This is a genomic window from Vibrio paucivorans (assembly GCF_054053395.1).
The window spans coordinates 401,167-516,509 of sequence record NZ_CM133230.1; the positions used below are offsets into that span (position 1 = coordinate 401,167).

A 115,343-nucleotide genomic window follows, 5' to 3' on the forward strand; every position below is an offset into this window, starting at 1 on the left:
GGGTTTAATTATAAGTAGTGTGAATTTATTACTATTTTCGTGGCATATCACTCTATGGGTGCGAAGTAGCCGCCTATCAGTTACTATCTGTGACACGTAAATAGAGTAAAGGCGATGGGATCCATGCTAAAAGTCGCGATCAATGGATTTGGGCGTATCGGGCGTAATGTATTGCGAGCGGTATATGAAAGTGGCAAGCACCAACAGATTAAAGTGGTGGCTGTGAATGAACTGGCGCAGCCAGATGCCATGGCACACTTGCTCCAATACGACACCAGTCATGGCCGATTTGGTAAGAAGGTGACTAACGACCAAGAGCATATCTATATTCATCACGGCTTATGTGAGAAAGATAAGAGTGAGTTTGATTCGATTAGAATTTTGCACCTTAGCGATATTGAGCTATTGCCTTGGCGTGATCTTGAAGTGGATCTTGTGTTGGATTGTACTGGTGTTTTTGGTTCGCAAGCCGATGGGCAAGAGCACATCAAAGCCGGTGCGAAGAAAGTGTTGTTCTCTCACCCTGGTGCCAACGATCTTGATAACACCATCATATATGGTGTGAATCACGACACGCTGACTGCTGAGCATAAGATCGTATCGAACGGGTCTTGTACTACTAACTGTATTGTGCCGATCATCAAAGCGCTTGATGATGCGTTCGAAATCGAATCTGGCACCATCACTACCATTCACTCTTCTATGAACGATCAGCAGGTGATCGATGCCTACCATTCAGACCTGCGCAGGACTCGAGCTGCGAGTCAATCCATTATCCCAGTAGACACCAAGTTGCATAAAGGGATTGAAAGGATATTTCCGAAATTTTCCAACAAGTTTGAAGCAATTTCTGTAAGAGTACCGACGGTAAACGTCACTGCGATGGATTTAAGTGTCACAATTAATACAAATGTGAAAGTTAATGACGTAAATCAAACCATTGTTAACGCATCTCAGTGTACATTACAGGGCATTGTTGACTATACTGAAGCGCCGCTCGTTTCTATCGACTTTAATCATGATCCCCATAGCGCGATTGTCGATGGTACACAGACACGAGTAAGTAACGGGCATTTAGTGAAAATGCTGGTTTGGTGTGATAACGAATGGGGCTTTGCGAATCGTATGCTGGATACGGCACTCGCAATGCAGGCATCTGAATCCAAGTAAGGAAAGATGCGTGGAGAAAACTTTATTTCAGACCTTGAAATAAATAAGCGGTATCTCCATATAAGTAACCAGTTTGAAGAATTATTAGGCTCGGCAGGGGTGCCGGGTTTCCAAAAACTTTATTTATTAAATATTTGAGAGGACAAACCATGTCTGTAATCAAGATGACTGACCTGGAACTTGCAGGTAAACGCGTATTTATCCGTGCTGACCTTAACGTGCCAGTAAAAGACGGCAAAGTAACTTCAGATGCTCGTATTCTTGCATCACTTCCAACTATCAAGCACTGTCTTGAAGCTGGCGCGAAAGTAATGGTTACTTCTCACCTAGGTCGTCCTACTGAAGGTGAATACGCTGAAGAGTTCTCTCTAGCTCCTGTTGTTAACTACCTAAACGACGCTCTAGATTGCGACGTTAAACTAGCGAAAGATTACCTAGATGGCCTAGAGCTAAACGCTGGTGAGCTTGTTGTTCTTGAAAACGTTCGCTTCAACAAAGGCGAGAAGAAGAACGAAGAAGAGCTTTCTAAGAAGTACGCTGCACTGTGTGACATCTTCGTAATGGATGCATTCGGTACTGCTCACCGTGCACAAGCGTCAACTCACGGTGTTGGCATGAACGCGCCTATCGCGTGTGCTGGTCCTCTTCTAGCTGCAGAGCTAGAAGCGCTAGGTAAAGCAATGGACAACCCAGAGCGTCCACTGGTTGCTATCGTTGGTGGTTCTAAAGTATCGACTAAGCTAACGGTTCTAGAGTCTCTATCTAAAGTTGCTGATCAACTGGTTGTTGGTGGTGGTATCGCGAACACATTCATTGCAGCAGAAGGCCACAACGTAGGTAAGTCTCTATACGAAGCAGACTTAGTAGAAACGGCTCAAAAGCTAATGAAAGAGTGTTCTATCCCAGTAGCAACTGACGTTGCATGTGCAAAAGCATTCGATGAGAACGCAGAAGCTGAAATCAAGAACGTTGCTGACGTTGCAGATGACGACATGATTTTCGACCTTGGTCCAGATTCAACTGCAGCACTAGCTGAAATCATCGGCAATGCAAAAACTATCCTTTGGAACGGCCCAGTTGGCGTATTCGAATTCAAAAACTTCGAAGCGGGTACTGCAGGCATCTCTAAAGCAATTGCAGAATCAGCTGGTTTCTCAGTTGCAGGCGGTGGTGACACACTAGCAGCAATCGACAAGTTCGGTATCAAAGCTGACGTATCTTACATTTCAACAGGTGGCGGTGCTTTCCTTGAGTTTGTTGAAGGTAAAGTACTTCCAGCAGTAGCAATGCTAGAAGAGCGCGCTAAGTAAAACATTCAAAGCGGGGGAAGAGATTCTCCCGCTTTCTCGTTTGCTGCACTTCACATTTTTTTGCTAGAATAGCGCACGTTGTGAGCAAACGTTTGCCAAAATTTGAACTTAACAAGTTTTGTTATAAAAACGACACTTTTTCTAAATGACGGTTAAATAGGATTAAATCCATGTCTAAGATCTTCGATTTCGTAAAACCAGGTGTTATCTCTGGTGATGACGTACAGAAAGTATTTGAAGTAGCTAAGGAAAACAACTTCGCACTTCCTGCAGTAAACGTTGTAGGTACTGACTCTGTAAACGCAGTACTAGAAGCAGCAGCTAAAGTTAAATCTCCAGTTGTTGTTCAGTTCTCTAACGGCGGCGCAGCTTTCTTCGCTGGTAAAGGCGTTAAACTTGAAGGTCAAGGTGCTCAAATCCTTGGTGCTGTAGCTGGTGCTAAATACGTTCACGCTGTAGCTGAAGCTTACGGTGTTCCAGTTATCCTGCACACTGACCACGCTGCTAAGAAACTACTTCCTTGGATCGACGGTCTACTAGACGCTGGTGAAGAGTTCTTCGCTCAAACTGGTAAGCCTCTATTCTCTTCTCACATGCTAGACCTTTCTGAAGAGTCTCTAGAAGAGAACATCGAAACATGTGCTAAGTACCTAGAGCGCATGGCTAAAATGAACATGACAATCGAGATCGAACTTGGTTGTACTGGTGGTGAAGAAGACGGCGTAGATAACTCTCACATGGACGCATCTGAGCTTTACACTTCTCCAGAAGACGTTGCTTACGCATACGAGAAACTAAACGCTGTTAGCCCACGTTTCACTATCGCTGCATCATTCGGTAACGTACACGGTGTATACAAGCCAGGTAACGTTGTACTAACTCCAACTATCCTACGTGATTCTCAAGCATACTGTGCAGAGAAGTTCGGTATCGCACCTAACGCTCTAAACTTTGTATTCCACGGTGGTTCTGGTTCTACCGAAGCAGAAATCCAAGAGTCTATCGGCTACGGTGTTATCAAAATGAACATCGATACTGATACACAGTGGGCGACTTGGGATGGTATCCGTGCATACGAAGCGGAAAACCGCGATTACCTACAAGGTCAAATCGGTAACCCAACTGGTGAAGATGCACCAAACAAGAAGTACTACGATCCACGCGTATGGCTACGTGCTGGTCAAGCTTCTATGGTTGCTCGTCTTGAGAAAGCATTCGCTGACCTTAACGCAGTAGACGTACTATAATTCGTCTTTACTAAGTTAACGAAAAGCCCGCTCTTCGAGCGGGCTTTTTTGTGCGTGTTACCCAAGCTTTATCCCTATCTTGTCTTATCTTTGTGGATGAATGGAAAAATCTCGCATAATCTAAAAGGTGGCGATGTAAGAATAGTCTGATAACTGATTGTTTTAACAGCTTTTGCAAAAACCTGACTTTGAAAAAAGTAACGATTGATATATCGTGCCGAAAAACTGACACATGTTCAGGAAATTGATATGCTCGTTACTGTTCATAGGACTTTGACGGCAGCTAGATTCATAGCAGCATTTATTTTTAGAGGATACGCGTTATGGCAAACGAATCGACGACGATCGAAACACCATTGGTGGATGGGTTAGAACAAGCTGAACATTGGCTCAGCAATAATTCGGATCTATTGATTCAGTACGGTGTGAATATTTTATCTGCATTACTGATTCTATTTATCGGTAACATCATTGTAAAAGCAGTCGCTAACAGCGTTTCTAAAGTTCTTGAAAAGAAAAACATGGATAAAGCGGTTATCGAATTTATCCATGGTTTAGTGCGTTACCTGCTATTTGTTATTGTATTGATTGCCGCTCTAGGGCGTGTTGGTGTTCAGACTGCATCTGTGGTTGCGGTTATTGGTGCCGCTGGTTTAGCCGTTGGCTTGGCACTACAAGGTTCATTGTCTAACTTTGCTGCTGGTGTATTGATTGTGGCATTCCGCCCATTCAAATCAGGTGACTACGTAGAAATTGGCGGTGTTGCTGGTAGCGTAGAGTCTATTCAAATCTTCCAAACGGTCTTAACGACTCCTGATAACAAGATGGTCGTTGTACCGAATGGTAGTGTGATTGGTAGCCCAATTACTAACTACTCACGTCACGAGACGCGTCGTATTGATTTGATGATTGGCGTTTCTTACGGCGCTGATTTACAGAAAACAAAAGAACTGTTAACTAAGATCTGTGAATCTGACGAGCGTGTTCTACAAGAGCCAGGAGTACAAGTTGGTGTGCATACCTTGGCAGACTCTTCGGTAAACTTTGTGGTTCGCCCTTGGGTGAAAACAGCGGATTACTGGGATACCTACTTTGACTTGATGCAGGCAATTAAAGAAGGCCTAGACAATGAAGGCATTGAAATCCCATTCCCACAAATGGATGTTCATTTAAATAAAGTTGAAGCGTAATCGAAGTATTATGCTGTGATAGAAAAAGCGAGGCATTTAGCCTCGCTTTTTTAATGTCTGCCACTATTCAATCTATTCGCACATAGGGGAGCTGCTACATCTCGATAACCGGATTATCGATTTCAGCCAGTAGTGTAGGTAGTGCTTGTCCAGCAAAGCCAAAGGTAACTTCCGGATGCCCAGGTGTATAAAGGATTTCCTGGCAGGTGTATAACCTTGTATCTACAACGATAGGGATATCGCTTGATAGCGCAAAGGGGCTGACGGCTCCTGGTACGCAGCCTGTCTGCTCAATCATTTCGTCATCACTGCAAATTGATGGTCGCTTACCTAGCAACGTCTTCAGTGCTTTTGCATCAAAGCGAGTATCTTTGTCGGTTAAGTACAGCGCGTAACCAGTGCCTTTTAGTTTCAAGAATAGGCTTTTGCTGTGTGTTCCTGTCCAGCCAAGTCGCTCTGCCACCAACACATCAGTAGCGAAATCAAGGATTGGTTCATGTCGCCACTCTTGAAACGGCACTGATGTTTGCTCAAACAGGCAAATGTTTTTCTGATAAATATGCTCTAACTGGATCATGATTCCTTACCAATATTGAGTGACGAGTTGATTGGTGAGCACCGCAGCAATGGTAAACATCATCAGTGCGACACCAATATCTATCGCTTGTTTTACTTTCGGTTTAGATAACGTTGGCCCAAGTTTCGCGGCGCCCATCGATAAACTATAGAACCAGACGAAAGACGCTAAGATGGTACCAATCGCGAACGAAATACGCTCTTCACCTTCAAACTGGCCGCCAATCGAACCTAAGATGACCACTGTATCCAAGTACAAATGCGGGTTCAATACCGTCACGGCGAGTGCGCCGAGAATCACGGTTCTCTTACCGCGGGCAATGACCTCGCTGTTGGATTCACTTGCATCTGCCCCCTTAAATGCACTACGCAGAGATAATGCCCCGTAAACCGATAAAAATGCGATGCCTCCTAAGGTAACGCCAGTAAGCAAGACTTCATTCTGCGACAGAATCGCGCCGCCACCAAATATACCCAGAGAAATAAACAGTGTATCGAGCAAGCTACAAATAGTGGCTGTCGTAAGGTGATGATTACGTTTGATCCCCTGATTCAGAACATAGGCATTCTGCGCTCCGATTGGAATAATCATACTGGCACCCAAACCAAACCCTTGTAGCAAGACCCAAAAACTCACGATACACCTCAATGCTTTGTTCAAATAAGGGCTGAACGATATCGCTTAGTGGTAGATAAGTATAATTAATGATATTAATGCATCATAAGAGATTCTGATTTAAGGGCGGATGGATGAGAGGGTTAGACTACAAATGGTTGGAAGCGTTGGACTCAGTGTTGAGCCAAGGCAGCTTTGAGAAAGCGGCAGAAGAGCTGTTTATTTCGCAGTCTGCAGTGTCCCAGCGAATCAAACAACTGGAAAAGTTTCTTGCTCAGCCTGTCCTTATCCGAGAGCAACCACCACGCCCGACTCCAGTCGGTAAAAAGCTGCTGGGTCTAAATCGCCGTGTTCGTTTATTGGAGAGCGAACTGGTACCTGAGCTAATGAACCAAGATACTGAGCGGCCTCTACAGATTTCGATAGCGACCAATGCAGACAGCCTAGCGACTTGGTTGCTCCCCGCTTTACAAGATCTAATGAAAGTGCGAAAGGTTGAGCTGAGCTTAGCGGTGTATGGTGAGTCACGCACGATTGAAAAACTTAAAAGTGGTGAAGTTGCAGGGGCTATCAGCTTTGAGTCGCAAGCTCTGCCCGGGTGCACGGCCGAGTACTTAGGTCGTATGGACTACATTTGTGTCGCCAGCCCAGAATTTGTCACGCGCTATTTCTCACAGGGTGTGAATGCGGAGTCTTTACGCAAAGCGCCAGCGGTTTCATTTGATCAGCATGATCAACTGCATCATCAATTTCTACGCGAGCGATTTGGTTTACCACGCAATAGCGTGATCAACCATAATTTGGGTAGTTCAGAAGCCTTTGTCAAAGTCGCCGAAGCCGGTGTGGCGTATTGCCTGATCCCCAAATTACAGATCGTTGATGAATTAAACGCTGGGACATTAGTGGATGTACTTCCCAACTACATGATTTCTCATCAGATGTATTGGCATCACTGGCAGCTTGAAACGGGAGTTTTAAAAGAGATCACACAGTCAATTTTGAACTACGCCCACCAAGTGTTACCTCAGTAGTTCTTCAGTTGCAAAATAGCTATTCAGGTCAAAGTTATGTCAGATTGATGAGAAACTGCTAGTGAACGTAGCTTGGTTGCCTATTATGTACTGGAGTAGATGATTAAGGATGAATTTAATGAGAGCAGTAACCAAGTGGGCAATCGCATTATCGAGCGTTGCCTCATTCAGTGTATTCGCCAACCCATCATTCCCGCATATTGCCACGACAGGCTATGGTGAAGTAGTGGCAAAGCCAGATATGGCAGAGTTTTCAGTCAAGGTTGTAGAAACGACTCTGACCGCAGAGCAGGCAAAACAAACGGTCGATAAAGTGGTTGAAGACTTTCTAGCGAGCCTCAAGAGTAATGGGGTTGAAGCAGACAACTTTACCAGTTCCAACCTGTATCTAACGCCCCAGTATCACTACCCTAAAAAAGGTAAACCGGAACTGGTCGGTTACCGAGCGACGAGAAGTGTTACAGTCGTGGTTGAGGATCTTAGTCAACTGAATCAGTACTTAGATCTCGCGTTAGCTGATGGAATCAACCAAGTGAACAACATTCGCTTGAAAGTGAAAGATCAGGCGAGCTATCAGGAACAAGCTCGTATGGCGGCGATTAAAGATGCTAATCAGAAAGCGAAATCGTTAGCCGAAGGTTTTGAACAAGAGTTGGGGCCGGTGTGGCGAGTTAACTACAATATGCAGAATAACCAACCTGTTTTAATGCGCTCGATGGCCATGGATGCCAAGAGTGAAGCCAGCAGTTATCAGGACTCGACTATCGTAATTCGTGACCGAGTGGACGTAATTTATAAACTAGACAACTAGTTGTCTATCAATCGGTTTAATCCATAGGTAGTGCTGATGAATAAATCACCACTACCTATTTTATAACCGAATGAAGGTGGTATAATCGCCCCGATTTTTGTCTGGGCATATCAATGAAATTTTCTAAAATCCTCACATCGTTATTCATGATATGTCTGGTGTTTAGCTTGATTATTTTCGGCTACTACTATCAGCGCTACACGACTCTCAAACAAGAAAACATCCAACAAAGTGCTAAAGAAGCGTTATTTCAGCTCGCTTACAGTGAGCGAGAGTATCGCAGCTTACGCTCGCAAATGGTCTCTATTGCGAACCTGCTCTCCCACAGCCAAAGTATTTACGATTACTTAATCGCACCGACTAATGCTAACAAACGCACCCTAGAAGAAGTCTGGTCTTCTATTGCTGTAAACCAGAAGTGGTATACCTCGGTGCGCTTTATTGACACCAAAGGCATGGAAAAGATCAAAGTTAACTATTCTGTGGCTCGTAACATTGCGACACCGGAAGTGATGTTAGAAGACATCAGCCATCGTGATTACTTTAAACATGCCCTGACGCTAGCGGATCGCGAGATAGGATCGTGGGGAATCGATCTTGAGCAAGATCTTGGTGAGTTTGTGATCCCTTATACGCCAACGCTCAGAGTGATGATCCCAGTGACTATGATGGGCCGACGTGCGGGTTACTTGATCATCAACTTAGATGTTTGGTATTTGTCTTCGCGCTTGAACTATTCGCCCAACAATGACTTTAGACCTGAAGTGATCAATGAAGAGGGCTTCTATATCGCCAGTCACCACGGTGGCAAGTTATTTGGTGACTTGATTGAGAGACGACGTGATTTCAATATCGCCAAGCAGTTTCCAGATGCTTGGTTAACCATGAACAATAAGAAAGTTGGCTACGTGGTCGAAGATGACACGCTGGTGGCATTTACTAAGCTTAAATTGTCTGAAAGCCAGTCGCTGCGTTTGATCATTCAAGTTTCTCAGCAGCAATTGAAACAGCGAGCAGCACGAGATGTTAACGACTTATACCAAGAAGCCATTTTCGTGTTCTTGTTAATGCTGTTATTTGCCGTACCGACCACTTCAATGTTGCTGCACTACCATAAACGAAATATCGAGAGTAAATTGGCTCGGGCGGCGCTCAACGGGATGTCAGCGGTGATGATTTCCGATAAGTCCCACCGAGTGGTGATGGTTAATGAAGAATTCTGCAACATGACCGGCTACCGCCCGAACCAAGTAACCAACCGTAATTTGCTCAAGATCTTGTTGGGCGAGCGTAAGATAGAAAAGCTTATCGATGTGCTCGACATCGTTTCTCAGCGTCGTCGTTGGGAAGGTGAACTACGGATTAAAAACGCCTCGGGTGGTGAGTTTACGGTTATTACACGTATTCAGGCGGTGTTGTTTGCTAACAACAAAGTGGATTATTACATTACCTCGTTTGTTGATATTTCTGCGCGAAAAGAACTGGAAGAGCGCTTACGTACGCTCAGTGAAAAAGATGAACTGACGGAGCTGTGGAACCGCAGAAAGTTCGAAAGTGAATTGGTTAAGTCTGCTCAATTAGTAGAGCGTTATGGGGCAGAGCAAGCGATGTGTCTTGCTCTGGTAGATATCGATCACTTCAAGCGCGTGAATGACGAGAAAGGCCACGATGAAGGCGATAGAGTTATCCGTGTGGTAGGTCATACCCTAGCAGAGACGTTACGTAATACTGACTTTATCGCTCGAATTGGTGGGGAAGAGTTCGCGATCATAATGCCTCACACCTCAGTGCAAGAAGCGGCCTTAGTGCTCAATAGAATACGCCAAGCGGTGGAGAAGCATAGTGATTTAACGGTTACTGTGAGCGCAGGCTTTACCGACTTAACTTCAAATAGCAATCGCTCTTATAAATGGGCCGATATCGCGCTGTATGAATCAAAAGACCTAGGGCGAAACTTAGTCTCGCTTCGATTGAGCCAAGAAGAAATTGTATAAAAAAGCCGGGATATCCCGGCTTTTTTACGACTTATATTCATGCAGCAGTAAGGGCTGATTCAATATAACGATGTGCTTTGTTGAGGTGTTTATCCAACAACGCTGTGGCTTGCTCAGTATCTCGTGCTAACACGAGCTTCATGATCATTTCGTGGTCACTGACATCGAATAGGGCCTCGTCGCTATGTCTGTTGATTGCATAGTAACGATAGCGAGTGATTTGATTGATGATTTCGCTAAAGAAGCCGTACATATTATGTGCTTTTGCTCCTTCAAGCAGCGCGCAGTGAAATTGGTAGTGGCGCTGTTCCCATTCGCTCTTGTTAAGCTGTTCGGGCGTGTGAGCGACGCGCGCTAACTTATGGAATGAAGTGAGAACATCTAATTCCCAGTTTTCACATCCAGACTTCATCGCTTTGCGAAGTAAGACATCAGAGATTAATTTTAGACTATCAAACAGATCGTCTAGCTCTTCTTTACACATAGGTGCCACCCAGCAGCCTTTCTGTGGCGCTAATTTGACATACTTAGTCCAAGATAATTGAACCAAAGCTTCACGCACTGGAGAAGCGCCTACGCTGTATCGCTTACTTAACTCTGCGACAACCAGCTTTTGTCCGGGGATGAGGTGACCTTCAAGAATATCTTGGCGGATAAGTTTTGAGACTTTATCAGTTAAGGTTGGGCTAGACACAATTACTGCTCACTTACACTTATTAATAAACGGTATGATGTACTTTATTTTAAATAATACGCCATACTTATAATTTGAGCAATCAATATATAAAAAAAGAGGGCCGAAGCCCTCTTTTTATATTTAGCAAATGTATGTCTTATAGAACGTGTACAGACGCTGTGTTTGTAGTGCCTGAAGCAACAAGAGCACCAGAAACCATTACTACGATGTCGCCTTTGTTACCTAGGCCACACTCTAGTGCAAGCTCTTTACCTGCTACGTAGAATGCATCTGTGTTCTCGATAGAGTCAACAACCATTGGTGTAACACCTTTAGTAAGAACTAGCTGTGCAGCAGTCTTAGTGTTAGTTGTTAGCGCTAGGATGTTTGCAGTTGGGAAGTACTTACGTACTGAACGTGCAGACTTACCACCTTCAGTTGCAACAACGATAAGTGGAGCAGCTAGCTTTTCAGCTGTGTCTACAGCGCCTTTACATACCGCTTCAGTGATACGTAGACGTGGGCTGTCTAGACGAGAACCTAGTTCAGCTTTAAGCGCTGAATCAGTACGGTTCGCGATTTGAGCCATGATAGTTACTGCTTCAACTGGGTACTTACCTTTTGCAGTTTCACCAGAAAGCATTACTGCGTCAGTACCGTCCATTACAGCGTTAGCAACGTCGCCTGCTTCCGCACGAGTAGGACGTGGGTTGTTGATCATAGAATCAAGCATTTGAGTTGCAGTGATAACCATCTTACGTGCACGGTTACACTTCTCGATCATCATCTTCTGAGCGAAGATTACTTCTTCAGCTGGGATTTCAACACCTAGGTCACCACGAGCAACCATGATGCCGTCAGAAAGCTCTAGGATCTCGTCGAAGTTATCAACACCTTCTTGGTTTTCGATCTTAGAGATGATGTGGATGTTCTCGCCGCCGTTTGCTGTTAGCACTTCACGGATTTCTTGAACGTCAGAAGCTTTACGGATGAAAGAAGCTGCAACGAAGTCAACGCCTTGCTCACAGCCAAACTTAAGGTCGTTCTTATCTTTTTCAGATAGAGCAGGTAGGTTTACTGAAACGCCTGGTAGGTTAACACCTTTGTTTTCACCTAGTGCACCGTTGTTCAGAACTTTACATTTAACTTCAGTCTCAGAAGTTGCAAGAACTTCCATCTCGATTAGACCGTCGTCTACTAGGATAGTGTTGCCAACGTTAAGGTCAGCTGCAAAGCCTGCGTAAGTTACCGCTACTTTGTCTTTGTTACCTACAACTGAAATGTCAGTTGTGAAAGTGAATTCTTGACCTGCTACTAGATCAACGTCGTCGCCGTTTTCTAGTTTGATCGTACGGATCTCAGGACCTTTAGTATCTAGAAGGATAGCTAGTTGCTTGCCAGACTCTTCCATTACTTTGCGGAAGTTCGCGATACGAGTGCCGTGCTCTACGTAGTCACCGTGAGAGAAGTTCAGGCGCATTACGTTCATGCCTGCGTTTACTAGTTCAGTTAACTTCTCTACAGATTCAGTTTTAGGGCCAATCGTACATACGATTTTGGTCTTTTTCATGGAAGATACTCTCCGGTAAGTATTGTTACAATTTGAATTTAGTTTCGTTGCTGAAGCGATGTTTGTTGGCGGCATTTTGTGCCTGCCGTTTCACTCTTTAATGAGTCCAACTGCTTTCTTCAGACTTGTAAGTCTTTCATCAAGTTTAGTCATTTTATGACCAACTATTTGCCTGTGACTCTAGGCTTTTTGTGACTTTCACCACTTTAACCGCTGAAAGTTGCAAAAAAATAACGGTCAATTCTGTAATTTTTTTTCTTTTCGGGGCCGAATTCTACCACCGAATCATTTCAATATCACTGTTTAAGAATTGTCTTAGGACAAGGTTTTAGCGCTAAATATTAATTTTTTGGATCGAAATAAATGGACAAATAAGTTTCGTTGTAACTATACTTTCTTTCGAAACGAAACTTTAAAAAGAAACTTAAATGTCGAAACGAAACACTCAGCTACGAAGACATGCCATTTCCCACCTAGTAAACGATAAAGGGGAAGTCAGCGTTGAAGAATTATCCAATCAATTCGAGACTTCAGAAGTCACAATTAGAAAGGATCTGGCTTCTCTCGAAAAAAATGGTCTGCTACTTCGACGCTATGGAGGCGCGATTGCTTTACCGAAAGAAGTGGTGAGTGATGAATTGGACAAAAAAGTTTCGACTCGAAAGATGTCGCTGGCAAAGACGGCTGCCGGGCTGATTCGCGATCATAACCGTATTGTGATCGATAGTGGCAGCACAACGGCCGCTTTGATCGAGCAGTTAAATCACAAGCGAGGGCTGGTGGTGATGACTAACTCTCTCAATGTCGCGAATGCTCTAAATGAACTTGAGAGTGAACCAACCTTATTGATGACTGGCGGTACATGGGATACGCATTCGGAGTCGTTTCAAGGCCAAGTGGCCGAATCGGTTTTACGATCCTACGACTTTGATCAACTGTTTATTGGTGCCGATGGGATCGATCTTGCTCGAGGAACGACTACATTTAATGAGTTAGTTGGTCTTAGCAAGGTGATGGCGGAAGTATCGCGTGAAGTGGTAGTGATGGTCGAGTCAGAAAAAGTCGGCAGAAAGATCCCGAACCTCGAATTGAGCTGGGATTGCATCGATGTTCTCGTGACTGATGGCGATCTCGCACCAGAATATGTCGAAGAAATTGAATCCAATAACGTCAAAGTGATTCAAGCCTAACGTGCTGTACTAGGTCGAAAGACACAAATCGAGTTCCCTAGCTTTATGGCCTTTGCTTGCTGCCTCTTTAGGGACGCTAAAAATATAATAATTGGAGTGAAAACTATGTGTGGAATCGTAGGTGCAGTTGCACAGCGTGATGTCGCGGAAATTTTAGTTGAAGGGCTACGTCGCCTTGAATATCGCGGCTATGACTCAGCAGGGGTTGCTGTTGTCGATCCGAATTCAAATCTGACCCGAGTGCGCCGTTTAGGTAAAGTTCAAGAGTTGGCTGATGCCGTCGAAGAGCAACATGTTATCGGCGGTACGGGTATTGCCCATACACGTTGGGCGACGCACGGTGAGCCTTCAGAAGCCAATGCTCATCCACATATGTCCGGTGACATTGCGGTGGTGCATAATGGCATCATCGAAAACCACGAAGAACTGCGTGAAACGCTGCGTGAGCGTGGCTATGTGTTCCAGTCTCAAACGGATACTGAAGTCATAGCACACTTAGTTGAGTGGGAACTGCGCACGAGCGACTCGTTAGTTGAGGCACTGCAAAAATCGGCAAAGCAGCTTGAAGGTGCCTACGGTACGGTAGCGGTTGATCGCAAAGATCCTAGCCGAATCGTTGTTGCTCGTTCTGGTAGTCCGATCGTGATTGGTTTCGGTGTTGGGGAGAACTTCTTAGCATCGGATCAACTTGCACTGTTGAATGTAACGCGTCGCTTCATGTACCTAGAAGAAGGCGATGTAGCGGAAATCACTCGTCGTGAAGTGAATGTGTTTGACGCTTTGGGTGAGTCTGTTGAGCGTGAGATCATTGAATCAAACGCTGAGCATGACGCCGGTGACAAAGGTAAATACCGCCACTTCATGCAAAAAGAGATTTACGAGCAGCCAACCGCGCTTATCAACACTATGGAAGGGCGTATCAGTGATGATGCTGTGGTCACTGAGGCCATTGGTGTTAACGCTGCAGATATCTTAAGCAAAGTAGAACACGTGCAGATTGTGGCGTGTGGTACTTCTTACAATGCAGGTATGACGGCACGTTACTGGTTTGAAGACATTGCTGGCGTGAGCTGTGATGTTGAGATTGCCTCTGAATTCCGCTACCGCAAGTTTGTTACTCGTCCAAACAGCCTGTTAATTACGCTTTCTCAGTCGGGTGAAACGGCCGATACATTAGCGGCGCTTCGCTTGGCAAAAGAAAAAGGCTATATGGCTGCGATGACGATTTGTAATGTCGCTGGCTCTTCGCTGGTGCGTGAATCTGATTTTGCCTTCATGACACGTGCAGGTGTCGAAATTGGTGTGGCATCTACAAAAGCCTTCACTACTCAGCTATCGGCACTTTTAATGCTAGTGACTGCGTTGGGCAAACAGCAAAATCGCGTTTCAGCAGAGAAAGAAAAAGAGATTGTTCAAGCCCTGCATGCGTTGCCAGCACAGATCAACGCTGCACTATCGTTTGAAAAAGACATCGAAGCATTAGCAGAAGACTTTGCCGATAAACACCATACTCTGTTCCTTGGGCGTGGTGAGTTCTACCCAATCGCTATGGAAGCGTCGTTAAAACTCAAAGAGATCTCCTATATTCACGCCGAGGCATACGCTGCCGGTGAGCTTAAGCATGGCCCATTGGCGTTAATTGATGCGGATATGCCTGTGGTTGTGGTGGCACCAAGTAATGAGCTGCTTGAGAAGCTGAAGTCCAACATCGAAGAAGTGCGTGCTCGTGGTGGACTACTGTATGTATTCGCGGACGAAGAAGCTGGCTTTGAAGCTGATGAAACAATGAAGATCATCACCATGCCTCACGTCAGCGATATTACGGCACCTATTTACTACACCATTCCAATGCAGTTGCTGTCTTACTATGTGGCGCTGATCAAAGGAACCGACGTGGATCAACCTCGTAACCTAGCGAAAGCGGTGACGGTTGAGTAGTTTACGATACATGATAAAAAAGCGGCGCATTAGCGCCGCTTTTTAGTTTATAGGTGTTTCTTAATTTCATTGAGCTCTTCAACCGTTATTTCCCCACTGGCATAGCGCCTTTTAGCGATATTGATTGAAGACTCAGCTTTGTTTGAATCTTTACCGTAAGAAAAGATCAAATAGATGATAGCTCCCCAAAATAACATCATCGAGATTGGCATTAGCCAGCTCATACCATGAAATCCGTACATATTTTAGCCTTCTGATTGTTATTAAATGAATCCAAGTTTCTAATCGTTAGCTGCCGTGTGCGTTTAATTCGCATCCCATTTCTTCTGCCATTGCAGATTGTTGCATCGCCTTATTCATAGAACCGGACTGCTCCATCATGTGCTGCATTTGTGCTTTAGCCTGAGGATCATCCATTTTACTCATCATATTTTGCATACATTCTGAGTTATTCATTGTTGTCATCATGTGTTGCATGTCTCCGGCTCCCATCATTGCAGACATCATTCGAGTCCCTGAATGCTCATGCATCATATTCATTCCAGCCACAGCGAGCGTTGGTACAGCGATAAGAGCAACCGCCGCAAAAAGAGTTGTTCGTTTCATTGTGTTTCCCGATTTATTTGTTTCTTTGTAGTGAATGGAATGCATTCTGAAGCTTCCTCTAACAGGAAGGTCAACAACGTTCTCGAGAAATGTTTTGACCTGATCTTTCTATGAATCAATTTGCCATCATTGCGATATAGCTTGCTTGACCTTCCAGTGATAGGAAGGTTTAGGCTCTTCTCATGACGAAACGGAGCAGGCGTGACAATGAACCAACAAGCAACGTTAAATATTGCGATTCAAGGTATGAGTTGCGGTGGATGTGCGGCAAAACTGTCTGAAATGCTAAAAACAAAAGATGGGATCTCTTCTGTGGCCATTAACTTTGCCACATCGACAGGAAACTTGCAGATAGATAGAACAAAGGTCACTCAGCAAGATGTGAACGTTTGGGTGTCTGAGATGGGCTACTCTGTCGAGTTTATGCAAGAGGCTCAACGAGTGAGCCGTAACGATGAGGACTCAAGGCACGAGAAGGCTCAGCTTATCGCTGTGGTCGTAGGATCGCTGCTTAGCTTCCCTCTTCTCGTTGGGATGATTGGTATGTTCAGCGGAAATATGGCCTGGCATGTCCCTCCAGGGGGGGAGTGGATGTTGGCGACCCCAATTCAGTTTTGGCTTGGGTGGCGATTTTACAAAGGAGCTTGGAATCAGGCGAAGTTTGGTAGCACTAATATGGATACCTTGGTAGCGATAGGAACCAGTGCCGCGTATTTTTACAGTGTGTACTTAGTGCTAAGCCTAGGCGAACAGGCTAAAGGACACCTATATTTTGAGGCCAGTGCTCTAGTGATAACTTTGGTATCGTTAGGTAAATATTTAGAGCTGAGAGCAAAGAGAAGTGCAACGTCTGCAATTGAGGAACTGATGAACCTAAGGCCAAGTTCTGCCACAGTTTGGCGTGAAGAGCGATGGTTGAGAGTGCCAACTGAAGAAATATACATTGGCAATAAAGTATTGATCAAAGCGGGAGAAAAAATCCCGGCGGATGGGAGAGTTGTACGTGGTCAGACAGAAGTTGATGAAGCATTACTGACCGGAGAAAGTGCGCCAGTTATTAAGCAAGTGAACGATAGTGTCTCGGCAGGAAGTATCAATACGACAGGGGTTATTGAAGTTGAAGTGACGGTGTTGGCCACAGAGTCACAACTGGCAAAAATTATTGAGTTGGTCGAAAACGCACAAATGGGTAAAGCACCATTTTTGCAGCTCGTTGATCGGATTAGCTGCATATTTGTCCCTATCGTATTAGTCATTGCTACGATCACGTTTGGTGCTTGGCTGTGGTTAACTGGAGACTTTGAAGCTGCATTAGTCAGTGCAGTGACGGTATTAGTGATCGCGTGTCCGTGTGCGTTAGGACTGGCGACCCCTGCTGCTTTGGTCGCGGACAATATTCAAGTGTTTGCTGGAGAAGGGTTGGTAGGGCAGTACCAAGGGAAACAGGTTGCTCTTGGTAATGACCTCTTGTTGTCACGCTATCACTTAGATGTATCGTTTGTTCGGGGTCAAGCACAAGCGCATATCGAAGCTGGCCATAGTATCTCTTACCTAGTTATTGATGGTGTGATAGAAGCTGTATTGGCGTTTACTGACCCAATTAAGCCAAGCGCTAAAGCAACGATCGATGCATTAAATAAACAAGGAATTAGCTGTTCTATTTTGAGTGGTGATCAAAGCATGGCTGTGATGAAAGTGGCCAGTCGCTTGAATGTGAATATGGCTTACGGTGAATTGTCACCTAGGGATAAACTGGAAAAGCTGGCTATGCTGAAGAGGCAATATCCGCAAGGTGTGGCTATGGTTGGAGATGGTATTAATGATGCTCCAGCATTGGCAGCAGCTGATATCAGTATTGCTATGGGTTCGGGTACCGATGTCGCAATGGAGACAGCGAATATCACTTTGATGGCGAGTCAACCAGAGCGTATTACTGACGCGGTTTCGATATCGAAAAATACATGGGTCAAAATCAAGCAAAACCTGTGTTGGGCATTTGCTTTAACACCTTAGGGATTCCGCTAGCAGCTTTGGGTTATCTGAGCCCTGCGATTGCTGGCGCTGCTATGGCATTTTCAAGTATTGCCGTTCTACTTAATTCAATCAGTCTTAAATACTGGAGAGGTATTCATGTTTAATATTAGCCAAGTCGCTAAACAAACTGGGCTATCGAGCAAAACGATTCGCTATTACGAGAGCATTGAGCTTATCAGTTCCCCACCTCGCTCAGAAAATGGCTACCGATTTTTCAACCAAACAATATTGGACGAATTGAGTTTCATTGTGAAAGCAAAACAAGCGGGGTTCAATTTAGAGGAAATTAAACAACTGCTAGACTTGCAGCGCAATGAAAATAGAGCAAGCAGTGAAGTGAAGCAGCTTACTTTGCAAAAAATCAGTGAGATTGAATATAAAATGGATCAAATGGCATTGATGCTGGCGACACTGAAAAGTTTGGCTGGAAAGTGTCAGGGGGGAGATTCTCCAGATTGCCCGATAGTGAAGTCTTTTGCACAGAGTAAGTCAGAGTTATAAACCTCGATGTTTTGAACTGCTCTATAGAAAAACAAAAAGCCAGCGATAGCGCTGGCTTTATTGTGCATCAACAGTAGAGGAAATTGCTTTTTTAATTATCTGTTTGTTTTTGTTCATTATTTTGTGAGTGAGCAGGACTATTTTTACATCCCATCATTTTCATCATTGCAAACATCATCCCACCACAAAATAGCAATTGCACTGCGATGCTTGTGATAGCTGAACCTGAAAAGTTTCCAGTGAATAGAAACGCGACAAGTGACAAGCCTAAACACAACGCACAAATGATTTTACATAGCTTTTTGGTGTCCATTTTATATTTTAAACCTTGTTAGGAATCATTATGTATAGCGTAAGGATTCCTCTAACTGGAAGGTCAAGGGAGTCGTTCATTTAATTACTCGAGGTGTATAGAACAATGTAGAAGTTTTAGGCATGAAATAAATTAAGCACGAGAGTAAGCGCTTTCTCGGGTTTGATATACATGCCTGCTCGCCTGATTCCTCCTCAATGCTGATGTAAGTTACTGTAAGGCAACGTGTACAAATGCTTCTTTTTGTATATGTTACAAAACTTTGCCCACGGTTGTTTTCACCCTTTAATCATTGTTTTCTTGACCACTGTTTTTTAGAGGAGTGACGCAAACTTTGTTCTTTCTAATTTAGCTTTTTCACGTACTTTAGCGTCAAAAAGCTGAACATTAACGAGATAAAGCGTCAATATTCCGAATATATAAAATAAAAAAGATAAGGATATGTATGGGCCAGTGGTTAGGTCGTCTCAAACTCTCTCAGTTAATTATTGGGGCGTTAGTTTTTATAGGAGTGGTTCCAGCGGTAATGCTGGGTTTGAATGCAGTGCTGTTAAGCCAGACTGCGCTTACAGAGCGATCTTATGATCAGCTCGATACGGTTCGAAGTATTAAATCGGCGCAGATCAATGCGTTTTTTGATGAGCGACAAGGGGATATGGATGTTCTAGTCGATGTCGCTAATACCCTTCAGCTGGAAGGCTTCCGCAAACTGGAAGCGATTAACCAGTCGCAAGCGAATCAAGTGAACGAGTACATCAAGCAGCTAAAGCTTGGGCTGCGCTTATTTGCTGACTCTTACACCACTAAAATGGTGATTCAAGAGTTTGAACGAGCGTTTCAGGCGCAAGGTGGCAGTATAAGTGGACGTCAATGGAGCAGTGTTGCGGAGCGCTACGGTGAAGAAGTGGACCGTTTCCAGCAAAACTTCGGCTGGTACGACGCATTTTTGATTAATACTAATGGTGACATTATTTACACCACCACGCGTGAGCAGGACATCGGGAAAAATGTACGCTCGAGCAATATTGTCGGCACCGGCTTAGAAAAAGCCTTCAGCCGTGCAAAGCAATCTTCCCAAGTTGAAAGCGTCTATTTTGGTGACTTTAGCCTTTATCACTATTCGAACAACGTGCCTGCGGGCTTTTTTGTCACACCTATTACTAATCAGCAGCAACAAGTGATTGGTTACGCAGCACTTCAATTCCCAATAGATCGAGTCAATGCCATTACCGGCCAAACCCAAGGTATGGGCGAAACGGGCGAAACCTATCTGATTGGCAGTGACAAATTAATGAGCTCTGACTCTCGATTGGATCCGATTGGTCACTCGGTGGTGGCATCGTTTCAAAATACTACCCGCGTGGAGACAGAGGCAACGGATAAGGTCTTTAAACAGGCTGGGTCGGATATCATCACGGATTACAATGGCAACTTAGTGCTATCGGTATGGCAATCCATTGAGCTGGATGATCAGCACCAGTGGGGCATTATTTCTGAAAAGGACGTTACCGAAGCCTTTGTGCCTAAAGATGATCGAGGCGTTGAGTTCTACCAAAAATACATCGAAAGTTACGGTTACTACGATCTGTTTTTGATCGATCCAAGTGGCGAAGCGTTTTATACCGTGACTAAGGAAGCGGATTACCAAACCAATTTAGTCGATGGACGTTTTTCATCCAGTAACTTGGGTGAACTGGTGCGAGAAGTACTGAATACAAAGCAGTATGGAATCGTGGATTTTGCACCTTATGCACCGTCTAATGATGCACCAGCGGCGTTTATTGGCAAGCCGATCCTGAATCCTCAGGGTGAGGTGATTATGGTGGTGGCATTGCAATTGTCATTGGATGCCATTAACGCGGTAATGCAGCTACGTGAAGGGATGGGAGAAAGCGGTGAGTCTTACCTTGTCGGTTCTGACTATCGCATGCGCTCTGACTCGTACTTGAGCCCTGAAGCACATTCTGTGACGGCTTCGTTCGCTGGAGACATTGAAAACAACGGCGTTAGAACCCAAGCTACACGTGAAGCATTAGCGGGTAAAATGGGGGCAAACATCATCACGGATTACAACGGAAATCAGGTTCTGTCTTCGTACGCACCGTTAGACATAGGTGACTTCCGTTGGGCTTTAGTGGCCGAAATCGATCAGAGTGAAGCGTTCGCCTCTGTTACCAAGATCCGCAGCAGCATCATCTATTTGATGCTTGGTACGTTACTTGTCACGGTCGCTCTGGCACTTTATTTGGCCAAGGTGATCAAGAAACCACTCGGTGGTGAACCAAGAGAGATGATGCTATTGGCGCAGCAAGTGGCGAATGGCGATCTGACTTATCAGTTCGATAGTAAAGCGCCTGCTGATAGCTTGTATGGTGCATTGCGTGAAATGTCGGAAAACCTTAAACAGTTGATTGCGCATATTTTAGAGGCGAGCCAAAGCCTTGCATCAACGGCGGAAGAAACTTCTGTAGCCAGTGAACAAACGACGAATGCGGTGACGACTCAGCATAGAGAGACTGAGTCTGTAGCTTCGGCAATCGAGCAAATGACGGTATCGATTCAGGAAGTCGCTCGTAGTACTCACGATGTCGCACAAGCATCGATTGTCGCCCGAGATACCAGTACATCGGGTCAGCAGACTTTAGAGAAGGGCAGTGTGGCGCTCAGTAGCTTAGTGCAAGAAGTGTTTGCGGCTAACCAAGACATGAAGACGCTGCAGAAAAAGAGTGACCAGATTGGTCATGTACTGGTAGTGATACAAGAAATTGCTGAGCAGACTAACTTGCTGGCGCTTAATGCTGCGATTGAAGCGGCGCGTGCGGGCGAAGCTGGGCGAGGCTTTGCGGTGGTAGCTGATGAAGTCAGAACTCTGGCACAGCGCACGCAAACGTCAGCGTCGGAAATTCAACAAATGATTTCTTCAGTTCAACAAGCGGCGAACTCGGCGAGCAGCAATATGACCCGTTGTGAAGAGCAAGTGCAGATGACAGAACAACTGTCTGAACAAACTAAGGCTAACTTCGTCGGTATTCTGGACTCGATTAATCAAATTCACTCCATGATGGAGCAAGTCTCTACTGCCGCTGAAGAGCAGGCTAAGGTGACTGATACGGTGAGTAGCAGCATTACGACTATCAGTGAAATGTCAGTTCAAACTTCTGCCAGTGCAGAACAGCTTGCGGGCGCAAGCCATGAGGTGGCGCAATCAGCAGAAGAGCTGAATGCTCATACCTTACAGTTTAAGGTGTAAGCGCATTCAACTTCTCTACAAGACAAACAGGTTGCCCATAAGGCAGCCTGTTTTTATTTGTTGAGCTAGCCATCGAGTAAATCAATGACTTTGTCTAGTGAAGGCAATACTGTGATGCGTGGTGTGAGCTCTTCGAGTGGTGGAAGTAAATCGGGGATCATCACTGCTTGGCAGCCAGCGGCCAGTGCTGCCTTAATGCCATTGTTGGAGTCTTCCAGAACTAAGCAATGCTCTGCCTGTAAACCTAGCCTTTGATACGCCAGCTGGTAACAGTCGGGTTCGGGTTTTCCTCTATCAACATCTTCTGCGCTAATTACTAGGTCAAATTGGTCTAGGTAAGGGGGGGGAGCAAAATTATGCTCAACTTCAGGCTTATGCGAGGAAGTGACAATAGCCGTTGTAAGCTGACGTTGTTTGATTGCGATGAAAAGAGCATCAAAGCCAGACTTTAACGCAATACCTTGTTCACGCAGCTGGTGGAAGTGCTGATTGCGTACCGAGCAAAAGCGTTCCATATCAATTTTTTCGTCAAAGTGATTAGCAAGAATACGTTCACATTCAGGATCTTGCACACCAATAAATTGTTGATAGAACGAGTCTGAAATTGTTAGGCCTTGCTCTTTAGCGGCAAACTGCCAGCTGGTTTTGTAGATTGATTCGGTATCGAAAATTAGACCATCCATATCGAACAGAACGGCTTTAATCATAATGTGTAACTCCTAATTAAGTCAGGAGGCTAACAGACTTTCTTTAGAATGGGCTCTCTTTTGCAAGTTCGTTGCAGATATCTACAATCGCCAATGAGAGCCCTGATTTTATTATTTGTTGTTGCCTTTGGAGCTGAAGTTGATAGAACTCAAGATCGGCATCGTCTTCAGGTTCTGTTACCTCAAGTTGCACCATCCCCATCTTTTTGACCAAGTTGAGCTGCTTGATCGGTTGTAAGATGCTTGGATCGGTAAACTCGTAGTCCTCGGCATCGTTGGTGAGCTTATTTTTAAGTTTGATGATGCTTTCAATATCGTGATACACATCATCAGGTAAAACGCCTAAGCCATATAGCAGTTTTAATCGAACAGAAAGATCGCCTAATGGCCCTGAATCTTGTAGCAGTGGGCCGACAACAGATTGGACAGCAAAGTTATCCTTACGAAAGATTCTTTGGATAAGCGCGTCGATGGATTCGTTGAATACGTCAACTGCCGCAATAAAGAAACCTCGTACCGAAGGTGCGCTGTTTAATCGCTCGATGATCTCGGTTTCGTTGATGTGATTTGCCATAAACTGATTCGAATATTCTTATTATTAACGGGGAGCTTAAGCTCTCCGCAGGTTTTATAGTTGGTTATAGATAGCTTCAATCTGGCTGACTTCTTTACTTTGTTGGTCAAGGCCAGTGTATTGTGCCAGCGTCTGTTTGATACCAGTGTCTTTTAGCGTTTGTTGTAATTCAATCGCTTGAGGATCGGTGGCATTGGTATATTTGAGTGCTGCTGCAATCCCTTTCAAAAGTGTTTTGTTTTCAGTGCCATATTCGATTGTACCTAGTAATGGCTTCACTAATCTATCGTTAGCACCTAATTTTCGGATCGGCTGACGACCTACGCGATCAACCTCATCGACCAGATATGGATTAGCGAATCGACCTAGAATCTTATCGATGTACGCGTTGTGAAGGTCGCGATCGAAGCCATAGCGCTGAATCAATACTTCACCACTCTCCTGCATTGCCTGTTTTACTTCGGCGTAGATTTGCGGATCTTCGATAGCTTCACGAATGGTTCGATGGCCTTTCAGACAACCCAAATAAGCCGTAATACAATGGCCTGTGTTAAGCGTGAACAGCTTACGCTCTACAAACGCCATTAGATTATCGGTTTTCTCCATTCCTGAAATGTCAGGCACTTCACCTTTAAATTGTTGCTCGTCGACAATCCATTCGCTAAAGCTTTCCACTGTGACTTCCAGTGGGTCATCGTTGGCAGCTTCCGCTGGTGGAACAATTCTGTCGACAGCGGAGTCAACGAATCCAACTAGCTCATCGGCTTGGGCGTGCAAAGAGGCATCTAGGTGTTTGTAGACTTCACCTTTTAGGTGGGTAGTACCACGAACCATATTTTCACATGCGATGATATTCAGTGGTGCTTGGTTGTTTGCCGTGAAACGTTTGGTGATGCCCGTTGCGATGGTTTTCGCGATTAGATCTAATACATTCGGTCCCACAGCAGTGGTGACTAAATCGGTGTGAACAATGCGGTCGATGACGTCTTCACTGGCTGAATTAACAGCGGTGACGTGAGTAACTGTATCGATTTGGCAATCGGTGCCAACGACTTTAACTTTGTATTCTTGCTTATGACTTAATTGGTCAATGAGTGGTGCATCAACATCGGCGAAAGTGACGGCGACATCTGCGTCTGCCAGTAGCTTACCGATAAAACCGCGGCCAATATTGCCGGCACCAAAGTGAACTGCGTTTTTCATAACTTACCTACCAAAAATATTTACCATTCATCATGGTCACTAACGACTTTAGGGTGAGGTCAACTGAATAGGGGGCTCAGTCGACCTCGGCTTTGCTCAGGAGCAAATAATTACGCGGCTTGGTGACCAGACAGAATGTTCAGAATTTCATTCACATCTTTGGTGCTTGTTAGCCTATCAATTGCTTCTGGCTCATCAAGTGCGTTAGTGATGGTAGTGATAACTTGGATATGTTCATCGTTCTTCGCAGCGATACCGATAACCAGTTTGGCGATGTCATCTTGATCATCAGTGAACTGAATACCTGAAGGGTATTGGCAAATCACGATGCCGGTTTTCTTAACACGATCTTTTGCTTCAACAGTACCGTGTGGAACTGCAATAGATTCACCTAGGTAAGTTGGAACTAGCTTTTCACGTTCGAACATAGCGTCAACGTATTCAGGATCAGCGTAACCGAGTTCAACCAATTGGTTGCCTGCAAAGCGAATCGCTTCTTCTTTGTTTGCTGCTTGTAGACCTAAATGGATGTTTTCAGCTTGAATTTGGAATACCGCGGGTTGCTGCGCTTCAAAGCTATCATCATTGGCTGCTAGAACAGACACTTTGGTTATTTGGTCGTCATTTGCAGCAGTTTGGTTTTGCGCAGCTATAAGCTTAGCGACGAACTGATTGTACATTTCGCTATCTAGGAAGTTAGTCAGTGAAATGTGGTGTGCGTTTGGAGCGTGCTTACGTGCACGGTCGGTTAAGTCTTTATGAGTAATCACGATATCTGCACTCTCTGGTAAGCTATTAATGGCAAGGTTAGTGACGTGGATGTTCAGTCCTGCGTCTTGGACTTTCTTACGTAGCATGCTGGCGCCCATTGCACTTGAGCCCATGCCCGCATCACAAGCGACGATAATGCTCTGTACGCTTGCTAAGTCGACGTGACCATTGTTTTCACTGCTTGTCGCAGCATTACCTTTAGAGCCAGACTTCATGTCTGTCATCTGTGCTTTAGCTTTATCTAGCGCTGCTTTGTCACCATCTTCTTCTGTAGACGTTTGTGTTTTCATTAACAGAGCTGCCACGGTGAAAGACACCGCTGTTGCTGCTGCAATGGAAGCCAGTACGCCAACAATCGAGCCTTTCTGAGTCATAAGTAGAATCGCGAAGATTGAACCTGGAGACGCCGGAGACACAATACCTGCGTTGAACAGTACCAGTACGAATACACCAGCCATACCGCCTGCGATTGCCGCTAGGATCAAGCGTGGGTTCATCAGGATGTATGGGAAGTAAATCTCGTGGATACCACCGAAGAAGTGGATGATCGACGCGCCACCTGCTGTTTGGCGTGCAGTACCTTTGCCAAATACCATGTAAGCCAGAAGAATACCAAGACCAGGGCCAGGGTTAGCTTCAATCAGGAAGAAGATCGATTGACCCGTTTCTGATGCTTGTTGGATACCTAGCGGTGAGAAGATACCGTGGTTAATAGCATTGTTTAAGAACAGGATCTTCGCTGGTTCAACAAAAATTGAGGTGAGTGGCAATAGGTGAGCCGAAACAAGGAAGTTCACACCACCGGCGAGTACGCCTGAAACGACTTTCACGAACGGGCCGATAAACATGAATGCTAAAATAGCACACAGCATACCGATGATGCCTGCCGAGAAGTTGTTCACCAACATCTCAAAGCCGCTTTTCACTTTGCCATCGATGTAATTGTCGAATTTCTTGATTGCCCAACCACCAAGAGGGCCTACTATCATCGCGCCCATAAACATCGGGATGTCGGTTCCGACAATTACACCCATTGTCGTAATTGCACCCACAACTGCGCCGCGTTCACCACCGACCAACTTACCGCCGGTATAGCCGATCAATAGTGGCAGAAGGTAGGTGATCATTGGGCCAACCATTGCTGCCAGTGTTTCGTTTGGCAGCCATCCAGTTGGAATGAAAAGTGCGGTAATAAAGCCCCATGCGATAAAGGCACCAATATTTGGCATTACCATGTTCGATAGGAAGCGACCAAAATTTTGTATCTTGATCTTGGCATCTGGTGATATCATAAGGATTCCCCGTTCGATGTTCTGATGAATATTGTTGTTGTAAACGGTTCGCTAAAACCGCTGATTGCTTAGTACCCAATCAATTTACCACACAATCTTATATTAGAACTGACGACGGGTTTTTTGTGACCTGAGTAGACTTTTCTTCCGCTTCCAAATTATTTTAATGAGATCTTAATCACTATTTAGCGTTGTAATTTTATTACCAATACTATAATTTTTATTTGTCAATAAAAATTATAGTGATAAAAATCTCATTCCCGTTATTTTGATTTTGATATTTAATGTGATCTAGATCTCTATTTTGATCTAATTTAAAACCGACATGATTTTTAGTGTGATCGATATCTCTGATTTAAGGCTTAATTCTCGTCGCGAACTAATTTGGGCTTGATTTTCGCGTTGTTATGAAAATTAATAACAGTGATTTATCTAAATCTAAAGTGGTAATAGCAGGCTTGATGTATGTTGAGCTTCATCTCAGTTTGAGATGAAGCGACAGGAATGCTCAGCGGTGCTGTTGTAGGTAGTTCTCAGCTTGTTTCGCTCCCATATATCGACCTAATGTTTTACTTGGAACACTACGCAGATCGACAACGATTAGCCCATCTAATGCGTTATTAAACGATGGATCAACGTTAAAACAGACTAACTTTCCATTGAGCGCAAGGTATTGGCGTAGCAATACTGGAACGCTCTTACCGCTGTCGATACGCGCAATGACTCGCGAGAGCAACTGAATATCTGCCAGAGCTGTCAGTAAGTTGGTGTTCCACGCTGTATCCGGTTCAGGCCTTGGATGAGAAGCCTTGACCAGCTGGGCACCGGTTTGGTCATAGTGATGAAACTGCATCGTTTCTGCCAATAAATGCCGAGCTTCTGGGCTGTAATCATTGCTGATACTGACAGGGCCAAAGAGGTGAGTAAATTGTGGGTTGCGATGAACGTACGTTGCAATCCCTTTCCATAGCAGTAATAGAGCACTCATGCTTTTCTGGTATCGAGCAGCAACCACTGAGCGTCCCATTTCTATTGATTTGGGCATGGTGTTTAGAAATGGTTGGTCATACTCAAACAAGCTGCGTGAGTAGAGCCCGTTTAATCCATTCTGTTGACATATTTGCTCTACGATACCAAGTCGATAGGCACCGACTAAGCAGTGATTCTCCCTATCCCAAACAAAGAGATGCAAATAGTCTCGATCAAATTGATCGATGTCGATCGCAAACCCAGTCCCTTCGCCTGCGGCTCGGAAATTTTCTTCTCTACAACGTCCAATCTCATGCAAGATAGCAGGAATGTGTTCGGCAGTAGTGCAATATACATCAAACTCATTGCTTGAAAGCAGGTGCGCCTCACTAGGAAGGTTTTGTAGGTCGTGGGAAAAATCATTGATTGGCAGTGACTGCGCAATGGGAAGTAATGGTTCTTGTTGAGTGGAAGTGACTTCGTTAGCTTGTGGGGCTCTGTGCAATAGATAAGTATTGAGGCGTAAGTAATTCACCACCTGTTGGTCGGTAAGATTGGCTACCTCTTTATATTTTACCGGTTCTCCAATCGATATCTTGATTGGTAGAGAGTGTTTGTTGAGTAACTCTCGCCCAAGCATCATGGTGCGAAGCAGAGGGTGCACTTTTCCAGCCATATAAAAGCGTTTCGAGTTATGCCCATCAATGAAGACTGGCACTGAAACCGCCTTATGTTTACGCACGAAAGAGGCGATAGAGCGGCTCCATTCTTTGTCTTCTAGTTGCTGCTTCTGGGTAGGTTTATCGACCAAGTGCGAGACTTCACCTGCTGGAAATACCAGTAACAAACCGCCACTTTCTAGATGTTTGTTTGCCACTCTAAGGGCTTTCATATTGGCGCGAGCAGCTTTACTTCCTTCAAAGACATCTACACCGATAAACAGCTCATCAAGCTCGGGAACGGTTTTTAAATAGTGATTTGCCAGAATTTGTACATCACTACGTATCATCAGTAGCAGCTCAGCGAGAATGACACCTTCGGCACAACCGAGTGGATGATTTGCTACGACGAGAGTTGCCCCCTCTGCGGGAACGGAGTTGAGATAACCTCGCTCGATGGTGTAGTCAATACCAAGGACATCTAGGGTATAGCGTAGAAAAGTATTGGTATCACACTCTAGCGGTCGCTGTGCATACAGTTTCTCTAGCTTGGATAAACCTGTTGCCCACTCAGTGATGTTTTCACCTAAACCAAAGGGCGTTTTGCGTGGTAAGCGGAAAGGGCTAGTGACGTCCATGAAAACCTCAATCGTGAATATCAGACCACTAAGAGGTTAATCAATGAAGATGACTGTTTTGCTAAGGAAATGTGTGTGGTTGATTGCGATAAGGTGACGTTACGATGAATGCAAAAATGAGATATATATCATTGATGGTGATTTGTGTGTCACAAATTATTACAAATTCGTATTTAACTAGAGGTAAAGCTGCTAACGTTAAAAGTGCGGTTAACGCAATTATAAAAAATACGTCAATATACCTTTGTTTTGCTGATCTGGAAAAGACGGGAGCTAATGTGCTCCCGTCGTTGTATGTGTGGAAATTAGTATCAGCAGAATAGCAAAAGGCCTGAGAAGTGAAATCACTCTCAGGCCTTTTTAAATTCTATTATGCACTTCTCGAAGAGAAAGTGGTGGCCCCTCGCAGACTTGAACTGCGGACCAATCGATTATGAGTCGTGAAAATGCTTGTTTCATGAGTTCTCATAAAATCTCATTTCATGACAAACTATTTAAATTACAGTAAGTTAACTTTATTGATATATCGCATTTTGTCTCATAAACTCTTACTAAGCGACTTCCTAACTACACCCACAACTACACCCACTTTGGGGATGGGTGTAGTTGCGCAACTAAGGATTAAGCAATGGCAATTACTCAAAAAGAGATTATTGGACTTCAGCCAAAAGGCAGTGCCTATTATGTTTGGGATGATGATCGAACAAAGGGGGCAGGCCGACTTGGTATTAAAGTGTTGCGAGGTGGCAGTAAGACGTTCGTGTTTCGTTATTACGAACAAGGGCAAAGACGCTTTATTCAATTAGGCAAGTTTCCGACACTTAGCTTAGTTGATGCTAGGAGTAAAGCACATGAATACGGACTCATGTTAAAGCAAGGGCTAAACCCCAAAACAGAGCTTCAACTAGTAGAAAAGAAAAAAGAGCTAGAGATCAAAGAAGAACAACGGAAAGGGAGTTTAGAGCTTCTTTTCAATAGCTATACGAATCAAATGAAGAAAGATGGTAAACGTACCTATCGTGCTGTATTAACAGCTCTAGAGAAAGAGGTATACCCTTTCATCGACCCCAAGACGAAAGCTTCGAATGTTCAAACTTCAGATCTAGTCAATGTTCTTGCCCATATGATACGTCGTGATGCCGAGACTCAAAGTAACCGAGTGAGGAGCTATTTACATGCTGCCTTTAACTATGGCTTATCCCATGACAATGATCCGGCTAACTATCTAGAAGAGGCTAAGTTTGGACTCGTCTTTAATCCTGTTTCTGCGATACCCAAACAAAAAAGTGCAGAGCGAGTGGGAGAGCGCTATTTATCATTTGAGGAGCTACACCATTTTCTCGAAGATATCGAATATGACTCAGAAGGTGTAAGAGCTGGCTTTACTGTTCGAAATCTAATTTTATTGTGCTTCCATACGGGAGGACAAAGGCCTTATGAGCTAATCGCTTCCAAGTGGTCAGCCATCGATTGGAAGGAGAAAACACTTTTAGTAACCCCTGAAGTATCAAAGAACGGGCGAAGCCATCTAGTACCATTGACTGATACATCACTGAAGCTCTTACGTGGACTAAAAGAGAGTGCATCGGACAGTGCTTTTATTTTCCCTCACCTAACCAATGGCACTACACACCTAAGAACGGATTCTTTGAGCCAAGCTATTGCTCGATATCGAGAAGACCATCCAGACTTTATCCCTTTTGTGCCAAGAGATTTTCGTAGAACATGCAAAACACTTATGGGTGAAATTGGCATTAGTAAATCTGTTCGAGATAGGCTTCAAAACCACGCGCTTAATGACGTGAGCTCAAAGCATTATGATCGTTATGAATACCTCATTGAAAAGCGAGCTGCTCTTGAGGCATGGGAAAGAAAGCTTAGCGTCCTCAACGAGTCCTCATCAAACATTGTGAATCTTAGAGGTTAGTCCCGAAGCATAGTCATCTCTTTAGGCTGTGAGTTATTTTTGTAAAATCGGCCGCTCAAAAAAAATGTTCTCCAGATTCTCCTACATACTGGACTTGTCATCAGTTGGAAAAAGGAGAGAACTCATGGCAAGTAATCGCATAATGTCTTTGAAAGAGGTGTCAGAGGCAGTGGGTCGAAGTCCACGAACTATTTGGCGTTGGTGGGCCAAAGAGAAAACCTTTCCTGCACCTATGTTAGTTAATGGTCGATGCCTAGGTTGGCCTGTGTCTGAGTTTATGAAGTGGTTGAATGAAGCGAATCAGAGAGGTAAGTCATGACCAAGAATACTTCTCAGAAAGAGTTTGGCCCTGTAAATAAAGTGGGGGATGGGCCTAACTTTCCAGATCAGAATGTAGAACGAGGAGCTACTAAGGTCCTCAATACAGCTGACAATTTAAAAGCGTTGCTTAGCTACCTTGGGGCTACCCCCTGCCTTAACACGATGACTTTTGATGTTGAGGTCATCGTGAAAGATAAGATAGTTCCTTCTGATGAACTGAGTAGTCTTCTGATAAGTGAATCTTCAAAATATGGTTTTCCTCCACAAGGTATAGATAATCATCTACACGTAATTGCAAAGCAGAATAAATATCACCCTGTAGAGAGACTTCTTAATGGTCTTGAATGGGATGGCGTTAAACGTGTTGATGACGTTATTTGTTGTATTGATTCTAAGTATCCTGACATTACTCGTGTTGTGATGAAACGTTGGCTAGTAGGGTGTATCGCTTCATTATACGAATCTAACTTTAAAAGTAAGCTCGTTCCTATTATCCAAGGAGAGCAGTCTTTTACTAAGACAGCCTTCATCGCTCGTTTGGCAAGTCTTACGCCCTTCACATTTCTGGAAGGAGCGGAGTTAAACCCTAATAAGAAAGATAGCGTGTTATCTTGCATAAGTTCGTGGATTATCGAGTTGGGAGAGTTAGAGCGTTCGACTAAAAATTGCCAAGGTGCTTTAAAAGCCTTTATTTCTAAACAGATGGATACCGTTAGGCCTCCATATCACCCTAGGGATGTAAAAAAGCCTCGGCAAAGCCATTTTATAGCGACTGTAAATGGTACTGATTTTTTGAAAGATCGAACTGGTAACTCTCGTTATGCAGTCATCGAGCTAACAGGGCAAATCGATATAGATCGAGCAAATCAAATACTAGGTTGGACATATAAGCTTTCTGGTAGCCTTACTCTTGAACAACCTGAACGTCTTAAACAATTTTGGTTAGAAGTGAAAAGCCTATATGAAAGTGGGGCAGGGTGGATGTTGTCTCCCGAGGAGCAGAAAAAAGTTGATATCGTCTCAAATTGCTACCTAGATAAAGGGAATTGGTATCAAGTTTTGCTAGAGCACTTATATGTTTGCCCTAGTTCTTCCACACACACTAATGAATGGCTTGCTCCTAATCAGGTTTGTGAAGCCTTGAATATACCAATAAGTAATGCTGGGCATGTAGGTAGAGCTTTGAAGATGTTGGCTGATGAAGGACAGATAGAAACTCGCTATCAGAATGGCTACAGAATGTATGTGTTTCCAGTCGCTTGAAATTTACTCCACTACTTCACTTTAAGTGGAGTAGTGGAGTAGTTGTTTGGTTGGCTGAGGGACAAACTTGTAAGTCTAGGTTTTTTATTCGAGATAGCTAACTCATTTCTGCCCCATTATGAGTTAGAAGATAATTTTTCGGCGATGAAATCTACAAGTAACTTTGATATGTGTGAATGAAAATTTATTGCACGATGATGAATGAATATTGTCAGTGGAGATAAATCATAATCTACAGAAACTTGTTGTAATTCATTCTGTTTTATTTCATCTAAGCAGAAGCTACTGGGCAGAGCGACAAACCCAAGCCCACGTTGTGCAAGAGCTTTTGCCGTAAATCCACCATCTACTTTTATTCTCGATTTTGGCGATAGTGACCTATACCCATTTGACTCTGGAATAGCGAAAATCCAAGGATCACCCCCAAAAGATTTATAGCTTGATATACAAGGCATTGACTCCAGTTCAGTTAGGGTTTTTGGCAAGCCATAGCGGTTAATACACTCTTTAGAAGCCAAGATAATAGTGTCCCATTGGCAAAGTGGCTTCGATACCCAATCTCTGTCATCGAGCTCTCCTCGCTCAAAGCTAATAATAATATCGGGGTCGTTTGAGATAGCATTTTCAATCGCAGTACTGTGCTCACAGTACAGTGTAATGTCTGTATATGTGGCTAAAAAGTCCGCTAAAACCTCTCCAATAATAGGTATATCTGGAGAACTAAGTCGAATGCTTCCTTTAAGGGAGGTCTGTGCCTCACTTAGTCGCTGTAGTGACTGATTGAGGTTGTACAATGGTTCTCTAATTTCTTGGAAAAAACGCTCACCCATCAGTGTTGGGGTTACTTTACGAGTTGTTCTATAGAATAGCTTTTCACCCAATACCGACTCTAGTTGTTGGATGTGTCTGCTGACGTTGGAACTTGGAATTGCTAGGTGTTCGGAGGCTTTTACAAAACTATGGTTTTCATAAACGGAAAAAAATGATTGTAGCCAAACATTATCAATTCTATCTAACATGATTATCCCAAAATTTGAGCTATAGAATCCCATATTAGCTCATTTAATCGGTCTAAACCATGTTCTAGAATGGTTCCATAGCAACCAGAGTGAGTATATAAATGAACGATAGAAATCCTTTATTTGTCCATCGTGATAATTATCATTTACAAGTCGAGCAGCATGGAACAGGCCCACATTTGTTAATTATTGGTAGTGTGAACTACTACAAGAAAGTCATTCCCGAATCTCTGCACAATTACTTTACTTGTGTGTATGTGGATCATCGCGGATTCTCAAAATGTGATGCTGTAAATCCAGTTGAGTTTGTCAACTTAGATACTATCACTCGTGATATTCAAGCAATATGCGACAGCCTAAATCTAACTAAAACTAGTGTTTTAGGCCATTCAGGTCATGCGTATATGGCAATGCACTTTGCAAGTCATGCGAAAACAAAGATCGAAAAGTTGATTGTAGTTGGTGCTGCGCCAAGTCTGTCAGTTGATATGCAACAGAAACAGTTTACTCATTGGTCTGAAAACGCTTCTGAACAACGAAAAAAGTTGCTAGATACAAGTTTGGCTAGACTAGAAAGTGATATTGCCAAGCAGCCAGAACGTAAGTTTGCGCATATCTGTCGTAGATTAGGCCCAATGAGATGGAAAGATGCATCATTTGATGAGTTACCTTTGTGGGATGATGTTGAAATGAATACACCACTACTAGATACGCTTTGGGGAGAAATATTCAGAGATATCGAACTTACGCAGTTTTCTTCAAACTTGGATACCACCGTCATTAATGGGGAACTAGATTTTAGCATTGCTCCGATTGAGGTGTGGGAAAGCATTGAAGGCGCATTTAAATCATTACAGCTAATTAAGTTAGAAGATGTATCGCATACGCCAATGCTAGAAGAACCAGAAAAATTTATTGAAACGACCCTGAGTATATTTAACCATTAGATAGAATTCATAGTTATGTGTAGTTGATAGTTCAAATAATAAGGAGCGGAAGTTTGAGTAGTTCAGACTCTAACAAGCTTTTGTCCAGATGTTTGTTGGAGGGGCATGTAACACGAAAATGCCCCGAAATGTGTTTAGATAGCTGCAAACCTTCATAAGAATAATTTGTCCAACAGATTGTTGGACAAACTCTAGTATCCAATTTTGCAAAGGGGGCTCGCAAAAAAGTAGCAATAGCTGCCTGAGCGAGGAGAGTGTTCAAATTTGCCACGTTCATATACAGTTCGCAGCAAGCAATTGGCCAAAAAACAGTTAGAGTACGGATTCTAGAGTGCTAAATGTCCTTAAAAAGTATCTGCAACATATGTAAGCCGAACAGTCGTATCGCCTTACAAAATGAAATTAAATTTAGTCCTTCCGTACTGGGAAGTTGATGACAGCAGTATGTACTGTGTTCGAGTTCCAAGAAACAAGTAATTTGTCATTATGGCTTGTTAGTGTAGGGAAGCCTGTAGTTCGGCTTGGACTTAATTGAACAACAGTATTTCTGTCTACTAGCTCTCCCCTAAGAGTGTATCGGCTCAAGATTAGGCTCACCCTGTTGCTATTGTTATCTAGATGACTGACTATCAGGAAACCATTATGGAACGTTGTGTCAATTCTCCCAATAGTATTCTGAGATACGACTATTGAGGGGAGAAAATTATCACCGTAATCATTAGAAATCGAAAGCTTGACGGTCGCCTTATTATTCTGAACAGTATACCAACTGAGAGCAACCATTTTCCCTTTAGCGGACAGGGATGGTCCGTTCACTGGACAACCGTCTATTTGCCAATTATCTGTTGGTATGTAGTTAGCGGGTTGCCATTTACCATCAATTAATCGAAGAATTTTAGTGTCCCGAATCTCATGTCCAGTTCTACCTCGGTAAGCAACAATTACCCCCTTATCTGTAGTAACTGCAGCCGTAGCACAGCAGTCACATACTCGTTCGTCTAATAACCATTCATTATATAATTGGCCATTTTTAAACGTGGCGGCTCTCAGCATCATAGATTCAGTGTTGCTGTGATGGTGAGAGTGATTGAAGCTTTTTGTGTGCCTCCCATCTAACCAAACCGCAAATGTTTCTTTTCCTAGAGGGAGTAGAGAGACAAATCCATGCTCAGCATGTATTTTTGTTTGGTGGGGTGTTAATGGTGAAGACCAGTTTACTCCTTTGTCATTTGACTGACTGAGTTGAATTTTATAGTCGTATTTACCAACATCTGTTTTTTCTAGCCAGTGTGCTGTTAAAAGTGAACCATGCTTGATAACACTTGGGAAATCAGCCCAATTGTTAAACCAATTTGTACCGGATGCTACGGTTTTGGCATCACTCCATGCATTATTGTTGAACGTAGAAAACTTTAAAGTTGCATTTTCTCCATTTTCTTCGACCCATGAGAGTGTCGTTTGTGGTTCTCCTTGATTGTAGTTTGTAGAAAGCCTAGAGAGTGATGCATTAGGACCTATTCCGCTTATTGGACGCATGTCAACCTCAAAGGCTTGGACATAGATTGAACACAGCAACAGTGGTGTGATAAGTAGTCGATTCATTTTTATACCCATTAATAATTGCTTAAAAAGAATATCTAGCTAGTGCTTTTGTAAGACTCTCTAGAGATTGTTCCCCATATAAAGTATGAGCAATTTCACCTTTATCAATGATATAGGTGGTAGGTAAAACTGGCGGCAATGGATACATGACAAGATCTACACTCTCTAGTTTATATACTGGAAATTGTATTTCCAAATCTTCCACTATTTTTTTTGTGTGATGGTCTGGTGACAAATCGTAGTTTATTCCTACCACTGGATATTTATCTATAAGGGAGTTTAGTACTTTTGCCTCTTTTCGACATGGGACACACCATTCGGCAAAATAGGAGACTATAATTATGTTTTCAACTCTTTCGCCATGTATGAAGGGAGAGGGTGACGCCGAGTTAGACACTAAAATAACAAGGGTCATAAGTAATGACTTCATAAGGTTCTCACTTTCTAGCTGGTGAATTTTTTGAAACATAACTGTCGTATAGTGAATATCGGATCTTATCCCAATGTCCGGATTGGTCAGATCTGTTTTTAATAGAGTTTTTGAGTTCGCAAATCAATACAAAAGCAGCGCCAAATAGAGGAAGATGGCCTTCAATTTCATGAGCTCCGTGGATAAAAGATGTAGTAACAAAAGCAATTACTAACATTATCATCACCAATCGATTTGCTAAGCCCAGTGAGAGTAATACTCCGAGAATTAGCTCACACAGACCTATAAAGTAGACGAAATGTAAGTCAGATACCGTACTGAGCCCAATTGCTGGGAAAAAGTTATAAAATGGAAACATTTCAATAAACACCAGAGCTAGTCCCGGGTAAGCCAGTTTTTCAGTGTAGGCTAAAATTGCTAGTTGACATCCTATTCCTACTCTCAGAAATTTGATAGAAATACTCCACATAGCAGCTTTATTGATGTTAAGCTTTGTGAAGACCTGTCTATCCAAGTTAGAGAGATATGGCCCCGTCAAGAGCATAAATATACCGACTGAGAGAAACTCAAAGATGTAGTTTATAGATATTGCTAATGGTATATGGACCATCATGAAAAATGCAGAAACTAAAACAAAGAAACCTGACAGAGAGATGCTTATGCAAGCGGATAACACTACTAAACTCTGCAGGTATACACCAGTAAGGATTTGATTACTTGGTAAGTTCAAGTTTGGAGCGATAAACCCACCTTGTACAACAATTAGTAGAAAAAAAAGCACTGTCGATACTGAAAATAGTGAAGCTAGAATTACTTTACTAAATCCAATTCTAGTGTACATTATTTTGTCTATTATATTTATATTACTACCGTGTCGAGTGATGAATACACCAAATATAGAAGGAATTAGAACTAATAGTGTTAGATTGGTATAGATATTGTCCCAAGAAAAACTTGCATACTTCATTTCATCAGAAGCAACAAACCATTGAACATGAGATAGAGTGATTGGCGAGTATAGCAATAACGTTATAAAAAACAATGATGGTAATTTAAATTTTCTAGTTTTCATGTTTATCACCTAGTGCTGTCAAAAATTTAATAAGTTGCTGGCGTTGATGAGGAAGTAACCTCAACGGTTTTACATCTGTGTGAGTTAAAGGGAATCTATAAGGGTTAACATAAAATTCAATTACTTCTTCTAAATTTTTGTACCTGCCATCGTGCATGTAACTTGGGCTCTTATTTAGGGTTCTAAGAGAAGGCACCTTAAATGCACCTTTTATCTCATTGTTATAATTTACATATTGGTACTTCCTACATTCAACTTTCTTATTATATAGGTCGCACTTATAATCTGAGTTCTTGTATTCTAATAGACCTTTAGCACGGTCATTTTTATTATTCCCTCCTGTTCCAATGGAATAAAACCCACCGTTAGAAAATCGTTTTCCGCTATGGCAATTAATACAACCAGTTCTCTGAGAGTCAAAAAACAATTTCATACCTTCTAACTCATCGTCAGACAATATATCATTGTCATAATTAGACTTATAAATCACTTGATAAGAAAATTCGTCAAATCTAGACCAGTAATATGGTATAGAAGATACATAGTCGGAAATTAATTTCCCCACATTCACAAACTTATCCTGTAAGCTATTTGATGAGTTACAAAAATCTAGCACCAGTAGGTAATCGGATAAGTATTGACCACAAATATATTCAACAGCTTGCAATTTTGTTAAGTTATGATCTTTGATTATAGCTTCAAGGACTTGGGCCCATAGAGAATCTTTTCGGCCATTCCAAAAATACCAATCCTGTCCACCTGTACCACGTATACTTATAGCCCTAAAATTCGAGTTTGGATTTATTTTTCTGGAGATATTGTTTTTATCATGAAAATTGTCTTCCGGTACATGACAAGTAGCGCAACTGGTGTCGTTGTTATTACTAAAATTTGTGTCGTTAAAGATTTTCTTTCCCAACTTTTCTCTTGAAGAAAGAATAGATCGTGATTCATCAAAATTTCTTAATTCAAGGTCTAGCATACTTTCTTTAATTAGGCGTAATTCATTGCTATCTAACCTAATCTCTCGCTTGTTTAAAGTAGTCATAAAAATTATAAAAGATATTGATGCAGCCAAAACACTAATGTACGTTAAATTTAATTTCTTTAAGTATTTCATTGCCTGACCTTATATTTATCACCCATAACCCCATCATATTTAAATATATACCATTTATAATACAGTGATTATGATTGAGATTAGATACTTTTGGTTCTGTAGGTAAGCCGTGACTGTGTCCTTTCATATAGCCTGATACAGACAAGGCAGTACAAACATGATTATTAGAATTAAAAACTATCGAAACTTGTTCTTTTATATTTTGAACATTATTTTCAAATGATGATGGAATATATAAATATAATATTAACAATAAATAAATTGCAATTATTTTTATTAAGAATTTCATTTAAATTTACTAGTACGAGAAAAAGGGGAGAATCTCCCCCCTTTTATTGGTTATATTAATTAACTACTACAGTTTTTGTCACTACATTACTATTATTTTCGTTATCAATAACGGTTAGCTTAATTTCATGCTCACCTGATACATTAGGAATAAAGAATACTAGATCTAAGTTAGGAACCTCCGGGTAGATTACCTCTCCATTAGGGTCAGTCATTTCCCATAAATATTGTTCAATATTTCCGTCCGAGTCGTATGAATTACTGGCATCAACTGATAAAGGTAGACCAACCATGTGAGTTGCACCTTGTATCGTGAACGACGCTGTAGGGGATTCCCCGATGCTTTCTTCTGGAGAAGGGTCGATAACTTCTTCGCTGTTTTTGAGAACTTCAAACGAAAATGTTTCTACAGCATTGCTATTTATTGAATTTGCAGAAAAAGATAAGGTTTGATTTCTCTGGATAGCACTTGTGTCAATCACAATTAATGAACTGTCGTTATTCTCAATGGTGACATGATCCCCTTGCGTTTGTGTTATAGTGGAAGGTTCCTCGGGGGAATATACTACGACCTCTCCAGCATTGACGATATTGTCACTACTTGCTAATTCATACAATTCACTCTCTAATGGTTGAGTTTGTTCGTTATCGCTTTTAATTAGTGACAATTCTCCGGACGCATTTCCACTCTTGGAATTAAAATAGTTACGTGAGATATCGTCTTGGAAATACATGTAATGTTGCATTTCTGAATGCCAGTCACCGATAAATATCGCTCCATCCTTGTATTGCTCATGCCAGCCGTTGATTTCTGAAGCTAAAAGACGAGCCCAACTTCCCATGTTAGAAGAGTTAATATCAATATCAAAACTACGTGTAATATCGCCGTATTGATTAAAAATATCATATTGAACAATATCGCCAATTTCTGGACTTTCAAATTCTTCGGAGATGAAGGCTTCCCCTCTAACGAGATCAGGAGTTAATACGGGAGTTTGTTCACCATCGCCATTTATTGTGATATCAGAACAGTTGTAGAACCCTTCGCCTGCAGAGTCGTCACGTTGCCAACGTACAAATAATATCGCATCTCCTGAACGGTCACTTGGGATCGTAACGTTCATTCGGTATTTCCCTCCATTCGACAAAACATTGCCGTTCGAATGAATTAGTTCTAGATCACTCCAAGCTAATTTTTTGTTTAAGTCAGCATTAGGTTTCGTCAAATAAAACTCCCAATATGATGGGTTATGAGATGCAGTTGCGTTAAATACATACTGGAATGTCCCTGTATTGAGTTGAGTTCGAGTCCATTCTGTGTGAGCTACGCCCATCCCTTGCTTTTGTGGGTCGTTCGCGTAGCAAAGAGTGCCATCAGGAATTGCTGCTTTTACCGCTGCGATGTTTCTAAAATCTGCGATATTTTTGGAAAATTCGTTCTGCTGAACAAAAGGGTAAGTTCCTGATACCCTTTTAGCTGCTGCACATGCTTCATTTGGCGGGCTTCCAGACCACAAGCCGCCTTGCGAATAGCATATATGTTGACGAGCCGCAGGAAATTCAGACCAACCGTGAGCATGAGCGGTAGTTTGAAATCCTGAGAATACAGCGAGGCTTATCGCCACATTTAAAATAGATTTATTTGCTGTCACTTTATATCTCCTTTTTTAAAAAGTTACAGTTAATTATCCACTAGATATTTCTTCTCTAGGGACAAATGTAATAATAAATAAAATCCACATAAAAACATCTTTTTAATAAAATTGATTTTTTTATTGGGAAGCTATACTGCATAAAATAAAAATATCACTTTTTTTTATTGAAAAATGGAAGCGTAGGTCACATTTCATTCCTGTAGTGAGTTGACTTATTGTTTTTCATGTTTGATTTAATATTAAACCTGTATGCCTTATTGGTTTTTTTGTATATATTTTTCGTAGAACAGACTCCCAGAATTATTGCAATAGTGTTTTTAATGGAAATCTGTGAGAAGCGCTATATGAGTGAAATTGCAAGGTGTAGTTGTTTTAATAAGTCCGGACACTAAATTGGGTGGTAGAATATTGGGGCTAAGGTGTAACGGAACGAAGGTGGACGTGTTTTTATTAAACTATTGATTTATAATTTGCTTTTATTTTTACTTGTATTCGTTTCAGTATTTACCATCATTAACATCTAAAGATCTTAACCCTCCTGTCTCTTAGTCTTCTGGAAAGGTAAATGTGTAATGGCCTAATATATTGGTATTAGTGGAGAAAACCGTGATGATCCGCACCAGCAGTTTTGGACACCGAGTTAAGTGAGTACAATCACTAACGAGGTGAAAAATGACAACTAAGGAAACACGAATCAAACATGCTCCTGAATTTAAAGCCGAAGCACGTAAGTTAGCAGAGAAAGTCGGTATCGCGGCTGCCGCACAACAGTTATCGTTTTATGAATCTCAAATCTATGGATGGCGCAAAGCCGTCAAAAAAGACACGAAAATCAGCGATAGAGAAAGAGCACTCGCCACTGAAAATGCCAAGCTCAAACGATTATTGGCTGAGCAAGCTGAAGAGCTAGATATCGTAAAAAAGGCCGCCACCTACTTCGCTAAAATCTAAAGTAGATTGCTATGAGTTTATGCTCGAATACCTGATGCAATATAGGATTGCTAGTATGAAGCATGAGAGCTACCTCTTATTGTCTTTGATTAGTGATTAAGCACCTTTAATCAAAGTGGGTAACTCTCTTCTTTTCAAATTGAAGTGTCAGATCTAGTCGGAACTAATACAGCTGATGTGTTTGGGTCACTTGTCGATATCCGTGATACGTTTGTCGGGTTTCAGAAGTATTTGTATAATCAGGGACACTCGCTTACCCAATATTGAACTCTACTAGCGCTAGTTACTTTGCTGTAGCTTCAATTTCTCGTAAGGTTTTATTGAGAATAGTCATTCCATTAAGGTCACTCTGCCCAATCTGAGCTAATTTCTGGATGAAAGCTTGTAGGTAACCAATCTCATCTTTTGCTACTTTTAACTCTGTCTCTAACTGAATAACTTTTTCCGCTAAATCAATGTCCTGCTGCAAAAAGGAGAGAAGTTCAGCATCACTAGGTGAAATGGGTTGTCCTTTGAGAAAGCGCTTCCTTGTCTTGTATTCGTTTTTGATATTGAGGTATTTATCGAGTGCTTGCCTAGTTGTAGTAATCTCAAGATTAAACTCAATTCTTGTGACCAACAAATCTAATGATTTGAAAATATCATGGCCGCAGATGGAATATTCCGAGAGTTACCGTCTTTCTTCATAGAGTGCCTAACTTACAATTGCCCAAATTCCGTATTTTCGCATTCAACTTGGACAGAGCGGCTACGAGCCATGCTTTTTTACATTTGGGATAATCTGGAAGGTGACGAGCCTAGTGAGAATCGTTGGCTCGAAGTAAATGAATGTTTTTTCTGTTTCACTCAGGTCTGAGTGGACTCGAAAGGATGGCCGAGATTTTGCCAAGGCGGCCTGGAATTACTTGGGGTGTGAATAATGCCAACTAGACTACATATATCTTCATTTATTGGCCTTACTATTGGAGTCTGGTTGATAGCTCTTTGGTCATGGAAAATATTTAAAGGCTGGTACGTTAAACGTCCAGATTTACGAGGAACATGGAAAGTTGAGCTGAAAAGTAACTGGGTTAACCCAGAAACAGGAGAAAAAGCTGCCCCAATTTACGGATATGCAGTTGTTTGACTGACTTTAACAAACCTAAGCCTAAGATTGCTGACTAAAGAATCTTGTTTAGTCCTTGTTGCACATAGTATTGAGCAACAAGAAGACGATGATTTATTCAAACTCGTTGGAGTGTATAGAAACGAACCAAATATTGAACTACAGGGTGCTAGGAGTGAAATCCATCACGGTTCTCCAGTAGAAGAGCTTGATGGGCATTATTGGACAGATAGGGCAACGAAAGGTGGCATTAAGTTATTCAATAAAATTGTAAACACTACGCAATATTCGAACTGGCTGAGCGAGATTTAAGCAACTTAAAAGGGGCATCTGCGGTAAACGTTTTCTGCTAGGTGGGGTGCCAATAGCATTTGTGTAAATTAAGACAACAATGGATAAGTACACATTTATAGCTTAAATGATTAAAGCCCTAGCAAGGCAATCGACATCGATACTTGTTCTACCACTCTTGCGTAAGCCTCTAGTTTTCCATACCGTCCGTGCGTAGATTGAAGCTGAAATAGATGAAACTTTGGATATTATCTCCATTTATGTGGTGTGTTGAACGACGCAAAGGCTTGTATCCTGATAGCGTTGAGTCTAGTTAATCAAATTAAGGTAGATTAAATAGCTAATTCATAACGCCCATGGCAAACATTGGATCGCTATAGTTATGAGTTTGCCTTAGTTCAATTAATTCATAAAAACTAAAGTAGAGAAAAGACATAACTCGTTTATGTCCAGAACCTTCACAGTTGGCATTTCGTAACTCGAAAGTGCCCCAAAGTTTGTTAGATTAAATACTCTATTCTTTTCTGGGGCGTGCGTTTTCTCTATCAAATCTAATCCGATTAATGAGGTTGGAACCATGCTCACTTTGGTCGTGTGTAGGTTGATAATCGTATTGCTCAGAATCCGCCTGAGTTATACGGAAACTTTCTGCAATTTCTGAAGTTCACATCCTAGATGCTAGGTAATACGGGCATTAGATTGAGCGTGAGTATGATTAACGTTATGATTGGTCACGTACAATTACGGAGTAAATCCGTCTAATCAGCGTTAAATGGCAATCTAGGGTGGTGAATTATTAAATTAGAAACATATGATGTGTTTGGTGGTGAGTCGGCTTCTGGTAACCCTTGTGGTGTATTAGAGCTTGATAGTTGGCTTTCTGATGAAGAGTTACAGAAAATAACTTGTAAAGCAGGACTTCCAGTTACCTCTTTTGTTATCAAAATTAATGGGCAGTTTCACATTCGTTGGTTTGCGTTGGATGGGGAAATTAACCTGTGTGGGCATGGTAGCTTAGGGGCTGGTGCTGCAATTATCTCTAAGTACAAACTCGATAGCGTACTTTTCAGTAGCAAATACGGAGAAGTCTTAATTGCCAAAAAGAATGGTGTGTATACTCTTGAGATGCCTAGCTGGAAAGGTGAAACATGTGTCGTTCCACCCGAAATAGCGGATTTGGCTGTTGATGCTATTGATGTATTTTCAACTCGAGACTTAGTTATAGTCTTGCCCTCAATAGAATCAGTAAGAGATTTTAAGCCTGATGATATGCGCTTTAAACAGCTTGGTAATTACCATGCTTTAATCGTGACTGCAGCAAATGGCGAAAATGGGTACGTATTAAGATATTTTGCGCCCAAAATTGGTATATCTGAAGATCTAGCGACAGGATCTGCTCAATGTTCTTTAGCTCCATACTGGTTTGACAGGTTTGACTCAGATTCACTTCAGGTACACCAACTTTCGTCGTCAGGTGGCTATTTTGGCGTAAGGCGTATTTCAGGTGACTCAATCGTGTTGTCAGCAAATGCAAAGCTACGGAAAATAACAATTTAACAAACGACTATGGCACGATTCGCCTTACGCGAAGTAATCCGCCTATATCTAAATTAGTAGATTCACTGACACGGAAATGTCCAAACACGACTTTGAAGCCCTGTCACTCTCACAGAGTGACAGGGCTTGAAACACCTACCAATCCTAGCCTTAAAACCACTTTTCTTGAATGCTTACCGCGTGACGGCGGAAACAATGACGCTCTCAGCGTCACTTAAATTGCGATAGCCTCATCTATAAACGATACTCTTCTTGAATCACTTCAACACAGCAATTGCTGTATCGCACTCGCATCGAAAACCAAGACTTTTAGCGCATATTCCTTTTCGCCCACACGGGCTTCTAAAAGCATCAATTGACAATGGCTTACGGCTAATCAATTGTTCAGGGATTTCTCGCGTAGTAGCTTCGTCCCAATACCATCACCTTGATGGCACTTAATAAAGTGGGGGCAATAACACTAACCGAATTTTCACTATCTGCTACTGCATCTTAGAAATATGAGCAAATGAAATAGACGAATCCAAAAGCCGACCATGTGTCGGCTTTTCTTTTTCTGCCCACTTTAATTCGGAGTAACTTATGGCTAGTAATTTCATGTTCAAAGTGACAAAGGTACTAAAACGCAACCCAGATGGCTCTCATGCGACACGTGCAGAGAGGAAGAAGGTACTGAAATTGGTCGATAAGAATTTGGCTGAGCTCGGTTTTAGGCGCTTAGAGTTACACAACCTTTCATCAAAGCATCTTCAAGCAGTTGTAGGACATTGGATTTCTGAAGGACTGTCCGCAGGCACACTTAAGAATAGAGTGGCTCATTTGAGATGGCTCCTAGAGAAAATCAATAAAACAGGTCTGCTTCCCGCCAGCAATACATCGCTTGGCATTCCAAAACGAGCCTATGTAACAAACATAGATAAGTCTCGAACCCTTGAACTCGATAAGCTGGCCCTTATCAGTGATCCTTACTTGCAAACGTCTTTTCGAATGCAATCTGAGTTTGGCCTACGACGAGAAGAATGTATGAAGATTTGTCTTAAGGATGCAGACAAGGGCTCCTACTTAAAAATTGTTAAATCGAAAGGCGCTAGACCAAGAGAGATTCCAATTACAACAAGCAGCCAGAGGGAGTTATTGGACTCTGTGAAGCCATGGGTTGGCTCTGGCTCTTTAATCCCGTCAGGAACGCTGTATAAGACACAGTTGGGCCGATATCAACAAGCATGTATCAAAATGGGATTAGATAAGGCTCACGGGCTTAGACATGCGTACGCTCAAGATAGATACAAAGCTCTTACAGGATTAGATTGCCCTGCTAAAGGCGGCCCTAGAGCGGCTACATTGCCAATTGAACTGCGAGATAAGGTTAAACAAGTCAGACTTCAGATCAGCAATGAGCTGGGACATGGACGCGAAGAGGTGACCGCGGTATATCTTGGAAGGTGAAAAAAGTGGGGGAGTTGATGCTCGTGATGGGACAGAGTTAAGCATTTTCCTAACTACACCCACTTTCCACAAAATGCAAAAAAGGCGTAGTAGATACTAACCTGCTACGCCTTTTCAAATTTGGTGGCCCCTCGCAGACTTGAACTGCGGACCAATCGATTATGAGTCGACTGCTCTAACCACTGAGCTAAGGGGCCATGTAGGGCAATGATTATAGGGGATGAGGATCTAGCTGTCTAGCCAGTAACTAGGGTAAATGCGCTTAGATTTTATCCACTTAAATCATTTGACGATAAAAAAGGTGAGCTATTGCTCACCTTTTCATCAATTACTTCAAAACAATCGTTACGATTATTCGTCTAGGAAGCTGCGCAGAGTTTCTGAACGGCTTGGGTGACGTAGTTTACGTAGTGCTTTTGCTTCGATCTGACGGATACGCTCACGAGTTACGTCGAACTGCTTACCTACCTCTTCTAGAGTGTGGTCAGTGTTCATATCGATACCGAAACGCATACGCAGTACTTTTGCTTCACGAGGAGTTAGGCCTGCAAGTACGTCTTTCGTTGCAACTTTTAGGCTACCTGAAGTCGCTGAGTCTAGCGGCAATTCAAGTGTTGTATCCTCGATGAAATCACCTAGATGCGAATCTTCGTCGTCACCAATTGGTGTCTCCATTGAGATTGGCTCTTTAGCAATTTTCAGTACTTTACGGATCTTGTCTTCTGGCATTTGCATGCGCTCTGCCAATTCTTCCGGTAATGGCTCGCGACCCATTTCTTGTAGCATTTGACGAGAAATACGGTTTAGCTTGTTGATCGTTTCGATCATGTGTACCGGAATACGAATCGTACGTGCTTGGTCTGCTATTGAACGAGTGATTGCCTGACGAATCCACCATGTTGCGTAAGTCGAGAACTTGTAACCACGACGGTATTCGAACTTATCTACCGCTTTCATCAGACCGATGTTACCTTCCTGGATAAGCTCCAAGAACTGTAGGCCACGGTTGGTGTACTTCTTAGCGATAGAAATTACTAGACGTAAGTTCGCTTCAACCATCTCTTTCTTCGCACGGCGAGCTTTCGCTTCACCGATAGACATACGACGGCTGATTTCTTTGATGCTTTGCACTGTCAGTGACGTTTCTTTCTCGATCATATCCAGCTTTTGGATTGAACGACGAATGTCATCTTCGCTGCGCTTAATTTTCTCAGCGTATGGTTTATCTGAAGCCAGCGCTTCATCTAACCATGCTTCGCTAGATTCGTTACCAGTGAATAGGGCGATGAACGATTTCTTCGGCATCTTTCCGTATTCAACAGTTTGACGCATGATCAAACGCTCTTGAGTACGCACACGATCCATTGAAGTACGTAGTTCATTAACTAGGTAATCAAATTGTTTTGGCGTTAGACGGAATTCAGCAAAAACCTCTTGTAGCAACTGCGTTGCTTGAGAAGCTTTAGAGCTGTCAGCGCCATGCTCGTTAATCGCTAGTTGAAGATTCTGATAAGAGTTACGCAGGTCTGTGAACTTCTCAAGAGCAAGTTCTGGATCGATACCAGTATCTTCTTCCTCTTCCTCGTCATCTTCACTTTCGTCTGCGTCTTCTTTGTCTTCGTCTTCTAGATCAGATTCTGCAAGTTCCGAACCGATGTGAGTGGCAGTCGGTGCTGCTGTCTCTTCATCGTTAGGGTCTACAAAACCAGATATTAGGTCAGTAAGGCGTAGCTCTTCCGCTTGAACTTTATCAAATTGCTCAAGAATGTATGGGATAGTGCCAGGGTATTCCGCTACCGCGTTTTGAACTTGGTTGATGCCGTCTTCAATACGTTTAGCGATGTCGATTTCGCCTTCACGAGTTAGAAGCTCTACAGTACCCATTTCACGCATGTACATGCGAACTGGGTCTGTTGTACGGCCAATCTCGTTCTCTACACTTGAAAGTGCAGCTGCCGCAGCTTCTGCAGCATCTTCATCTGTGATGGTGTTGTCATCGTTCAGAGCTAGATCATCGGCATCAGGTGCAGTTTCTACTACCTTAATACCCATGTCGTTAATCATCTGAATAATATCTTCTACCTGTTCAGAATCTACGATTTCTGCAGGTAGGTGGTCATTTACTTCGGCGTAGGTCAGATAGCCTTGCTCTTTGCCTTTAATAACAAGTAGTTTCAGCTGTGACTGCGGATTTTGATCCATAGACGGTATCCAACTTCGTATCTGGTGACGGATTTAGTATGCGAATTGCAAACCACGAATATTAACAAATTTATTCATTGCTGACTAATCAAACAGGGTTACGCTTTTAAATCTAGCATTAGGGCTAGCAGCTCCCTTTTCTCTTCGGCTGATAAACCGATACTTCTTGCTTTGGCCTGCAGGTTTTCAATTTGTTTTTCTACGCACTGGGCCAAAATTTTGTCCAGTGAGTCTAAAAATATATCTTCTTGATTGTCTTCATCGAGAGGGATCTCCCAGCTCGCAAGACGAGACAGAAGTGCCTCATTTTGCCTATTTCGCCAGCTTTCTAGCAATTGGCCGGTGTTGATATGGGGACGCGCTCGACAATAATCAAGGACTTCGACCAATAAACCTAATCCCGGTAGTGATAACTCTCTCACACTGGTGAGATCCGGTACCATATCAGCATAGCTCGGATTCTGGATAAGCAAAGCAATTACTTCGCGCATCGGAGTACGCTTGATCTCTTTATGTGGTTGAGGTCGCGTTTCATTTACATGTTTGCGCGCCTTGCGCAATTGGTTATCAAACCCGGTACGCTCATCCAGCAGTTTTTCCAATAGTTCTTGAAAATAGCTATCCGGAATTTTGTTGATTAATGTACTGGCGTGGGCACGTAATGCCGATTTACCTTCATTAGTGCCCAGGTTTATTTGGTGCAACTCAATAAGGTTCTCAAACAAGTAGGTCGACAGTGGTGTTGCCTCTTTAACCAATTGTTCAAAAGCATCTTTACCGTGTTGGCGGATATAGCTGTCGGGGTCTTCACCATCTGGTAAGAACAAAAACTTAAGGGTATTGCCTGTCTTTAAGTACTCCAGTGAGTTCTCTAAGGCTCGCCATGCTGCTTCCTTACCTGCGCGGTCGCCATCGTAACAACACACTACAGTGTTCGTTTGGCGAAATAGCATTTGCACATGATCGCCGGTAGTAGAGGTGCCCAGTGATGCCACTGAGTAATCTACCCCATACTGTGCGAGTGCCACCACATCCATATAGCCTTCCACCACCAGAACTTGCGGTGGCTCTCGGTAGGCTTGCAGTACTTCATACAAGCCATATAGTTCTTTGCCTTTATGGAAAATCGGTGTTTCAGGTGAGTTAAGATATTTAGGTGTCCCGTCTCCTAACACTCGTCCACCAAAGCCAATCACTCGGCCACGACGGTCGCGAATTGGGAACATCACACGTCCGCGGAATCTGTCGTAGCGGTTGCCTTTGTCGTTCTCGATCAGCATGCCACCTGAGACAAGCATATCTTGCGCGTCTTTTTGCTGGCCAAAGTTCTTACGAACTAAATCCCACTCATCGGCAACATAACCAATGCCAAATTTTTGGACAATTTCGCCGGAAAGTCCGCGTTCTTTCAAATAGTCGATAGCGACTTTGCTATTGGATGATTTAAGCTGTTTCCGGTAGAACTGAGCAATGCTACCCATCAAATCGTATAGATTGCGTTTTTGCTCTGTGTTGGCTCGAGGCTGGCTGGAGAAATTCCCGTTTCGCTGCTCTCTAGGGACATCAAGTCCAAGGAAAGAAGCGAGTTCTTCAATAGCTTCAACGAACTCTAATCGCTCGTATTCCATCATAAAGTCGATGGCATTGCCGTGAGCACCACAACCAAAGCAGTGGTAGAACTGTTTTTCTTGGCTAACGCTGAAAGACGGGGTTTTCTCGTTGTGGAATGGGCAACAAGCGCCGTAGTTTTTGCCTTTTTTCTTAAGTTTTACGCGTGCGTCAACGATATCGACAATATCGAGCCGAGCAAGGAGGTCATCAATGAAACTTCGAGGAATGTGTCCTGCCATAAAACCTTAGAAAAATGCACTAACAGTAAGAAACGACATTAGGTTAGATACAAACAAGCCGTGCGTCCAGAGGATAGCACGGCTTGTTGCAAATGGGGTTTGGGTTAAGCCAGTTTAGCGCGAACTAGACCGCTTACTTTACCCATATCTGCGCGCCCTTGAATTTGAGGCTTAAGCACGCCCATCACTTTACCCATGTCTTGCATGCCCGCTGCGCCAGATTCTGTGATTGCACTTTCAATCAGTGCTGCTACTTCATCTTCGCTCAGTGGTTGAGGCATAAAGTCCTCAAGTACAGTGATTTCTGCTTGCTCTGCATCTGCTAGATCTTGACGACCTGCTGATTCAAATTGAGCGACAGAGTCGCGACGTTGTTTAACCATCTTAGTCAGCACAGCTAGAATGTCGTCGTCGCCCAGAGTAATCTGTTCGTCAACTTCACGTTGCTTAATGGCTGATAGAGCTAAACGGATAGTGCCAAGGCGCAATTTGTCCTTGGCTTTCATCGCTAATTTTTGCTCTTCTTTGAGTTGTTCAATAAGAGCCATAACTGGAATCCTTTTGGGACCTAGTTATTAGTACAGGCGAACGCGACGAGCGTTTTCGCGAGCTAGCTTCTTAGCGTGACGCTTTTGAGCTGCTGCTTTAGCGCGTTTGCGAACTGTAGTTGGTTTTTCATAGTGCTCACGACGACGCACTTCAGAAAGGATACCTGCTTTTTCGCAAGAGCGCTTGAAACGACGTAGTGCAACGTCGAACGGTTCGTTTTCACGTACTTTAACTACTGGCATATGCCTTTCACCTCAGGGGTTATTCGTTAATGCTGGTATCAGTGGACGGAACGTGTTGTGTTCGGTCTATAACCAGCTTGATCAAAAATGGTGCGGAATTCTAATCCGATCACACAGCCTTTGTAAAGCCTTTTATTGTTTAGCCACTGTACAAAATTTGTTTGATGGAGCAAGGCAAGGTAAGATTGCGCCAATTTCCCATTCTAGATAGAAGCATACCGAGAAAAATATGCGCATTATTGGTATTGAAACCTCTTGTGATGAAACGGGTATCGCCATTTACGATGATGAGAAAGGACTCCTTTCACATCAGTTATATAGTCAGGTTAAATTACACGCTGACTATGGTGGTGTTGTCCCAGAACTGGCCTCTCGCGACCACGTTAAGAAAACCATTCCTCTTATTAAGGAAGCATTGAAAGATGCTAACTTAACGCCAAAAGATATTGATGGCATTGCTTATACCGCAGGGCCTGGTTTGGTTGGGGCTTTATTAGTTGGGGCGACAATTGGTCGCAGTATTGCGTACGCTTGGGGTGTTCCTGCTGTTCCTGTCCATCATATGGAAGGGCACCTACTGGCGCCAATGCTGGAAGATAATCCACCACCTTTCCCATTTGTGGCGCTGCTGGTTTCTGGTGGTCACAGTATGATGGTAGAAGTAAAAGGGATTGGTGAGTATAAGATCCTAGGTGAATCGATTGACGATGCTGCAGGTGAAGCCTTTGATAAAACGGCTAAGTTAATGGGGCTTGACTACCCAGGTGGCCCGTTACTGTCTCGCTTAGCTGAAAATGGCACCCCTGGGAGGTTTAAGTTCCCGCGCCCGATGACTGACCGCCCTGGTTTAGATATGAGCTTTTCTGGTCTAAAGACGTTCACTGCAAATACCATTGCGGCGAACGATAACGATGATCAAACACGCGCGGATATTGCCTATGCATTCCAAGAAGCGGTCTGTGACACATTGGTCATTAAGTGTAAACGTGCATTGCAGCAAACGGGTATGAAACGTATCGTGATCGCAGGTGGCGTGAGCGCCAACAAGCTATTACGTAAATCGCTGGAAGAATTAGCGGAAAAGATTGGTGGTGAGGTGTATTACCCACGCACTGAATTTTGTACCGACAACGGTGCCATGATCGCTTATGCAGGTATGCAGCGTCTTAAAAATGGTGAGGTTGCTGATCTTTCAGTTCAAGCAACACCTCGTTGGCCGATCGACCAGCTTAAGCCAATCGCTTAATACCAGATGAATACATTAGAAAACGGTCGCCCTCGCGGCCGTTTTTGTCATATAGGGTACGTAAGTCCCTAGAACAACGGATAGAAAAAGAGAGTAGAAAATGGATGCAATCAAAAAGACATTTTCGATAGACGGTCAAACAATGCATTACCTTGATCAAGGTGATGGCCCGGTACTGCTATTTGGTCACAGTTACCTTTGGGATAGCGCAATGTGGGCACCTCAAGTTGAAGCGTTGAGCCAATCTTATCGCTGTATTGTGCCAGATTTATGGGCGCATGGGAGTTCAGAGGCTGCACCTGCTACGACTCGTTCGTTACGTGACTACGCTTCGCATATGGTGGCGTTGATGGACCATTTATCCATTGAAGAGTTTTCAATTGTTGGCCTTTCTGTTGGCGGTATGTGGGGAGGTGAGGTCGCCCTGCAAGTGCCGCAACGAGTCAAATCACTGGTTCTAATGGATACGTTTCTTGGCCTAGAGCCAGAAGTTACCCATCAGAAGTATTTTGGCATGTTAGATGCGGTTACTGCGGCGAAGCAATTCCCTCAACCTATTGTTGATGCGGTTGTACCTCTGTTCTTTGCACAACATGCTGCGCAAGATACTCCAGAGTTAGTTGAGAAATTTTCGAACAGCCTAACTCAGGTTAGTGGCGAACGTGCTGAAGAGGTAGCCCGAGTCGGGCGAATGGTGTTTGGTCGTCGCGATTTAATGGAAGAGAGCGAAAAATTTGCGTTGCCAGTTTTAATTACCGTGGGACAGGAAGACAAACCTCGCCCAGTGCTTGAGTCTTATTTGATGAATGATGCCATTACTGGAAGCCAACTCGTGCAAATCCCTAAAGCCGGCCATATTAGCAACCTTGAGCAACCAGAGTTGGTGACCAAGATGTTGCAAGAGTTCTTCGCCACGGTTTACTAATTTTGCCAAGGGTTGTAATAAGTAAAAGGCCTCTTACGAGGCCTTTTTTAATCCATCTTTTTTCTCGCCGACTTTTGGCTCGGTACCATCAAATAAGCGTTTAATGTTTTGATGGTGTCTCAGCACAATCAAACAACACAGCATGGCCACGGGCAAGGTGTATTGCGGTTTGATAATCCAAGTATAAAAAGGAGCAAGTAGTACACTGACGATTGCTGCTAATGAAGAGTAACGGAAGACCAAAGCAACGGCTAACCATGTGAGCATGATGATACTCGTTAGTCCAAGCCCAATTGGTGCAATGGCACCAAGTGCTGTAGCAACACCTTTGCCGCCTTTAAAGTGAAAGAAAATAGGGTACATGTGCCCAAGGCAGGCAGCGATGGCAACTATGCCAAGCATTATTGGGTCAATTTGTAGAAAATACCCACCCCAGACAGGGATGGTGCCTTTTAACATGTCACACAGCAGCACTGCAGCAGCTGCTTTCTTGCCACCGATACGCAGTACATTAGTGGCTCCAGGGTTATGTGAACCTACTCCGCGAGGATCAGGAAGGCGGAGCACGCGACATATCAGAACTGCACTCGATATCGAACCTAACAAATAGGCAGCGATGATCGTGATGAGTGCGAGTGGAGTCATGATGAGTGTAACGTCCTTGAAACGGGTGCTCTAACAGCAAGTAATTGGTATCATATCGCGATTCATACAGCCAAACTACCTCAATGTTCACAGCATGTGGAGACTGGCTTGTTAGGCGAATAGTAAGTTTTTTTCACCCGAATGGGTATCCGACCTCTAGAAAGGACAAGGCGCGAGCATGGATAAAGTGTTTATCGAACAGTTAGAAGTGATCACTACGATCGGTGTATACGACTGGGAACAGGAAATTAAGCAAAAGCTAGTGCTCGATATTGAAATGGCGCATGACAACCGCCCTGCAGGGAAAAGCGATGATGTGGTAGACGCATTAGACTACTCTCAGGTAAGCCAAGCGGTACTCGATCATATTGAAGGTGGGCGCTTCCTACTAGTGGAGCGAGTTGCCGAAGAAGTAGCAGAAATCATCATGCAGAGATTTAGTGTGCCATGGATAAAGATCCGCTTAACTAAGCCTGGTGCTGTCCCACAAGCGAAAGGAGTGGGCGTTGTCATTGAGCGAGGTCGGCAATGATCACCGCTTATATTGGTGTTGGCACCAATATAGATCGCGAAAAACATGTTGAAGCAGCGGTAGCGGAGTTATCTCAAATTGGAGATAACTTGAAACTTTCAACCGTTTACGAGTGTCCTACTGTCGGTTTTGATAGTGCACCATTTTATAATTTAGTGATTGAACTCGAGACTTCTATGCCATTCACGCAATTTACACAGACCTTACGTAATATTGAGTTACGTTGGGGGCGTAGTGAATTTGCAAAGAAGTTTCAAGATCGCACTTTGGATCTCGACGTTCTTCTTTTTGGGGAACGAGTGTCTAGCGAAAAGCCAGAACTACCCCGTAGTGATATTTTTAAATACCCGTTTGTGATTCAACCTCTCTATGAGTTATGTCCTAATAGGGTCGTGCCTCAAGATGGACGAACCATTGCACAAATTTGGCATCAGTTTGGAGAGTTTGATTCTTTAACGCCAATTTCATTGTGGTTTGAACTAACAAGCGAACACCATATTTGATGAGAATCTAATGAGTTACTTTGAAGCATTTATTTTGGCTTTGATCCAAGGCCTGACTGAGTTTTTACCGATTTCGAGCTCTGCGCATTTAATTCTACCGTCAGCAATTTTAGGCTGGGAAGATCAAGGCTTAGCCTTTGATGTAGCAGTGCATGTCGGCACACTGGCAGCGGTGGTTATCTACTTCCGTAAAGAGGTCGTGACGTTATTAACCGCATTCTTTGCTTCTATCTTCAAAGGTGAACGTAGCAAAGAGTCCAAACTGGCTTGGATGATCGTATTAGCCACGATTCCAGCCTGTATCTTTGGCCTGTTAATGAAAGATATTATTGAGATTTACTTGCGCAGTGCGTGGGTTATTGCCACGACCACAATCGTGTTTGGCTTGTTGCTTTGGTATGTCGATAAGAATGCCAAGCTTGCCAGTGATGAGTATCAAGCCGATTGGAAAAAGTCATTGTTTATTGGCTTAGCTCAAGCGATGGCCATGATTCCAGGAACCTCTCGCTCTGGCGCAACCATTACAGCGGCACTGTACCTTGGCTTTACTCGTGAGGCAGCAGCACGTTTCTCCTTTCTGATGTCAATCCCGATTATACTGCTGGCTGGTGGATATTTAGGTTTGAAGTTGGTGACTAGCGGTGAACCTATTCATGTTGGTTTTTTGGTGACGGGTATTATTACGTCTTTTATTAGTGCGTATATCTGTATTCACTTTTTCCTGAAGTTAATCACTCGAATGGGTATGACACCATTTGTGATTTACCGACTAATATTAGGTTTCGGTTTGATTGCGTTCCTAATGTTAGGCTAACGCTAAATCTACTTCCATTTGTGTAAGACCACATCGCTCAATCTCGCTTGATATGCGTGGTTGTGGTATATATGTGGTCTTTCTATATTCTCCTCAAATACATCACGACTTATGCGAATATTTGTTCTTACATTGACGCTACTATTTGGCTGGCTACAGTACACATTGTGGTTTGGCAAAAATGGAGTAGTTGAGTTCAACTCAGTGAACAGTGATATTCAAGCTCAACACCAAGTAAACAGTAATTTGCAAACTCGCAACGCAGAAATGTTTGCCGAGATTGACGATCTTCGCCAAGGGCTCGATGCCATTGAAGAGCGAGCTCGTCATGAGTTGGGGATGGTGAAAGAAGGAGAGACCTTCTACCGTTTGGTTGGAGAAGAGTCGAACTAATATGTCAGAATCTCAATCTATTGTTGCTATCGTCCCTGCTGCTGGTGTTGGTAGCCGTATGAAAGCCGACAGGCCAAAACAGTACCTCATGCTACAAGGCAAATCGGTTCTTGAGCACACTATCGAAAAGCTTCTTACTCATTCTCACATCGATCTAGTGGTTGTTGCGATTACTGATGGCGACCCTTACTTTCCCACTCTGCCGATATCTAAGCACCCTCAGGTAATTCGTGTTTCTGGTGGCAAAGAACGTGCAGATTCGGTGCTTTCAGCCTTGCAGTATGTCAATAACGAGCTGAGTAGTGATTGGGTGATGGTGCACGATGCTGCTCGCCCTTGTGTAAACTTAGAAGATATCGATGCTTTAGTAACACATGCCTATCAGCATGACGTAGGCGCTATTTTAGCTGCACCAGTCAGAGATACGATGAAACGATCAAATAACGAAAACAATATTGATCATACCGTTGAGCGTGAGGCGCTATGGCATGCCTTAACGCCGCAAATGTTCCCAACTCGAAAGTTATGTTCTGCACTTGAGCAAGCTTTACAGCAAGGTGTCACTATTACGGATGAAGCCTCAGCGTTTGAGTGGCTGGGACAACAACCTGCATTGGTAGCGGGTAGAGCAGATAACTTAAAAATTACTCAGCCGGAAGACTTGGACTTAGCGGATTTCTACCTCAGTCGACAAGCACCTCTAGCTGATGACCGAGATAATCACGGTCAAAACAAGGAATAGAATATGCGTATTGGTCACGGTTTTGATGTACATAAATTTGGTGGTGAAGGCCCAGTTATTATCGGTGGTGTGGCTGTTCCCTACGAACAAGGTTTAGTGGCTCACTCGGATGGTGATGTTGCGTTGCACGCGTTGTGTGATGCATTACTTGGCGCAATTGCTGCAGGAGACATAGGCAGGCACTTCCCAGATACTGATGACAAATGGAAAGGCGCCAACAGTCGCGACTTACTAAGAGATGTATATCGCCGAGTTAAAGAGCACGGTTACATTCTTGGTAATGCAGATGTCACTATCATGGCGCAAGCCCCTAAGATGGCACCTCACATTGAAGCTATGTGTGCTGCGATTGCTGAAGATCTCGAAACCGATATTCGCAATGTGAATGTAAAAGCGACGACCACTGAACGTTTAGGCTTTACCGGTCGAAAAGAGGGCATCGCATGTGAGGCAGTTGTCCTGCTACTTAATAAATAGCAATACCAAACGAAATCGACCTAGGTTTGTTAAAGCTAGGTCGTACACACTTTTTCAGTGAGCAGGATTTCTCCTACTCATCACCACTCATTGCCGTGTAACGGCAACGGAATAATCAGATATGTCAGACATTTTATCGCCAATGGCTTACTTGCTTGGTCAGCCAACCGCAAAAGCAAAATTAAAAGCGAAGCCAGAACATTTTAAAGTAAATGAAGATTTAGGCTTTGAGTTTAGCGGTGAAGGTGAGCACCTAATGGTGCGAATCCGTAAAACTGGAGAGAATACCAGTTTTGTTGCGAATGAATTGGCGAAAGCGTGTGGCGTCAAATCGAAAGATGTTAGCTGGGCGGGGTTAAAAGATCGCCATGCGGTGACGGAACAATGGTTAAGTGTACATTTACCAAAAGGGAATACTCCTGATTTCAGCGCATTCCTAAATCAGTACCCTTCGATTGAAATTCTGGATACTGCTCGCCACAACAAAAAGCTACGTCCTGGTGACTTGGTTGGTAATGAATTTGAAATCACGTTGTCAGAAGTGACCAACGTTGATGATGTGTTAGCTCGATTGGAAAAAGTATCACTGTTAGGTGTGCCCAACTATTTTGGTAGTCAACGCTTTGGTAATGATGGTAATAACTTACAAGAAGCGCGCCGATGGGGACGAGACAATGTTCGTACCCGCAATCAGAATAAGCGTAGTTTGTATTTATCTGCAGCACGTTCTTGGATTTTTAACCGTATTGTATCTGCGCGAATTGAGCAGGGATTGTTTGAGCAAGTTGTTGAAGGTGACATCGTACTGAAGCAGCAACAACAGTTGACTGTTGAAAGTGGCAACCAAGAAGAGCTGCAAAGCCTTGTTGAGCAGGGAGGTGTGGATATCACAGCTGCAATGGCCGGTGATAATGCACTTCCAACACAGTCTGATGCGTTGAATTTGGAGCAGCCTCACCTAGATGATGAGCCTGATCTAATGGCGTTAATTCGCGGTAATCGAATGAGACACGATCGCCGAGCGATTGCTTTGAAGCCTCAAAACCTTCGCTGGAAGAACTGTGAAGATCAGGTCACGCTCACTTTCTCATTAGATGCAGGTTGCTTTGCTACCGCAATTGTTCGAGAGTTAGTGGAAGAGCAAGCCGTAGAACGCGAGTACTAAATGCAGTCGAAATTAAAAATATTACTCAGCAATGATGATGGTGTGCATGCCCAAGGTATTCACGCATTAGCCGATGCGCTTAGAGATATTGCAGACATCACCATTGTGGCACCGGATAGAAATCGCTCGGGGGCGTCTAACTCTCTGACGTTAGAACAGCCGCTTCGAGTGGCTGAAATTGCACCTCATATATACTCAGTTCAGGGAACGCCAACCGATTGTGTCCACTTTGCGTTGAATGAGTTGATGAAAGATGACTTACCTGACTTAGTACTGTCTGGTATTAATCATGGCGCAAACCTTGGTGATGACGTGCTGTATTCTGGAACAGTGGCTGCTGCGATGGAGGGACACTTCCTCGGCGTACAATCGATCGCATTCTCTTTAGTTGGGAAAGTGAACTTTACTGCTGCCGCTAAAGTTGCGCGTTCTATTGTGGAACAGCACATGGTGCAGCCTATCCCGACTAATCGTTTGCTGAATATCAATATTCCAGATGTTGATGAGTCGGAATACCTTGAACGTAAAATTACCCGTTTGGGTGCTCGGCACCATGCGGAAAATATGATTAAGCAAAAAGACCCGCGTGGTCACGATATCTATTGGTTAGGTCCTCCTGGTAAGGAGCAAGACGCTGGCGAAGGTACGGACTTTTTCGCGGTTGAGCAAAAGTTTGTTTCTATTACACCGCTTCAAGTTGACCTAACAGCGCACGAAGCGTTGCGAACGATTGATAATTGGTTAAAGGGAACTGCATTATGACCAACCCACATGCCGACAAGCTGATTGAGTTTCTTGTCGCGAGTGGAATTCAAGATCCGCGAGTGATTGATGCAATTCGTCATCTACCAAGAGAAAGCTTTGTTTCTCAGGCGATGATGCATCAGGCTTACGATAATAATGCTTTGCCAATCGGGCAAGGGCAGACTATCTCTCAGCCCTATATTGTGGCAAAGATGACCGAGCTGCTTGGGTTGAAACGAGACAGTAAGGTACTGGAAATTGGAACTGGGTCGGGATACCAAACTGCAGTGCTCGCTCAAATAGTGGACCATGTTTATTCTGTAGAGCGTATTAAAGCACTGCAGTGGGATGCGAAACGCCGCTTAAAGCAGTTAGATATTTACAACGTATCGACCAAACATGGTGATGGCTGGCAAGGCTGGGCGTCGAAAGGCCCTTTTGATGCGATTATTGTCACCGCCGCTGCAGAGTCAATTCCTCAAGAACTGTTGAACCAGTTGAGTGATAACGGTGTCATGGTCATCCCTGTTGGGGAAGATGAGCAACGTTTGATTAAAGTGACTCGGCACGGAGATAGCTTCCAGTCAGAGTTAATCGAAATGGTCCGGTTTGTACCTCTTATCGCAGGTGAACTTGCGTAGAAATGAAAGTTGTCATTAGAAGTATTTTGGTTTTGGTGTTTTTCAGCGTGCTTATTGGGTGTGCTGCAAGTACGCCTGCGCCGGTATCTAATGTCACTAAAGGGGCTTCTGGCTTAAAGAAAGATTATAACTCGGTGTCACGGGGTAGTTATCGTGGTAGCTACTATGAAGTTCAGAAAGGCGATACGCTGTACTTTATTTCATATGTCACAGATAGAGATGTAAAAGAGATAATACGTTACAACAACTTATCTGCTCCTTATACCATTCGACCAGGACAAAAGCTCATGCTTTGGCGTCCCGCTTATGTTGCTCCCAACTTCGGTGGTACAGGGGCGGGCGAGGCTCCAGCCGCAGTAGCAGCGACGACAACTCCACCTCCAAGTAAAAGCGCTACTCAAACAACAGCTTCAAAGAAAACTCCTCCACCTCAAACGGTGGCGAAAAAAGATCCACCAAAGAAGGTTGATCAATCGAAATCAAAGGAGTATGTTAAATCAACAAGTAAACAAAATGTTAACAAACCCACAAGCAGTAGCACTGCTAGTAATACCAAAGTTACTAAGTGGTTGTGGCCAACGAAAGGGAGAGTCATTAAAAACTTTTCTGCTGGAGATCAAGGGAATAAGGGCATAGACATCGCAGGACAGCGTGGTCAGTCCATCATTTCGACAGCAGGAGGAACCGTCGTTTATTCGGGAAATGCACTACGCGGTTACGGCAATCTTGTGATTGTAAAACATAACGACAACTACTTAAGTGCATACGCTCATAATGATCGGTTACTCGTACACGAAGGACAAAGTGTAAAAGCCGGCCAAAAAATAGCAACAATGGGCAGTTCTGGAACCAACAGTGTTCGTCTACACTTTGAAATTCGCTACCAAGGTAAGTCGGTGAATCCAAAACGCTACTTACCATAAAATTTACTTTGTAAAGGTAATATAGCGACATTAAAGAAGTAGTAATGTCTTGCTAGCTCGCCAGGGGGAGGCGCTATGAGTATCAGCAATGCAGCAACGAAAGTCGAAGAGTTCGATTTAGAACAAACGGATATCAGTTCTGAAGAGAGCCAAACTACATCAAAAACTTCTACTGCTGAAGAAAGCAAAGAAGAGTTTGAAGTTTCCGCCAAAAGCCTTGATGCCACTCAATTGTATTTGGGTGAAATCGGTTTTTCTCCACTCCTAACCGCAGAAGAAGAAGTCTTATATGCTCGTCGAGCGCTACGAGGCGATGAAGCCGCACGTAAGCGTATGATCGAGAGTAACCTTCGTCTTGTGGTGAAAATCTCACGTCGTTACAGCAATCGTGGTCTTGCGTTACTTGACCTAATTGAAGAAGGTAACTTAGGCTTGATTCGCGCAGTTGAAAAGTTTGATCCAGAAAGAGGTTTCCGATTCTCTACCTACGCAACATGGTGGATCAGACAGACCATCGAACGTGCACTGATGAATCAAACGCGTACTATTCGCCTACCTATTCATGTGGTTAAAGAGCTGAATATCTACCTGCGTACAGCACGTGAGTTATCGCAAAAACTTGACCATGAGCCTACCGCAGAAGAAATTGCAACTAAGCTAGATAAGCCAGTTGATGATGTAAGTAAAATGCTGCGACTGAATGAGCGCGTGAGTTCTGTGGATACACCAATTGGTGGCGATGGTGAAAAAGCGCTATTGGATATTATTCCAGATATCAACAACTCAGACCCAGAGGTTTCCACTCAAGACAATGACATTAAAGACTCCCTAATCCATTGGCTTGATGAACTAAACCCTAAACAAAAAGAAGTGCTAGCACGTCGTTTTGGATTACTGGGCTATGAGCCTTCAACGCTTGAAGAAGTAGGGCGTGAGATTAACCTTACTCGTGAGCGTGTACGTCAAATCCAAGTGGAAGGTTTACGCCGCTTAAGAGAAATCTTGATCAAACAAGGCTTGAACATGGAAAACCTGTTCAGCGTTGAAGATGAATAAGCGAAAAGAGTAGCAAAAAAGGTACTGATTTCAGTACCTTTTTTGTTTTATTGGAAACAACTAAAGCAGTTTCTTTAGTCGGTAGAGTTCTTCCAATGCCTGACGTGGAGTGAGGTCATCCGGGTCGATATTCGCCAGTGCTTCTTCTACTTCACTTGGTTCAGGAATCAAGCTCAGTTGGTTAGCAATATCAACGTTACTACTTGTTGATGACGCATTCGGTTGTTGGCTGAGTTGTTCAAGCTGAGTGAGCTTACCTCGTGCATTCTTGATAACCGTTTTCGGCACACCTGCAAGCCCAGCAACCGCGAGACCATAAGATTTACTTGCCGCTCCTTCTTGAACAGCATGCATGAAAGCAATGCTGTCGCCATGTTCAACCGCATCTAGGTGAACATTTGCTAAGCTTGGTAGCTGATTTGGCAACTCTGTAAGCTCAAAGTAGTGAGTGGCGAATAAAGTCATAGCACCGATTTGGGTTGCTAGCCACTCTGCACTTGCCCAAGCTAGTGAAAGACCATCATAGGTGCTTGTGCCTCGGCCGATCTCGTCCATCAGAACCAAGCTATTTTCGGTAGCATTGTGCAGGATATTCGCGGTTTCAGTCATTTCAACCATAAAGGTAGAACGACCAGAGGCCAAATCATCCGATGCACCAATTCGAGTAAAAATCCGATCAACCGAACCAATTGTCGCCGCTTCTGCAGGAACATAACAGCCTATGTGAGCCATCAGCGCAATCAGGGCAGTTTGACGCATGTATGTTGACTTACCACCCATGTTTGGACCCGTGATGATCAACATTTTTCTTTGGCTATTAAGCTCTATTGGATTGGCAATAAATGGCTCATCCATGACCTGTTCTACCACGGGGTGGCGGCCGGCTTGAATGTGAATGCCCACTGTTGAGCCGAGCTGAGGACGGCAGTAGTCTAATGTTTCTGCACGCTCTGCAAAGTTTTGTAGAACATCTAGCTGAGAAACAGCAGAGGCGAGGTTTTGCAGCTTCTCAAGGTTGGGTAGCAGTAAATCAAATAGTTCATCCCACAGTTTCTTCTCTAGTGCGAGCGCTTTTGAGCGTGAGTTGAGAACTTTGTCTTCATGCTCCTTTAGTTCAGGAATGATGTATCGTTCCGCATTTTTTAGCGTTTGACGACGCACATAATGCGGCGGAACGAGATGACTTTGCCCACGGCTGACTTGAATGAAGAACCCGTGGACATTGTTATAGCCTACTTTGAGAGAATCTATTCCGTGGCGCTCACGTTCATCCGCTTCCAGCTTGTCTAGGTACTCTGTCGCGCCATCGGCCAGTCTACGCCACTCATCAAGTTCTGCATTGTAGCCTTCTGCTATCACTCCGCCATCACGAATAACAACGGGTGGGTTATCCTTAATAGCACGCTCGAGTAACTCGCATACTTCTTCATTTGGTGCCGCATATTGAGCGAGCTTGGTTAAATACGGGTGAAGAATGCTAGATAATGTAGTTTCAAGATCAGGCAGTTGTTGCAACGCTTGGCGTAAACGCGCCATATCTCTTGGCCTTGCTGAGCGCAGTGCTAATCGAGCGAGTATGCGTTCAATATCGCCAATCTGTTTGAGAACTGGCTGCAGTTCAACAAACAGTGATTGGTCTTTCAGTTCTGAAATCGCATCGAGTCGTTGATTTAGCGTGTCCGTGCAGCGCATTGGCTGATGGAGCCAGCGCTTTAGCATACGGCTACCCATTGCGGTGGCTGTCTTGTCGAGCACTTCGGCGAGCGTGTTGTCACTGCCACCAGACAAGTTTTGTGTGATCTCTAGGTTGCGGCGAGTCGCGGCATCAAGAATGACAGAATGATCTTGGCGATCGAACGTTAACGAACGAATGTGAGGCAGAGCGGTTCGCTGAGTATCTTTAACATATTGGATTAAACATCCAGCGGCACATAAGCCTAGCTTCGCGTGCTCGACACCAAAACCGACCAAGTCTTTAGTACCAAACTGCTGATTAAGTTGTTGTTTAGCAGTATCAAGTTCGAACTCCCATACCGGACGGCGGCGATTGCCGCTTCGGCCATTCATTAGTTGTACAGGTTCAAAATCTTCCGGGAAAAGCAGTTCGCGTGGAGCTGTGCGCTGTAACTCGGCCGCCATTGCTTCTTCTGTTTCTGGCTCTGTAAGTTGGAAACGGCCAGATGTTACGTCGAGAGTGGCGTAACCAAACTTACCTTGGTGATGGTAGATAGCAGCGATTAAGTTATCGACTCGCTCAGACAGCAGCGCTTCATCAGTCACCGTGCCAGGGGTAACAATACGCACGACTTTTCGTTCAACAGGGCCTTTGCTGGTAGCAGGATCGCCCACCTGCTCGCAGATAGCGACAGATTCCCCAAGTTGAACCAATTTAGCTAAATAACCTTCGACAGCATGGAAAGGGACCCCGGCCATAGGAATAGGCTCGCCAGCTGAAGCACCACGTTTGGTTAAAGAGATATCAAGTAACTGGGACGCTCGTTTTGCGTCATCGTAGAAAAGCTCATAGAAATCCCCCATACGATAGAACAGCAATATTTCTGGGTTTTCAGCTTTTAGCTTCAAGTATTGCTGCATCATTGGAGTGTGTTTTTGGTCGGCTTTCACGGCTAATATCTTTCGTTTATTGCAATTGCGGCTTAGGATACGTGAATCACTGTCACGCGAAAAGGTTCAAAGAGGTTTTTCAGACATGGAATCACATACACAACTCAGCCAAGAACTGGGCATGTTGCTGCTTCAAAAATCACAGGTCCTCACCACCGCAGAGTCTTGTACTGGTGGCGGTATTGCAACAGCGGTTACCGATATTGCAGGTAGCTCAGCTTGGTTTGACCGCGCGTTCATCACCTACAGTAACCAAGCAAAAGTAGATATGGTCGGAGTGAAGGAATCAACACTCGAGCAAGTCGGTGCCGTTAGTGAACAGGTCGTAATAGAAATGGCACAGGGAGCTTTGCTTCATTCCAATGCTACGATTTCAGTGGCGGTCAGCGGTATTGCTGGACCAAGTGGTGGAAGTGAAGAAAAGCCTGTTGGTACAGTGTGTTTTGCTTGGGCTGATAACCAAGGGTGGCTAAAGGTTGAAACGTACTGTTTTCCAGGGGACAGAGCACAAGTTCGAGCCCAGACAGTGCGCCATGCTTTGCAGCAGCTCTCTCAGCACTTATCGTCAAGTTCATAACTTCAAACACATTTTTTGGAGGGTGAGCACTTCTTGGCAAAAAAAGTTTATACAGGTATAGACACTGTATGAATCAACAGTATAATGACAACCAATTAAAGACAAAACTGCATGCCTAGATTGTAGCTTTGTACAAAGAACATAATTGACATTCATCGATAAGCAGATGAATACATCGGAGAAAGTGATGGACGAGAACAAACAGAAGGCTCTGGCCGCAGCTTTAGGTCAGATCGAAAAGCAATTCGGTAAAGGTTCAATCATGCGCCTTGGTGATAACCGCACCATGGATGTTGAAACCATTTCAACAGGTTCACTTTCTCTTGATATTGCACTGGGTGCTGGTGGCTTGCCAATGGGCCGTATTTGTGAAATCTACGGACCAGAATCGTCAGGTAAAACGACACTTACTCTAGAGCTTATTGCTGCTGCTCAACGCGCAGGCAAAACGTGTGCATTTATCGATGCAGAGCACGCACTTGACCCAATTTATGCGAAAAAGCTAGGCGTGGATATTGATGCACTTCTTGTTTCTCAGCCAGACACTGGTGAGCAAGCACTAGAAATCTGTGATGCATTGGCTCGCTCTGGTGCGATTGACGTTATGGTTGTCGACTCGGTAGCGGCTCTAACACCTAAAGCAGAGATCGAAGGCGAAATGGGTGATAGCCACATGGGTCTTCAAGCGCGTATGCTTTCACAAGCAATGCGTAAGCTAACAGGTAATCTAAAGCAGTCAAACTGTATGTGTATCTTCATTAACCAAATTCGTATGAAGATTGGTGTGATGTTTGGTAACCCTGAAACAACCACGGGTGGTAATGCACTTAAATTCTACGCTTCAGTTCGTCTAGATATCCGCCGTACAGGCTCTATCAAAGAAGGTGATGAGGTGGTTGGTAATGAAACTCGTATCAAGGTTGTGAAGAACAAGATTGCGGCACCATTTAAGCAAGCTGAAACTCAGATCCTATATGGACAAGGCTTTAACCGCGAGGGTGAGCTGATTGATTTAGGTGTTAAGCACAAGTTGGTAGAAAAAGCAGGTGCTTGGTACAGCTACAATGGTGACAAGATCGGTCAGGGTAAAGCAAACGCAGGTAAATACCTACGTGAGAACCCAGAAGTGGCACAAACGATTGATAGCAAACTTCGTGAGATGCTATTAACGCCAGCGGTTGCTGATGAGCCTGAAACAGGTGAGATGCCAAAAGAAGAAGAGTTCTAAACGTCGACATTACCTGCTCGTTTTATAACGACTGAGTTGAAAGCCCTGCATTGCAGGGCTTTACTGTATCTATCTTCCAAGCAAATTGCGTCACATCATGTACTATCGAAATACTCCACCAACATTGTCATCCAAAGAAGCTGCAATACAACTTCTTAGCCGGCGAGATCATGGCGAATATGAATTACAGCAAAAATTGGCACTGAAGGGTTATGACAATGACGCCATAGAAGAAGCACTACGCTTTTGCGCCGACCATAACTATCTAGATGACTTGCGTTACGCAAAAAGCCAAATTCGACAACATGTATACAAAGGCCACGGTGAGCGGAGAATTCGCCAAGAGCTGAGTCAAAAACGCGTTTCTGAGTCGACCATTGATGAAGCGTTTTCTGAAGAGCCGCAAGATTGGTTTGAGTTAGCAAAAGCAGCGGCAGAGAAAAAATTCAAAGGCATTAAAGCGCAAGATCAAAAGGAATACGCCAAACAGGTGCGGTTCCTCCAATATCGAGGGTATAGCTTTGAGCAAATTAGCTATGCACTAAGTGATGACACCGAAAGCTAATCACTTCCTACTTAATCCAATCCCTTCATATTGAAAAGCAGGCTCTACAGTAAATCGTTCAGAAAAGCAGTTTTGCCTGAACAATACGGCTTATCCGGGTAGCATCTAGCCGTAGCTTGGGTATACAATACAGCAAAATTCTAACTCGACTATTTTCAGGAAGAGCTGCATGTACATGAGCACTGATGAGGTTCGTAACGCGTTCCTCAAGTTCTTTGAGAGCAAAGGACACCAAATCGTAGACAGTTCATCGTTGGTTCCACATAACGATCCAACCCTGCTATTTACTAACGCAGGTATGAACCAATTTAAAGATTGCTTCTTAGGCGCCGAAAAACGTGCCTACACTCGAGCGACTACGGCTCAACGCTGTGTACGTGCTGGTGGTAAACACAACGATCTAGAGAATGTTGGTTTTACTGCTCGCCACCATACTTTCTTTGAAATGCTTGGTAACTTCAGCTTCGGTGATTACTTCAAAGAAGACGCAATTGCGTTTGCTTGGGAGTTCCTGACTAAGACACTTGGTCTACCAGAAGAGAAATTACTGGTTACAGTATACGAAACCGATGACGAAGCGTTCGAGATCTGGAACAAGAAAGTTGGCGTTCCTGCCGACAAGATCGTTCGTATTGGCGACAAAGAAGGCGGTAAGAAGTTCGAATCAGATAACTTCTGGACAATGGGCGATACAGGTCCTTGTGGCCCATGTACTGAAATCTTCTACGATCACGGTGAGCACATTTGGGGTGGCCGCCCAGGTACGCCTGAAGAAGATGGTGATCGCTTCATCGAGATCTGGAACAACGTATTCATGCAGTTCAACCGTCATGCTGATGGCACGATGGAGCCACTACCTAAGCCTGCTGTTGATACAGGTATGGGTATCGAGCGTATCTCTGCGATCATGCAAGGCGTTCACTCAAACTACGAAATCGATGTATTCCAAAAGCTAATTAAAGCGACAGCAGAGGTTGTTGGTCACGACGATCTATCAAACCAATCTCTACGCGTTATTGCTGACCACATCCGTTCTTGTTCATTCCTAATTGCTGATGGCGTTATGCCTTCAAACGAAGGTCGTGGTTACGTACTTCGTCGTATTATCCGTCGTGCAGTTCGCCACGGTAACAAGCTAGGTGCACAAGGCGTATTCTTCCACAAACTTGTGGGTGTATTGGCTGAAGTAATGGGCAGCGCTGCTGAGGAGCTTAAGAAGCAACAAGCCGTTGTCGAAAAAGTACTTCGTATTGAAGAAGAGAACTTTGGCCGCACACTAGAGCGTGGCATGGTCATTCTTAACGAAGCATTAGACGCACTTGAAGGTAAAGAGCTAGACGGCGAAACCGTCTTCAAGCTTTACGATACTTACGGCTTCCCTGCTGACTTAACTAACGATGTAGCGCGTGAGCGTGAGTTTACGATCGATGAAGCGGGCTTTGAAAAGGCGATGGAAGAGCAGCGTCAGCGCGCTCGTGAAGCTGGGCAATTCGGTACTGATTACAACGCCACGATCAAATCTGACGTCGATTCTGATTTCTGTGGTTACACAGGTACAGAGGGCAAGAGCCCTGTAGCGGAAATCTTTGTAGAAGGTGAAGCGGCTGAATCTCTATCTGCTGGTGATAAAGCGATTATCATCCTTGGGGAAACGCCATTCTATGCAGAGTCAGGTGGTCAGTGTGGTGACGCGGGTGTACTAAAAACTGAATCTGGTGTATTCAAAGTTGAAGACACTCAGAAGCTTGGTAACGCAATTGCGCACCACGGCGTTCTAGCTGAAGGTGTTTTAGCGAAAGGTGATGAAGTTGAAGCGGTTGTAGATGCAGAGCGTCGTGCTGCTATCTCTCTAAACCACTCTGCAACGCACTTGCTTCACGCAGCTCTACGCCAAGTACTTGGTGAGCATGTTGCTCAGAAAGGTTCGCTTGTTAAACCAGAAAACCTACGTTTTGACTTCTCGAACCTAGAAGCGGTAACGCCAGCGGAACTGAAAGAAGTTGAGCGCCTAGTGAATGCTCAAGTTCGTCGCAACCACGTGATTGAAACTAACATCATGGACATCGAGTCTGCTAAGCAGAAAGGTGCAATGGCACTATTCGGTGAGAAATACGATGATGAAGTTCGCGTACTGTCTATGGGCGAGTTCTCAACTGAGCTTTGTGGTGGCATCCACGCTTCAAACACGGGTGACATTGGCTTGTTCAAAATCACTTCTGAAGGTGGTATTGCTGCGGGTATTCGTCGTATTGAAGCTGTAACAGGTGAAGCTGCGCTCGATGCTATTGAACAACAACAAGCGAAGTACGAAGAAAAGCTTGTTGAATCTGCGCAAAAAGCGAAATCGCTAGAGAAAGAAATTCAGAAACTTAAAGACAAGATGGCTGCAGCAGAGAGTGCAAACATCTTGGGTAAAGTTCAGGAAATCAACGGTACGAAAGTGTTGGTTGCAGCTCTTGAAGGTGCAGATAACAAGAACCTACGTACTATGGTTGATGACATTAAGAATCAAGTGGGTAGCGGCGTAATTCTTCTTGCCAACATCAATGGTGACAAGATTGGCTTGATTGCTGGTGTAACTAAAGACCTAATTGGTAAAGTGAAAGCGGGCGACTTGGTTAAGATGGTTGCTGAGCAAGTCGGCGGTAAAGGCGGTGGCCGCCCAGATATGGCGCAAGCGGGCGGTACTGATGTTGCAGCTCTGCCAGATGCGATTCAATCTGTTCAGCCTTGGCTGGAAGAGCGTCTATAGCGCAGTAGCGAAGACTTAATGAAACTCGATGCCCAATCATTTTTGATTGGGCATAATTTATTTTAGTCTCGCAAATATTAGTTTTATTTCAGTAAATCTTGTGTCTACACAATGTTTGCAAAAAGTTTGGCGCGGCATAATGTGCCAAAAGAAACAATCAATGAAAGACTTTGGTCTTGGGAAGGTGAAGACTGGTGAAAAAGCCCCTTATCGTGCAAAAGTTCGGCGGAACGTCTGTAGGCTCAATAGAGCGTATTGAAAATGTCGCAGAACAGATCATTAAGGCGAAGAATGACGGTAATCAGGTCGTAGTTGTAGTCTCTGCGATGTCTGGAGAAACAAACAGACTAATGGACCTTGCAAAGCAGGTAGATGATGTACCGTGTGCAAGAGAGTTGGATGTTCTGCTTTCTTCGGGCGAACAGGCATCTATGGCCTTATTGGCCATGATGCTTAGTAAGCTAGGACACCCTGCGCGTTCATTGACTGGTGGACAGGCCCATATCATTACCGACGGTCAGCATAATGATGCAACGATTAAACACATTGATACTAAAGTGATAAAAGACTTGCTGGCACAGGAGCAGATTGTCATTGTCGCTGGATTCCAAGGTATCAATGACAATGGGGATATCACCACTCTTGGCCGTGGTGGATCAGATACTAGCGCTGTTGTCTTAGCTGGCGCTTTAGCCGCTGATGAGTGTCAGATTTTTACTGATGTTGATGGCGTTTACACTTCTGATCCGCGTGTTGTACCTTCGGCTCAAAAGATGGAAGTGATTGATTTCCCATCAATGACTGAAATGGCTCGTAAGGGGGCGAAAGTCCTGCACCTACCATGTGTTGAATTTGCTTGGTCAAACAACTTACCTCTGCGTGTATTATCTTCATTTACGCCGAGTCAAGGGACGTTAGTGACGGGAGAGATAGGGGATAAGCCTGTCGTCGGGATTGCTATTCAACGCGAGATGTCATTGATTCACATAGATAATACTTATCTGTCCAGTGTCCAAAAACAGTGTCAAATGCTTGGTATTGCGATTTGGAATGTGATCGAGCATCCAGAACGGGCAGGCATCGTGATAAAACGCGACGCAAACGCCAAGTTGTCACTGGTTTTCGGTGACAAAATCCGTAATAGTGAAGAGGTAAGCTTGTTAACAACTGTCGGGTTACAAGCGAAAGGACTTAAAGATCATGCTCATGAACTGCTTTGTCAGCAAGATGTCTCGGTGAGTCATATATCAACAACAGATCGAACGTTGGTATTTGTGGTGTTACCAAATTGTGTCGACAAAGCGGCTAACATACTGCATGATGCATACATTACTGAAAGCGAAGCATTCGATTGCCAGCAAAAACATGCGTTTTTGGGTTGATTTTGATCATTTAGGCAGTTTACGAAAATATAACTTTTGTTAGATAATGGCTTCGTAGCAGATAAAACAGAGATTACTCAAGGAGCAAAGAATGCTAATTTTGACTCGCCGTGTTGGCGAAACCCTTATGATCGGTGATGAAGTGACTGTGACAGTTCTTGGTGTTAAAGGTAACCAAGTACGCATCGGTGTGAACGCGCCAAAAGAGGTATCTGTTCACCGTGAAGAAATTTACATGCGCATTCAGGCTGAAAAAGGTAATGGTAACGTTGCATCAGGCAACTACTAATTACTCGAGAGAGGCTAGCGATTTGCTAGCCTTTTTTATGTCTGTAAGGCACAGAGAATGAACAAAAAGTGTGAATTCACACCGCTTTGATTAAATACCCAACGGTTAGTAGTTTTTTTGTTATTTTTGCCAAGAAAGTGTTTGACATATTTTTGGTAAATCGTAATATGTGCCTCCGCAAGACGGTGAGGTGGCCGAGAGGCTGAAGGCGCTCCCCTGCTAAGGGAGTATACGGTTTGTAGCCGTATCGAGGGTTCGAATCCCTCCCTCACCGCCATTCTTGCAACGCTTAGAAATAAGCAAATGCGCGTCCTTAGCTCAGCTGGATAGAGTACCTGGCTACGAACCAGGCGGTCGGAGGTTCGAATCCTCCAGGACGCGCCATATTCTTTTTAGTACAGAATATGATTGCGGTGAGGTGGCCGAGAGGCTGAAGGCGCTCCCCTGCTAAGGGAGTATACGGTTTGTAGCCGTATCGAGGGTTCGAATCCCTCCCTCACCGCCATTCTTTATGAATGGTTAAGTTGACCTTTGGTCAATTCTTTTGTTCTAAAAGAAATTAAATGTGATATAGTTCACAACCCGTGCGTCCTTAGCTCAGCTGGATAGAGTACCTGGCTACGAACCAGGCGGTCGGAGGTTCGAATCCTCCAGGACGCGCCACTTATTCAAGGGTGAAAACCCTGATACTGATGATTGGTTTCAATCGTTGATATCGAAATCTGCGCGTCCTTAGCTCAGCTGGATAGAGTACCTGGCTACGAACCAGGCGGTCGGAGGTTCGAATCCTCCAGGACGCGCCACTTATTCAAGGGTGAAAACCCTGATACTGATGATTGGTTTCAATCGTTGATATCGAAATCTGCGCGTCCTTAGCTCAGCTGGATAGAGTACCTGGCTACGAACCAGGCGGTCGGAGGTTCGAATCCTCCAGGACGCGCCACTTAATTCAAGGGTGAAAACCCTGATACTGATGATTGGTTTCAATCGTTGATATCGAAATCTACGCGTCCTTAGCTCAGCTGGATAGAGTACCTGGCTACGAACCAGGCGGTCGGAGGTTCGAATCCTCCAGGACGCGCCACTATTACAAAGCCTCGCAATTGCGAGGCTTTTTTGTATTTAACATTTTATTATCATTTTTATAACTTTAATATTACAACTTGTTGTTTTTTAAAGTATCTTTTCGATTTCCTATCCATCTCTCACTATTCATGTCAAATCTTCATTATCTTGGAGATATCACCTAGTTAATCTCTCTATATAGGCCGAATATTTCAGAGTTATGTGATTTCTGTGACGAAATTATCACCAGATCTGTGTTTTCTCCTTAAGACTCCCTTAAACAAAATTGACAAACTTTTACCAATCGAGATAATCCTAGACCACTTGCCTGGACATTTGAGGTCCAACTCTCGGCAAAGTGTTGTCAGGATGACAAAGAAAGGAAGCAACATGACAAATATTGGAAGCCTGCTAGGAGATGCAGCAACCCTTATGGTTACGGGGATGGCTGTCGTCTTTATTTTCCTCACAATTCTTGTATATCTCGTTCGGTTAATGTCAAAACTGGTACCAGAAGAAGTACCTGAACCGCTCAAGACAAATACACCCATTCAAAATAATAAAGTTCAATCAAACCCTTCTGCTGTTAGCCCAAAGGTAGTGGCGGCGATTTCCGCTGCGGTACATCAATATCGTACCTCTACTGCGAAATAGCATTTAAAGGATTAAAAGGAGTTAATGAGCATGTCTAAACCACTAGCTATTACAGATGTGGTCCTTCGTGATGCCCATCAATCACTGTTTGCTACGCGCATGCGTATCGAAGATATGTTGCCAATTGCGGCAGAACTGGACAAGGTCGGTTACTGGTCCCTTGAAACATGGGGCGGAGCAACATTCGATTCGTGTATCCGTTTCTTAGGCGAAGACCCTTGGGAGCGTCTACGTGAGCTAAAGAAAGCAATGCCAAATACGCCGATGCAGATGTTATTGCGCGGCCAGAATCTATTGGGCTACCGTCACTATGCTGATGATGTGGTCGAAAAGTTTGTCGAGCGTGCTCATGCTAATGGGATGGATGTGTTCCGTATCTTTGACGCGATGAATGATGTTCGCAATTTCCAAAAAGCAGTAAAAGCGGCTGTTGATGTTGGTGCTCATGCTCAAGGCACCTTGTCTTACACTACAAGTCCTGTACATAATTCTGATACTTGGGTGGACCTTGCTAAGCGTCTAGAAGATCTAGGCTGTCACTCGCTTTGTATCAAAGATATGTCTGGCCTTCTGAAGCCATATGAAGCAGAAGAGCTGATCACTCGTATTAAGGCTTCTTGTGATGTCCCACTGGCTCTTCATTGTCATGCGACGACAGGTCTATCAACGGCGACGGCGGTTAAGGCGGTTGAAGCTGGAATCGATATTCTTGATACCGCAATTTCTTCTATGAGCTGTACATACGGCCATACACCAACAGAAACAGTGGTAGCAATGCTTGAAGGTACAGAGCGTGATACCAACCTGAAACTCGATCAAATTGAACCTATTGCTGCCTACTTCCGTGAGGTGCGTAAGAAGTACGCTAAGTGGGAAGGACAGCTAAAAGGGGTCGATTCACGCATCCTAATTGCTCAAGTCCCAGGTGGCATGTTGACGAACATGGAAGGTCAACTTAAGGAGCAAGGTGCTGCAGATCGCCTAGATGAAGTATTGGAAGAAATCCCACACGTGCGCGAAGATTTAGGCTTTATTCCACTTGTTACTCCTACTTCTCAGATTGTTGGTACCCAAGCTGTGATAAACGTGCTAACTGGTGAGCGTTATAAGAGCATCACCAAAGAGACGGCGGGTCTATTAAAAGGTGAGTATGGTGCTGCACCTGCTGAACTCAATGCTGAGCTACAAGCAAAAGTACTTGATGGGGCGGAAGCGATCACTTGTCGTCCGGCCGACTTATTGGAGTCTGAATTAGATACGTTGACGACTGAGCTGTTAGAAAAAGCGAAGTCGGAAGGCATCTCTTTGGCGGAAGACACGGTAGATGATGTATTAACTTATGCCTTGTTCCCACAAGTTGGTTTGAAGTTCCTTAAGAATCGTCGTAACCCAGATGCATTCGAACCAGCTCCAGGAGTTGAAGACAAAGTGGAAGCAACTCCGGTTGCTGTGCCTGCTTCGGGTAGCATCGAAAGTTATAGCGTCAAGGTTGATGGTCAAGTTTATGATGTGGAAGTGGGCCCTCAAGGTCAATTGACGTCTGTTGCTCCAGCTGCGGCTAATCCAGTACAAGCTCCTGCTCCAACTGTACCTGCTGGTAATGCAGAGGCGGTACCGGCACCTCTAGCAGGTAACATCTTTAAAGTGAACGTCCAAGCGGGTAATCAAGTTGCAGAAGGGGATGTGCTTTTGATCCTTGAAGCGATGAAGATGGAAACCGAAGTACGTGCCGCGCGTGGTGGCATTGTGCAAGATCTGCATGTTAAAGAAGGCGACTCCGTGACGGTGGGTGCGCCTCTGTTGAGCTTGGCGTAAGGAATTACCATGGAAGGATTGATGACCTTATGGTCAGAAACAGGGATCGCCAACTTTGAATTCGGCCAGATCTGTATGATCTTGGTGGGATGTACTCTGCTGTTTTTGGCTATTCGTAAGGGGTTTGAACCCTTACTGCTTTTGCCTATAGGCTTTGGTGCTGTTTTAGCAAACATCCCTAATGCTGGTTTCACAGAACCAGGTGGATTGCTTTACTACGTTTATTATGTAGGTATCGAATCCGGTATCTTCCCACTGCTTATCTTTATGGGCGTTGGTGCGATGACGGACTTCGGAGCGCTTATCGCTAACCCTAAAACGTTATGGTTAGGCGCTGCAGCGCAGTTTGGTATTTTTGCGACCTTGTTTGGTGCGATTTTGCTTAACTATGTACCGGGTATGGAATTTAGTATGCCTGACGCTGCATCGATCGCTATTATTGGTGGTGCAGATGGTCCGACTGCTATCTTCTTAGCCAGCCAGTTATCTCCTGACTTGTTAGGGGCTATCGCGGTTGCTGCATACAGCTACATGGCATTAGTTCCTATCATTCAGCCACCAATTATGAAAGCGCTGACTTCACCAGAAGAACGCAAAATACAAATGGCGCAATTACGTCATGTGAGTAAAGGTGAAAAAATCCTTTTCCCACTAGCTGTATTACTGATGACTATCTTGTTCTTACCGTCTGCGACACCGCTGGTTGGGATGTTCTGTCTGGGTAACCTAATGCGTGAAGCTGGTGTGGTTGATCGTTTATCGAAAACCGCTCAGAACGAGTTGATCAACATCGTTACTATTTTCTTGGGTCTTGGTGTGGGTTCTAAGCTACAAGCTGAAGAGTTCCTGAACGTTGAAACCCTGGGTATCTTGGCTCTGGGTGCGGTAGCGTTCAGTATTGGTACTGCTGGTGGTGTATTGATGGCTAAGCTACTCAATAAACTATCAAAAGAGGATATTAACCCACTCATTGGTGCAGCAGGTGTATCTGCAGTTCCTATGGCGGCTAGGGTTGTAAACAAGGTTGGGTTAGAGGCTAACCCGCAGAACTTCCTATTAATGCATGCAATGGGGCCAAATGTGGCCGGTGTACTTGGTTCAGCGGTTGCGGCAGGTATTTTGTTAGCTCTAGTCGGTTAGAGTATTAGCGGTTGGTAAGAGTATCTATTGGCTTCAATTTCAGTCAATTGATGGTTAAATTGCGAGCCAATAGTTAACTAAATCGAAAGAAATGTTATATATTCAAAGGGATGCTAGTGCATCCCTTTATTTTTTATCAATAGGGAAATATCGAAATGGAAAACAAGCAAATCGCTATTACCAAGTTTGGTGGACCAGAAGTCTTAGCTGTACAAAGCGCCTCAGTGCCAGAACCGAAAGCAGGCGAGGTTATTGTCAAAGTAGCGTTTTCAGGTGTTAACCCCATTGATGTAAAAACTCGAGCAGGCCTAGGGTGGGCTGCCTCTCAAAATAAAGATAAACTCCCTTGGGTTCCTGGCTACGACGTGTCAGGGCAAGTGGTGGCGTGCGGCGAGGCTGCTGAACGTTTTAATCAAGGCGATAATGTTGCAGGCTTTATCGGCTTCCCATTGCAAGGTGGTGGCTACAGCCAGTATGTTTCGGTACCCGAAAATGAGCTGAGCCTAGTACCCGATGCCGTGACTCTAGAAGCAGCTGCTGTGCTCCCTTTAGCTGGTCAAACTGCAGCGCAAGCCTTGAATAAGGCCGAAGTCAAAGAAGGCGATAGAGTGCTGATTCTTGCCGGTGCTGGTGGGGTTGGCCACCTTGCAGTGCAAATTGCGGTGGCGGCTAAAGCTGAGGTTTATACCACCTGCAGCGAGCGCAATTTAGATTACATGGCCACTCTTGGTGCCCATGCCATTAACTATCAATTTGCACCAGCCTCTGAACGAGTAGAGGAAGTGGATGTACTCATTGATTTAGTAGGTGGGGATGCCGCTCTGGATGCACTTAAGTGCCTCAAAGATGGCGCGCGGGTTGTGACTGTCCCAACCCTTTCTGCCGAGCTGATTTGCGAGAAAGCTAAGTTATTGGGCTTTGAAGCCACAGGAATGCTGGTAGACCCAAATCCTGAGCAACTCGACACAATGCTTTATATGGTGAGTGTTGGTTTGCTTAAAACTGAAATTCAAACCGTGTACCCTATGACGGATGTTGTGAATGCACATGAACAAGTCGAAACGGGGCACACCAGAGGCAAGGTACTACTTGATATGCAGTGTTAGAGTTTTTCAATTCTCTTTTCGAAAGTGTCGCACTATGGTTTTCCGATTCAGCATTATGGGTACTCTTTCTTAGCGGTTTCTTAAGTGCAACACTTCTTCCTGGGGGCTCAGAGGCAAGCTTAATCGCTACCCTGAGCCTTCAGCAGTTTTCTACGTTATCCATTATTTTAATAGCGACTATTGGTAACACCTTAGGTGGGATGACCAACTATTGGTTGGGCTTATGGCTACCAAATAGAACTCAATCAGAAAAGCATGGTCATAAAGCTTTGAAGTGGCTCAATAAGCATGGCTATTGGGCACTGTTTTTTAGTTGGTTGCCTGTCATCGGTGATCCACTTTGTTTAGCAGCTGGATGGCTAAGAATGAAATTCTTGCCATGTTTTGTCTTTATTTTGATTGGTAAACTGCTCCGGTATAGTTTACTAGCTGCAATATTTCACGGTTTTTTCTAAGGAGATGTCATGAGAAAAATCTGGCTAGGTACGTTTTCTCTTATTGCACTGTACGGGTGCTCGACTTCCAACGTACCCTCCGATTCGCTCTTCTCTTCACTTCCAGAGGGAGTGACCTTAGTTGAGGAAGTTAAGCCTCAGCCTGGTAAGGTCATGATCCCTTACTCTAAGTATCAACTTGCTAACGGGTTGACCGTTATTTTGTCTCCCGATCACTCAGATCCTTTAGTCCATGTTGATGTGACTTATCATGTAGGATCTGCACGCGAAGAAATAGGCCGTTCAGGCTTTGCTCATTTCTTTGAACACATGATGTTCCAAGGGAGTGAAAACGTGGGTGACCAAGAGCACTTCCGTATCATCACAGAAGCGGGAGGGACCTTAAATGGCACAACTAATCGAGACCGAACTAACTACTTTGAGACTGTACCGTCTAACCAACTAGAAAAAATGTTGTGGTTGGAATCTGATCGTATGGGCTTTTTGCTTGACGCAGTATCGCAACGAAAATTTGAGATACAGCGTGACACCGTGAAAAACGAGCGTTCGCAAAACTACGACAATCGACCATATGGCTTGATGTGGGAAAGAATGGGTGAGGCGATGTATCCAGAAGGTCACCCATATTCTTGGCAAACTATCGGGTATGTTGAGGATCTTGACCGAGTAGATGTTAACGACCTAAAAGACTTCTTCCTACGTTGGTATGGCCCTAACAATGCGGTCTTGACTATCGGTGGTGATATCGATGTTGATCAAACATTAGAGTGGATCAACAAGTACTTTGGCTCGATCCCGAAAGGGCCTGATGTTGAAAAAGCGCCTAAGCAGCCAGCGGTATTGCCAGAAGATCGCTATGTCACTTTAGAAGACCGTATTCAGCAACCTATGGTGCTGGTCGGTTGGCCAACAACATATCGTGGCCAAGAGCAGCAAGCGTCTATCGATGCCCTAGCCAATGTGCTGGGTAATGGTGCCAACAGCATGCTGTATCAAAACCTGGTAAAAACTCAGAAAGCCGTTGATGCGGGAGCATTCCAAGACTGTGCCGAGCTAGCGTGTACTTTCTATGTTTATGCTATGGCACCTTCTGGTGGAGAAGAGGGCTTAGAGTCTCTGTACCAAGAGTTAATGACAACCTTAGATGAATTCGCCAGCCAAGGTGTCGCTCAAGAGCGACTTGAGCAGATCAATGGCATGGCAGAAGCTAATGCGGTGTTTGCCTTGCAAAGTGTTCGCGGGAAAGTGACTCAGTTAGCGTCGAATCAGACTTTCTATCAGCAACCAGATCGCATTCAAACTCAGTTGGAGCAGCTACGTGCCGTATCTCCTGATTCGGTCATGCAGGCCTACCAAGATTTCATTAAAGGTAAAAACAAAGTTACCTTAAGCGTTGTCCCAAGAGGGCAAACTCAAATCGCAGTCAAAGAAGCCAACTTCGTTACTCCTGTGAGAGAGCTGCCTAAATATGACAAAATAACCGACGATCAACTCGTTGTTCGCCGTGCAGTAGATAATTTTGATCGTTCTGTGATGCCTCAAGTCGCGGAAGGGGTAAAGGCACAGATGCCTAAGCTGTACGAATTGTATTTCGATAATGGTATCGAGCTACTGGGCACTCAGACCTCAGAGACACCCACAGTACAAATTGAAATTCGCTTACCAGCTGGAGAACGTCAGGCACCTCGAGGAAAAGAAGGCCTTGCGAACTTAACGGCTTCATTGATGGAAGAAGGCAGCACTGAACGAAGCCTCGAAGAGCTTAAAGCAGAGCTCGATAAACTGGGGAGTTTAGTGAGTGTAGGTGCGGGTTCTTATACGACCAATATTAGTATCTCTACGTTAGAGAAAAACCTAACGCAAACATTAGCGATTGTTGAAGAGGTACTCTTTAAGCCAGCATTTGAGCAAAATGACTTTGATCGCCTAAAACGACAAATGTTGGAAGGGACGATTTACCAGCACCAAAAGCCAAGTTGGTTAGCTTCTCAAGCAACACGACAAGTACTATTTGGTAATTCGATCTTCTCTCGTTCAAGCGATGGAACCAAAGCATCGATCGAAAGCTTAACGTTGGACGATGTGAAAAACTTTTATGCGAAAAACTACACGCCTCACGGTGCGCAGGTTGTCGTTGTTGGAGACATCAACCGCAGCGCAATTAAACATGAGTTGGCGTTTCTAGAAGAGTGGAGGGGCGAAGCTGCACCCTTGCTGCGTCCACAAGTCGTAGCGCCACTAGGCGAACAGACAATCTACCTAGTCGATAAACCAAGTGCACCGCAAAGTGTGGTTCGTTTAGTTAGGCAAGGGTTGCCGTTTGATGCAACGGGTGAAACTTACCTTACTCAGCTGACAAACTTTAACTTAGCCGGCAATTTTAACAGTAGAATTAACCAGAACCTACGTGAAGACAAGGGTTACACCTATGGAGCCAGCGGTTATTTAGCAGCCAACAGAGAAGTGGGGGCGATTGTGTTCAGCGCTCAAGTGAGAGCTGATGCGACCATTCCTTCTATTATTGAGATGAAAAGTGAGATGGCTCTGTTTGCTCAAGAAGGGCTGACAGACGAAGAGGTGGACTTTATGCGTTTGGCAGTGGGCCAACAGGATGCATTGAAATACGAGACACCTTCTCAGAAGGCGTCGTTACTGAGCAGCATTCTGACCTACAATCTGGATGAAGACTATCTGCGTCAGAGAAATCGAATTGTGGATACTGTTTCTAAGTCAACGCTAGATAAGCTGGCCAGCAAATGGTTTAACCCAAATGACTATCAAATTATCGTAGTTGGCGACGCGAAGAGCTTAAAGCCACAATTGGAAAAACTGGATATTCCTGTTCAAGAGCTTGAAATCGAGCAGTAGTGAACACATCTATTAGAGGCGGCTAATGGTCGCCCTAATTTTATCCATTGTTTGTCTGTCATCTCTACTTGCTCTATGCGTACTTTAGAGCGAGTATTGACCCTCAAACACATAAATATAAGTGAACTTCATTTTGACTGACTTTGCTGCTCGGCTAAATTCATTAGCCCAAAAGAATGACGTGTTTAAGCAATATGGCCGCGGTGTAGAGCGTGAGACTTTGCGTTATCACCAAAATGGTAAACTGGCGATGACGCCACACCCAGAAGGGCTAGGCTCAGCTTATTCAAATGAATGGATCACAACCGATTTCTCTGAATCTTTACTCGAATTCATCACACCGGTTTCCAACGATGTTGAGACTCTACTTGCTCAGTTGAAAGATGTGCACCACTTTACTCAAACGAAATTGGGCGAAGAAAAGCTCTGGCCAATGTCTATGCCTTGTTTTGTGAGTGCGGAAGATGACATCAACCTAGCTCAATATGGCAGCTCTAACTCAGCCAAAATGAAAACGCTGTATCGAGAAGGGCTAAAGCGTCGCTATGGTAGCCTGATGCAGATTATTTCGGGTGTTCACTTTAATTTTTCCTTCCCTGAGAGTTTTTGGGATGCGTTATTCGGAGAACAAGGGGAACAAGACCGCCAAGAGAGTAAGTCAGAGGCCTATTTTGGTCTTATCCGAAACTACTACCGTTTTGGCTGGCTGATTCCATACTTTTTCGGTGCTTCTCCAGCATTATGTGGCTCATTTATTCAAGGTCGCGAAACTAAGCTACCATTTGAAAAAATCAATCAGACTTTATATTTACCAAAAGCAACATCGCTTCGCTTAAGTGATTTAGGCTATACCAACAGTGCGCAAAGTGTGCTGAAAATTGGGTTTAATAGCCTAGACCAGTACCTTGAAGGGCTTAATAAAGCGATCCGTACTCCGTCTGAAGAGTTTACCAAAATTGGTGTGAAAGTTGATGGTGAGTATCGCCAGTTAAATAGCAATGTTCTTCAGATTGAAAATGAACTCTATGCACCAATTCGTCCTAAACGTGTTGCGAAGAATGGTGAAAAACCGTCTGAAGCTCTGGAGCGTAGCGGTGTGGAGTACATTGAAGTGCGTTCATTGGATGTTAACCCATTCAGCTCGGTCGGTATAACTGATGAGCAAGTACGCTTCCTTGATCTATTTTTGACTTGGGCAACGTTAACCGACTCAGAGCCGATGGATGATTGTGAGTTAGAGTGCTGGCGTGATAATTGGAACAAAGTCATCGTCGAAGGGCGTGAAATTGGACTCGAGTTGAAGATAGGTTGTCATGGTGAGCGTTTATCGCTGCAAGCTTGGGCCAAACGAGTATTCCAAGATCTTAGCCAAATTGCTGAAGTGATGGATGCACAGCAAGGTGGAACCGCTTACCAAGATGTATGCGAAAAACTGAGCTCATGGATTGATAACCCAGAATTGACCATTTCTGGTCAATTGCTAGAACTAACCAAGCTGCATAATGGTTTGGGCCCAGTAGGCTGTGAACTAGGTAAACAATACCGAGATGAGCACCTAGCACACCAGTACCAAGTGTATTCACAGCAGCAAATGGAAGATGAAGTTGTGCGCTCGCGCCTTGCCCAAACAGAGCAAGAGAATGCTGATACCATCGACTTTGATACCTTCTTAGACCAATATTTTGCGTACTTGAAGTAGAAGCAGAGTGAGTATCAATTTCAATTGGAAAAATGTGTCGCTTGCGACGACTGGGCTACTGTTGTTGTCCGGCTGTGCGACAGCGCCCCCAAAGAATCAAGATAACATTTGTGAGATCTTTCGCGAACACTCGGGCTGGTACGAAGATGCGCTAGATATGCAAGAAGAGTGGGGAACCCCTATTCACGTTGCGATGGCGTTCATTAAGCAGGAAAGCAGCTTCCGACACGATGCTCGACCACCGAAAGACTATATTTTAGGCTTTATACCTTGGGGGAGAGTGAGCAGCGCGTATGGTTATGCGCAGGCTCAAGATCCCGCTTGGGAAGATTTTCAAAAAGCGACTGACCAAGGTGGTTCTCGAACTAATTTTGATGACTCTATGATGTTTGTTGGTTGGTATACCAGCGAGACACAAAAGCAATTGGGGATATCGAAATGGGACCCTTACAATCAGTATCTGGCGTATCATGAAGGTCGCGGCGGTTATAAGCGTAAAAGCTACCAATCTAAGCCTTCATTGATAAAAATTGCTCGGAAAGTCGAGCAGCAAGCAAAAAACTACGGCTGGCAACTTAAACAATGTCAGCAAGAATTAGAAGACAATCGTAGTTGGTTCTTTTAAAGCCAACCAAATGTACTCAATCAGGGAGAAGAGCAATGCCACTATTAGATAGTTTTACCGTTGACCACACACGAATGAATGCTCCAGCGGTACGCGTTGCGAAAACAATGCAAACCCCTAAAGGCGACACTATCACTGTGTTCGACTTACGTTTCACTGCACCAAACAAAGATATTTTGTCTGAAAAAGGCATTCATACTTTAGAGCACCTGTATGCAGGCTTTATGCGTAACCACTTAAACGGTGACCAAGTAGAAATCATTGATATTTCTCCAATGGGGTGTCGTACGGGTTTCTACATGAGTTTGATTGGTACGCCGGGTGAAGATCAAGTAGCAGCTGCGTGGCTAGCGGCAATGGAAGACGTGCTGAAAGTAGAAAGCCAGAACAAGATCCCAGAGCTAAACGAATACCAATGTGGTACGGCGGCAATGCATTCACTTGATGAAGCAAAAGCTATCGCTAAAGCCATCATTGAAGCAGGTATTTCTGTGAATCAAAATGATGAACTGGCGCTTCCTGAGTCAATGCTGAAAGAGTTAAAAGTCGATTAGTCTCAGTTTGCGTAGTGTGAATATTGAAAAGGCCTTGATGAAATCATCAAGGCCTTTTTTATTGAAATCAATGTTTGGTCTCGCGCAAGCGAGGGAAGACTTTTACCAACTTAATACGGTTTTCTTCCAGTTCAACAATCTCCATAGGGTGCTTCGCTACCTGAACACTTAAATGACTCTCGGGAATGTCTTCTAGGTGCTCCAAGATCAAACCGTTAAGCGTTCTTGGACCATCGGTAGGCAACTTCCACTTCAGGCCTTTGTTGATATCGCGAATGTTAGCACTGCCTTCGATTAGGAAGCTGCCGTCGCCTTGGGGGATAATTTCTTCGGAAAGGCTTGGAGCAATTGAAGTGGTAAATTCACCAACAATCTCTTCTAGAATATCTTCCAAAGTGACTAAGCCGTTAATGTCACCGTATTCATCGACAATCAGACCTATGCGCTCTTTGTTGCGTTGAAACTTCAGCAACTGAACGTTCAATGGTGTACTTTCTGGGATGAAGTACACTTCGTCTGCTGCTCGCAGTAACGTTTCTTTATTAAACTCGTTTTTCTCCAACATCAGACGATATGCCTCACGTAGCCTGAGCATCCCCACTACTTCATCGATTTGATCGCGGTACAGTACGATGCGGCCATGAGGTGAGTGAGTGAGCTGACGAATAATCGATTTCCAGTCGTCGTTGATATCGATACCTGTAATCTCATTGCGTGGCACCATGATGTCGTTAACTGTCACGTGCTCTAAATCCAAAATCGACACCAACATGTCTTGGTGGCGACGCGGGATTAAGCTACCTGCTTCATTTACAACGGTACGCAGCTCTTCTGAGCTGAGGTGATCATCATCGTCATGATTAGCTTTTACACCAATTAAGCGGATAAAACCGTTGGTGATGAAGTTAACCAGAAGAACCAGTGGCGATAGCAGTTTCATGAGAATGCCAAGCAGGATGCTGCTGGCGTAGGAAACGCGCTCTGGATATAAAGAAGCGATAGTTTTTGGTGTGACTTCGGCAAATACCAGTACGATTAAGGTGAGAGCACCGGTAGCAATAGCAACACCAAGGTCGCCGTATAAACGCATACCTAGAATGGTTGCGATAGCAGAGGCGAGAATGTTAACGAGGTTATTGCCAATTAGGATTAGGCCGATCAAGCGATCTGGGCGACGAAGGAGCTTTTCTACTCGTCGAGCTCCCTTGTGGCCAGTATTTGCTAAATGTTTTAGGCGGTAGCGGTTAAGAGACATCATCCCTGTCTCAGAACCCGAAAAGTATCCAGAAATTACGATTAAGCCGGCGAGTATAGCGAACAATAAACCCGTGGAAATGTCGTCCAAAACTGTGCTTGTCCTTGTTATGTGTTGGTTAATATATGACCGATAATGGTCTTGATGTCAATGGATTAGCAAAATGAACAATAAGGAGCTTATGCTCCTTATTCTAGTGATCAAGTGAGAATGATTTCACGCACAAAGCGACTACCAAAGTAGGCCAATGTTAATAGGGTTGCACCAGCGACGGCAAACCAAGTGACTTTACGCCCTCGCCAACCTTTGCGGTAGTGTCCCCAAAGTAGTACCGAGTAAACAATCCAAGCGATCAGAGATAAAATTCCTTTGTGTGCCTTTCCTTGCGCAAACATATCTTGAACAAACACAAAACCGGTGAGCAACGTACCTGTCAAAAGTAGGTTACCGATAAGAATGATCTTGAAAAGCTGCCTTTCCACCATCATTAAGGGAGGTAGATTAGGATTAATCGCCAGCGCTTTCTTTGCTTTAAGTTTGTGGTCAAGCCAAGCAAGTTGCAAAGCGTAGAGTGCACCAATAGTCAGCGTTGAATATGAAAATAGCGCCAATGAGATGTGGAACAGTAGCTTAGGTGCATTTTCTAAGTGGGTAATGAAAGTGCTTGGCAAAAACGCCGCGGCAATTAGGTTAATAGCCGCAAAACTAAATACGACAGGAAGTAAGAACCACAAACGCGTTTTTAGCATTGCAGTACTCATAACCAGTGAAATAATGAAGCTGATTAACGAGGCAACATTCAAGATACTTAAGTTTTGTCCGCTGCCATCCAAAATGAGATCGCTAAGCAACCAGCCGTGAAACGCCAATGCCAAAGCCGCACTAACCAAGACGGTTTTCGCGCGAATACCGGTTTGATGTACTAAGCCAGGAACTATGGTTGCGATAGCAAAGGTGTAAAGCATTGCTGCAGCAACGGCGAATAAGTTATCCATTTCTTTCACAAAGTTGTTAGTCTCGTGCTGGAATTATACCTTGCATCAAGCGCTTGGGCTATCTTAGATCCCGATTCAATTGCAAGAGATGAGAGATTAAAACTGTCGTTGCTTAGCAGAACGGGTATAACTGGCGGGTTGGCTATTGTATACTCACCGTAATTTATCGCCTTATAGCGAAGAGTAGAAAGATGTTTGAGAATTTAACGGATCGATTATCCAGTACGCTGAAAAATATCAGCGGCAAAGGTCGTCTGACCGAAGACAATATTAAAGATACCTTACGCGAAGTACGTATGGCTTTGTTAGAAGCCGACGTTGCACTGCCTGTTGTTCGCGATTTTGTTAAGCGCGTTAAAGAAGGTGCTGTTGGTGTTGAAGTATCTAAGTCGCTAACGCCAGGACAAGAGTTTATTAAGATCGTTCAAGCTGAGCTTGAAGCAGTGATGGGTGAGTCTAATGAAGCGCTCAACCTAGCGGCTCAGCCGCCTGCTGTTATTTTAATGGCTGGTCTGCAAGGTGCGGGTAAAACAACCAGTGTCGGTAAACTATCTAAGCTTCTTACAGAGCGTGATAAAAAGAAAGTGCTGGTGGTTTCTGCCGACGTATATCGCCCTGCGGCGATCAAACAGCTAGAAACGCTAGCGGCGGATGTGGGCGTTGATTTCTTCCCGTCTTCTGCTGATCAAAAGCCAATCGATATCGCTAATGCAGCAATCGATCATGCTAAGAAAAAATTCTACGATGTTCTTCTTGTCGATACCGCAGGTCGTTTAGCGGTTGACGAAGAAATGATGGCAGAGATTCAAGATCTGCATAACGCAATTACTCCAGTAGAAACCCTGTTTGTTGTTGATGCAATGACAGGTCAAGATGCTGCCAATACCGCCAAAGCGTTTGGTGATGCACTGCCTTTGACTGGTGTTATCTTAACTAAAGTTGATGGTGATGCCCGTGGTGGTGCTGCACTTTCGGTTCGTCACATCACAGGTAAACCAATTAAGTTCTTGGGTGTGGGTGAAAAAACCGATGCACTAGAACCATTCCACCCTGATCGTGTCGCTTCACGTATTCTTGGTATGGGAGACGTACTGTCGCTTATCGAAGATCTACAACGTAATGTTGATACTGAGAAAGCAGAAAAGCTGGCGAAGAAGTTTAAAGAGAAGAAAGGCTTCGACCTTGAAGATTTCCGTGAACAGCTTGGCCAGATGCAGAACATGGGCGGCATGATGGGCATGATGGATAAGCTGCCAGGTATGAGCAACTTACCAGACAACGTCAAAGATAAAGTCGATGACAAGATGTTCAAGCAAATGGAAGCCATCATCAATTCAATGACGATGAAAGAGCGCCAACGCCCTGAACTTATCAAGGGTTCACGTAAAAAGCGTATTGCTGCCGGTTCCGGTACTCAGGTACAAGATGTTAACCGCCTGCTGAAGCAGTTCACTCAGATGCAGAAGATGATGAAGAAAATGCAGAAGGGTGGCATGAAAGGCATGATGCGCAATATGCAAGGCATGATGGGTGGTATGGGCGGAATGGGTGGTGGTTTTAACCCGTTTGGTCGTTAATCCACGTATTCATCGCTGAGCTATCAGATGATAAAAGAGCGTAACTCTGCGGGAGTTACGCTCTTTGATTTTTTAAGGGCGGGTTGAGTCAATCTTTATTTTCAACCTGTTAGCTGAGTCACAAACTACAATCGTTATTTGTGGTGGTGAAAAAATAGCTAAAACCCTTGCAAAGACTTGGAATAAGAGTAAAATTCCGAGGCTTTATTTTGGCACGAGACCCCAAATCGACTATTTATAGACGGTTTCTGGGGTTAATTTTATTTTTGAGAAAGCAAAGAGGACGACATGGTAACCATTCGTTTGGCACGTCACGGCGCTAAGAAGCGTCCATTCTATCAAATCGTAGTAGCGGACAGCCGCAACGCTGCAACTGGCCGTTTCATCGAGAAAGTAGGTTTCTTTAACCCTACTGCAACTGGTCAAGAAGAAGGTCTACGTCTAGACCTAGACCGCGTTAACCACTGGGTTGGTCAAGGCGCGTCTCTATCTGACCGCGTTGCTAAGCTAGTTAAAGACGCTCAAAAAGCGGCTTAATTTTTACTGTTTAGTAGAAGAAATTAGCTTATGTCGATGAAAGGTAAAGAAACAATGAGCGAACAAAACGAAAAAATTGTTATGGGCAAGTTTGGTGCTACCTATGGCATTCGTGGTTGGCTTAAAGTTTTTTCCTATACAGACAATGCTGAGAGCATTTTCGATTACAGCCCTTGGTTTATTAAACAAAAGGGTGAGTGGGTTGAGTTCAAAGTAGAAACTTGGAAACGCCATAACAAAGGTATGGTGGCTAAGCTGGAAGGCTTAGATGTTCGTGAAGACGCGCATCTCCTAACGAACTTTGAAATCGCTGTTGACCCTGCATCATTACCAGAATTGTCAGAAGATGAATTCTACTGGCGTGAATTGTTTGGCATGCAAGTAGTAACCGACAAAGGTTACGATCTAGGTGTTGTTTCTGACATCCTAGAAACTGGCTCAAACGATGTTCTCGTAGTGAAAGCAAATCTTAAAGATGCTTTCGGACAGAAGGAACGATTAATCCCGTTCCTTGAAGAGCAAGTGATCAAAAAAGTTGATCGCGAAGCTCAACGGATCGAAGTTGACTGGGATCCTGGATTCTAATTCCAAAATTACAGAGCGAGAGAACACATGTGGGTTGGCGTAATTAGCCTATTTCCTGAAATGTTCCGTTCTGTTACTGATTTTGGGGTAACAGGTCAAGCGGTTAAAAAAGGTCTTTTGTCGATTGAGACATGGAATCCTCGCGATTTCACTCATGACAAACATCGAACTGTCGATGATAGACCTTACGGTGGTGGCCCTGGCATGTTGATGATGGTTCAGCCTTTGCGCGATGCTATCACGACAGCAAAACAGGCTTCACCGGGTAAGACGAAGGTTATCTACCTTTCTCCTCAAGGTCGTAAGCTCGACCAGAAAGGAGTCGAAGAGCTGGCAACTAATGAGAATTTGCTTCTTATTTGTGGCCGCTATGAAGGGGTAGATGAGCGTATCATTCAATCTGAGGTTGACGAAGAATGGTCAATCGGAGATTTTGTGATGACGGGTGGTGAGATACCAGCCATGACGTTAATTGATTCAGTATCTCGGTTTATTCCGGGAGTATTGGGAGATTTTGCGTCGGCAGAAGAAGATTCTTTTGCCAACGGCTTATTAGATTGCCCTCACTATACGCGTTCCGAAGTGTTAGATGGAAAAGAAGTACCATCGGTACTGATGTCCGGAAACCATAAGGATATTCGTCGCTGGCGACTCAAGCAGTCGTTGGGCCGTACTTGGCTAAGAAGACCAGAACTCCTGGAAAACCTAGCTCTGACTGACGAACAGGAACAATTACTTGCCGAGTTCATTAAAGAACATCGAGTTAATAGCAAGTAACCTATTTTATTTAGTATCAGTTTATTCTAGGAATTTAAAAAATGAGTAACATCATCAAAGCTCTTGAGCAAGAGCAAATGAAATCAGACCTACCTAAATTTGCACCAGGTGACACTGTTGTTGTTCAAGTTAAGGTAAAAGAAGGTGACCGTGAGCGTCTACAGGCTTTCGAAGGCGTTGTAATCGCAATCCGTAACCGTGGTCTACACTCTGCATTCACAGTTCGTAAGATCTCGAACGGTGAAGGTGTTGAGCGTACGTTCCAAACTCACTCTCCAATGGTTGATAGCATTGAAGTTAAACGCCGCGGTGCAGTACGTCGTGCCAAACTGTACTACCTACGTGAGCGTTCTGGTAAGTCAGCTCGTATTAAAGAGAAGCTTGCTAAGAAGTAATGCTATAACTAGCGTTCTCATAAAAAAAGCGGAGCCATTTGGCTCCGCTTTTTTATTGTCTACTCTACATGGACAAACAGATTATACCAATCACAGTAAGTAAGTGTTCATAAATAGCGCAGGAAAAAGGCTTGATAACAAGGCAGAAATTTTCGATAAGTAGTTATTCTACAATCAAAATTTCTAACGATGTTATCGAGTGTTTTAACAAGCTAGGGGGAACAGTTATTTACTACGATTGGTATTAGGCTGATAAGGCTGCAATAGCCGCGACGCGGCGTTTCTCCATTTCCTCGCGAATAGCGGCACCTTTAAAGCCATCCTTGATAATGTCTTGCACATTCACTCCAACTGCCGCTTGATAGGCCTGAAGAAAGGTGTCTTTTTGCGGGTAATCAGTATCCTCAAAGCCAAGACGACCGCGGCTATCGGCCATACAACACAGTAAAATGTCTGTCAGTCTGTCAGGTTTACGCCATACATCGAATTTGTTCAGCACCTTAAGCTTAGTGGCAGGCTTTAGTTCTGCAGCTCGGTGAATGTTTGAGTGTTGTTCACACACCATAAGTGCAAGATCTCTGAATTCATTCGGGACACGAACTCGTTCACATAGGCGCTTGATCAGCTTTAAACCGGTATGACAATGCATTTTGTGGCTTGGCCATTCAGATTCTGGTGTGATCCCTTTACCTAAGTCGTGGACTTGGGCGGCGAAGCGGACAGGCAGTGAGTCAGATAGCAGTGCGGCTTGATCTGCGACCATCAAAGTATGAATGCCAGTGTCAATTTCTGGGTGCCATTGCTCGGGTTGAGGGACGCCAAACAGTTGGGCTATCTCGGGCAATACGACCTCCAGTGCACCACATTGATGAAGTACAGACAGGAATACGGCGGGGTTTTGGGTCGCCAGAGATTTGTGCCACTCTTGCCAGACTCGTTCTGGGGTTAAGTGCTCCAGTTCGCCCGAGCGGCTTATTTGTGTCATTAAATCTAAAGTCTCGGGGGCGACCGTAAAGCCGAAGTGAGCAAGTTTAGCGGCAAAGCGTGCGACTCTTAAGACGCGTAATGGATCTTCGACAAATGCAGATGAGACGTGGCGCAATACTCGATCTTTAAGATCTTGTTGACCATGATTAGGGTCGACTATGTTGCCATCGGGATCTTGTGCCATCGCGTTTATGGTGAGATCCCGGCGTTGCAGATCTTCTTCAAGGGTAACATCTTTTGCGAAGTAACATTCGAACCCAGTGTATCCTGATGCGGTCTTACGTTCCGTTCTGGCGAGCGCATACTCTTGCTTGCTTACAGGGTGGAGAAAAACCGGAAAGTCTTTACCAACGGCGGTGAAACCTTGGCTTTGCATTTCTTGCGGTGAACTGCCCACCACAACCCAATCTTTGTCATGTACCGGAATATTGAGCAACTGATCTCGAACAGCTCCTCCAACTAGGTATACTTGCAATGGATTCCCTTATTTTAATGATTTGCCATTGGCGATTTGAAGTCTGCAATGGTACTTTTCTTATCAGTTAAATTATAGAGACGTGAGTGATGTACAAGGAATTTTTTGGTTTTGTCGAAGCCCCTTTCTCAATTGTGCCGAACTCGCGTTACTTGTTTCTTAGTCAAAGACACCGTGAAGCGATTACTCACCTTCAAGCTGGGTTAGGTGAGGGGGGCGGTTTTGCCATGCTCACCGGAGAGGTTGGTACGGGGAAGACGACTGTCGCGAAGGCTATGTTGGACTCGTTGGATACGCAGACTAAAGCGGGATTCATACTTAACCCTACATTTTCGGGTATTGAACTACTAGAGTCGATATGCGATGAATTCTCTATCAAGTATCCATCACAGGCGACCCTTAAACAGCTCAATCAAGCCATTTATCAGTATTTGCTGTCTAACCATGCGGAAGGCTTTCAAACCTTACTGGTAATTGATGAAGCGCAGCATTTAGCTGCGGATGTTCTTGAACAGCTCAGGTTGTTGACCAACCTAGAAACAGACAGTCGAAAGTTGTTGAAAGTTTTACTGGTAGGGCAGCCTGAGCTTCAGCAGAAGTTGCAGATGCCGCAACTTCGCCAATTAGCGCAGCGTATTACTGGGCGCTATCACTTACTTCCGCTTGATGGTGTAGAAACCGCCAAGTATGTGCATTTTCGTTTGTCTTTGGCGGGTGGGCGAGATGATTTATTTCCGGCCAAAGCCTTGAAGATGATTGCTCATTCGACACAAGGAATCCCAAGGCTAGTGAACCTTGTTTGTGATGCCACGCTTAAACAGGCTTATCAACAAGGCGAACGTGAGATTAGCTTACCACTAGTTCAGCGAGCTTGTGACGAAGTGATGGCGTTTCAGACCTCTTCTGTCGCTATGCAACCCGCTAGAAAAACGAGCTGGTGGTTATCTTCTGGTGTCGCGATTAGCGCTAGCTTAGCGCTTGGGGTAATAAGTAGCATTGCTCTGACGACACTGAGTAAACCTTCTCTAGATGCTTTTGCGCTTCAGTATTGGTCAGGAAAACTACCTACTCCGCCAGCAGTTGAAACTCGCGCAGAAGTATTTGCTCCTGAACTTAAGCAAACCTTGTTAAATGACGCATTGCTTGAAAGCAGTATTGATAAGCTCTACCAAGTGTGGGGCTACAACGCGAGCGTACTTGATAGCTTTTGTTCTGCACAAACTAGAGAAGATGCCCTCTTTCGTTGTGAAAAAGCGGAAGGTGATTTACAGCGGTTAGCGCAACTTAATCAGCCAGTTGTGCTGTCGCTTGATATTGACGGTGTGATGGCTTACGCCGTGCTGTACAAGCTCTCTGATGACAACGTGACCTTACTCACTGGAGGCAAGCAGATTGAATTTGATAAGCGTTGGCTATCGACGATATGGCATGGTGAGTACCGATTCATCTGGCAGCCTTCATTTGACCGCACTTTAAGAGCGGGAATGAGTGGTATCCAAGTTGCTGAGCTCGATAAAAAATTGTCTAAGTTGCTAGGTGAGAGCGTGGGAAATAGCAGTGAATTTGATGCTCAATTACGCAGAAAAGTCGAAACATTTCAACAGTGGCAAGGTATGACGGTCGATGGCATCGCAGGAAGGCAAACACTGAAAGCGATTGATCTGATGAGTCAGGAAAATGCGCCTTCGTTATTGAATGTCACAGTTTTCGATGAAGAGGAGCAAGGCTGATGTCTAATGTACTCAACGCATTGAAAGCCTCAGAGCAAAGAAATAAGCAATACGGGGTAATGAGCGTTTCACCAAACTTCGAACCTGCACAAGCGGACACTCGTCAAGAAACTTCAAACTGGCGGCTATGTGTATTGGCTGCGGTTATGCCCTGTGTGGTTGGGTTGGGATTTGCTGGCTATCAGAGTTATCAGCAACAAAAAGAAGTGGCGTTGGCGTTATCTGTGGCGCAAAAAAGAGTGGTTGAAGTGCCAAACGAGTTCAGTGTTCACGATTCACCGCGTTTTGAGCCTCTTATGTCCACCTTTGTTGAGCCAACTGGGCTTGCTGGAAGGGCCACTGATGAAAACACACCAACGACGTCTGAGTCTCCCGTGGTTTCAAATCAGAGAACCCTAACCGTTGAGCCTGAAAAAGACTTGGTAAAACCAGAGCCTGATGAGTTGTCACAGTTAGACTTGACTCAGTTGTCTCCAGAGTTAGCAAGGCGAGTTCAGTCTGTGATGAATCAAAGTGGTCAAGCAAATGGTAGTTCTGATAATCCAAGAGGTGGAAAATCACAACTAAACACCATCAAGCTTAACCATCATAGTAGCGATTTTATTGGCCAGTTACCTGCTATGAATTTTCAGACTCATGTCTATTCAAGCCAAGCAAATAAGCGTTGGGTTAAAATTAACGATGTGGAGTATATGGAAGGTGATTGGATTGACTCACGTGTTCAGTTGGTGAAGATCGAACCTCAATCGAGTATTGTTGAATTTGAGTCTCAGCGCCTGGAGATTCCGGCTCTGTATGATTGGCAGGGTTAGCTTTGAAAGTAACAGGCATAAAAAATGGTCACCGAAGTGACCATTTTTTGTATCAATCTTATGCCCAGCCTGATGGAGACTTCTTGCGACGTGGGATAATGTGAGGAAGGATTAGGCCAAACAGTAAGCCACCGCCTGCAACACCGCCACCGTACATAAAGTACTTCAGCAGCAAATCTTCTTTTTGTGTATCCAGTCTTGCGCGTAATTCACGCACTTCAGTTTGAGATGCGGTCAGTTGAGAACTGATATCGCTGTAGTTCTGCTCAAGTTCAGAAATTTGTTGGTTACGTACTTCAAGTGAATCAACCAAGCCTGCCTTTTCGCTGTCGGCATTGTTACGAGCATTTGCCAGCTTTTCTTTTACCTCAGACAGTTCTTTTTCTAGCTTTGGTAAACGAACAGCCATGCTTTCTTGGCGTGTGATAAAGCGACTTTCTACCCAACCTTTACGGCCTTTTCCATCCAGGATTTGGCTATAACCGGTTTCTTTGTTAGAAGTCAGAAGTTTAATTTTATCACCAGCATCGATGCTGCCAATAATACGAAATTGATTACTTGGGCCTGAGTGCATGTAAGTAAATAATTTATCTGCGATATAACGGTCTTGAGCAAATGCGGCAGGTACAGCCAGCATAGAGACTAAAACCATGCAAATCAGTTTTTTCACGGTAAATCCTTTAACAGTTTTAATACGTAAAGCGCTTTGTATTTGGCAAATAGTATGAACTTTCTAGGCTAGGTGCAACAAAGAAGGGAGGCAAAGCCTCCCTTTATGTGCGTTTGAGTCAATAATGACAGTGCGCTTACACAGTGCTGACGGTGTTTATCCGCCAAACATACCTTGGATAGCGTAGAAGAAGACTACTGCTAACAATGCGCCAGCTGGAAGCGTAACAATCCAAGACGCTACAATGTTACGAACTACGCCTAGGTTTAATGCTGCGATACCACGCGCAAAACCAACACCCAATACCGCACCAACCAGTGTTTGTGTGGTTGAGATAGGCAGACCAGTACCAGACGCCAGTACAACCGTACATGCAGTGGCTAGCTGAGCGGCGAAACCACGGCTAGGTGTTAGCTCGGTGATACCTGTACCAACCGTTGCCATTACTTTGTGACCAAGAGTGGCAAGACCTACAACGATACCAAAACCACCAAGTGGCAGAATCCACCAAGCGATAGTGCTCTTGCCGGTGATTTCACCCATGTGTTCAACAGTAGATACTACCGCTGATAGAGGGCCAATCGCGTTCGCTACATCGTTAGAACCATGTGCAAATGCCATCGCACACGCTGTGATAACCATTAGTACGCTGAAGATACCTTCTACGCCAGCAAATCCGTGGTCGTCTTCGCGGTTAGCAAACTTCTTCTGGATGTATAGGTACCCACCTACCATGATCAAGCCAGATACACCTGCAGACCATAACCAAGCTTCTGTATTGCTTAGGTGTAGACCAACGTGCTTCAGACCTTTCTTAATGGTTACTAGAGAGATAACCATGGTGGTGATAAACATGTAAACAGGAACAAAGCGCTTTGCATTAAATAGCGGGTTTTCTGTGTCGAAGATCAGTCGCTGAGCACTAATGAAAATCACATATGCAAAGAAGCCTGAAATTACTGGTGTAATGATCCAGCTACCTACAATACCTTGTACGCTGCCCCAATCTACTGCTTCAGTGCCCACAGAAACACATGCGAAACCAATAATGGCACCGATGATAGAGTGGGTCGTAGAAACTGGCCAGCCCATGTACGAGGCGAGAAGTAGCCATGTACCTGCTGCCAAAAGCGCAGACATCATACCGAAGACCAGTACATCTGGTTGGTCGGCAAATAGAGATGTTTCGATTACACCTTTACGGATAGTGTCGGTTACTTCACCGCCTGCAAGATATGCCCCCGCAAATTCAAAGATCATCGCAATGATGATCGCTTGTTTCACGGTAAGAGCTTTCGAGCCTACTGAGGTGCCCATTGCGTTCGCAACGTCATTCGCACCAATACCAATAGCCATCAGAAAACCGAAAGCTGCTGCAACAATAATCAGGACAGTGCCGTAGTTCGCAAGGATATCCATCGTAATACCTAGTTGTTTGATAACAAGCGGAGCAAAATTTTGCGCGAGTTGATCCCATCAGCGGTGAATATATTCACCGCCTAAGCTGACGCACTAAATAATACTCTTCGTTATTTGGTTAACTTATGATTTAAGAGCGAGAAAGCATCACTTCAAGACGAGCGCCAACACGCTGTGCTTGATCGGCAATGCCGCCTACCCATTCTAGAATTTTGTACAAGAACATGACGTCGATAGGGTTATGCTCTGATTCAATCGCCATAAGTTGTTGGCGAAGTTGGATCTGCATAGCATCGGTGTCATCTTCAATCACATCCAGTTGATGGATCATTTCAGCCACAAGTGTTACTTCACGGCCTTTAAATCCAGTTTCCAATAACTCGTCGAGCTCGTTGATCACTTTCTGCGCTTGGTCTGCTGCATCGAGACAACGTTTTACGTACGCGATGAAGTTCTCTTGTAGAGCTGTAGGAATGACTAGTTGACGGCCGTAGACACGACCAGAGATGTCTTTTGCTAGGTTGGCAAGTTTGTCCTGTTGAGTGAGTAGCTCAAGCATGTCAGTACGATCGACTGGCATGAACAAACCGCGAGGAAGTTTGAGGCGAATTTCGCGCTTTAATACGTCAGCTTCTTTCTCTAGATGAGAAATCTGTGCACGAATCTCTGCTGCTTTTTCCCAGTCTCCTTGAGAGGACACTTCGAAAAAGTTAACTAGGTGCGAGCAACACTCGTTGACACACACTACGTGACGTTGCAAAGGCTTAATTGGGGACTTTGCAAATAACCCCATAATTGTATTCACTGGCATGGTCATTCAACCTAATAAATATAACCTTAAAAGAACATACACCATTTCGTGGCGAAATGTTGAACGATGGCTATAAAGGCGCGCATGTTAACGCATTAAATCCCTCTTTAAAACTGTTTTAGATCATCATTCGGGCGATATTTGTCACTTGCTCAGTAAAGAAATAGGCAATATCCTGTCCCTATCTGCTTTGAAAGGTAAAACTATGGAAACCGAGATAGAACTGAAGTTTTTTGTTTCTCCTGATTTTTCAGCAACATTGCGTGAAAAAATAGCTGAAACGAAAGTACTTCAGCACAGTTGTCGTGAGCTAGGAAACACTTACTTTGATACGCCGGACAATTGGCTGCGCCAGCATGACACAGGGTTACGAATTCGACGCTTTGATGACGTGTTTGTTCAAACGGTAAAAACCTCTGGTCGCGTCGTCGCTGGGTTACACCAAAGACCTGAATACAATGCAGAGCACACCTGTAATGAACCACAACTCTCGCTTCATCCTGAAGATATTTGGCCATCAGGCCGAGGTATCGATACGCTTCAATCTCAACTCATTGCCCTTTTTTCGACCAACTTCACTCGTGAGCAGTGGCTGGTGGGTATGGCTGATGGTAGCCAAGTGGAAATTGCGTTCGACCAAGGTGCAGTGATAGCCAGTGACAAAGAAGAGCCCATTTGCGAAGTCGAGTTTGAACTTAAGTCAGGCCAGACCGATGCACTGTTTACGTTAGCGCGCATGTTTAATGAAGACGGTGGTATGCGTTTAGGTAACCTAAGTAAAGCTGCGAAAGGGTATCGATTGGCTTATGACCACCAAGGTGATGATGTACAACCGCTTTCTCTTGTTGACACGGATAAAAATGACACGGTTGAATCGTGCTTTATTCACTCGCTAGAACATGCACTTTCACATTGGCATCGCCATGAGCAAATCTACACCGAACAAGAGTCGGTGGCAGCACTGCACGAAATTAGCCACGCATTGAGCTTTATCCGCCAAACCTTAACTATTTATGGTGGGATAGTTCCACGTCGAGCGAGTGCGATATTGCGCCAAGAGCTTAAGTGGTTAGAGCAAGAATTAGTCTGGTTGAAGTCATACGACTATCTTGAGGATTTGCTGGAAGATAAAGGCCACGTGCTGCGTAAACTTGATGCGAGAAAGTTCCTAGTGGGTGAACTGAAGCTGTTGAAAGAAGAACTTCCTACTCGAGAAGAGAATCTACAGCTGCTGTCGTCGGCTCGCTATACTGGCTTATTGCTTGATTTAAGTCGTTGGATTCTTACTCGAGGTTGGCAGCCGTTTTTGGACGATAAAGCTCGTGAACAAATGGCGCTCAACATTCAGCATTTTTCTGAGAAGCAGCTTGATAGAACGTGGGCTGAACTGATGGAAGCTTTTCCACCGGAAAGAGTGCTGAGTAGTGATGAATATGTTGAGCAGCAATACCGCTTAATGCGCAATCTATATACGGGTGTTGGTTTTGCTAGCTTATACGATTCAGAAGAGCGTAATAGCTTTAGGCTTCCTTGGGCAGACTTAATGCAAGGGATTGACGACCTTCTGATGCTTAAGCCATTAGAGAAGCTAGTGGGTAAGCTAGAAGGAGAGGAGCAAGAGCAGCTACAACGTTGGCTAGTTCGTCAAGAGACCTCAATCTTGCACGCCATGGAGCAGACTCGCTTAATCAGCGTAGAAGCTGAACCGTACTGGCGAGATTAATCTTCAGAAATAGGACGCGATGACGTCCTATTTTTTTGTCCATCGTTTTGTTTTTCTTCAAGTGCTGATAAGCGCTGCAGAATCTCTTCTTGTTGGCTGACAAGTTTCAACAGCAGACGCTCTTTGTTTTCAGAGCGTTCATTTTGCTGTTTGGTCGGTGAGGTGATCAGTGACGTGATCAAGCCCGAAATCATACCGAACAATCCCACCCCACAAAGAATTAACCCTGAAGCCAGCACTTTACCGGCGTCGGTTACAGGGAAGTGATCACCGTACCCAACGGTAGAAATCGTGACCAGAGCCCACCACAATGCATCGCCTCCAGATTGGATGTTAGCGGCGGGGTTTTTGCCTTCGATAAACAACATCATGCTGGAGCCTATGGTTAGCAGCATAACCAACAACAGTAATATAGAAGCTAGGGTGGTCTCTCGGCGATTTGTGATTAACTGCGAAATGATCAATTTACTGGATCGAATCACTAATACGACACGCAGAATATGGAATAAGCGCGCGTAACGTAGCGGTTCGATCATGGGAATGCTGGCGAGAAAGTCTATCCAATGCCGTTGCATGAATTTCATACGATCTGTGGATCGGATCAAATCTATGCTCAGTTGTAAGATGAAAATACTACAGATAACGAAATCGAGGCCGATGAGAACTTGTCGAGCCTGATCGCTAATTGGAACAAACAGCAGGCCAGAGATCACAAATAGCGCCATGAATGACAGAATAAGTGACAGCAAGCTCATCGGTTTGGTGTTGTCTTTGATATCATCTTTATTCATACGAGGCTCGAAATAAATAGCAGACCTAATTTGAGTCGTTCAGGGCAGTCAGTGTTGTGGCGTAGATAATTTATATCACTAAGTAGCAGTAATAGTGAAAAATTGTTACTAGAAAGTGGGCAAACTAGTGGAGAAAGGATAATGGCAAAAATGGCATTTAAGCCATGGGAACGAGTGATTACGGATATTCGTCTCGTGCCTAAAATGGTGATGCTAATGGTGTTCAGTACGGTGACGTCGCTCGTGAGCTAGAAAAGACACGCCGTCAATTGCAAGAAATGATTAAGATGCAAGTGGAGTCTTCGCAGGAACTCGCAACGCTGACGGAAGTCATGACTCTTAGCATGTCTGAAACCAAAGAATCGGCGCAAGAAGAATTCAATGAAATCGATCAGCTAGCAACGGCGATGAGCGAAATGAGTTCAACAGTTCAAACCGTTGCCGACCATGCGCAAAATGCATCTAGTTTGACGGAAAGTGCGTCTGGTCAAGCGCAGACAGGTCAACAATTTGTTCGCGGTACCATCACCAAAATGAGTGAGCTTTCAAGCGATATTTCTTCTTCAGCACAAGCTGTAAACGAGGTTGAAGAGCGCGTTGAATCGATTGGCAGCGTAGTAGGGACTATTCAAGGCATTTCTGAGCAGACAAACTTGCTGGCACTTAATGCTGCAATTGAAGCGGCACGCGCGGGTGAAGCTGGCCGAGGTTTTGCTGTCGTAGCCGATGAAGTGCGTAACTTAGCTCAACGTACTCAACAAGCAACAGTGGAGATCCAAGAAATGATTTCTCAGCTGCAAACAAGTGCGTCGTCAGCAGTTGAGCTGATGGAGAAAAGTGTTGTCGAAGCTGCTGAAGGTGTAGAACTTGTGACTAACGCTGGCAGTGAGTTAGATGGCATTGTGAGTCAAGTTACTCAAATTAATGATATGAACTTCCAAATTGCGACGGCTGCGGGTCAACAGAGTAGTGTAGCGGAAGAGATGAACCAGAATCTGACCAATGTTCGTGAGCTGGTGGAAGCGTCAGTGACTGTGGTGACAGAGCTGCTCGAAACGTCAGAAATCATGCAGAACAACGCAGAAGAGCTGGATCGTAAGATCACATCGTTCAAGGTCTAATTCCATACTATTAATGCAGTTAAAACGCCTACTTAGTGTTAAGTAGGCGTTTTTTATGCCCGTAAGTTTGATATAACTACGGTTATCACTTAGCACAAGGAAGAATCATGCAATTGCCTTCGGAGTTACAGTCTCATTCTCAAACCGCTGTTGAGTCTCTTTTGAACCAATTTCCAGATGCATTTCAATCATGGACTCAAACTCGTACAGACGAGCTGAAGTACATCGCAGGGCTTAGCCAGTTTGTCGTTGAAGTTTTGTCTCGTGATGAACATTTGGCGCAGCAGTTGCCAGACATGTTATCCGAGAAACAGCGAAGTGAGCACTACCGAGAGCGTTTAGCCGCTTTGTTGGCTAATTGCAGTGATGAAATGAGTGGGCATCGTGTTCTGCGCCAATTCCGTAATCGTGAGATGGCCTATATTGCTTGGCGTGATTTCACTCAAATGTGGCCTCTAGAGCAAAGCCTTGAACATCTATCTAGCTTAGCTGAAGCAATGATCTTCGAAACTTATCGTTGGCAATATGAAGCGTGTTGTAAAGATTGGGGTACGCCATGTAACGAGCAAGGCGAAGCTCAACCAATGCTGATTATCGGTATGGGCAAGCTGGGTGGTGGTGAGCTGAACTTTTCTTCTGATATCGACCTGATCTTTACCTACCCCGAGAACGGCGAAACTCAAGGTGCCCGCCGCAGCATTGCTAATGCTCAGTTTTTCACTCGTTTAGGACAGCGAGTGATTAAAGCGCTCGATCAACAGACCTTTGATGGCTTTTGCTATCGCGTCGACATGCGATTGCGTCCATTTGGCGAGAGTGGGCCGCTCGTAATGAGCTATGCAGCTTTGGAAGATTACTATCAAGAACAGGGGCGAGATTGGGAGCGTTACGCGATGATTAAAGCACGCGTAATGGGCAGTGAAATGTACCCTGAGTACCAAGAACTGCGTCAAATGCTAAGACCATTCGTGTTCCGTCGCTATATCGATTTTAGTGCTATTCAATCGCTGCGCCGTATGAAGTCAATGATCAGCAGTGAAGTTAGGCGCCGCGGTTTAAGCAATAATATAAAACTCGGAGCCGGTGGCATTCGAGAAATCGAGTTTATTGCTCAGGTGTTCCAGCTAATTCGCGGTGGTCGAGAGCCAAGTCTGCGTGGGCGAGGCCTATTGCAAACCTTGCAAGCGATCAAAGAACTGCAGCAGCTTGAAGAGAAAGAAGTCGAGAACCTGACGCAAAGCTACCTCTTTTTACGTCGTTTAGAAAACCTACTTCAGGCAATGGCCGACAAACAAACTCAGACCTTACCAGATTCTGAAGTAGAACAGTTGAAGTTAGCCGTCGCGATGGGCTATCAGGATTGGCCTTCGCTTGTTGAAGATGTGAAACGATACATGGCCCAAGTCCACGTGGTGTTTGAACAATTAATCGGTGACGATGAGGAAGAAGCCGGCACTATCGAGCCTTTCTACCACGAACTCTGGGATATGGCTCATAAGCCTGACGTGATAGAGCATATTCTGCAGACCGACATTAGTAGCGACGAACCAAGCTCGCTGGCAAAGACCATTATTCAGTTTAAAAAAGACTTAGCAAAGAAAACCTTAGGGCCTAGAGGACGAGAAGTACTGAATCGTCTTATGCCTAAGGTGTTTCACGCTATTTTCTCCCATAAGGATGCTAGGTTTGGTCTAAGTCGTGTCCTCCATCTGCTACATAAAATAGTTACTCGAACGACTTACCTTGAACTACTAGAAGAACATCCAGCAGCCCTAGTGCAGCTAGTTCGACTCTGTACCGCAAGCCCTATGATTTCGGAGCAATTAGGTCGCTACCCAATTCTTCTGGATGAGCTTATCGATCCTCAACAGCTATACAACCCTGTGCCATTAGAGTCTTACAAAACTGAACTACGAGACTATTTGGCTCGAATTCCGGAAGATGACATGGAGCAGCAAATGGAGGCGCTGCGTCAATTCAAACAAATTTGTATTCTCCGGATTGCTGCTGCTGACATTGCAGAAGTGTTGCCTGTAATGAAAGTGAGCGATCACCTGACTTATCTTGCTGAGGCGATTGTTGAGTCCGTGGTACATCAGGCGTGGCAGCAAATGGCAGAAAAATATGGTGAACCTACTCATATTAAAGATAGGGAAGGTAAAGGGTTCGCTGTGGTTGGGTACGGGAAAGTTGGTGGCTGGGAGCTAGGTTATAACTCTGATCTCGACATCGTGTTTATGCATGATTGCCCTGTGAGCGCTTACACCGATGGTAAGAAAGAAATTGATGGCAGACAGTTTTACCTTCGATTAGCCCAGCGCATCATCCATATCTTTTCGACTCGTACAGCATCAGGCATTTTGTATGAAGTTGACACTCGTTTGAGACCTTCTGGTGCTTCTGGTTTATTGGTGAGTCCAACCGAAGCCTTTGACGAATATCAGCATAATGATGCATGGACATGGGAACATCAGGCGCTAGTCCGCGCACGTATGATTTACGGAGATGCGCCACTGCAACAAGCGTTTGCAAAAACGCGCAGTGACATCATGTGTTTAGAGCGTGATGAAGCTAAGTTGAAAAAAGACGTCGTGGACATGAGGATCAAAATGCGTGATCACTTAGGGGGCAAGAAAGCGGGCCGCTTTATGCTCAAGCAGGACCCCGGTGGTATTACCGATGTTGAGTTCCTCGCTCAATATTTGGTTCTGAACTACAGTCATCAGAAACCGAAATTAACACGTTGGTCTGACAATGTTCGTATCTTTGAATCTATGATGGCTCAAGGAGTGCTTGAAGAAGAGCAAGCTATGGCATTAACTCACGCCTATACCACTTTGCGTGATGAAATCCACCACCGAAATTTACTCAACCTCGATGCTGATGTAGCGGAAGACAAGTATCAACGCGAGCGTCAGGTGGTCATTCAAGTTTGGAATCAGTGGTTAGGTTAATGCTAAGCAAACATTTAGTGACAAAAATCCCTGTGTTACACTTCGCCTTGTATTGAATTTTGGAGATCCACAATGAAACCAATCCTACCTGATTACAGCGAATCTGGTGTTCTGATCATCGGTGATGTGATGCTAGATAGATACTGGTATGGCCCAACGGGGCGCATTTCGCCAGAAGCTCCAGTACCTGTAGTGAAAGTAGAGAACAATGAAGAGCGTCCCGGTGGTGCGGCAAACGTTGCGATGAATATTGCTTCCCTGGGCGGACATGCACATATCGTTGGTTTGACCGGTATGGACGAGCCTGCCAAGGTTCTGACTGAAACGCTAACTTCACTGAAAGTAACGTGTGATTTTGTGGCTCTACCGAATTATCCAACCATTACTAAGCTTCGTGTCCTCAGTCGAGGTCAGCAGCTGATTCGTTTGGACTTTGAAGATAAGTTTGAAAACACAGATGCTGAATTGATTTTGTCTCGTATGGAGCAAGCGCTACCAAAGGTAAAATCCGTGATTTTGTCGGATTATGCGAAAGGGGCTCTTGAACACGTGCAGCAGTTCATTCAAAAAGCACGTGCGGCGAACGTTCCAGTATTCATCGACCCTAAAGGCGCGGACTTTGAGCGTTATCGTGGTGCGACACTACTCACGCCAAACATGGCCGAGTTTGAACATGTAGTTGGTAAAGTGAAGTCGGATCAGGAGCTGGTTGAAAAAGGTTTAGCGCTGATTGACGAGTATGACTTTGAAGCGTTGCTTGTGACACGCAGTGAACATGGTATGACGTTGCTTCGTCGTGGTGAAGAACCGTTCCATCTACCGACTCAAGCGAAAGAAGTGTATGACGTGACTGGTGCGGGCGATACCGTTATCTCTGTACTCGCGGCCTCAGTTGCTGCGGGTAAGCCGCTCGACCAAGCGTGCGCATTGGCTAATGCAGCCGCTGGTGTGGTTGTCGGTAAACTAGGAACCTCTACGCTATCGACGATTGAACTGGCTGAAGCGATTCACGGCAGCCAAGATACCGATTATGGTGTGATTACTGAACCAGCGTTGATTGAAGCGGTGAAGCAGGCTCGCGCTAAAGGTGAAACGGTTGTGATGACCAACGGTTGTTTTGATATCTTGCATGCAGGCCATGTGTCTTACTTAAACCACGCTGCTCAGCTTGGTGACAAGCTAATTGTTGCGGTTAATACTGATGAGTCAGTGAAACGATTGAAGGGACCTGGCCGACCAGTTAATCCAACCGATCGCCGCATGGCTGTATTGGCGGGCCTTGGTGCTGTGGATTGGGTTGTCCCATTTAGTGAAGATACGCCACAGCGTTTGATCTCGGAAGTATTGCCAACCATGTTAGTAAAAGGTGGTGATTACAAGCCAGAAGAGATTGCAGGCGGCAAAGAAGTGATAGCAGCGGGCGGTGAAGTGAAAGTACTTAACTTCGAAGAAGGTTGCTCAACGACTGAAATTATCGATGCCATTAAAGGTGGCCGCGGCTAGTATCGCTGTTAGCACTGCTTACCATGTAAAAACGTCAGCAATTCGCTGGCGTTTTTGTTTATGTCGATTGGTCGTATAAGACTCAAAACAAAAAAAGCCACTGAAGTTCAGTGGCTTTTTAACTATTGATTGTGACGTTTATTGAGCTGCGGCGGCTGCTTTTAGGCCGTCATTGATATCTAGGATATCTTGCTCGTTCAGTGAGCCCACTGCTTGACGTAGTTGAAGTACGCTCAAGATGTAGTTGTAACGTGCATCAGACAAGTTCTTGTTCGCATCGTAAAGACGACGAGTTGAATCGAGTACGTCAACAATGGTACGAGTACCAACATCAAAACCAGCTTCAGTTGCTTCAAGTGCCGAGTTGGCAGAAACTACAGTTTGCTCGTAAGCGCGCAGTGCACCAATAGAGGCTGTAATATTGTTGTTGAATGCGCGAACGTCTTTTACAACACTACGGTAAGTCGCTTCTAGATCTTGGCTCGCAGCAACGTAAGCAAACTCAGCTTGCTTAGTTTGCGACGTGATATTGCCACCTGTGTATAGAGGCACTACTAAGTTCACACCAATGTTGAAATCGTTGTTAGTGTAATCATCACCACCGTTAGCAAATACGGCAGAATTGCTACTATTAGTTTCATTACCGTAGTTATAACCACCATCTAACGTTAAAGATGGTAAGTGTCCCGAACCCGCAAGAGCAATGTTGTCTCGTGCCACATCTTGTGCAATACGAGCGGTCAGTAGGCTAAGGTTTTTGGTTTGCGCTTCTTCTACCAAGGCTTCTGGTGATGAGCTGCTCTTACTTGCTGAGAAGCGGTCAGTATCCAGTACGTAAAGATTGGAATGCTCCTGACCTGTGATTTCACGTAGAGATTCGTAGCTGTTGACTAGGTTATTTTCAGCCAGTACTTCATCAGCCAGTACGCCATCGTATTGAGCTTGTGCATCATGAACGTCGGTGATCGCAGATAGGCCTACTTCAAAACGTTGTTTAGTTTGCTCAAGTTGACGGCCAACCGCGGCTTTCTCTGCGCGTACAAACTCGAGATTGTCTTGCGCACGTAGCACTTCGAAGTAAGCTTCAGAAACACGAAGAATTAGGCTTTGCTGTGCTGCTGCGTATGCAGAGTCTGCTTGGCGAGCGGTTTTCTCTGCGGTGTCTAGAGTGACCCAACTTGAGCGGTTATATAGCTCTTGCGAGAAGTTGATGCCAGCAGTCAGTTTATCACTTTCACGTGCGTCCTGATCACTACGGTTAATGTTGTAACCAGCCGTTAAGTTAATTTGTGGTAGTAGGTCACTACGGCTAGATGTTACTGCTTCAAAAGCGGCATCACGTTGTGCTGCGGCACTGAGTAACTGAGGGTCGTTGTCTTTTGCCTGATTGTAAATATCAGCCAGAGTATCTGCCCAAGCTGATGTAGATAAGCTACCGAGCGCTGCGCTGATAAATAGTGGAAGCAGTTTTTTCATTAGTCCTATTCCTGCCTAATATATAAAGAGAATTACTGTTCAAGAGTTTAACTCATGTTGATGGCCTTTTACTCAAAACTTTGCGCTTTTTTACACATCAATAACGTTTTGAGTAATTATTCGTAAAAACGTTAAATTAAAAATATAAGTTTTATATAAAAAGTTGAGCCATGTCCTTGGTTGTTTAGGAAAACTCTGAGTAAACTATAAGATTCACTCAGAGAGGTGCCAAATGCAACAGTCTGACAACCAACAAACGCAGTTTACTGCGCAAGATGTAGAAATAATCTCAAAAGAAACACTGTTTAAGGGTTTCTTTAAGATGGTTAAGTATCGTTTCAAGCATCGGTTGTTCGCTGGTGGCTGGAGCTCTGCGATAGATCGAGAGATGTTTGAGCGCGGCCATGCTGCGGCAATACTGCCTTATGATCCTGTGCGTGACGAGGTGGTGATCATTGAGCAAATTCGTGTTGGTGCGTTAGAGCATCGCTCTCCATGGCAGCTTGAAATCGTCGCTGGAATTATTGATCCCGGTGAATCGGCTGAAGATGTCGTTAGGCGTGAATCTATTGAGGAAGCTGGTGTTGAAGTTGGGCGTATTGGCAAGATTACGTCTTACTATCCTTCATCTGGTGGTTGCTCAGAAATGTTGGATGTTTTCGTTGGAGAAGTGGATGCTTCCACTGCGCAAGGAATCCACGGGTTGGATTACGAAGGCGAAGATATTCGAGTGGCAGTGATGAGCAGAGAAGAAGCTTATCAACAGGTCAAAAATGGCAAGATAGAAAATGGAGCTACCATCATTGCATTGCAATGGTTAGAGCTGAACTATTTGGAATTAAGAGAGCAATGGCTGAATTAGCAACTAAGCCGTATCACGTTGATTTATCTGAATTGATGCGTGTTTACGAGACAAACTATGCCAAACTTAACGCTTTGCTGCCTAGCCAGCCAAGTGTCGGGGATGTGCGATGCTATGAAGCGGCTTCCATGACTTATCAACTGCAAGTGGCAGAAGTCACAAAGTACACAACTTTAGTGGATATTTGTCAGAGTGATGACGTTCCAATATTTCCATTGCCAAAAATGTCTGTCAGGCTGTATCACGATGCTCGTGTGGCAGAAGTGTTTTCTAGTCATCATTTGAGCCGGGTTCAGGCGCGTTTTGACTACCCAAATAGTCAAATGGTGCAAAAGGATGAAAAAGCACAGGTAAATCGCTTTTTAGGTGATTGGCTAACCTTTTGTTTAAAGCATGGTATTAGTCGAGCACCCTTAGATCTTAGTAAAAAATCATAGTTCGAGTTATTAGGTTTTAGTTTTGAAATTGTCGTCGACTGCAGAAGACACAACTAGCATTAAGTTGCTACAAATAACTGACACTCACCTGTTTGCTCCCGCAGACGGGAGTCTTTTGAGTGTCCGTACGTTGGACAGTTTTCAAGCTGTTGTACGTAACGTGGTTGAACGTAGTGTTCAGTTCGATGCGATTTTAGCGACGGGAGATATATCCCAAGATCACAGCAGTGAGTCTTATCAGCGTTTTGCTGATGGCATTGAAGAACTTCATAAGCCTTGTTTCTGGCTACCGGGAAACCATGATTTTAAGCCGAATATGGGCAGTGTTTTTCCTTCGCAGCAAATTCACCATATAGAACACGCATTGCTTGGCGAACACTGGCAAGTTGTGATGCTCGACTCTCAAGTCGTAGGTGTACCGCATGGCCGCCTTAGTGAGCAGCAGTTAGCACTGCTGGACACTAAACTCGCAGCGTACAGTGAGCGCCATACACTGGTGTTGTTGCACCATCACCCAGTATTAGTGGGGAGTGCTTGGTTAGATCAGCACTCATTGAAGGACAGTGAAGATTTTTGGCAGGTGGTTCGCAAACACTCGAATGTTAAAGCTGTGCTTTGTGGTCATGTTCATCAAGATATGGATGTGGATATTGAAGGGGTGAGAGTGATGGCAACACCTTCTACTTGTGTGCAGTTTAAGCCAAATTCAGATGACTTTGCGCTAGATAAGCAATCTCCTGGGTGGCGAGAGCTGGAGTTACGTTCAGACGGCGTACTTGAAACAAGTGTTGAAAGGTTACGCCCAGGTTCTTTCTTACCTGACTTTAGCGCAGATGGATACTAACTATGTCCAAACCTTCGCTATTGCTCTACATTCATGGTTTTAACAGCTCTCCTCAGTCACATAAAGCCAATGTTATGGCAAGCTACTGTGCTGAGTTTCGCTCAGATATCAAAGTCGTTATTCCCCAATTAGATTGTTTTCCTCAGCAAGCGGCGCAGCAGTTGCTGAAGATTGTTGAACAGCATCAAGAAAACTACAACATCGGCTTAGTGGGGAGCTCACTGGGCGGATACATGTCGACTTGGCTCAATGCTAAATTTGGTTTTCGTGCTGTGTTGGTCAACCCAGCAGTGAAGCCTTATGAATTATTGGTCGACTACCTTGGTGAGCAAGTTAATCCTTATACCAACACGCGCTATCAACTTGAAAGTAAACATATAGCTGAACTGAGGCAGCTGGATGTACCGGAAATAAAATCGCCATCAGACTTTTGGTTGTTGCAGCAAACAGAAGATGAAGTTCTGGATTATCGTCAAGCGGTTGAAAAGTATTCGCTCTCTCTACAGACAATAGAACAAGGCGGTGACCATAGCTTTGTCGACTTTGAGCGATTTCCTGAGCAAATTATTCAATTCCTCAAGCTCTAGGCTGCTAATCTGTTTGTCACTTATGCCTCTTAGCGAGAACTGATCCAAATCATAATTAGGTTCAACATTCGCCAGTTCATTGAGGGTAGAGTCATAATTTTACTCGCAACTTACTTATCTCGCTTGACATAAGTGAGTCTGTTCCAGACTATGTTCCCCCTATAGCTTTCGCAGAAGCAAGCGTTGAAATGTTCAGCGTTTTTGTCACTTTTTAGTCTAAATTTCTAAAAGCTTTCATAAACCGTCTGCAAAGTTACAACTTAACTCTCTATTACAAATTTCCGTATTATGACTGAACAATATAATGCTGGAGCCATTGAGGTTCTTAATGGCTTAGAGCCAGTACGTCGCCGACCAGGGATGTATACGGATACAGCGCGACCTAACCACTTAGGTCAAGAAGTTATCGATAACAGTGTCGATGAAGCGCTAGCCGGACATGCCTCTAAGGTGCAAGTGATTCTCCACCCAGATCAATCTCTAGAAGTGATTGATGATGGCCGTGGTATGCCTGTCGATATTCACCCGGAAGAAAAAGTCTCGGGTGTTGAACTGATCCTTTGTAAGCTTCACGCTGGTGGTAAGTTCTCCAACAAGAATTATCAGTTTTCTGGTGGCCTACACGGGGTGGGGATTTCAGTTGTAAACGCCCTGTCCAAGCGTGTAGAAGTGACGGTTCGCCGTGATGGACAAGTGTATGAAATTGCATTCGAACACGGTGATAAAGTTTCTGATTTAGCGGTTACTGGTACTTGCGGACGTCGTAATCGCGGTACCAGTGTCCATTTCTGGCCAGACGCAAAGTACTTCGATTCAGCTAATTTCTCTGTTACACGCTTAGTGAACAATCTGCGTGCGAAGGCGGTACTTTGTCCAGGCCTTGAAATTACCTTTACCGACAAGGTGAATGGTAAGGACTATAAATGGCACTACGAAGATGGTCTGAAAGACTATCTTGCCGAAGGCGTAAAAGGGTATACCGTTATTCCTGAAGAACCGTTTACCGGTGAGTTTAGTGCAGAAACGGAAGCGGCTAACTGGGCTGTGATTTGGCAGCCAGAAGGCGGTGAGATGATCACCGAAAGCTACGTTAACTTAATCCCAACCGCACAAGGTGGTACGCACGTCAATGGCCTTCGCCAGGGCTTACTTGATGCTATGCGCGAATTCTGTGAGTTCCGCAATCTACTTCCTCGTGGAGTGAAGCTAACCGGTGACGATGTGTTTGACCGATGCTCATATGTTTTGTCGGTTAAAATTCAAGACCCTCAGTTTGCAGGCCAAACCAAAGAACGTTTATCGTCACGTCAAACCGCTGCGTTTGTCTCTGGTGTCGTGAAAGATTCGTTCAGCTTGTGGTTGAATGAAAAGCCACAACTGGCAGAGCAACTCGCTGAAGTGTGTATTGCCAATGCGCACCGTCGTATGCGTGCCAGCAAAAAAGTCGTGCGTAAGAAAGTGGCGTCAGGCCCAGCACTACCAGGAAAGTTAACCGACTGTTCCGTACAGGACTTAAACCGAACTGAAATCTTTTTTGTCGAGGGGGACTCGGCGGGTGGCAGTGCGAAGCAAGCGCGTGATCGTGAATTCCAAGCGGTTATGCCGCTGCGTGGTAAGATCCTTAATACTTGGGAGGTGTCTGCAGACCAAGTACTTGCTTCACAGGAAGTTCACGACATTTCAGTTGCTCTCGGTATCGATCCTGATAGCGATAACCTAGAAGGTCTACGCTACGGTAAGATTTGTATCCTTGCCGATGCGGACTCGGATGGTCTTCACATTGCCACTCTTCTGTGCGCGCTATTTACTCGTCACTTCAGTGCGTTGGTGGAAGCTGGGCACATTTATGTTGCGATGCCACCTCTATATCGTATCGATTGTGGTAAAGAAGTGTTCTATGCCCTTGATGACGATGAAAAAGAAGGCATTTTAGAGCGTCTCTCTAAGAAAAAAGCCAAAATCAACGTGCAACGATTCAAAGGTCTGGGTGAGATGAACCCACTGCAGTTGCGCGAAACTACCATGGACCCGAATACTCGCCGTTTGGTTCAGCTAACTATCGACGATAACGAAGCAACCATGGAAATGATGGACATGTTGTTAGGTAAGAAACGTGCGGATGATCGCCGTTCTTGGCTACAAAACAACGGTGATATGGCTGAGGTTTAACGAATGTCGACAGAAATTACCTATGATGGCGTTGAACAGCTGCCTATGCGCAGGTTCACCGAAGATGCCTACCTCAATTACTCTATGTACGTCATCATGGACCGTGCGTTGCCATATATTGGTGACGGTTTAAAGCCGGTTCAGCGACGTATTATTTATGCAATGTCGGAGCTTGGTCTTTCAGCCGCTGCGAAATACAAAAAATCTGCACGTACCGTTGGTGACGTTCTGGGTAAGTACCACCCACACGGTGACTCAGCGTGTTACGAAGCCATGGTACTAATGGCCCAGCCTTTCTCATATCGCTACCCATTGGTTGATGGCCAAGGTAACTGGGGTGCACCAGATGATCCTAAGTCATTTGCTGCGATGCGTTATACCGAAGCAAAACTGTCTAAGTTTGCTGAGGTACTGCTCGGTGAATTAGGCCAAGGCACGGTTGAGTGGCAACCAAACTTTGATGGCACAATGAAAGAGCCACAAATGTTACCAGCTCGCTTACCTCATATCTTACTCAATGGTGTGACAGGTATTGCGGTTGGTATGGCAACGGATATTCCTCCACACAATGTGAGAGAAGTAGCCGATGCGACCATCCACTTAATCGATAATCCGAAATCAGAACTTCCAGATGTGATGGAATTTGTTCAAGGGCCGGATTATCCGACTGAAGCAGAAATCATTTCTCCAAAGTCGGACATTGAAAAGATTTATCGCACTGGCCGTGGCAGCATCAAGATGCGCGCAGTCTGGCATAAAGAAGGTTCTGACATCGTTATCACCTCGCTACCTCACCAAGTGTCTGGTGCGAAACTGCTAGAGCAAATTGCTAACCAAATGCGAGCCAAAAAGCTGCCAATGGTTGATGACTTGCGTGATGAATCTGATCACGAGAACCCGACTCGAATTGTGGTAGTGCCACGTTCGAATCGAATCGATTGCGATCAGTTGATGAACCACCTCTTTGCTTCTACTGATTTAGAGAAAAGCTTCCGCGTTAACTTGAACATGATCGGTCTAGACAACCGACCTCAAGTAAAAGGTTTAGTACAGATTCTATCGGAGTGGATTGAATTCCGTCGTACAACCGTTCGTCGTCGTTTACAGCACCGTTTAGATAAAGTGCTTGCTCGCCTACATATCTTAGAAGGCTTGTTGGTTGCTTACTTAAACCTTGATGAAGTCATTGAAATAATTCGTACTGAAGACGACCCTAAAGCTGTGCTTATGGAACGATTCGGTATTACTGATATTCAAGCTGATGCCATTTTGGATACTAAACTTCGTCATCTTGCTAAGTTAGAAGAGATGAAGATCCGTGGTGAGCAAGATGAGCTGGAAAAAGAGCGCGAAAAACTTGAATTGCTGCTTGGTTCAGAGCGTCGCTTAAATACGCTGCTGAAGAAAGAGATTAAAGCCGATGCAGAGAAGTATGGCGATGACCGCCGCTCTCCGTTAGTAGAAAGAGCGGAAGCGAAAGCGCTAACAGAGCGTGATTTGGTGCCAAGTGAACCAATTACGGTTGTGCTTTCTGAGAAAGGTTGGATTCGTCATGCCAAAGGGCATGAGGTTGATGCCGAAGGCTTGAACTACAAGTCGGGTGATAAGTATATGGCTCATGCTCGCGGTAAGAGCAATCAACAAGCTGTATTCCTTGGTAGTGATGGCCGAAGTTACTCACTTGAGTCTCATTCGTTGCCGTCGGCACGTAGTCAAGGTGAGCCTATTACTGGCCGTTTAAACATCAGTGCTGGAACCAGTATTCGCCAAGTGATTATGGGTGAAGAAGAGCAACTATGGTTAGTGGGTTCCGATGCGGGTTATGGCTTTGTATGTAAAGGCTCAGACTTACTGTCTAAAAACCGCAGTGGTAAAGCTCTAGTGAACCTACCTCAAAGCTCAGAGATCATGGCTCCAGATGCCATTACGGATTTAGATAGCGATGAAATCTTAGCGATTACTAACCAAGGTAGAATGTTGTTGTTCCCAATTAAAGACTTACCTCAGTTAAGTAAAGGTAAGGGGAATAAGATCATTAATATCCCTGCAGCGAAAGCGAAAGAGCGTGAGGAATTTGTTTCTCACCTAATAGCGTTGCCACAAGGTGTCTCAATTACGCTATATGCTGGTAAGAGAAAGTTAGGGTTAAAACCTGCAGACTTGGAGAACTTCCGTGGCGAGCGAGGCCGTCGTGGTGCTTTATTACCGAGAGGGCTACAAAGAGTTACTCGCATTGAAATCGATGCTGATTCAGCGCCTGACGTTGAAGCAGAATAAACGCTAGATAAAAATAAACCCCGCTACATATAGCGGGGTTTATTTTTTGTGAAGAAGTTTAGCGTGTGTCTTCAGCAATCGTAACTGGGAGTGTCATCTCTTCTCCCTTACGTAGAACCAAAACATCGACGGTGGTACCAGGCCTTAGATTTGTGACAATATCTAATACACTTTGTCGACCATTCACTTTTTGTCCATCAATCTTCAAGATAATGTCTCTTTCCTCGAACCCTGCCTCTGCACCAGGGCCTTGTGGGTCGACACCTAGAACAATAATTCCGCCGACATGTTCACTACCGAGTAAGCGAGATGTTACTGAATTGATATCCTGTCCGTCTAAACCTATGTAACCACGAATCACTCGGCCATCTGCGATGATTTTTTCCATAATTTTATTGGCCAGAGGGAAAGGTATTGCAAAAGAGATCCCGTACGTTTCTAGTTCTGTTGCTTGCTGGAAAGACGCAGTATTAATACCAACAAGCTCACCTTGAGTGTTGACCAGAGCACCACCAGAGTTACCTTCGTTGATCGCTGCGTCAGTCTGAATGAAGGCTTGTCTGCCATCCATGCTGATAGAAGAGCGACCTGTCGCAGAGATAATTCCAAAGGTCGTGGTTTGTCCTAGGTTATATGGGTTACCAATAGCCAAAACAACGTCGCCAACTTTGGCACTATAGTTGGGGTTGAGCGGAATGACAGGTAGGTTATCACCTTCGACCCGTAAAATTGCAATGTCAGTACGGCGGTCTTTTCCGACTAATTGCGCGGCAGCGACTCGGCCATCTTGAAGTGCGACTACAATTTGATCTGCTTGAGCCACTACGTGGTAGTTCGTGATGATGTAGCCTTTCTCACTAACAATAACGCCAGAACCTAGGCCTTGTGTAGAAAGCTTGGAACGATCGCTCTGAGAGTACTTTCGGCTGTATATGTTTACGACAGCTGGTGCGGCTTTGCGTACCGCATTATTAAATGAAATCTGTAAGGAAGCACCGTCGTTGACTGTACTTGTGGCCTCATTTGGCAAGATATTGGTGCGCAAGGAAGGTAGTGCGACGAGTAGTAGAGCCGCGGTGGCAAGCCCCAAGACTACTGAACGCAACAAGAATTTCAGCATAGTTTCCCCAAAGTCGACGACAAAGCTCATCCTTTAAGTGCTTAAAACTAAAGCACCAAAACCCGAAGCATAGCATTAGAGCTCAAAATAATAAAAGGGCAGCCTATAAACAGGTTGCCCTTTACTAACTCGCTCGCGTTTTTTAGCGGATAACGAGGTAGATGGTTCTGTCGCCACGTTGGATATTTAGTGCAAGTATGCCAGGCTTCTTATCAATTATAGCTCTGAAGTCGGCAAGGTTTTTCACACGTTTACGGTTAACGCCGATGATAATATCGTTAGCTTCAAGTTGGTATGCTTGAGCATTTGAACCGTCTTCCACTGATGTCACTTTTACCCCTTGTACTTTATCGCTGTCGGTAGTGTTAGTGAGTTCAGCTCCAGCAAGGCCCTCATGCAATTTGTCGGCTGAGGTTTTATTGGTAAGTTGTTCGCCAAGAGTGACGTCGAACGTTTTTGATTTACCATCGCGAATCACGCCTAAGGTGATTTCTTTACCTGCTCCTAAGGTCGCGACCTTGGCTCTTAACTCGCCAAAGGTATTTATTTTCTTACCGTTAATTGAAACGATAATATCTCCGGCTTCAAGGCCTGCTTCGTCAGCAGCACTGTCTGGAACTACTTGGCTAACAAAGGCCCCTTTACTTGATTCATAACCTAATGCTTCAGCTAGCTCAGAAGTGATTTCTCCACCTTGAACGCCAAGCATGCCGCGTTTTACTTCACCATACTCTTTGATTTGCTCTGTGAGGTTCTTCATCATATTTGAAGGGATGGCAAAGCCAATACCAACGTTGCCGCCATTTGGACCTAAAATAGCGGTATTAATACCAATGAGTTCACCATTTAAGTTGACTAGTGCACCACCCGAGTTACCGCTGTTTATTGCGGCATCAGTTTGAATAAAGTTTTCGAAATTTTCTAAATTTAGTCCGCTGCGACCAAGTGCAGAAACTATGCCTGACGTTACGGTTTGGCCCAATCCAAATGGATTACCAATCGCTACGGTGAAATCACCGACACGTAATTTGTCAGAGTCCGCTACGCTGATTTGAGTAAGGTTCTTAGCGGTTTCAAGTTTGAGTAGTGCGATGTCCGAAAGCTGATCGCCACCGATCAGTTCAGCATCATATTCTCTGCCATCATGCAGTTTTACTCGGATTTTCTCAGCACCGTTTATTACGTGATAGTTAGTAACAATATGGCCTTTCTTCGCATCAATTATGACACCTGACCCCAACCCTCTAAACGGACGTTCTTGTACTTGCTCTGATGGAAAGTCTGGACCAAAGAAGTAGCGAAACTGTTCTGGAAGTTGCTGGCGAGAAACCTGTGTGCCTTCCACTGCAATGCTAACAACGGCGGGCGTTACTTTCTCAAGCATTGGAGCAAGGCTAGGAAGCTGTTGGCCATCTACTGAAAGGGGGAGAGTAGCAGAGGCTTGAATTGGGGTGATGAGACTACTTAAGCTTAACGATAGAACGGTTAAAGCAAGCAAAGGTTTTTTCATCGAATAACTCCTATGTGGTGTTTAACCGACCTAGGCGCATTGTTGAATGCTAAAAAGTCGGTGCCA

The 115,343-nt window shown here is 44.4% G+C and carries 99 protein-coding genes, 8 tRNA genes and 2 pseudogenes; 72 read left to right on the forward strand and 37 right to left on the reverse strand.

What is annotated here, in order from left to right; translation table 11 throughout:
- Window positions 1–123 precede the first annotated feature (123 nt).
- The 4 genes from epd (at window position 124) to mscS (ending at window position 4,917) form a co-directional block, all read left to right on the forward strand.
- The gene (gene epd / locus ACXABW_RS01970) at window positions 124–1,170 is read left to right on the forward strand and encodes an erythrose-4-phosphate dehydrogenase (protein ID WP_457524931.1); all 1,047 of its coding nucleotides are present in this window, start codon (window positions 124–126) and stop codon (window positions 1,168–1,170) included.
- A gap of 149 nt (window positions 1,171–1,319) precedes the next feature.
- Complete coding sequence (locus tag ACXABW_RS01975) at window positions 1,320–2,480, forward strand: phosphoglycerate kinase (protein ID WP_252029362.1); 1,161 nt, start codon at window positions 1,320–1,322, stop codon at window positions 2,478–2,480.
- A 170-nt stretch (window positions 2,481–2,650) separates the two neighbouring features.
- Window positions 2,651–3,727: a class II fructose-bisphosphate aldolase gene (gene fbaA, locus ACXABW_RS01980; RefSeq protein ID WP_252029364.1), complete on the forward strand. Its 1,077-nt coding sequence runs from the start codon at window positions 2,651–2,653 to the stop codon at window positions 3,725–3,727.
- A gap of 323 nt (window positions 3,728–4,050) precedes the next feature.
- Window positions 4,051–4,917 (forward strand): small-conductance mechanosensitive channel MscS, encoded by an 867-nt coding sequence (mscS, locus tag ACXABW_RS01985; protein ID WP_252029366.1) that lies wholly within the window; start codon window positions 4,051–4,053, stop codon window positions 4,915–4,917.
- A 94-nt stretch (window positions 4,918–5,011) separates the two neighbouring features.
- Here mscS and ACXABW_RS01990 read toward each other — a convergent pair whose 3' ends face one another.
- Window positions 5,012–5,494 (reverse strand): YbaK/EbsC family protein, encoded by a 483-nt coding sequence (locus tag ACXABW_RS01990; RefSeq protein WP_457523745.1) that lies wholly within the window; start codon window positions 5,492–5,494, stop codon window positions 5,012–5,014.
- A 6-nt stretch (window positions 5,495–5,500) separates the two neighbouring features.
- Window positions 5,501–6,130: a LysE/ArgO family amino acid transporter gene (locus ACXABW_RS01995; RefSeq protein WP_252029370.1), complete on the reverse strand. Its 630-nt coding sequence runs from the start codon at window positions 6,128–6,130 to the stop codon at window positions 5,501–5,503.
- Window positions 6,131–6,243: 113 nt separating this feature from the next.
- On the opposite strand from ACXABW_RS01995, the gene ACXABW_RS02000 reads away from it, so the two are divergent.
- The 3 genes from ACXABW_RS02000 to ACXABW_RS02010 all read left to right on the forward strand — a co-directional run bounded on the left by ACXABW_RS02000 (window position 6,244) and on the right by ACXABW_RS02010 (window position 9,945).
- Window positions 6,244–7,140, forward strand: a complete 897-nt coding sequence (locus tag ACXABW_RS02000; RefSeq protein WP_457523747.1) for a LysR family transcriptional regulator ArgP — start codon at window positions 6,244–6,246, stop codon at window positions 7,138–7,140.
- 118 nt (window positions 7,141–7,258) lie between these two features.
- Window positions 7,259–7,951: an oxidative stress defense protein gene (locus tag ACXABW_RS02005; RefSeq protein WP_265686248.1), complete on the forward strand. Its 693-nt coding sequence runs from the start codon at window positions 7,259–7,261 to the stop codon at window positions 7,949–7,951.
- Window positions 7,952–8,064: 113 nt separating this feature from the next.
- On the forward strand, window positions 8,065–9,945 hold the full coding sequence (locus ACXABW_RS02010) for a sensor domain-containing diguanylate cyclase (RefSeq protein ID WP_457523750.1): 1,881 nt from the start codon (window positions 8,065–8,067) through the stop codon (window positions 9,943–9,945).
- 37 nt (window positions 9,946–9,982) lie between these two features.
- Here ACXABW_RS02010 and ACXABW_RS02015 read toward each other — a convergent pair whose 3' ends face one another.
- Window positions 9,983–10,639, reverse strand: coding sequence for a GntR family transcriptional regulator (locus ACXABW_RS02015; protein WP_457523752.1), 657 nt, complete (start codon window positions 10,637–10,639; stop codon window positions 9,983–9,985).
- A gap of 139 nt (window positions 10,640–10,778) precedes the next feature.
- Window positions 10,779–12,191, reverse strand: a complete 1,413-nt coding sequence (gene pykF / locus ACXABW_RS02020) for a pyruvate kinase PykF (protein WP_252029379.1) — start codon at window positions 12,189–12,191, stop codon at window positions 10,779–10,781.
- A gap of 428 nt (window positions 12,192–12,619) precedes the next feature.
- Between pykF and ACXABW_RS02025 the strand changes: the two genes are divergently transcribed.
- Both ACXABW_RS02025 and glmS read left to right on the forward strand, forming a co-directional pair.
- A complete protein-coding gene (locus ACXABW_RS02025; RefSeq protein ID WP_252029381.1) occupies window positions 12,620–13,381 on the forward strand; it encodes a DeoR/GlpR family DNA-binding transcription regulator in 762 nt (253 codons plus the stop codon).
- A 105-nt stretch (window positions 13,382–13,486) separates the two neighbouring features.
- Entirely contained in the window at window positions 13,487–15,319 is a 1,833-nt protein-coding gene (glmS, locus tag ACXABW_RS02030; protein WP_457523754.1) for a glutamine--fructose-6-phosphate transaminase (isomerizing), read from the forward strand.
- Window positions 15,320–15,366: 47 nt separating this feature from the next.
- Here glmS and ACXABW_RS02035 read toward each other — a convergent pair whose 3' ends face one another.
- Together ACXABW_RS02035 and ACXABW_RS02040 are read right to left on the reverse strand one after the other, a co-directional pair.
- On the reverse strand, window positions 15,367–15,561 hold the full coding sequence (locus ACXABW_RS02035; protein WP_457523756.1) for an SHOCT domain-containing protein: 195 nt from the start codon (window positions 15,559–15,561) through the stop codon (window positions 15,367–15,369).
- 46 nt (window positions 15,562–15,607) lie between these two features.
- Window positions 15,608–15,925: a hypothetical protein gene (locus ACXABW_RS02040; RefSeq protein WP_457523758.1), complete on the reverse strand. Its 318-nt coding sequence runs from the start codon at window positions 15,923–15,925 to the stop codon at window positions 15,608–15,610.
- A 207-nt stretch (window positions 15,926–16,132) separates the two neighbouring features.
- Between ACXABW_RS02040 and ACXABW_RS02045 the strand changes: the two genes are divergently transcribed.
- Together ACXABW_RS02045 and cueR are read left to right on the forward strand one after the other, a co-directional pair.
- Window positions 16,133–17,938, forward strand: a complete 1,806-nt coding sequence (locus ACXABW_RS02045; protein WP_457523760.1) for a heavy metal translocating P-type ATPase — start codon at window positions 16,133–16,135, stop codon at window positions 17,936–17,938.
- Window positions 17,939–18,055: 117 nt separating this feature from the next.
- Complete coding sequence (cueR, locus tag ACXABW_RS02050; RefSeq protein WP_457523762.1) at window positions 18,056–18,460, forward strand: Cu(I)-responsive transcriptional regulator; 405 nt, start codon at window positions 18,056–18,058, stop codon at window positions 18,458–18,460.
- 91 nt (window positions 18,461–18,551) lie between these two features.
- Here the strand turns inward: cueR and ACXABW_RS02055 are convergent, their stop codons facing one another.
- Window positions 18,552–18,773 (reverse strand): DUF2933 domain-containing protein, encoded by a 222-nt coding sequence (locus ACXABW_RS02055; protein WP_457523764.1) that lies wholly within the window; start codon window positions 18,771–18,773, stop codon window positions 18,552–18,554.
- Between the two features lie 445 nt (window positions 18,774–19,218).
- Between ACXABW_RS02055 and ACXABW_RS02060 the strand changes: the two genes are divergently transcribed.
- On the forward strand, window positions 19,219–22,023 hold the full coding sequence (locus ACXABW_RS02060; RefSeq protein ID WP_457523765.1) for a methyl-accepting chemotaxis protein: 2,805 nt from the start codon (window positions 19,219–19,221) through the stop codon (window positions 22,021–22,023).
- 65 nt (window positions 22,024–22,088) lie between these two features.
- On the opposite strand, the gene ACXABW_RS02065 is transcribed toward ACXABW_RS02060, so the two are convergent.
- The 5 genes from ACXABW_RS02065 to ACXABW_RS02085 form a co-directional block, all read right to left on the reverse strand.
- Complete coding sequence (locus tag ACXABW_RS02065) at window positions 22,089–22,730, reverse strand: HAD family hydrolase (RefSeq protein WP_457523767.1); 642 nt, start codon at window positions 22,728–22,730, stop codon at window positions 22,089–22,091.
- Window positions 22,731–22,773: 43 nt separating this feature from the next.
- Window positions 22,774–23,304 carry an MltR family transcriptional regulator gene (locus tag ACXABW_RS02070; RefSeq protein WP_457523769.1) on the reverse strand — a complete coding sequence of 177 codons (531 nt, stop codon included), beginning with the start codon at window positions 23,302–23,304 and terminating at the stop codon, window positions 22,774–22,776.
- 54 nt (window positions 23,305–23,358) lie between these two features.
- Window positions 23,359–24,507: a mannitol-1-phosphate 5-dehydrogenase gene (locus ACXABW_RS02075; RefSeq protein ID WP_457523770.1), complete on the reverse strand. Its 1,149-nt coding sequence runs from the start codon at window positions 24,505–24,507 to the stop codon at window positions 23,359–23,361.
- Window positions 24,508–24,617: 110 nt separating this feature from the next.
- The gene (locus ACXABW_RS02080) at window positions 24,618–26,570 is read right to left on the reverse strand and encodes a PTS mannitol transporter subunit IICBA (protein WP_457523772.1); all 1,953 of its coding nucleotides are present in this window, start codon (window positions 26,568–26,570) and stop codon (window positions 24,618–24,620) included.
- Between the two features lie 508 nt (window positions 26,571–27,078).
- On the reverse strand, window positions 27,079–28,836 hold the full coding sequence (locus ACXABW_RS02085; protein ID WP_457523773.1) for a lysophospholipid acyltransferase family protein: 1,758 nt from the start codon (window positions 28,834–28,836) through the stop codon (window positions 27,079–27,081).
- Between the two features lie 628 nt (window positions 28,837–29,464).
- Here ACXABW_RS02085 and ACXABW_RS02090 point away from each other — a divergent pair.
- The 3 genes from ACXABW_RS02090 to ACXABW_RS02100 all read left to right on the forward strand — a co-directional run bounded on the left by ACXABW_RS02090 (window position 29,465) and on the right by ACXABW_RS02100 (window position 32,347).
- On the forward strand, window positions 29,465–30,763 hold the full coding sequence (locus tag ACXABW_RS02090; RefSeq protein ID WP_457523775.1) for a tyrosine-type recombinase/integrase: 1,299 nt from the start codon (window positions 29,465–29,467) through the stop codon (window positions 30,761–30,763).
- 124 nt (window positions 30,764–30,887) lie between these two features.
- On the forward strand, window positions 30,888–31,082 hold the full coding sequence (locus ACXABW_RS02095) for a helix-turn-helix transcriptional regulator (RefSeq protein ID WP_457523777.1): 195 nt from the start codon (window positions 30,888–30,890) through the stop codon (window positions 31,080–31,082).
- Window positions 31,079–32,347, forward strand: coding sequence for a VapE domain-containing protein (locus ACXABW_RS02100; RefSeq protein WP_457523778.1), 1,269 nt, complete (start codon window positions 31,079–31,081; stop codon window positions 32,345–32,347). Before ACXABW_RS02095 ends, ACXABW_RS02100 begins: the two co-directional genes overlap by 4 nt.
- Before the next feature lie 116 nt (window positions 32,348–32,463).
- On the opposite strand, the gene ACXABW_RS02105 is transcribed toward ACXABW_RS02100, so the two are convergent.
- Window positions 32,464–33,399, reverse strand: a complete 936-nt coding sequence (locus ACXABW_RS02105) for a LysR family transcriptional regulator (protein ID WP_457523780.1) — start codon at window positions 33,397–33,399, stop codon at window positions 32,464–32,466.
- 68 nt (window positions 33,400–33,467) lie between these two features.
- Between ACXABW_RS02105 and ACXABW_RS02110 the strand changes: the two genes are divergently transcribed.
- Complete coding sequence (locus ACXABW_RS02110) at window positions 33,468–34,313, forward strand: alpha/beta fold hydrolase (RefSeq protein ID WP_457523782.1); 846 nt, start codon at window positions 33,468–33,470, stop codon at window positions 34,311–34,313.
- Window positions 34,314–34,721: 408 nt separating this feature from the next.
- Here ACXABW_RS02110 and ACXABW_RS02115 read toward each other — a convergent pair whose 3' ends face one another.
- From ACXABW_RS02115 to ACXABW_RS02140, 6 genes are read right to left on the reverse strand one after another with little or no spacing between them, the layout of a single operon-like run.
- Window positions 34,722–35,915 (reverse strand): hypothetical protein, encoded by a 1,194-nt coding sequence (locus ACXABW_RS02115; RefSeq protein ID WP_457523784.1) that lies wholly within the window; start codon window positions 35,913–35,915, stop codon window positions 34,722–34,724.
- Window positions 35,916–35,937: 22 nt separating this feature from the next.
- Window positions 35,938–36,345, reverse strand: a complete 408-nt coding sequence (locus ACXABW_RS02120; protein ID WP_457523785.1) for a TlpA family protein disulfide reductase — start codon at window positions 36,343–36,345, stop codon at window positions 35,938–35,940.
- Between the two features lie 7 nt (window positions 36,346–36,352).
- The gene (locus ACXABW_RS02125; RefSeq protein ID WP_457523787.1) at window positions 36,353–37,417 is read right to left on the reverse strand and encodes a hypothetical protein; all 1,065 of its coding nucleotides are present in this window, start codon (window positions 37,415–37,417) and stop codon (window positions 36,353–36,355) included.
- Entirely contained in the window at window positions 37,407–38,537 is a 1,131-nt protein-coding gene (locus ACXABW_RS02130; RefSeq protein ID WP_457523788.1) for a cytochrome-c peroxidase, read from the reverse strand. The genes ACXABW_RS02125 and ACXABW_RS02130 overlap by 11 nt, the downstream gene beginning before the upstream one ends.
- Window positions 38,500–38,826 (reverse strand): hypothetical protein, encoded by a 327-nt coding sequence (locus ACXABW_RS02135; RefSeq protein WP_457523789.1) that lies wholly within the window; start codon window positions 38,824–38,826, stop codon window positions 38,500–38,502. The genes ACXABW_RS02130 and ACXABW_RS02135 overlap by 38 nt, the downstream gene beginning before the upstream one ends.
- A 55-nt stretch (window positions 38,827–38,881) precedes the next feature.
- A complete protein-coding gene (locus ACXABW_RS02140) occupies window positions 38,882–40,477 on the reverse strand; it encodes a lytic polysaccharide monooxygenase (protein WP_457523790.1) in 1,596 nt (531 codons plus the stop codon).
- A 675-nt stretch (window positions 40,478–41,152) separates the two neighbouring features.
- Between ACXABW_RS02140 and ACXABW_RS02145 the strand changes: the two are divergent.
- Window positions 41,153–41,489: pseudogene (locus ACXABW_RS02145) on the forward strand (transposase); the annotation flags it as partial.
- Window positions 41,490–41,714: 225 nt separating this feature from the next.
- On the opposite strand, the gene ACXABW_RS02150 reads toward ACXABW_RS02145, so the two are convergent.
- Entirely contained in the window at window positions 41,715–42,053 is a 339-nt protein-coding gene (locus tag ACXABW_RS02150) for a hypothetical protein (RefSeq protein WP_457523791.1), read from the reverse strand.
- Window positions 42,054–42,350: 297 nt separating this feature from the next.
- On the opposite strand from ACXABW_RS02150, the gene ACXABW_RS02155 reads away from it, so the two are divergent.
- From ACXABW_RS02155 to ACXABW_RS02165, 3 genes are all read left to right on the forward strand, one after another.
- Window positions 42,351–42,557, forward strand: a complete 207-nt coding sequence (locus ACXABW_RS02155) for a hypothetical protein (protein WP_457523792.1) — start codon at window positions 42,351–42,353, stop codon at window positions 42,555–42,557.
- Window positions 42,558–43,643: 1,086 nt separating this feature from the next.
- Window positions 43,644–44,384, forward strand: coding sequence for a PhzF family phenazine biosynthesis protein (locus ACXABW_RS02160; RefSeq protein WP_457523793.1), 741 nt, complete (start codon window positions 43,644–43,646; stop codon window positions 44,382–44,384).
- Window positions 44,385–44,966: 582 nt separating this feature from the next.
- Window positions 44,967–45,830, forward strand: coding sequence for a phage integrase N-terminal domain-containing protein (locus tag ACXABW_RS02165; RefSeq protein WP_457523794.1), 864 nt, complete (start codon window positions 44,967–44,969; stop codon window positions 45,828–45,830).
- Window positions 45,831–45,951: 121 nt separating this feature from the next.
- On the opposite strand, the gene ACXABW_RS02170 is transcribed toward ACXABW_RS02165, so the two are convergent.
- The 5 genes from ACXABW_RS02170 to rpsU all read right to left on the reverse strand — a co-directional run bounded on the left by ACXABW_RS02170 (window position 45,952) and on the right by rpsU (window position 50,673).
- Window positions 45,952–46,027 (reverse strand) — tRNA-Ile (locus tag ACXABW_RS02170).
- 154 nt (window positions 46,028–46,181) lie between these two features.
- A complete protein-coding gene (gene rpoD / locus ACXABW_RS02175) occupies window positions 46,182–48,032 on the reverse strand; it encodes an RNA polymerase sigma factor RpoD (protein WP_457523795.1) in 1,851 nt (616 codons plus the stop codon).
- Between the two features lie 98 nt (window positions 48,033–48,130).
- The gene (gene dnaG, locus ACXABW_RS02180; protein WP_457523796.1) at window positions 48,131–49,882 is read right to left on the reverse strand and encodes a DNA primase; all 1,752 of its coding nucleotides are present in this window, start codon (window positions 49,880–49,882) and stop codon (window positions 48,131–48,133) included.
- 104 nt (window positions 49,883–49,986) lie between these two features.
- Window positions 49,987–50,430: a GatB/YqeY domain-containing protein gene (locus ACXABW_RS02185; RefSeq protein WP_457523797.1), complete on the reverse strand. Its 444-nt coding sequence runs from the start codon at window positions 50,428–50,430 to the stop codon at window positions 49,987–49,989.
- Between the two features lie 27 nt (window positions 50,431–50,457).
- A complete protein-coding gene (gene rpsU / locus ACXABW_RS02190) occupies window positions 50,458–50,673 on the reverse strand; it encodes a 30S ribosomal protein S21 (RefSeq protein ID WP_001145625.1) in 216 nt (71 codons plus the stop codon).
- Window positions 50,674–50,902: 229 nt separating this feature from the next.
- Here rpsU and tsaD point away from each other — a divergent pair, with 229 nt between their 5' ends.
- On the forward strand, window positions 50,903–51,919 hold the full coding sequence (gene tsaD, locus ACXABW_RS02195) for a tRNA (adenosine(37)-N6)-threonylcarbamoyltransferase complex transferase subunit TsaD (RefSeq protein WP_457523799.1): 1,017 nt from the start codon (window positions 50,903–50,905) through the stop codon (window positions 51,917–51,919).
- Between the two features lie 100 nt (window positions 51,920–52,019).
- Window positions 52,020–52,844, forward strand: a complete 825-nt coding sequence (locus ACXABW_RS02200) for an alpha/beta fold hydrolase (RefSeq protein WP_457523800.1) — start codon at window positions 52,020–52,022, stop codon at window positions 52,842–52,844.
- Between the two features lie 33 nt (window positions 52,845–52,877).
- Here ACXABW_RS02200 and plsY read toward each other — a convergent pair whose 3' ends face one another.
- Window positions 52,878–53,489 (reverse strand): glycerol-3-phosphate 1-O-acyltransferase PlsY, encoded by a 612-nt coding sequence (gene plsY / locus ACXABW_RS02205; RefSeq protein WP_457523801.1) that lies wholly within the window; start codon window positions 53,487–53,489, stop codon window positions 52,878–52,880.
- Between the two features lie 178 nt (window positions 53,490–53,667).
- On the opposite strand from plsY, the gene folB reads away from it, so the two are divergent.
- The 11 genes from folB (at window position 53,668) to rpoS (ending at window position 61,479) form a co-directional block, all read left to right on the forward strand.
- Window positions 53,668–54,021 carry a bifunctional dihydroneopterin aldolase/7,8-dihydroneopterin epimerase gene (folB, locus tag ACXABW_RS02210; protein WP_457523803.1) on the forward strand — a complete coding sequence of 118 codons (354 nt, stop codon included), beginning with the start codon at window positions 53,668–53,670 and terminating at the stop codon, window positions 54,019–54,021.
- Window positions 54,018–54,524 carry a 2-amino-4-hydroxy-6-hydroxymethyldihydropteridine diphosphokinase gene (folK, locus tag ACXABW_RS02215; protein ID WP_457523805.1) on the forward strand — a complete coding sequence of 169 codons (507 nt, stop codon included), beginning with the start codon at window positions 54,018–54,020 and terminating at the stop codon, window positions 54,522–54,524. Before folB ends, folK begins: the two co-directional genes overlap by 4 nt.
- A gap of 10 nt (window positions 54,525–54,534) precedes the next feature.
- Complete coding sequence (locus ACXABW_RS02220) at window positions 54,535–55,338, forward strand: undecaprenyl-diphosphate phosphatase (RefSeq protein ID WP_252029415.1); 804 nt, start codon at window positions 54,535–54,537, stop codon at window positions 55,336–55,338.
- Between the two features lie 111 nt (window positions 55,339–55,449).
- Window positions 55,450–55,731 carry a cell division protein FtsB gene (gene ftsB, locus ACXABW_RS02225; RefSeq protein WP_252029417.1) on the forward strand — a complete coding sequence of 94 codons (282 nt, stop codon included), beginning with the start codon at window positions 55,450–55,452 and terminating at the stop codon, window positions 55,729–55,731.
- A 1-nt stretch (window position 55,732) separates the two neighbouring features.
- On the forward strand, window positions 55,733–56,473 hold the full coding sequence (ispD, locus tag ACXABW_RS02230) for a 2-C-methyl-D-erythritol 4-phosphate cytidylyltransferase (protein WP_457523807.1): 741 nt from the start codon (window positions 55,733–55,735) through the stop codon (window positions 56,471–56,473).
- 3 nt (window positions 56,474–56,476) lie between these two features.
- Complete coding sequence (gene ispF, locus ACXABW_RS02235; protein ID WP_252029420.1) at window positions 56,477–56,950, forward strand: 2-C-methyl-D-erythritol 2,4-cyclodiphosphate synthase; 474 nt, start codon at window positions 56,477–56,479, stop codon at window positions 56,948–56,950.
- A gap of 121 nt (window positions 56,951–57,071) precedes the next feature.
- A complete protein-coding gene (truD, locus tag ACXABW_RS02240) occupies window positions 57,072–58,115 on the forward strand; it encodes a tRNA pseudouridine(13) synthase TruD (protein ID WP_457523809.1) in 1,044 nt (347 codons plus the stop codon).
- Complete coding sequence (surE, locus tag ACXABW_RS02245; RefSeq protein ID WP_252029425.1) at window positions 58,116–58,877, forward strand: 5'/3'-nucleotidase SurE; 762 nt, start codon at window positions 58,116–58,118, stop codon at window positions 58,875–58,877.
- Window positions 58,874–59,500 carry a protein-L-isoaspartate(D-aspartate) O-methyltransferase gene (locus ACXABW_RS02250; RefSeq protein ID WP_252029427.1) on the forward strand — a complete coding sequence of 209 codons (627 nt, stop codon included), beginning with the start codon at window positions 58,874–58,876 and terminating at the stop codon, window positions 59,498–59,500. The genes surE and ACXABW_RS02250 overlap by 4 nt, the downstream gene beginning before the upstream one ends.
- A gap of 2 nt (window positions 59,501–59,502) precedes the next feature.
- Window positions 59,503–60,423, forward strand: a complete 921-nt coding sequence (gene nlpD, locus ACXABW_RS02255) for a murein hydrolase activator NlpD (RefSeq protein ID WP_457523811.1) — start codon at window positions 59,503–59,505, stop codon at window positions 60,421–60,423.
- Window positions 60,424–60,498: 75 nt separating this feature from the next.
- Window positions 60,499–61,479: an RNA polymerase sigma factor RpoS gene (gene rpoS, locus ACXABW_RS02260; protein WP_252029431.1), complete on the forward strand. Its 981-nt coding sequence runs from the start codon at window positions 60,499–60,501 to the stop codon at window positions 61,477–61,479.
- A 60-nt stretch (window positions 61,480–61,539) separates the two neighbouring features.
- On the opposite strand, the gene mutS is transcribed toward rpoS, so the two are convergent.
- Window positions 61,540–64,104, reverse strand: a complete 2,565-nt coding sequence (mutS, locus tag ACXABW_RS02265; protein ID WP_457523813.1) for a DNA mismatch repair protein MutS — start codon at window positions 64,102–64,104, stop codon at window positions 61,540–61,542.
- Window positions 64,105–64,189: 85 nt separating this feature from the next.
- On the opposite strand from mutS, the gene pncC reads away from it, so the two are divergent.
- The 22 genes from pncC (at window position 64,190) to luxS (ending at window position 82,878) form a co-directional block, all read left to right on the forward strand.
- Window positions 64,190–64,681, forward strand: a complete 492-nt coding sequence (pncC, locus tag ACXABW_RS02270) for a nicotinamide-nucleotide amidase (protein ID WP_457523814.1) — start codon at window positions 64,190–64,192, stop codon at window positions 64,679–64,681.
- A 187-nt stretch (window positions 64,682–64,868) separates the two neighbouring features.
- Complete coding sequence (gene recA, locus ACXABW_RS02275; protein WP_252030768.1) at window positions 64,869–65,909, forward strand: recombinase RecA; 1,041 nt, start codon at window positions 64,869–64,871, stop codon at window positions 65,907–65,909.
- Window positions 65,910–66,006: 97 nt separating this feature from the next.
- Entirely contained in the window at window positions 66,007–66,474 is a 468-nt protein-coding gene (gene recX / locus ACXABW_RS02280) for a recombination regulator RecX (protein ID WP_457523816.1), read from the forward strand.
- Between the two features lie 169 nt (window positions 66,475–66,643).
- Window positions 66,644–69,226 (forward strand): alanine--tRNA ligase, encoded by a 2,583-nt coding sequence (alaS, locus tag ACXABW_RS02285; protein ID WP_457523818.1) that lies wholly within the window; start codon window positions 66,644–66,646, stop codon window positions 69,224–69,226.
- Between the two features lie 194 nt (window positions 69,227–69,420).
- Entirely contained in the window at window positions 69,421–70,608 is a 1,188-nt protein-coding gene (locus ACXABW_RS02290; RefSeq protein ID WP_457523820.1) for an aspartate kinase, read from the forward strand.
- A 91-nt stretch (window positions 70,609–70,699) separates the two neighbouring features.
- The gene (gene csrA, locus ACXABW_RS02295) at window positions 70,700–70,897 is read left to right on the forward strand and encodes a carbon storage regulator CsrA (protein WP_004415691.1); all 198 of its coding nucleotides are present in this window, start codon (window positions 70,700–70,702) and stop codon (window positions 70,895–70,897) included.
- Window positions 70,898–71,081: 184 nt separating this feature from the next.
- Window positions 71,082–71,174: transfer RNA gene (locus ACXABW_RS02300), tRNA-Ser, on the forward strand.
- 30 nt (window positions 71,175–71,204) lie between these two features.
- Window positions 71,205–71,281: transfer RNA gene (locus ACXABW_RS02305), tRNA-Arg, on the forward strand.
- 28 nt (window positions 71,282–71,309) lie between these two features.
- Window positions 71,310–71,402 (forward strand) — tRNA-Ser (locus ACXABW_RS02310).
- An 81-nt stretch (window positions 71,403–71,483) separates the two neighbouring features.
- Window positions 71,484–71,560 (forward strand) — tRNA-Arg (locus ACXABW_RS02315).
- Between the two features lie 63 nt (window positions 71,561–71,623).
- Window positions 71,624–71,700, forward strand: a tRNA-Arg gene (locus tag ACXABW_RS02320).
- Window positions 71,701–71,763: 63 nt separating this feature from the next.
- A tRNA-Arg gene (locus ACXABW_RS02325) sits at window positions 71,764–71,840 on the forward strand.
- 64 nt (window positions 71,841–71,904) lie between these two features.
- Window positions 71,905–71,981 (forward strand) — tRNA-Arg (locus ACXABW_RS02330).
- Window positions 71,982–72,352: 371 nt separating this feature from the next.
- Complete coding sequence (locus tag ACXABW_RS02335) at window positions 72,353–72,616, forward strand: oxaloacetate decarboxylase subunit gamma (RefSeq protein ID WP_252029445.1); 264 nt, start codon at window positions 72,353–72,355, stop codon at window positions 72,614–72,616.
- Window positions 72,617–72,646: 30 nt separating this feature from the next.
- A complete protein-coding gene (gene oadA, locus ACXABW_RS02340; protein ID WP_457523821.1) occupies window positions 72,647–74,431 on the forward strand; it encodes a sodium-extruding oxaloacetate decarboxylase subunit alpha in 1,785 nt (594 codons plus the stop codon).
- Window positions 74,432–74,440: 9 nt separating this feature from the next.
- On the forward strand, window positions 74,441–75,571 hold the full coding sequence (locus ACXABW_RS02345; protein ID WP_252029449.1) for a sodium ion-translocating decarboxylase subunit beta: 1,131 nt from the start codon (window positions 74,441–74,443) through the stop codon (window positions 75,569–75,571).
- A 155-nt stretch (window positions 75,572–75,726) separates the two neighbouring features.
- Entirely contained in the window at window positions 75,727–76,677 is a 951-nt protein-coding gene (locus ACXABW_RS02350; protein ID WP_457523823.1) for an NADP-dependent oxidoreductase, read from the forward strand.
- Window positions 76,671–77,132, forward strand: a complete 462-nt coding sequence (locus ACXABW_RS02355; RefSeq protein WP_252029453.1) for a YqaA family protein — start codon at window positions 76,671–76,673, stop codon at window positions 77,130–77,132. Before ACXABW_RS02350 ends, ACXABW_RS02355 begins: the two co-directional genes overlap by 7 nt.
- 9 nt (window positions 77,133–77,141) lie before the next feature.
- A complete protein-coding gene (locus ACXABW_RS02360; RefSeq protein ID WP_457523825.1) occupies window positions 77,142–80,000 on the forward strand; it encodes a M16 family metallopeptidase in 2,859 nt (952 codons plus the stop codon).
- Window positions 80,001–80,133: 133 nt separating this feature from the next.
- The gene (gene gshA, locus ACXABW_RS02365; RefSeq protein WP_457523827.1) at window positions 80,134–81,699 is read left to right on the forward strand and encodes a glutamate--cysteine ligase; all 1,566 of its coding nucleotides are present in this window, start codon (window positions 80,134–80,136) and stop codon (window positions 81,697–81,699) included.
- Between the two features lie 13 nt (window positions 81,700–81,712).
- Window positions 81,713–82,324: a transglycosylase SLT domain-containing protein gene (locus tag ACXABW_RS02370; RefSeq protein ID WP_390903544.1), complete on the forward strand. Its 612-nt coding sequence runs from the start codon at window positions 81,713–81,715 to the stop codon at window positions 82,322–82,324.
- 35 nt (window positions 82,325–82,359) lie between these two features.
- Window positions 82,360–82,878, forward strand: coding sequence for an S-ribosylhomocysteine lyase (gene luxS / locus ACXABW_RS02375; protein ID WP_265687776.1), 519 nt, complete (start codon window positions 82,360–82,362; stop codon window positions 82,876–82,878).
- A gap of 67 nt (window positions 82,879–82,945) precedes the next feature.
- Here the strand turns inward: luxS and ACXABW_RS02380 are convergent, their stop codons facing one another.
- Window positions 82,946–84,223, reverse strand: a complete 1,278-nt coding sequence (locus ACXABW_RS02380; RefSeq protein WP_457523828.1) for an HlyC/CorC family transporter — start codon at window positions 84,221–84,223, stop codon at window positions 82,946–82,948.
- Window positions 84,224–84,333: 110 nt separating this feature from the next.
- Entirely contained in the window at window positions 84,334–85,128 is a 795-nt protein-coding gene (locus tag ACXABW_RS02385; protein WP_265687772.1) for a cytochrome C assembly family protein, read from the reverse strand.
- A gap of 191 nt (window positions 85,129–85,319) precedes the next feature.
- Between ACXABW_RS02385 and ffh the strand changes: the two genes are divergently transcribed.
- The 5 genes from ffh (at window position 85,320) to rplS (ending at window position 88,999) form a co-directional block, all read left to right on the forward strand.
- On the forward strand, window positions 85,320–86,705 hold the full coding sequence (ffh, locus tag ACXABW_RS02390; RefSeq protein ID WP_265687771.1) for a signal recognition particle protein: 1,386 nt from the start codon (window positions 85,320–85,322) through the stop codon (window positions 86,703–86,705).
- Between the two features lie 288 nt (window positions 86,706–86,993).
- A complete protein-coding gene (gene rpsP, locus ACXABW_RS02395) occupies window positions 86,994–87,242 on the forward strand; it encodes a 30S ribosomal protein S16 (protein WP_117233716.1) in 249 nt (82 codons plus the stop codon).
- A gap of 30 nt (window positions 87,243–87,272) precedes the next feature.
- Complete coding sequence (gene rimM / locus ACXABW_RS02400) at window positions 87,273–87,827, forward strand: ribosome maturation factor RimM (RefSeq protein ID WP_457523830.1); 555 nt, start codon at window positions 87,273–87,275, stop codon at window positions 87,825–87,827.
- Between the two features lie 27 nt (window positions 87,828–87,854).
- Entirely contained in the window at window positions 87,855–88,604 is a 750-nt protein-coding gene (gene trmD / locus ACXABW_RS02405; RefSeq protein ID WP_457523831.1) for a tRNA (guanosine(37)-N1)-methyltransferase TrmD, read from the forward strand.
- Window positions 88,605–88,645: 41 nt separating this feature from the next.
- Window positions 88,646–88,999 (forward strand): 50S ribosomal protein L19, encoded by a 354-nt coding sequence (rplS, locus tag ACXABW_RS02410; protein WP_252029472.1) that lies wholly within the window; start codon window positions 88,646–88,648, stop codon window positions 88,997–88,999.
- A 244-nt stretch (window positions 89,000–89,243) separates the two neighbouring features.
- Here the strand turns inward: rplS and ACXABW_RS02415 are convergent, their stop codons facing one another.
- The gene (locus ACXABW_RS02415) at window positions 89,244–90,461 is read right to left on the reverse strand and encodes a multifunctional CCA addition/repair protein (protein ID WP_457523833.1); all 1,218 of its coding nucleotides are present in this window, start codon (window positions 90,459–90,461) and stop codon (window positions 89,244–89,246) included.
- A gap of 89 nt (window positions 90,462–90,550) precedes the next feature.
- On the opposite strand from ACXABW_RS02415, the gene ACXABW_RS02420 reads away from it, so the two are divergent.
- Both ACXABW_RS02420 and ACXABW_RS02425 read left to right on the forward strand, forming a co-directional pair.
- The gene (locus ACXABW_RS02420) at window positions 90,551–92,191 is read left to right on the forward strand and encodes an AAA family ATPase (protein WP_457523835.1); all 1,641 of its coding nucleotides are present in this window, start codon (window positions 90,551–90,553) and stop codon (window positions 92,189–92,191) included.
- Window positions 92,191–93,003 (forward strand): general secretion pathway protein GspB, encoded by an 813-nt coding sequence (locus tag ACXABW_RS02425; RefSeq protein WP_457523837.1) that lies wholly within the window; start codon window positions 92,191–92,193, stop codon window positions 93,001–93,003. Before ACXABW_RS02420 ends, ACXABW_RS02425 begins: the two co-directional genes overlap by 1 nt.
- 58 nt (window positions 93,004–93,061) lie before the next feature.
- Here ACXABW_RS02425 and ACXABW_RS02430 read toward each other — a convergent pair whose 3' ends face one another.
- From ACXABW_RS02430 to ACXABW_RS02440, 3 genes are all read right to left on the reverse strand, one after another.
- Window positions 93,062–93,673, reverse strand: a complete 612-nt coding sequence (locus ACXABW_RS02430; RefSeq protein WP_252029477.1) for a TIGR04211 family SH3 domain-containing protein — start codon at window positions 93,671–93,673, stop codon at window positions 93,062–93,064.
- Between the two features lie 156 nt (window positions 93,674–93,829).
- The gene (locus ACXABW_RS02435) at window positions 93,830–95,092 is read right to left on the reverse strand and encodes an inorganic phosphate transporter (RefSeq protein WP_457523838.1); all 1,263 of its coding nucleotides are present in this window, start codon (window positions 95,090–95,092) and stop codon (window positions 93,830–93,832) included.
- 130 nt (window positions 95,093–95,222) lie between these two features.
- Entirely contained in the window at window positions 95,223–95,903 is a 681-nt protein-coding gene (locus ACXABW_RS02440; protein WP_252029479.1) for a TIGR00153 family protein, read from the reverse strand.
- A gap of 205 nt (window positions 95,904–96,108) precedes the next feature.
- On the opposite strand from ACXABW_RS02440, the gene ACXABW_RS02445 reads away from it, so the two are divergent.
- The gene (locus ACXABW_RS02445) at window positions 96,109–97,626 is read left to right on the forward strand and encodes a CYTH and CHAD domain-containing protein (RefSeq protein ID WP_457523840.1); all 1,518 of its coding nucleotides are present in this window, start codon (window positions 96,109–96,111) and stop codon (window positions 97,624–97,626) included.
- On the opposite strand, the gene ACXABW_RS02450 is transcribed toward ACXABW_RS02445, so the two are convergent.
- Window positions 97,623–98,417: a potassium channel family protein gene (locus ACXABW_RS02450; RefSeq protein ID WP_252029481.1), complete on the reverse strand. Its 795-nt coding sequence runs from the start codon at window positions 98,415–98,417 to the stop codon at window positions 97,623–97,625. The two genes, ACXABW_RS02445 and ACXABW_RS02450, sit on opposite strands and share 4 nt — an antisense overlap.
- A gap of 141 nt (window positions 98,418–98,558) precedes the next feature.
- Here ACXABW_RS02450 and ACXABW_RS02455 point away from each other — a divergent pair.
- The 3 genes and pseudogenes from ACXABW_RS02455 to hldE all read left to right on the forward strand — a co-directional run bounded on the left by ACXABW_RS02455 (window position 98,559) and on the right by hldE (window position 103,995).
- Window positions 98,559–99,538, forward strand: a pseudogene (locus ACXABW_RS02455) (methyl-accepting chemotaxis protein).
- Window positions 99,539–99,645: 107 nt separating this feature from the next.
- Complete coding sequence (glnE, locus tag ACXABW_RS02460; RefSeq protein ID WP_457523842.1) at window positions 99,646–102,492, forward strand: bifunctional [glutamate--ammonia ligase]-adenylyl-L-tyrosine phosphorylase/[glutamate--ammonia-ligase] adenylyltransferase; 2,847 nt, start codon at window positions 99,646–99,648, stop codon at window positions 102,490–102,492.
- A gap of 72 nt (window positions 102,493–102,564) precedes the next feature.
- Window positions 102,565–103,995, forward strand: a complete 1,431-nt coding sequence (gene hldE / locus ACXABW_RS02465) for a bifunctional D-glycero-beta-D-manno-heptose-7-phosphate kinase/D-glycero-beta-D-manno-heptose 1-phosphate adenylyltransferase HldE (RefSeq protein WP_252029484.1) — start codon at window positions 102,565–102,567, stop codon at window positions 103,993–103,995.
- Between the two features lie 138 nt (window positions 103,996–104,133).
- Here hldE and tolC read toward each other — a convergent pair whose 3' ends face one another.
- Window positions 104,134–105,471, reverse strand: a complete 1,338-nt coding sequence (gene tolC / locus ACXABW_RS02470; RefSeq protein ID WP_457523844.1) for an outer membrane channel protein TolC — start codon at window positions 105,469–105,471, stop codon at window positions 104,134–104,136.
- 232 nt (window positions 105,472–105,703) lie between these two features.
- Between tolC and nudF the strand changes: the two genes are divergently transcribed.
- The 6 genes from nudF to parC all read left to right on the forward strand — a co-directional run bounded on the left by nudF (window position 105,704) and on the right by parC (window position 112,647).
- The gene (gene nudF / locus ACXABW_RS02475) at window positions 105,704–106,333 is read left to right on the forward strand and encodes an ADP-ribose diphosphatase (protein ID WP_457523846.1); all 630 of its coding nucleotides are present in this window, start codon (window positions 105,704–105,706) and stop codon (window positions 106,331–106,333) included.
- Window positions 106,321–106,770, forward strand: coding sequence for a DUF1249 family protein (locus ACXABW_RS02480; protein ID WP_252029487.1), 450 nt, complete (start codon window positions 106,321–106,323; stop codon window positions 106,768–106,770). Before nudF ends, ACXABW_RS02480 begins: the two co-directional genes overlap by 13 nt.
- A gap of 22 nt (window positions 106,771–106,792) precedes the next feature.
- Window positions 106,793–107,614, forward strand: coding sequence for a 3',5'-cyclic-AMP phosphodiesterase (gene cpdA, locus ACXABW_RS02485; protein WP_457523848.1), 822 nt, complete (start codon window positions 106,793–106,795; stop codon window positions 107,612–107,614).
- Window positions 107,615–107,616: 2 nt separating this feature from the next.
- On the forward strand, window positions 107,617–108,201 hold the full coding sequence (yqiA, locus tag ACXABW_RS02490) for an esterase YqiA (RefSeq protein WP_265686422.1): 585 nt from the start codon (window positions 107,617–107,619) through the stop codon (window positions 108,199–108,201).
- A gap of 288 nt (window positions 108,202–108,489) precedes the next feature.
- Entirely contained in the window at window positions 108,490–110,370 is a 1,881-nt protein-coding gene (gene parE / locus ACXABW_RS02495) for a DNA topoisomerase IV subunit B (protein WP_252029490.1), read from the forward strand.
- 3 nt (window positions 110,371–110,373) lie between these two features.
- Window positions 110,374–112,647, forward strand: coding sequence for a DNA topoisomerase IV subunit A (gene parC, locus ACXABW_RS02500; protein WP_252029491.1), 2,274 nt, complete (start codon window positions 110,374–110,376; stop codon window positions 112,645–112,647).
- 58 nt (window positions 112,648–112,705) lie between these two features.
- On the opposite strand, the gene degS is transcribed toward parC, so the two are convergent.
- Together degS and ACXABW_RS02510 are read right to left on the reverse strand one after the other, a co-directional pair.
- The gene (degS, locus tag ACXABW_RS02505) at window positions 112,706–113,767 is read right to left on the reverse strand and encodes an outer membrane-stress sensor serine endopeptidase DegS (protein WP_252030770.1); all 1,062 of its coding nucleotides are present in this window, start codon (window positions 113,765–113,767) and stop codon (window positions 112,706–112,708) included.
- A gap of 142 nt (window positions 113,768–113,909) precedes the next feature.
- Complete coding sequence (locus tag ACXABW_RS02510) at window positions 113,910–115,277, reverse strand: DegQ family serine endoprotease (protein WP_457523851.1); 1,368 nt, start codon at window positions 115,275–115,277, stop codon at window positions 113,910–113,912.
- Between the last annotated feature and the right edge of the window lie 66 nt (window positions 115,278–115,343).

Bases quoted from the DNA above. Each gene is read 5' to 3' on its own strand.
- epd (WP_457524931.1), top strand. From the start codon at position 124: ATGCTAAAAGTCGCGATCAATGGATTTGGGCGTATCGGGCGTAATGTA.
- ACXABW_RS01975 (WP_252029362.1), top strand. From the start codon at position 1,320: ATGTCTGTAATCAAGATGACTGACCTGGAACTTGCAGGTAAACGCGTA.
- fbaA (WP_252029364.1), top strand. From the start codon at position 2,651: ATGTCTAAGATCTTCGATTTCGTAAAACCAGGTGTTATCTCTGGTGAT.
- mscS (WP_252029366.1), top strand. From the start codon at position 4,051: ATGGCAAACGAATCGACGACGATCGAAACACCATTGGTGGATGGGTTA.
- ACXABW_RS01990 (WP_457523745.1), bottom strand. From the start codon at position 5,494: ATGATCCAGTTAGAGCATATTTATCAGAAAAACATTTGCCTGTTTGAG.
- ACXABW_RS02000 (WP_457523747.1), top strand. From the start codon at position 6,244: ATGAGAGGGTTAGACTACAAATGGTTGGAAGCGTTGGACTCAGTGTTG.
- ACXABW_RS02005 (WP_265686248.1), top strand. From the start codon at position 7,259: ATGAGAGCAGTAACCAAGTGGGCAATCGCATTATCGAGCGTTGCCTCA.
- ACXABW_RS02010 (WP_457523750.1), top strand. From the start codon at position 8,065: ATGAAATTTTCTAAAATCCTCACATCGTTATTCATGATATGTCTGGTG.
- pykF (WP_252029379.1), bottom strand. From the start codon at position 12,191: ATGAAAAAGACCAAAATCGTATGTACGATTGGCCCTAAAACTGAATCT.
- ACXABW_RS02025 (WP_252029381.1), top strand. From the start codon at position 12,620: ATGTCGAAACGAAACACTCAGCTACGAAGACATGCCATTTCCCACCTA.
- glmS (WP_457523754.1), top strand. From the start codon at position 13,487: ATGTGTGGAATCGTAGGTGCAGTTGCACAGCGTGATGTCGCGGAAATT.
- ACXABW_RS02035 (WP_457523756.1), bottom strand. From the start codon at position 15,561: ATGTACGGATTTCATGGTATGAGCTGGCTAATGCCAATCTCGATGATG.
- ACXABW_RS02040 (WP_457523758.1), bottom strand. From the start codon at position 15,925: ATGAAACGAACAACTCTTTTTGCGGCGGTTGCTCTTATCGCTGTACCA.
- ACXABW_RS02045 (WP_457523760.1), top strand. From the start codon at position 16,133: ATGAACCAACAAGCAACGTTAAATATTGCGATTCAAGGTATGAGTTGC.
- cueR (WP_457523762.1), top strand. From the start codon at position 18,056: ATGTTTAATATTAGCCAAGTCGCTAAACAAACTGGGCTATCGAGCAAA.
- ACXABW_RS02055 (WP_457523764.1), bottom strand. From the start codon at position 18,773: ATGGACACCAAAAAGCTATGTAAAATCATTTGTGCGTTGTGTTTAGGC.
- ACXABW_RS02060 (WP_457523765.1), top strand. From the start codon at position 19,219: ATGGGCCAGTGGTTAGGTCGTCTCAAACTCTCTCAGTTAATTATTGGG.
- ACXABW_RS02065 (WP_457523767.1), bottom strand. From the start codon at position 22,730: ATGATTAAAGCCGTTCTGTTCGATATGGATGGTCTAATTTTCGATACC.
- ACXABW_RS02070 (WP_457523769.1), bottom strand. From the start codon at position 23,304: ATGGCAAATCACATCAACGAAACCGAGATCATCGAGCGATTAAACAGC.
- ACXABW_RS02075 (WP_457523770.1), bottom strand. From the start codon at position 24,507: ATGAAAAACGCAGTTCACTTTGGTGCCGGCAATATTGGCCGCGGTTTT.
- ACXABW_RS02080 (WP_457523772.1), bottom strand. From the start codon at position 26,570: ATGATATCACCAGATGCCAAGATCAAGATACAAAATTTTGGTCGCTTC.
- ACXABW_RS02085 (WP_457523773.1), bottom strand. From the start codon at position 28,836: ATGGACGTCACTAGCCCTTTCCGCTTACCACGCAAAACGCCCTTTGGT.
- ACXABW_RS02090 (WP_457523775.1), top strand. From the start codon at position 29,465: ATGGCAATTACTCAAAAAGAGATTATTGGACTTCAGCCAAAAGGCAGT.
- ACXABW_RS02095 (WP_457523777.1), top strand. From the start codon at position 30,888: ATGGCAAGTAATCGCATAATGTCTTTGAAAGAGGTGTCAGAGGCAGTG.
- ACXABW_RS02100 (WP_457523778.1), top strand. From the start codon at position 31,079: ATGACCAAGAATACTTCTCAGAAAGAGTTTGGCCCTGTAAATAAAGTG.
- ACXABW_RS02105 (WP_457523780.1), bottom strand. From the start codon at position 33,399: ATGGGATTCTATAGCTCAAATTTTGGGATAATCATGTTAGATAGAATT.
- ACXABW_RS02110 (WP_457523782.1), top strand. From the start codon at position 33,468: ATGAACGATAGAAATCCTTTATTTGTCCATCGTGATAATTATCATTTA.
- ACXABW_RS02115 (WP_457523784.1), bottom strand. From the start codon at position 35,915: ATGAATCGACTACTTATCACACCACTGTTGCTGTGTTCAATCTATGTC.
- ACXABW_RS02120 (WP_457523785.1), bottom strand. From the start codon at position 36,345: ATGAAGTCATTACTTATGACCCTTGTTATTTTAGTGTCTAACTCGGCG.
- ACXABW_RS02125 (WP_457523787.1), bottom strand. From the start codon at position 37,417: ATGAAAACTAGAAAATTTAAATTACCATCATTGTTTTTTATAACGTTA.
- ACXABW_RS02130 (WP_457523788.1), bottom strand. From the start codon at position 38,537: ATGAAATACTTAAAGAAATTAAATTTAACGTACATTAGTGTTTTGGCT.
- ACXABW_RS02135 (WP_457523789.1), bottom strand. From the start codon at position 38,826: ATGAAATTCTTAATAAAAATAATTGCAATTTATTTATTGTTAATATTA.
- ACXABW_RS02155 (WP_457523792.1), top strand. From the start codon at position 42,351: ATGCCAACTAGACTACATATATCTTCATTTATTGGCCTTACTATTGGA.
- ACXABW_RS02165 (WP_457523794.1), top strand. From the start codon at position 44,967: ATGGCTAGTAATTTCATGTTCAAAGTGACAAAGGTACTAAAACGCAAC.
- rpoD (WP_457523795.1), bottom strand. From the start codon at position 48,032: ATGGATCAAAATCCGCAGTCACAGCTGAAACTACTTGTTATTAAAGGC.
- dnaG (WP_457523796.1), bottom strand. From the start codon at position 49,882: ATGGCAGGACACATTCCTCGAAGTTTCATTGATGACCTCCTTGCTCGG.
- ACXABW_RS02185 (WP_457523797.1), bottom strand. From the start codon at position 50,430: ATGGCTCTTATTGAACAACTCAAAGAAGAGCAAAAATTAGCGATGAAA.
- rpsU (WP_001145625.1), bottom strand. From the start codon at position 50,673: ATGCCAGTAGTTAAAGTACGTGAAAACGAACCGTTCGACGTTGCACTA.
- tsaD (WP_457523799.1), top strand. From the start codon at position 50,903: ATGCGCATTATTGGTATTGAAACCTCTTGTGATGAAACGGGTATCGCC.
- ACXABW_RS02200 (WP_457523800.1), top strand. From the start codon at position 52,020: ATGGATGCAATCAAAAAGACATTTTCGATAGACGGTCAAACAATGCAT.
- plsY (WP_457523801.1), bottom strand. From the start codon at position 53,489: ATGACTCCACTCGCACTCATCACGATCATCGCTGCCTATTTGTTAGGT.
- folB (WP_457523803.1), top strand. From the start codon at position 53,668: ATGGATAAAGTGTTTATCGAACAGTTAGAAGTGATCACTACGATCGGT.
- folK (WP_457523805.1), top strand. From the start codon at position 54,018: ATGATCACCGCTTATATTGGTGTTGGCACCAATATAGATCGCGAAAAA.
- ACXABW_RS02220 (WP_252029415.1), top strand. From the start codon at position 54,535: ATGAGTTACTTTGAAGCATTTATTTTGGCTTTGATCCAAGGCCTGACT.
- ftsB (WP_252029417.1), top strand. From the start codon at position 55,450: ATGCGAATATTTGTTCTTACATTGACGCTACTATTTGGCTGGCTACAG.
- ispD (WP_457523807.1), top strand. From the start codon at position 55,733: ATGTCAGAATCTCAATCTATTGTTGCTATCGTCCCTGCTGCTGGTGTT.
- ispF (WP_252029420.1), top strand. From the start codon at position 56,477: ATGCGTATTGGTCACGGTTTTGATGTACATAAATTTGGTGGTGAAGGC.
- truD (WP_457523809.1), top strand. From the start codon at position 57,072: ATGTCAGACATTTTATCGCCAATGGCTTACTTGCTTGGTCAGCCAACC.
- surE (WP_252029425.1), top strand. From the start codon at position 58,116: ATGCAGTCGAAATTAAAAATATTACTCAGCAATGATGATGGTGTGCAT.
- ACXABW_RS02250 (WP_252029427.1), top strand. From the start codon at position 58,874: ATGACCAACCCACATGCCGACAAGCTGATTGAGTTTCTTGTCGCGAGT.
- nlpD (WP_457523811.1), top strand. From the start codon at position 59,503: ATGAAAGTTGTCATTAGAAGTATTTTGGTTTTGGTGTTTTTCAGCGTG.
- rpoS (WP_252029431.1), top strand. From the start codon at position 60,499: ATGAGTATCAGCAATGCAGCAACGAAAGTCGAAGAGTTCGATTTAGAA.
- pncC (WP_457523814.1), top strand. From the start codon at position 64,190: ATGGAATCACATACACAACTCAGCCAAGAACTGGGCATGTTGCTGCTT.
- recA (WP_252030768.1), top strand. From the start codon at position 64,869: ATGGACGAGAACAAACAGAAGGCTCTGGCCGCAGCTTTAGGTCAGATC.
- recX (WP_457523816.1), top strand. From the start codon at position 66,007: ATGTACTATCGAAATACTCCACCAACATTGTCATCCAAAGAAGCTGCA.
- alaS (WP_457523818.1), top strand. From the start codon at position 66,644: ATGTACATGAGCACTGATGAGGTTCGTAACGCGTTCCTCAAGTTCTTT.
- csrA (WP_004415691.1), top strand. From the start codon at position 70,700: ATGCTAATTTTGACTCGCCGTGTTGGCGAAACCCTTATGATCGGTGAT.
- ACXABW_RS02335 (WP_252029445.1), top strand. From the start codon at position 72,353: ATGACAAATATTGGAAGCCTGCTAGGAGATGCAGCAACCCTTATGGTT.
- oadA (WP_457523821.1), top strand. From the start codon at position 72,647: ATGTCTAAACCACTAGCTATTACAGATGTGGTCCTTCGTGATGCCCAT.
- ACXABW_RS02345 (WP_252029449.1), top strand. From the start codon at position 74,441: ATGGAAGGATTGATGACCTTATGGTCAGAAACAGGGATCGCCAACTTT.
- ACXABW_RS02350 (WP_457523823.1), top strand. From the start codon at position 75,727: ATGGAAAACAAGCAAATCGCTATTACCAAGTTTGGTGGACCAGAAGTC.
- ACXABW_RS02360 (WP_457523825.1), top strand. From the start codon at position 77,142: ATGAGAAAAATCTGGCTAGGTACGTTTTCTCTTATTGCACTGTACGGG.
- luxS (WP_265687776.1), top strand. From the start codon at position 82,360: ATGCCACTATTAGATAGTTTTACCGTTGACCACACACGAATGAATGCT.
- ACXABW_RS02385 (WP_265687772.1), bottom strand. From the start codon at position 85,128: ATGGATAACTTATTCGCCGTTGCTGCAGCAATGCTTTACACCTTTGCT.
- ffh (WP_265687771.1), top strand. From the start codon at position 85,320: ATGTTTGAGAATTTAACGGATCGATTATCCAGTACGCTGAAAAATATC.
- rpsP (WP_117233716.1), top strand. From the start codon at position 86,994: ATGGTAACCATTCGTTTGGCACGTCACGGCGCTAAGAAGCGTCCATTC.
- rimM (WP_457523830.1), top strand. From the start codon at position 87,273: ATGTCGATGAAAGGTAAAGAAACAATGAGCGAACAAAACGAAAAAATT.
- trmD (WP_457523831.1), top strand. From the start codon at position 87,855: ATGTGGGTTGGCGTAATTAGCCTATTTCCTGAAATGTTCCGTTCTGTT.
- rplS (WP_252029472.1), top strand. From the start codon at position 88,646: ATGAGTAACATCATCAAAGCTCTTGAGCAAGAGCAAATGAAATCAGAC.
- ACXABW_RS02420 (WP_457523835.1), top strand. From the start codon at position 90,551: ATGTACAAGGAATTTTTTGGTTTTGTCGAAGCCCCTTTCTCAATTGTG.
- ACXABW_RS02425 (WP_457523837.1), top strand. From the start codon at position 92,191: ATGTCTAATGTACTCAACGCATTGAAAGCCTCAGAGCAAAGAAATAAG.
- ACXABW_RS02435 (WP_457523838.1), bottom strand. From the start codon at position 95,092: ATGGATATCCTTGCGAACTACGGCACTGTCCTGATTATTGTTGCAGCA.
- ACXABW_RS02440 (WP_252029479.1), bottom strand. From the start codon at position 95,903: ATGCCAGTGAATACAATTATGGGGTTATTTGCAAAGTCCCCAATTAAG.
- ACXABW_RS02445 (WP_457523840.1), top strand. From the start codon at position 96,109: ATGGAAACCGAGATAGAACTGAAGTTTTTTGTTTCTCCTGATTTTTCA.
- ACXABW_RS02450 (WP_252029481.1), bottom strand. From the start codon at position 98,417: ATGAATAAAGATGATATCAAAGACAACACCAAACCGATGAGCTTGCTG.
- glnE (WP_457523842.1), top strand. From the start codon at position 99,646: ATGCAATTGCCTTCGGAGTTACAGTCTCATTCTCAAACCGCTGTTGAG.
- hldE (WP_252029484.1), top strand. From the start codon at position 102,565: ATGAAACCAATCCTACCTGATTACAGCGAATCTGGTGTTCTGATCATC.
- tolC (WP_457523844.1), bottom strand. From the start codon at position 105,471: ATGAAAAAACTGCTTCCACTATTTATCAGCGCAGCGCTCGGTAGCTTA.
- nudF (WP_457523846.1), top strand. From the start codon at position 105,704: ATGCAACAGTCTGACAACCAACAAACGCAGTTTACTGCGCAAGATGTA.
- ACXABW_RS02480 (WP_252029487.1), top strand. From the start codon at position 106,321: ATGGCTGAATTAGCAACTAAGCCGTATCACGTTGATTTATCTGAATTG.
- yqiA (WP_265686422.1), top strand. From the start codon at position 107,617: ATGTCCAAACCTTCGCTATTGCTCTACATTCATGGTTTTAACAGCTCT.
- parE (WP_252029490.1), top strand. From the start codon at position 108,490: ATGACTGAACAATATAATGCTGGAGCCATTGAGGTTCTTAATGGCTTA.
- parC (WP_252029491.1), top strand. From the start codon at position 110,374: ATGTCGACAGAAATTACCTATGATGGCGTTGAACAGCTGCCTATGCGC.
- degS (WP_252030770.1), bottom strand. From the start codon at position 113,767: ATGCTGAAATTCTTGTTGCGTTCAGTAGTCTTGGGGCTTGCCACCGCG.
- ACXABW_RS02510 (WP_457523851.1), bottom strand. From the start codon at position 115,277: ATGAAAAAACCTTTGCTTGCTTTAACCGTTCTATCGTTAAGCTTAAGT.